This is a genomic window from Pelagerythrobacter marinus (genome assembly GCF_009827515.1).
Taxonomy (GTDB): domain Bacteria; phylum Pseudomonadota; class Alphaproteobacteria; order Sphingomonadales; family Sphingomonadaceae; genus Pelagerythrobacter; species Pelagerythrobacter marinus.
In genome coordinates this window covers 1-111,448 of sequence record NZ_WTYO01000005.1, presented here as the reverse complement: position 1 = coordinate 111,448, position 111,448 = coordinate 1, and the positions used below count along the sequence as shown (strand labels likewise).

The window sequence follows — 111,448 nt, the reverse complement described above, 5'->3', positions numbered from 1 at the left end:
CGACCGTCACGATCCCCTGTTCCGGGCGCGACCTGGATTCGCGCTTCTCGATGACCTTGCTCTCGGCATAGAGGGTGTCGCCGGGGAACAGCGGGTGCGTGAGCTTGATGTCCTGCCAGCCGAGATTGGCGACCGCTTTCTGGCTCACGTCGGACACGCTCATGCCCACCATCAGGGCGACTGTCAGCGGCGAGCAGACGAGGGGCTTCTTGAACTCCGTCTTGCTCGCGAACTCGTAATCGAAGTGCGCCGGGTGGGTGTTCATCGTCATCAGCGTGAACGACACGTTGTCCGCATCGGTAATCGTGCGGCCGGGGCGGTGCTCGTAAACGTCGCCTTCGGTGAATTCCTCGAAATAGCGGCCGAAGGTTTCGCGGTACCGCTGCGGGCCCACTTCGATGCTTCCTTCACGCATGTTCTTTAATCCTTGTAAGCGAGAATTTGACGGTATCTCCGCATGATCGGCGCCTCGAGCATCTTGCCCCGGAAGCGGACGGCTGCGCCGTTCCCGGCCGCGAAGGCGGCCTCGGCGGCTTGCGCCTCCTCCAGCTCCTCGGCGGTGGGCCTCATCATGCGGTGAATGGTTGCGATCTGGTCGGGATGGATGGCTGCCTTGGCAGCGAAGCCCAGCGCCTTGGCGCGCCGGGTCTCTTCCTCGAGACCCGCCTCGTCGCCGAGGCGGACGTAAGGGACGTCGATGGCCGGGACGCCGGCTTCGGCGCAGGCAAGGATGAACTGCGATCGCGCGCCGATGAGCGGCTCCCACTCCAGCGCTACGCCCAGCTCCCCGGAAAGATCGCCGCCGCCGAACATCATCGCGCAGACCTGCGGCGCGGCCGCGATCCGGTGGGCGGCGCGCAAGCCCCTGGGGTTCTCCACCAGCGGGACCAGTCCAATGCCGTCACGGCCCAACGCCGAGGCGATCAGCGCCACTTCCGCGTCGCTCTCCACTTTCGGCAGCAGCAGGAGGGGCGGGGGCGCTTCCGCTTCGGCGACGGCGAGCAGGTCGGCAAGCCCGTGCCGGGTCCCAATTCCATTGATCCGTAGCGCCAGCCGGCCGTCGGCGTGATCGGCGATGGCAGCAAGCGCGGCAGCGCGGGCCGGTCCCTTGCCGTCCTCCGGCACCGAGTCCTCGAGGTCGACGCACACGAGGTCTGCACCCGAATCGAGCGCCTTGGCGATTCGGTCCGGACGCGATCCTGGCACGAAGAGCAGGCTCTGCGCGCGCAGCGTGGATGGCGCAGCGGGAAGGGGGGCACCGGTTCGGTTCATGTCCCAACAATTTGTCCGGACAAATGTAAAGTCAACCATCTTGTTGCGTTATCGCAAAAATGATCCGGCGCCCGCGCCTCGGCCACGCACCGCAATCGCGCAGCTTTTTCTCGATCTTGCGATCAACGCTCTTGACAGATTCCCCGAATCAGTGGGAGTTGTCCGGACAAATTAGAGCGCCAATGCGGTGCCGACGCCCCATTCAGGAGATTGGATCAAATGCGCAGAACCCTTCTTTTCACCGCAACCGCGCTCGCGGGCGTCGCCGTCTCTGCACCGCTTCACGCCCAGACGGTCGGGCAGGACGAATCCGCCGGCACCCAGGCCGAAAGCACGGATACCGCCAGCGCCGCGGCCGATCAGGCCCAGGCCGCGTCGGCCGACGATGCTTCGGGCATCGGCGTGATTCTCGTGACTGCCCAGCGACGTTCCGAGAATCTGCAGGACGTGCCGATCGCGGTGTCCGCTTTCTCGCCCGACCAGCTCCAGGCGAAGGGTGTGAGCAGCACGCTCGACGTTGCGCAGTACGTGCCGAACTTCGTGGCGCTCAACAACACCGGCCTCGGTTCGTCGAACGCCTTCTTCATCCGCGGCATGGGCAACACCGAGTCCATCCCGACTTTCGACCCGCCCGTCGGCACCTATGTCGACGACATCTATCTCAGCCGGCAGAACGCCAACAACATCAGCCTGTTCGATGTGGAGCGGGTCGAGGTGCTGCGCGGGCCGCAGGGTACGCTGTTCGGCCGCAATACCACCGGCGGCGCGGTCAACGTCATCCTGCGCGAGCCGGACGACGAGTTTGGTGGATACCTGGAACTCGGCTACGGCCGCTTCAACAAGAAAGTCGTTCGCGGGTCGGTCGACGTGCCGATCGTGGACACGCTTGCGATCAAGGTGAGCGGTTACTGGCAGGACGACGACGGCTACGCGAAGAACATCACCACCGGCGATCGGCTTAATGACGACGACGGATGGGGTGCGCGCCTCGGCATCCGGGGCGAGCTCAGCCCATCCGTACGCTGGAGCGGCTCCTATGCCCATATCGTCGCCAACGGCGAGAACATCCTCAACTACGACTGCAACCCGGCCGATCCGACCGATTGCGATGGCCGTTTCGTCACCACCGGACTGCCGGAGGGCGGAACCGCAGACAGCTCGCCGTATGCGCCGCTGGACATCCGGGGCCGCAAGGCGAACTACCTCCTCGGCAATCGCACTGCGACCGATCTGGTGAGATCGGATTTCGAAGTCGACATCAGCGACAACGTCACGGTCAACCTGATCACCGGCTTCGTCAATCAGACGCAGCAGTACGGGATCGATTTCTACGACGGCCGGACGGCGCCGACGATAGCTAATCCCTATCCGACGGTGACCGGCTACAGCCGCGGCGGCTTCGTGATCCTGAACGACGGCCAGCATGAGCAGTTCAGCCAGGAAGTGAAGTTCTCCGGCAGCTTTGCCGACGGGTTGGTCGACTTCGTGGGCGGTGCGTTCTACCTGATCGAAGAGAACCGCACCGACTTTGCGGACCTGTTCTCCGTGTCGGAAGACGTGCAGCTTCTGCTGGCCGACCGCATCCTGCGCAACAAGGCCGAGGCGCTTGCCGGTTATGCGCAGACCGACTTCAATGTTACCGACCAGCTCAAGCTGACAGCAGGCATCCGCTACACCGACGAGACCAAGACGATCAGCATCAGCGACAATCGCGCGCAGTGCGACGTGTCGGGGCCGCTGCCGGCCAATTGTCTCGACAGTGCCAATCTCGTTGCACCTTCAGGGCTCGCAATCCCCCTCGAACAGTCGGTGGGAATCTGGACGCCGCGTTTCGCCGTCAGCTACGAGCCCAATCCCAGCCTGCTCTTTTTCGCATCCGCCACCCGCGGCTTCAAGTCGGGCGGCTGGAACGCCCGCGGCTCCACGCCGGCCACTCTGCTGCCGTTCGGTCCGGAGAAGGTCTGGAGCTACGAAGCTGGCGTCAAGTCGGACCTCTTCAACCGGATCCTGCGCGCGAACGTGACGTTCTTCTGGATGGACGTGAAGAGCCTGCAGACGCCGTCGGGGCTCGTCGGGCCCACCGGCGCGATCACCTTCCTCACCCGCAACTTCGCCGACTACGAGAACAAGGGCGTCGAGGCGGAGTTCATCCTCGCGCCGATGGACGGTCTCAACCTCTACGCGAACGTCGGCTACCAGGACGACGAGTACGTCATCGATCGCAATGCCCCCGAATTCGACGAATATGGCATTCAGTCGGTGGCGGCGCAGCAGGCGGCCTGTCTGGAGCAGCTCGCGGCGGGCAATGTCCCGGGTGGTCCGGGCGCCGCGGCTTGCGGGGCGGGCATCATCACCGCCGATGGCGAGATCGCCTCGCCGGTCCGCACGCCCGACTGGACTCTGGCGTTCGGCGGAAGCTACGAGGCCGAGCTCGGTTCCTCGGGCATGACCCTGGTGCCTTCGGTCAACGCCACTTACCGTTCGGAACAGTGGGTCTCCACCAGCAACTTCACCATCTATTCCGGCGGCATTTCCGGCGCTAACGGGACCTTCCCGGCAAATCCATACGACGGGAACCTGATCGCCGGCGCGTACAGCGAGCCGCTGTGGACGGTGAACGCCGGTCTGTCGCTCAACGGCCCGGACAATGCCTGGCAGCTCTCGCTCCAGTGCACGAACTGCTTCGACGAGACGTCGTCGCAGACGTCGCTGGCGAACACGACCTACATCAATCCGCCCATGCGGTGGATGGTCCGGGCGCGCCACAGCTTCTGATACCGGCTCCGGCACCGACACGAACGAAAGGCCAGTAATGCACAATCCGGCAGCGACGCCGCGAAGCGAATTCAAGCTTGGCTCCAAGCCCCTCGCGGCGGCGCTGCTGGGTGTAACCTGCGGTGCATCCCCGCTTCCGTTCAACGTGCTCCCGCTCGCGATGGGGCCGATGCACGAGGAGTTCGGATGGGATTTCGCGGCGCTCAGCGCCGGGATGACCATCTTCGGCATCATCGCCTCGCTGATGTCGCCGGTTTATGGCGCCCTGGCCGACAAGCTTGGCGTGCGCCCGGTCGCGCTCTGGTCGCTGTTCATCTTCGGCCTGGTCTTCGGCGCGTTCTGGTTCATGCCGGGATCGCTGACCGGCTACTACATGATGTGGGCAATCCTCGGGATCGTGGGCATCGGCTCGACGCCGGTCACCTGGAGCCGCGCGATCAGCATGTGGTTCGCGCGCAATCGCGGGCTGGCGCTCGGCATCATGCTGCTCGGCACGAGCTTCGCCGGAATGGCGGTTCCCCAGATCGCCCACGCCGCGATCGACGCAGGCGGCTGGCGCCTCGCCTTCCCGGTCCTGGCGCTGCTGCCCCTGCTGATCGCGCTGCCGGTCGGACTGGCGTGGTTCCGCGAGCCCCGGCCCGAGGAGCAGCCGCCCGGTATCTCCGACGCGAGCGGCAAGGTGCTGGGCCTGTCGCTTCGCGAAGCCGCGCGCGGCCGGCGCTTCTGGATTCTGTTCGTCTCGATCGCGCTCGCCTCGTTCGCTTATGCAGGCGCGCACATTCACATGGCGCAGATCGTGCAGGTCCATGGCTTCGACGCGGGCACCGCAGCGACCGTGATGGGCGTCGTCGCGATCGGCATCCTCGCGGGCCGCATCATCGTCGGCCTGCTGTTCGATCGCTTCTGGGCTCCGGGCGTGGCGTTTCCAGCGCTGCTGCTGCCGGCGTTCGCCTGTTTCCTGCTCATGGGCACCGACACCTCGTTGCCGCTCGTCCTCGTCGGTGGCCTGCTGCTCGGCTTCGCTGCGGGCACGGAATCCGACGTCATCGCCTTCCTCACCGCGCGCTATTTCGGGATGGCGTACTACGGCCGCATCTACGGAGTTCTCTACATGCCCTTCGGCATCTTCTCGGCGCTGTCGCCGATGGCGTACGGCGCGGTGCGCGATGCGACCGGCAGCTACGACGCCATCCTGATGGTTTCGATGGGGCTGTTCGCCGTCGGCGGCGCGCTGCTGCTGCTGCTGGGCCGCTATCCCGATCTCTCCCAATCCGCCGGTGTGCAGCGCGGCAACGCCTCTCCGGCGGCCGCGTAACGAGGAAAGTTCGTTCCATGCGACCCGATGGGATTCTCGAAAGCCTCTCCGCAGCGGTCGGACCGGAAGGCCTGATCACCGACCCCGCCGAATGCGACTTCTACGCACAGGACGTCTATTCCAAGGGCCCGCCGCCACTCGCGGTCATTCGCCCCGCGGACAAGGAGGCGCTGGCCCGGGCGGTCGGCGCGGCGACCGCCGCCGGCGTCGCCATCATCCCGCGCGGCGGCGGCATGAGCTACACCGGAGGCTATGTCGCCCCCAAGGCGGGCGCGCTGATCGTCGATCTCGGCCGGATGAACCGGGTGCTCGACATCAACCCGACCGACATGACCGCGACGGTCGAGGCTGGCTGCACCTGGGAAGACTTGCGGCTTGCGCTGAAACCGCATCGTCTGCGCGCGCTGGCCTGGGGAACGCTTTCGGGCATCAAGGCCACCGTCGGCGGCGGGATGAGTCAGAACGGGGTGTTCTGGGGCGCGCGCGACGGTGTTGTCGTCGACGGAGCGCTCCGCTTCGAGGTGGTGCTCGCCAACGGGCGCATCGTAAGCACGGGAAGCGACTTCTTCCGGCCGTTCGGCCCCGACATCACCGGCCTGTTCGCCGCCGACACCGGCGCGTTCGGGATCAAGGCGACCGTCACGCTCCAGCTCGTACGCGAGGGCGCCGCCTTCGCGTACGGCTCCTACGCGTTCGACACGGCTGACGGCTTCTTCAAAGCCATGAGCGGCGTGGCGCGGGAAGGGCTCGCCTCCGAAAGCTTCGGCTTCGATCCCTTCCTCCAGGCACAGCGGATGAAGCGCGAGAGCCTAGCCAAAGATGCCAAGTCGCTCGTCAACATGATGAAGGCGCAAGGGTCCGCGTGGAAGGCACTGAAGGAAGGCGCCAAAGTCGTTGCGGCCGGTCGCTCGTTCCTCGATGACGCAGGCTTTTCGCTGCATCTCATCTGCGAGGGGCGCAACGAGCCTGCGGTCGCAGCCGACTTGGCCGAAATCGAGCGGATCGTCGCCGACGCCGGCGGACGCGTGGTCGAGAACAGCATTCCCAAGATTCTGCGCGCCAACCCGTTCCCGCCGGTCAACTCGATGGTCGGCCCCGCGGGCGAGCGCTGGGTGCCCGTTCACGGCTTCCTCCCCCACAGCCGCCTGCTGGAGGGCTGGAACCGCATCCAGGCGCTGTTCGAGGCGAACGCGGCCGAGATGGAGCGGCTCGGAGTCGGCGCAGGTGCGATGCTTGCGGCGGTGAGCCGTTCGGCGTGCCTGATCGAGCCGGTCTTCTTCTGGCCCGACAACCTCGAGGAACTGCACCGCCGCTCGATCGAGCCCGATCACCTCGCCAAGCTGGAGCAGTTTCCGGCCAACGAGGAATCGCGGGCGCTGGTCGCCCATCTTAGGGGCGGACTGATCGAGACATTCCGCGGGCTCGGGGCGACGCACCTGCAGATCGCCCGCACCTATCCGCTGCAGGAGGCGCTCGATTCATCCGCCTGGGCCATCCTGCGAACGCTGAAGGACGCCGTCGATCCGGACAATCTGATGAATCCGGGTAGTCTTGGGCTATAGAGATGGGGACGCGCCATGTTTCTCGATCGAAGACAGGCGCTTGCCGGGTTGGTCGCGGCGTCGCTGCCCTGGCCCGTGATGGGGAAAGACATGCCCGCTGATAAAACCTACTCCGCGCTTGCTCTCCAGGTCGCGGCCCGCTCCGTCGAGGGCGCGCCCGACCGCGCCGCCGCGCGCGCGCAGATGCTGGCGCAGATCGACGAGGTGGGCGCGAAACTTCGCGCGTCGTCGATCTTCATCAGCCAGTACAGCGGCGCGCCCGTGCGCCTTGCCGTGCTGCCCGAATACCTGCTGACCAGCTATCCGGGCCGCATTTCGATCGGCGACTTCGCGCACAAGGCGGCGCTGGAAATCGACGGGCCCGAATACGAGGCGTTCGGCCGCATCGCCCAGGCGCAGAACCTGTTCCTCGCGGGCAATGCCTATGAAGTCGATCCGCATTTTCCCGGCCTCTACTTCCAGACGAGCTTCGTCGTCGCGCCGTCCGGGGACGTGGTGCTTCGCTACCGGCGGCTGAATTCGATGTTCGCGCCAACGCCGCACGACGTATGGTCCAAGTATCTCGACGTGTACGGCATCGACGGCGTCTTCCCGGTCGCGCGAACCGAGATCGGCAATCTCGCTGCGATCGCGTCGGAGGAGATTCTCTACCCTGAGATCGCGCGCGCCCATGCCCTGCGCGGTGCCGAGGTGTTCGTTCACAGTTCCTCCGAAGTCGGCTCGCCCCTCGCGACGCAGAAAGCGATCGCCAAGCGCGCCCGCGCCTTCGAGAATATCGCCTACGTCGTCTCGGCGAACACCGCCGGCATCGAGGGGTCGGGAATGCCTGCAGCCTCGGCCGACGGCAATTCGATCGTGGTCGATTTCAAGGGCAAGGTGCTCGCGGAATCGAACGCGGGGGAGACCTTCACCGCCTTTGCAGACATCGACATTGGGGCGCTTCGCGCGGCACGGCGCAAGCCGGGCATGATAAACTATCTGGCGCGTCAGCGGACGGAGCTGTTCGCGCCGATCTACGCCGACACGGTCGTGCAGCCGGCCGACAGCCTGATCGAGGATGGCAAGGTCAAAGTGCCCGACCGCGACCATTTCGTTCGGGTTCAGCAGCAGGTGATAGAACGGCTCGACAAGGAAGGCTTGATATGAAACGCGAAGACATCCCGCCGCCCTATACGGCCGTTTCCCGGCACGGCGTGTTTCCGAACCCGCGCCACGACGAGGCGGCGCGCTTCAACTTCCTGACGCACCTCAACAAGTACCTCGCGGGCACGCTCGGTCCCGGCAACGCGATCGCCTACGAGCGGCGCGTCCTGCCCGCTTTCGCCGAGGAGCACGGGCGCGCGCCGAAGGACCGGTTCGAGATCCGCGAGGCGATGAACCGCGACCCCTATCACCGGTTCTGGTCCGCGCTGAAGCGCAACTCGATGGAGATGCGGCAGCAGAACGGCCGCGCGATGGTCCTGCGCCAACTCGACGAGCTCGACGCCAAGGCGCGCCAGTACAACGAAGGGCGCGACACTCTGGAACTTGATCCCTCGATCGAGGTGCCGCACTACCAGGCGCAAGTGGACATCCACTGCATGCCGGGCAGCTATCACGGCGAGGAGCGGCCCGGCGACGTGTCGGCCGGCGCCAACTACGACTGCGGCATCTTCGCCACCACCGGCGGCGGGCTCGGCGCGCTGAACGATGGCGGCGGCCAGGCGCTGGTCGAATGGATCAGGCGCGAGCGGCCGGACTGGACCCCGCGCCGGATCCTCGACGTCGGCTGTACGGTCGGCCATAACGCCGTTCCGCTGGCCGAGGCGTTCCCTGAAACCGAAGTGATCGCGATCGACACCGCCGCGCCGTCGCTGCGCTACGCCCATGCGCGCGCGCAATCGATGGGCGTGCACAACATCCGGTTCGTGCAGGCCAACGCGGAAGACCTGTCGCGCTGGCCCGACGGCCATTTCGACTGGGTGCAGACCACGATGTTCCTGCACGAGCTCTCGGGCAAGGCGCTGCCTCGCATCATGGGCGAGCTCTACCGTGTCCTCGCGCCGGGTGGGCTGATGCTCCACCTCGAGCAACCGCAGTATTCGGAGGACATGCCGCTCTACGAGCAATTCATCCGCGACTGGGACGCGTTCAACAACAATGAACCCTTCTGGTCGGCCATGCACGCGCTCGATCTCAAGACCGTGATGCTGGAGAGCGGCTTCTCGCAGGACGAGCTGTTCACCACCGGGGTGACGGCCGTGGTCGACGAGGCGATCTTTCCCAAGTCGAAGCTCGGCGGAGCCGAGGATCACGGCCGCGCGGCGGCGTGGCACGCCTACGGCGCGTGGAAGAAGGAGCCCGGGCAATGAGCGACGACGCGATCGACTGGATGCTGCGCGCCAATGCCAAGGCCAAGGGCAAGCGCCCGGCCTTTTTCGAGGAGCCCGCGCTCGATCGCATGCTGTCGATCGTGATGGCGCTGGTCGGCGAGGTTTCGGTGCTGCGCGAGCGGCTCGATACCGTGGAGCGGTTGCTGGAGAAGAACGGCAGCCTCGACCGCGCCGATATCGAGGCGTTCGTTCCCGACCGCGACGCGGCGTTCGAACGCGGCTGCCTGACGCGCGAGTACATCGCCCGCATCATGCGCGGGGTTCAGCAGGACCTGGAGGGCATGAAGACTAACGAGCCTTCCATCGACGAGATCCGCCGCGATCTTCTGGAAAGCTGAGCCGGGAAGGGGCGTTCAGCTCCTCCTTTCCGCATAGGCGGCGAGCGGCAGCGCCTCGCCCGACTGCCGGATCAGCACCCGCTTGCGGAGAAAGCGCAGCAGGCCGCTGTCGCCCATGCGCGAGGGGCCGAGGCCGGACTCGCCGAAGCTGGTCTTCTCCGCTTCCCACACGAGGCCCGTCAGGCTCCCGTCGTTGATCGAGACGGCCCCGACCTGGAGCCGCGCGCCGATCGCCTCGGCTTCTTCCACGCTGCCGGCAATGACCGCGGCGGAGAGACCATAAGGGCCTTCGTTCGCGAGCCGCACCGCCTCGTCATCGTTGTCGACGACCGTGACCGGAATGACCGGGCCGAAGGTCTCCTCGGCCATGACGGCCATCTCGGGCGCGACGCCGGTGATCACGGTCGGGCGGAGATAGAGACCGCCGTCGAGCGTCTCGACCGTGCCCCCGGTCAGGATCTCGGCGCCGGCGGCCCGGGCCTGGTCGATCTGCGCCTGGACGACCCGGGCCTGCTTCTCGAAGATGAACGGCCCGATGTCGCCGTCCGAGATGTCGGGATGGTTCAGCCGCACGGCTTCCGCTCCCGCGACGAGCGCCTTGAGGAACGGCTCCGCGATCGCGCGCGCGACGTAGACGCGCTCGATCGACTGGCACGCCTGCCCGGTGTTGACGATGCTGGCGCGCAGCGCGATCGCAGCGGCCCGCTCGGGATCGGCGCTGGCGAGCACGATCATCGGGTCCTTGCCGCCGAGTTCGAGGCTGGCGGGAATGAACGCCCGCGCCGCCGCTTCGGCGACCTTGCGTCCTGTCGGGACCGACCCGGTGAAGCAGACGAAGTCCACCACATCGACCAGTGCGGCGCCGGTCGCGCCGTCGCCCTGCACGAACGCGAGCACCTCGGCGATCTCGGGCACGCTCCGCGTCGCCTCGACCAGCGGGGCGACGAAGCGGGGCGTCACTTCCGACGGCTTCACGAGGGCCGCGCAGCCCGCCGCGAGGGCAGGCACCGCGTCGATCAGCGAGAGCGTGAGCGGGAAGTTCCACGGGCTGATCACGCCCACGAGCGGGAAGGGGACCAGCGTGGTCGAGGTGGTGATCGTCGCGTGCGACGTCGCGCAGCCGCCGCGCTGGTGCTCCGCGATCAGCGCCGGCGCGCGGTCCGCCCAGCGGCGGACGAGCTGGACCATGGCCGACGCCTCGATCCCGGAAATCGTGCTGCGCCCGGTGTCCACCGTCAGCGCGGCGGCGATGGCCGCCTGGTCGCGCTCGATCGCGTCGGCCCAGCGGTGGAGAATACTCGCGCGATCCTCGGGCGTGCGGGCGGCCCAGCGCACCTGCGCCTCGCGCAGCGCGCCTGCCGCCGCCTCGAGCGCCTCGCGGCCGGCGGGCTCGATGCTGTAGTCGAACTGCCCGGTCCGCGGATTCCGCACCTGCAGAGTCATGGGTTCTGCGCGCTCCATTGGTCCACCACGTCGCCGCAGGTCGCGAACCAGCTGCCATCCTGATCGGCGAGCCACGCCAGCAGGCTCTCGAACGCCGCGATCCGGTAGGGGAGGGCGACGATGTAGGGCGTCAGGTGCAGCGGCAACATGCGGCCGCCATGATGCTGCGCTTCGCCGGCCAGCCAGCGGTAGGCGTCCTTGATTTGCTCGACGTAGGAATCGGCCGATTGCTGCTGGACATTGAGGATCTGCCGGTCGGACAACTCGTGGTTGAGCGGCAGGTTGACGATCGAGCCGGCCCCGGTCTCCATGCGGTAGGGCAGTTCGTCGTTGGGCCAGTCGCACATGTAGGCGAGCCCCGCCTCGGCCAGCAGGCGCGGCGTGTTCCAGCTCTGCGAACGCGCGATCGAGAGCCAGCCCTTCGGACGGGTCCCCGATGCGCTCTCCAGCGACGCGAGGGAGCGGGCGATCAGCGCCTTCTCGTCCTCCTCGGGCAGACCGGTCGCGATCGTGCCGTTCATGTCGGTGGAGTGGGCGACGATCTCGTGACCGGCGGCCACGATGTCCTCGATGATCCGCGGATAGCGCTCGGCGATCGCGCCGTTGGTGGCGATCGACGCCCGCACGCCCGCCTTGTCGAACGCGTCGAGCAAGCGGTAGAAGCCCACCCGCGTCCCGTATTCGCGCGCCGTGTAGTGGCGGTAATCGGGGTAGGCGGTCTGCATGTGGCCGGGCGCGCGGAAGGGCTTGTCCTCGGGCACCATCGGGAACCATTCGAGGCTGACGACGCAGGCGATCGCGACCGTCTTCCCCTCCGGCCAATCGACCGGCGGGCGGTCGAAGAGACTGGAATAGCGGTAGAGCCCGTGGTCCATGCCCCGGCCGCGCGCCGCGTATTCGAGATAGGCGGGATCGAGAGTCATCGGCCGTCCTCCCCGGTCTGTGCATTGAAGGCGTCGACGATCTCGCCCGCGCGGGCGATCCAAGCGCGGCCGTCGGCGGCGATATGCTTCAGCACCTCCTCGAACGGGCCGATGCGATGCGGCTGGCCGATGAGGTAGCTGTGAAGCGGGATGCACATGACCGTGCCGGAGCGCGCGCCTTCCTCCGCCAGCCGCTCGTACTGGCGGATCAGCGTGTCGGCATATTCACGCGGGCTCATGTTGTAGATGAAGAAGCCGTAGTGATCGTTGACCTCGAGGCTGTAGGGAATGGCGGTCAGCTTGCCCGACTTGACCTTCACGCGCGTCGGCTGATCGTCGTGATAGAGGTCGCAGGTATAGTCGAGGCCATACTCTGCGATCAGGTCGAGCGTGCGCGGCGTATGCGTCAGCGCGGGCGCCAGCCAGCCGCGGATGCGCTGCCCGGTCGCGGCTTCTACGGTGCGGATCGAATCCTCGATGATCGCGCGTTCCTGCGCCTCGTCCATGCCGTAGCTGTAGCGGGTGTTGTAGATCCCGTGGCTGAAGAACTCCCACCCGCGCTGGCTTGCATCTTCGACCACCTCGGGAATGTGGTCGCATAGCGCGACCGAGAGGCTGACCGAGCCGGGAAAGCCGTGCTTGCTCATCACCTCCGCCATGCGCCAGTGGCCGACGCGGTTGGCGTGGTCGCGGTGCCCGTATCCGACCACGTCGGGATGCGGCTTGGCCCAGCTCTTGCGGTGCGGATTGGCGGGCGGGTCGATTTCGTAGAATTCGAGATTGGGCGCGACCCAGACCGCGCAGGTCTTGCCCTCCGGCCATTCGATCTTCGGCCGGCCGCGATAGGCCTGGAAATCGTAGAGGCCCGGATCGCTCTTCTGCGGTTCGCTCATCGTGCTTCCAACCAGTCGATCACCGTCTGAACGGGCTCCACGTCCGCGTACTTGAGCTGGAGGTCGGTCAGGTTCGCGAAGTGGTAGCTCTCGTGCTTGTCCGCGCAGGTCTCGATCGGAACGATCGTGCGATAGCCGTGGCTCAGCGCATCGACCGCGGTCGCGCGCACGCAGCCCGAGGTGCTGCCTCCGGTGACGACGACCGTATCCACTTTCTGCCCCACGAGATAGCTTGCAAGCGGCGTCTCGAAGAATGCCGAGGGCATGCGCTTGGTGTATTGCAGGTCGTTCGGGTCGATCTCGCAGCGCGGATCGAACGCGTGGCGCTCGCTCTCGTACTTGATGTTCTGCAGCGAATCGGGGGTATCGGTGCGGGTGCCCCAGACGCCCGCGTCGGCGGCGTTGTCCATGTAGGCGACCCGGCTCCAGATCACCGGCATGCCCTTCGCCCGGGCGAGCGCGGATATGCGGTTCACGTACTCGATCTGGCGCGGGTCGGTCTCGTAGGCGGTCTTGAACTTGTCGATCCGGGTGTAGGCCTGCTGGATGTCGACGTTCACGATCGCCAGGCGCTCGCCGAAGCCGAACTTGTTGCGCGCCGGATTGGCCATCACGCTCTCGAAGATCTGCCGGGCCGTCTTTCCGTCCGACACCATTTTCGTCCCAATCGGGTCCATTCGCATCTCCCAAGACTCTTGCCAGAAGGATGAAAGACAAATTAGGGCTTGTCGAGAAGAATTTGTCCGGACAAGTTAGGACCATGACGATCTCACGCCATTTCCTGGATGTCGCCGGGCGCCGCGTCCACTACCGCAAGGCGGGCAGCGGTCCGCCGCTCCTGATGATTCACCAGAGCCCGCGCTCCTCTGCGGAGTACGAGCCGCTGATGGAGCGGTGGTCGGAACACTTCACCTGCATCGCGCCCGACTCGCCGGGGTTCGGCCAGTCGGACCCGCTGCCCGGCGGGCCGACGATCGACGACTTCGCGGACGCGATCGTCGCGTTCGCCGACGCCGCGGGCCTCGAATGTGTGCCGGCCTATGGCTTCCATTCGGGCGGCATCATCCTGGTGACCGCGCTCCGCCGCCATCCGCGCCGCTTCGCCGCGCTCGCGATCGGCGGCTACGGCATCTGGACCGAGGAAGAGCGGGCGATCTTCGGCGAATCCTATCTGCCGCCGTTCCAGCCTTCGGCCTATGGCGAGCATCTCACCTGGCTCTGGAACCGGATGCTCGAGCAGAGCTGGTTCTTCCCGTGGTTCGACGTGCGCCATCAGGCGCGGCTCAGGATGGCCCATGCCGATCCGGTCAAGGTCGATGCTGCGGTCCGTGAGATGCTGGACAGCGGCGATGCCTACCGGGCCGGCTACGGCGCCGTCCTGCGCGCGCCGCGCGACATACCCGCCCCGGGGGAGGCGACCGCCCCTGTGCTCATCACCGCTTACGACGGCGATCCGCTGCAGGCGCATCTCGCGCGGCTGGGCGAACTGCCCGAGAGCTGGGTGGCGCGCCCCGTTGCCACGCCCGCCGCGCATCAGGACGAGAGCTTTGCCTTCCTGAGCATAGCCTCCGGCGAGGGACGCGTGGAGATCGGGGAGGCCGACGACGAGGGCTTCGCGCGCGTCGCTGCCGAGGGGTTCGACGGTCTCGTCCACTGGCGCGGCGATCGCGCGGCGGGGCGGGTCGTGCTCCACGCGCCAGGCGGCTCGGTCGAGCTTCTCGACGCGGGCGATTCCCTGCTGATCGATCTTCCCGGCCACGGCCTTTCGGACCCCTATGACGGCGATGCCGACATTGCCGCCTGGTCGCGGCTGACCGCAGCGGCGATCGAGGCGATCTGCCCCTCCACGCCGCAGGTCGTCGCGGGGGAGGGCGTCTCCGGCCTGCTCGCGCTCGCGGTGGCGGCGCGGCTGGGGGCCGAGGCCGAGGCGTTCGACGCGCATATCCCGCGAGCCGACGCGGCAGGCGAGTGGATCGAGCGGCAGCCCGACCTCGTGCCCGACCGGTTCGGAAACTATCTGACCGAAGCCTGGGGCGCGGTGCGCGCCGCGCGCTTCTTCTGGCCGTGGTTCCGCGCCGATCCGGCGCACGCGATCCCGTTCGATCCCGAAGATGTCGCGCCCGAACGGCTCGCGCTTCGCCATCGCGCTCTCGTGCGCGCTCGCGCGGCGAAGCCCCTGCTGCGCGCGCTGCTGACCGCGGATCGCGCGGCGCTCGTCGCCGGGGTGCCGTCCATCCGGCGGTGGGACCTGGCGGAGTGGGCGCGCGCCAATGCCGAGATCCGGGCCGAAATCTGGCTGCCCGAGGGATAATCAGGAGAGAACCATGGGAATTCGCGAAGACATGCCGCTGCTGGCCCGGCACGAAGGGGTCTGGGACGGCGTTTACACCTACTACAACGCGGCCGGCGACAAGATTGATGAGCACACGTCGCGCCTGTTCTGCCGCTTTCCGGACGGCGAGGGCGAGCATCCCTACCATCAGACCAACTACTACACCTGGGCCGACGGACGCACCGAAACGCGCGATTTCCCCGCGACTTATGCCGACAAGCGCGTCTGGTGGGACAACGATCTGATCAAGGGCTGGGCGGCGGAAGTCGGCCTCGACGACAAGAACCGCACCGTCATGCTCTACTGGCAGCGCCAGGGCGATCCGGAGCTCTACCTCTACGAGATGATCCAGCTCGCCGACGACGGCCAGAGCCGCTGCCGGACCTGGCACTGGATCCGCAGCGGTCAGCTCGAGACGCGCACCGCGATCCAGGAAAAGCTGGTGACGCGTGACTGGCGCGCGGTGGAGAAGGAGATGGAGGCGGCGTCTGGCTGAGCCGCGCACCCTTTTTGCCAAGCTGTGGGACCAGCACCGCGTCGCCGACCTCCCCGGCGGCGCGGCGCTGATCGCGATCGACCGCATCTTCCTGCACGAGCGCACCGGCGCCGCCGCGCTCGGCGGGCTGAAGGCGGCCGGCCGCTCGGTCGCCGATCCCGCGCGCGTGTTCTGCGTGATGGACCATATCGTGGACACCCGCCCCGGCCGGGACGACCGGACGCTGATGCCCGGCGGGCAGGCCTTCATCACCGAAACCCGCGCCGCCGCGCGCGAGGCGGGCCTCACCCTGTTCGACGTGACCGACCCCGACCAGGGCATCGTGCACGTCGTTTCGCCGGAGCTCGGCATCGTTCTGCCCGGCGCGACGCTGGTTGCGCCCGACAGCCACACTTGCACCCAGGGCGCGCTGGGCGCGCTCGCCTGGGGCATCGGGTCCTCCGAGGCGGAGCACGCGATGGCGACGGGCACCCTGCGGGTCGCGACGCCCAGGACGATGCGGGTGACCTACACCGGCAAGCTCGGGCGCGGCGTCACGCCCAAGGACATGATCCTCGCGCTGATCGCGCGGCACGAGGCCGGCGGCGGCAAGGGCCACGTGGTCGAGTTCGCCGGCGAGGCGGTGACCGCGCTCGACATGGAAGGGCGCATGACGCTCTGCAACATGGCGACCGAATTCGCCGCGATGACCGGCGTGATCGCGCCCGACGAGGCGACGTTCGACTACCTCGCCGGCCGGCGCTACGCCCCGCGCGGCGCCGCATGGGACCGCGCCGTCGCGCACTGGCGGACGCTCGCGACCGATCCCGGGGCCAGCTTCGACGCGGAGCTCGAGATCGACGCCGCCGCGCTCGAGCCGATGGTGAGCTGGGGCACCTCGCCCGAGCACAGCGTCGCCATCTCCGGCGCCGTTCCCGGGGACGCCGGCGACCGCCCGCTCGCCTATATGGGCCTGCGCCCGGGCGAGGCGCTGGCAGGGCTTCCGATCGACGCGGCCTTCATCGGAAGCTGCACCAACAGCCGCCTCTCCGACCTGCGCCGCGCGGCCGCGCTGCTGACCGGCCGCCGGGTCGCGCCCGGCGTGAAGGCGCTCTGCGTTCCCGGCTCCTCCGCGGTGAAGCGCGCCGCAGAGGCCGAAGGGCTGGACAAGGTCTTCACCGAGGCGGGGTTCGAATGGCGCGAGAGCGGCTGTTCGATGTGCTTCTACGCCGGGGGCGAGAGCTTTCCCGCCGGCTCGCGGGTGGTCTCCTCCACCAACCGCAACTTCGAGGGGCGCCAGGGCCCGGGCATTCGCACGCATGTCGCGAGCCCGGAAACGGTCGTCGCCAGCGCCATCGCCGGGCGGATCGCCGACCCGCGCGCGATCGGGGAGGGGGCCGATGCCTGAGCCGCTCACCACCCATACCGGGGTCGCCGCGCCGCTGCTGCGCGACAATATCGACACCGACGCGATCATCCCCTCGCGCGAGATGAAGACGACCGGCAAGACGGGGCTCGCCGAGGGGTTGTTCGCCGGCTGGCGCTACCTGGCGCCGGGCACGCGCGATCCCGACCCGTCCTTCGTTCTCAACCAGCCCGCCTACGCCGGCGCGACGATCCTGCTCGGCGGGAGCAACTTCGGCTGCGGTTCCAGCCGCGAGCATGCCGTCTGGGCGCTGGCCGAGTTCGGCATCCGCGCCGTTATCGCGACGAGTTTCGCACCGATCTTCTTCGGCAACTGCGTCCGCAACGGCATCTGCCCGGCGGTGCTCCCGCCCGAGGCGGTGGCGGAAATCGCCGCAGCGGCCGAGGCCGGTTCGCAGGTGTCGCTCGACGTCGAGGCGGGAACGGTCTCGCTGGCGGACGGCCGGACCTGGTCGTTTTCGCTGGAAGCCGAAGCGCGGGCGATGCTGACCGAAGGCCTCGACGCGATCGACCTGACCCTCAAGCTCCGCGACCGGATCGCCGCGTTCCACGCCCGCGATCGGGCGGAGCGGCCCTGGATCTATCTCGAGGAACAAGCATGACGAGCCGCGTCCACATCAGCGAAGTCGGCCCGCGCGACGGGCTCCAGAGCATCGACCGGGTCATGCCGCTGGAAGCGAAAAAGGCCTGGATCAAGGCCGAGGCAGAGGTCGGCGTGCCCGAGATCGAGGTCGGCAGCTTCGTGCCGCCCAAACTGCTTCCGCAGATGGCCGACACGGCGGAACTCGTCGCCTTCGCGCGGACCATTCCCGGCCTCGCCGTCGCCGTGCTCGTGCCGAACTTCAAGGGGGCCGAGCGCGCCATTGCGGCGGGCGCCGAGAAGATCTCGATGCCGTTCTCCATGTCGGAGACGCACAGCCTCAAGAACGTCCGCAAGGACCACGCCGCCGTGATCGAGGAGATCGCCGCGATCGCCGCGCGGGTGGCCGCCGAACCCGCCGAGACGCGCCCCCATTTCGAGGTCGGGCTGGCGACCGCCTTCGGCTGCACGATCGAAGGACCGGTAGACGAGGACCAGGTCGTTCGCCTGGCCGAGCAGGCGATCGCGGCCGGCGCGGCGGAAGTCGGGCTCAGCGACACGACGGGCTACGCGAACCCGGCGCAGGTGAAGCGGCTCGTCCGGCGGGTGAAGGCCGCGGTCGGCGCCGACAGGCTCAACACGCTGCACCTCCACAACACCCGCGGGCTGGGCCTCGCCAATGCGCTCGCGGGGCTGGAGGAGGGGATCACCACGCTCGACAGCTCGCTCGGCGGCCTCGGTGGATGCCCGTTCGCGCCCGGCGCTTCGGGCAATATCGTCACCGAGGACCTCGTCTTCATGCTGGAGGCGATGGGGATCAAGACCGGCATCGATCTCGAGCGCCTTCTCGAAGTCCGCACCATTATCGCCGAGGCTCTGCCGGGCGAGCCGCTCTACGGCTTCACGCCCGACGCGGGCCTGCCGCTCGGCTTCAAGGGAACACAGGAATGACGCATCCGACACCGCTCGCCGGCATCAAGGTCGTCGAGTTCACGCACATGGTCATGGGGCCGGCGGTGGGCGCGATCCTCGCCTCGCTCGGGGCCGAGGTCGTGCGCGTGGAGCCGATCGGCGGCGACCGGACGCGGCGGCTGCTCGGCTCGGGCGCCGGCTATTTCCCGATGTACAACCGGCACAAGGCGAGCATCTGCCTCGACCTCAAGAACCCCGACGGGATCGCGGTCGCGCGCAAGCTGGTCGACCGCGCCGACGTCGTGGTCGAGAACTACCGCCCCGGCGCGATGGACCGCCTCGGCCTCGGCTACGAGGACCTGTCGCGGAGCAATCCGCGCCTCATCTACTGCTCGGAGAAGGGCTTCCTCCCGGGGCCCTACGAGAACCGCACCGCGCTCGACGAAGTCGCGCAGATGATGGGCGGGCTCGCCTACATGACGGGTCCCCCAGGCCAGCCGCTGCGCGCGGGATCGAGCGTCATCGACGTGACCGGCGGGATGTTCGGCGTCATCGCGATTCTCGCCGCGATCGAGGAACGCCACCGCACCGGCCGCGGCCAGAAAGTGCAGAGCTCGCTGTTCGAGACGACCGTCTACCTGATCGGCCAGCACATGGCGCAGAAGGCGGTGACGGGGCAGGCCGCCAGTCCGATGCCCGCGCGCATTTCCGCCTGGGCGATCTACGATGTGTTCGAGACGAAGGACGATCCGATCTTCATCGGCGTCGTCACCGATGCACTGTGGGAGAAGTTCTGCGCGCTGTTCGGGCTCGACGATCTCTGGGCCGACGAGAGCATTCGCGAGAACAACGCCCGCGTGCTCCAGCGCGACCGCATCATGCCGCGCATCCGCGAACTGATCCGCGGCTTCACGCGCGACGAGCTGGTCGCGCGGCTGGAAGGCAGCGGGCTGCCCTTCGCGCCGATCGGGCGGCCGGAGGACATGTTCGACGATCCGCACCTCAACGCCTCGGGCGGGCTGGAGCCCGTCACCATGCCCGACGGCAGCACGGCGCACCTGCCGGCTCTGCCGATCGAAATGGCGGGCGGGCGACCCGGAGCCGCGGCGACGCTGCCTGTGCCGGGAGCGGACACGCGCACGATCCTCGGCGATCTCGGCTTGTCGGAAGAGGAAGCGGAAGCGCTGATCGCAGGCGGCGCGGTGGGCGCTTAGGCCCGGCGCGTCGGACGGGCGGGGACGCTAGAGGCCCAAGACTCCGGGATTCATCGCGCCCTTCGGATCGAGCAGCGCCTTCAGCCGGCGCACCAGTGCCGCCGCATCGGCGTCGAGCGCCTCGACATAGGGATAGGTGCGACCGATCTGGTTCGACGCGGCGCCGAACTCGCGGAACAATTGCACCGTCTCTTCGCGCAGGGTGGCGACGAGAGCGCGGGCGGCGGGGTTCGCCTCGGGCTCCGCATAGGTGGCGATCAGGGCCGGATCGACGGCATGGCTGTGGATCGGCATCCACGCGTCCTTCCAGTGGAACACGGCCTCGAAACTGAAGCTGTGATTGCCGAGCGCGGAAAGCAGGTAAGTGACGCTTACGCCTTGCGCGGCCATTTCGCCCGCGCGCGGTTCCATCAGGCGCCGATGCGCCTCGATCAGGGGCACGCCCTCCGAATGGGCGACCTTGGCATTGAGCGCGGCCCAGCGCGCGCCATCCTTCCCGAGCACGCCATCGAGATTGGGGAAGGGGTCGGCGCGCGCCATGCGGGGGATCGTCGCTGCGATCGATCGTCCGCCGTGCCCCGACGCGATGACCCCCGCTTCATCCATGTCCGCCGACACCGCCGCCTTCGACGAACCCGCCATCACGCAATGGAGAGTAAAGGCGCCTTGCGGAACCACGCCGCGCCCCGCCGCCGCGAGCCCGGCGAGCGCGCGAATGGCGCCAGTTCCGCCGCCGGCGGATCGCGCCACCGCGCGGATCGCCGCCAGCGCCGCGCCGATCCCGCGTTCGCGCTCGATGGTGGCGGCGACCGCGGCGGGGTCGAGCACGTAGGCGTCCTCCGCCAGCCCGGCCCGCGCGATCCCGGACAGCGCGGCTCCGGCGGCTTCGAGCGAGGGGAAGGCGAAGGAAAGATAACCATTCGCGGCCGGCGCCTTGATGAGCCGCAGCGAAGCCTTCGTCTTGATGCCGAACGCGCCGCCGTCGTGGAGGAACAGGCCTGTGGTGTCGGGGCCGAAGTTGCGGAAGACGGGCCTGGCCGATGCCGCGAGCGCCCACTGCCCGGTCGTCAGCAGCTTTCCATCGGCGGTCGCGACTTCGAGCCCCAGGGCCATTTCCGCAGCCGAGCCGTAGCGTGCGCTGCCGAAGAACAGCGCCCCGTGGCTGAGCCCGCCGCCGACCGTTGCGCCCGCGCCGGAGAACGTGCCGAAGAACGGCAGGCGCAGGCCGCGCGGGGCGAGCGCGTCGTAGAGCTGCTTCCAGGTGACGCCCGCTTCGGCCACGACGTACATGTCGCTCTCGGCGATCTCGACAATGCGATCGAGACCCGCGAGGTCGAACAGCACGCTCTTGCCGGGTTCGCAGCGATAGCCGCTCGTATAGCTCAGGCCGCCGCCTCTCGGGATCGCGGCGTAGCCGAGCGCCGTCGCGGCGGCCACGGCGCGGGCCACGGCGGCGGGAGAATCCGGCCGCACGACCGCGACAGGCGCGGGGCCGGCGGAATAGATGTCCGCGGCCGCCAGCGAGAGCGCCGCGTCGTCGGTGCGCACGCGGCCGGCCCCGAGCGCTTCCTCCAGCGCCCGGAGCAGCGCGGCGCGATCGGTCACGCCGGTTTCCACACGCTCATCACCACGATCGCCCCGATGAAGGCCCAGAGCACCAGCAGCACCGAAGTTGCGCGCCAGTATGTGCGGCGAATGATGGCGTTGGTCTCGTCCGTCGGCCCTTCGCGGGCCATGACCGCCCAGGTGCGGAAATGGCTGATGAGAGCCAGGCGGATGCCGACCCCGCTTGCCATGACGCAGGCGAAGAGGCCGAGCTTCACCCGCAGCCAGAAGGGCATGTCCCAGCCGCCGCCGATGAGGCCGACGGCGATCGCGACCAGCAGCGCCATGAAGAGGTAGCGCGAGCCGCGGTCGATGTCGCCCAGCCGCTTGCCGGCGGGGCTGTGGCGCAGGCGGTGGACGATCTCCACGAAGGTCAGCCAGAGCGCCGCGAGAATGCCTGCCGCCCAGGCGGTCGCGGTGCCGCCGGGGACGTAGCCGTAGAGCGCCGCCAGCGCGAAGCCGAGGCCCGCCTGCAGCACCAGCGCGTAGCGGACGTGCTGGTCGACATGCATGACGTGATCCATCAGCCGGTCGCGCTCGGCGAACGGCATCTGGCTGCCGTAGGACACGTAGCGGTAGGTGCTGTTGATCACGAACTCGGAGCCGAGCCAGTAGCCGAGCACCGCGATATGGGCCACGAGCAGGACGGAGATCAGCATTCGCTCAGCGCCCCTGCTGTTCGTAGTGGGTCAGCTCGTAGGCGGTCTGCATGTAGCCGCCGACGGCGGCTTTCAGCAGCACGTAGTCGCCGTCGGCGGTGCACCACAGGTCGTACTCGGGATGCTCGAGCGGCAGTCCGGGAACGTCGACCATCCGGAAGTGCAGCGCGTCGAACGTGCCGGCGGCGACGGTGACCGTCTCTTCGCCCACGAACTCGAGCGCGAGGTCGACTGCGAACAGCATCGGCCCCGTGGCCCCGCGATGGTCGGGGGAGGATAGCAGCAGCCGCTCGATCACCTGCACGCCGGGCCCCTGCGACAGGTCGTAGAGCGACAGCATGAAACCGTCGTTCGCCATCGCGTGGTTGCCGAAGGCGGGGAGCGGCCGGTCGAGCGTCATCGTCTGCCGCACGCGGCCTTCGACCGCCGTGAATGCCTCGCACTCGGCTGTGTCCGGAGCGAAGCGGAACCACGCGGAACCGCGGAACGCGCCGCCCACGGCGATGCGAACGAAGCACTCCTGCGGCGCGCGGTCGGCGTCGACTCTCAGGTTCACGTCGCGCACCACCGCCGGCGCGTCGTCGATCTCGCCATGCGCGGCGATCGTGCGCGATCCGTCGGCATGGACGTCGATGCGGAAGAACTCGCGCCCACGTTCTGCGCCCCGGCGCTCTTCCTGGTTGCTGGTGTAGCGCAGCGTGCCGGTCACCGAGCGGACGATCCCCCCGCTCATGCCTGCGCTCCCTCGGGAAGCGGCTCGATCTGCATCACCCCGACGAGCTGGCCGTCGGGATCGTGGAAGATCATCTCGCGGTAGATGCCCGCCGGCGAGCGCTCGCTGGCCTGGTGTTTGGGATAGCGCAGCGGCGGCGTCAGGAACTCGGTCCCTGCCGCTTCCAGCCGCGCGTGGACGCCGTTGAAGTCGGTGGTGGAGAGCAGCAGCGCGGTCTGGCCGAACGCAGGGCTCCCGCGCGGATAGTCGATCGCGTCGAGGTCGACGCCGCCCACTTCGAACAGGCCCACGACCGGGTCTGCCTCAGCGTCCACCGCGAGCAGCGCGATCCGCATGCGGCACGGCGGAAGCTGGAGCAGCGCGCCGGCGGCCGCGCCCTCGATGACTTTCTCCTCCACCGGCGCCAGCCCGAGAACGTCGCGGTAGAAGCCGAGCGACGCGTCGAGATCGCGGCAGAAGATGGTGAAGCGCTGGAACGCGAGTGTCATGAGCTGTTCCTTTCCCGCGATCAGACCGCGGCGCGCGGGCGGAATTCGTAGTAGCTGGGGTCGTCGTGCGTCCGCCAGTCGTCGCTCACTTTCGTCTCGTTGATGATCGTGCGCTGGAACAGGCGGCCCTTGCGATACCAGTGCCAGGTGCGGTTCTTCGCCTGACCGTCCTCCGCGACGGTGATCATCTCGTAGTAGCGGAAGTCCGGCTCCCCGGCGCGGACCCAGCCGACCATGATCGTGCGCTGCGTCTCGTCGAGCGAGACGGAAGCGGTCCAGCCGGTGATGTTGACGTTGTCGATCCAGACCCGGTCGCCCTTGTAGACGCCGTCGAAATAGCGGATCTCGCGGGTGCCGTCGGCCCAGTCGTAGATGTTGGTCTGCGCCAGCCGGGCCTTGCCGTCCTCGTCGTCGAACAGCCGGCAGACGAGCCGCGAGCGGTGGCGATCGATCTCGTTGTGATCGGCGTCGAGGTGGACGTATTCGCCTTCCCACACGCCGGCCTGGGACGCCACCAGCGGCATGCTGCTCTCAATGATCCCCATTGTTCCCTCTCTTCTGAAGCAAAGGCCTTCACTCAGGCTCATCGGTTGAAGGTGCCGGGCCGCCGGCGCCTGCGGGCGCGGGCGACAGCGTCACCAGATAGTCGATCACGGCCTGCCGACGTGCCGGATCGGTCAGCTTGGTGACCATGCGCGTGCCGGGCACGACCTCGGTCGGTGCGGCGAGGAAGCGGTCGAGCGTCTCGGGTGTCCAGACGAGGCCGTTTTGCTCCATCGCCTTCGAATAGGCGAAGCCCTCCGCCGCGCCCGCGGTCCGGCCGACGATGCCGTGGAGGCTGGGCCCGGCGCCGCGCGTCGGTCCCGGCTCCACCGAATGGCAGCTGGCGCAGGCGGCGAAGGCAGCGGGGGCCGCCGGGCCGCTGCCGCCTCCGCTCCCGTCGCCGCCGCCGCAGGCGGCGAGGGCGAGGAGGGGCACAGCCGCGAGCAGGCGCTTTGCAGGTCGTATCGGTTCGTTCACGGCAGACAATCCGGTCAGAAGGGCTTCACGAGGCCGAGGTAGGCGGTCGCCAGCAGGAGCAGGTAGACGATCCACACCCAGATGCGCGTGCGGTTCATCGTCGCCAGCAGCGGCAGCTCGGTCGCGTCGCTCGACCCTTCCTCGATCAGACGCCCGAGCTGCGGGCCGACGGGCTTGAAGGCAACGTCGATCATGATCGCGGCGGCGAAGATCACGCCGAACATCAGCGCCTTGAGGCCGAGCCAGACGCCCGCGAGCGGCTCGCCCGTGGCGAGCGAGACGGCGCCGAGCCCGAGGTAGAACAGCGCCAGCGCGATCTTCAGCCAGTACTCGATCCGGCGGTTACGTGCCGCGCGCGGCGTCATATCGTGCCGGTGCGCGTCCCACACGAGCCAGATCCACGCGGCGCCGACCGCCCAGGCGAGGACCAGCAGCCAGTCCGGCACCAGCCAGTGCCCGCCCATCGCGACCACCGAAAGCGAAACCGGCACCATCAGGGCCCACGCCGTCCGCGGCACCATGTCGACTTCCACCAGCAGCGTCAGCAATGCGAGCCGCTGATCGAGCGTATATTTCCTGCGCTTGCGGAAATGCTGGCCGAGCACGAACACACCGACGTCGGCGCCGAGCCAGAGCACGAACAGCAGCAGGTGCACGAACACCAGAGTGGGATATGCAAGGTCCGCCAAGGTCCGTCCTCTCGTTGGGGTTCAACTTCAAAGTTGTCCGGACAAACCACATATTGCCCCCCTTGGCAAGGGCCTCCCGAAAGGCCCGGGAGAGTCCGCTTCGGAGGGCTCGCACCGCCGCCGCTTCCGCGCAGGAAGCGGCGTATCCATGCAGACAACTGCACGAGCAAACTGTTTTCGTGCCTACAGCGAAAGGACGGTATTTGAGCACTAGCATATCGTGGCGGAAAGGCGACAGAACGGAGATCAAATTCTCCGCCCGCGCGTTCCTCGATCTGCTCGCCGGGCGGATCACGCCGGAGCAAGCCAAGCGACTCCTCGCCCCGCGCTGTCGTCAAAGCACATCTTCGTGGCGAAACATCGCCGATCTGCGTCCGGAGTCAGGCGGGCCAGATGCCGACGACGACCATATCGTTGTTACCTTCAGTGATGACCCTGCTGCACGCCAGCTTGAGGCGTCCGGATATCGTGAAGGTCGCAATCGAAGAGATCGCTTGCAACCACACTGCTCCTCCAATGGCGACGTAGGCCAACAGGACAAAGGTATACCGCAAGATCACTGAAGGGACCTTTCCGCCCCAGGTGAAGATCGACATTCACGGTGTTGGATGGCACGAGTCCGCGATCAACCGCTGGATCTTGGATCCTGCCGGCTACCGTCCCGAAACTGATACTCCCGCAGTTGGAGTGGTCCATCGTGGCCAAGGATGTTGCGCGGCGGGGCCGGTTTGCGCACGCTGTAAACGACGTGGTCCGGCTTTGGATGAACGGTGTCTTCACGGTCGCGAGTTACGCGCTGGAATCCCTGGAGACCGAAGTCGACGACTCGGATTTCGCCATCGCGATCGCCCACAGCGACGATGTCACCCTTCTCCGAGACTAGGAAACGTAAGCCGGCGGCATCAGCCGAACCTCATGGCCCAGCTTGATCAGCTCCCGAGCCCAGTAATGCAACGTGCCGCAGGCCTTGATGCCGACCAGGCAAGGCGGAAGCTTCTCGAAGAAGGGAAGCATCTGCGAGCGCCGCAATGCCTTGCGAACCACGGCCGTGCCCTGTGCATCTACGCCGTGAACTTGGAAAACGTTCTTGGCCAAATCGAGGCCGATCGTGCTAATCTCCATCTGGGTGGCTCCCATTTTGCTCGTGAATTCCTGACGGTCTTCACACTTTGGCACCTAGATGCCGTGAGCGGGAGCCATCCACATCTGCTATTCCATTTGGGCAGTTGTAACCTGCCATTCCGGACTGTCCGACGATGCTGCCGTTCCAGCGGCCTGCGGCCTGCAATGGACGTCCGCCACTGGATTCGTCGGGTAGGTTCCCGACTGACTGAGACGAGGGGGCACAGCGGCTGCCAGAAGCTCTGACTGGACTTCTTTCGATAACGTCGCTCCATGGGCCGTATGGAATTCGCCACGCAGCACGACTTGGTCCAACATCTTTTACTGAAGGCCGGCCGAATAATGGAAGATGTCTCGCCCGAGTTTGCTCTTCCGATGCCAGAGAATCCAGTGGAAGTCGGGAAGCAAATCGACCAGCTGACGCTGAGCGCAAACGGGCTGTGCGCTCTTGCCGCGGCAGCCCGGATGTTGCTTGAGGCGGTACCCGATCGCAGTTGATCAATTCATAGGTAATCTCGAATTCCATTCGACTTCATCTGCAATCGGAGCATTGCTGTTCATGTGAATCGCGGCCGGCAAGACCTGCTGCTGCCCTGACCGGCTCGCCCGGCAGGGCTTCGGGTCGTGGGGCAGCAATGGTGCTGTCCCGATCCGGAGGATTGCTCATGGCGAACACAAACAGCAGCAAGCGTACGCGCCGGATGGCGCGAGAGCCGATGGCCCGGCCTGCCGCGTCAGCGGAGAGCGGGAGCGCACAAGACGTCGCGGTGAGGGAGCCAGCCGACGACGCTCCCTCAAAGGGGCAAAGCAAGATAGAGGAAGTGCTTTCACTCCTGGAGCGCGCAGAGGGCGCAACGCTGGATGAACTGGTGCAGGCGACCGGCTGGCTTCCGCACACTACCCGAGCGGCGCTGACCGGCCTCAGGAAGAAGGGCCATTCTATCCGGCGAACGAAGCATGACGGCATCAGCCGGTATACGGTCGTGGAGGCGGCAGCGTCTCGATGAGCCGGCTGGATGACGAACTGAATGCGCTGGCGGACCTCGTGCCATCGCAGTTGCGGGAGAAGTGGAGCAATATGGAGGGCACCACCCCGCCATCTGTTCCATCTTCCCTTCTGAGCCGTCTCGTGGCGCAGCGCCTGCAAGAGCGGCGGCGCGGTGCCTTGCCGGCGCTGGTCATGCGGGAACTGACACGGATTGCCGTGGCGAAGCCGAACTCCGCGCCTCTCCGTCGCCGTAGCAAACTCACACCTGGCACCCGGCTGGTTCGCGAGTGGAACGGTCAGACCATTACGGTCGAGGTTCTGGAAGAAGGGTTCGCTTATGCTGACCGCACCTGGAACTCGCTCAGTGAAATCGCCCGGTATGTGACCGGCGCGCACTGGTCCGGGCCGCGTTTCTTCGGTCTCACCGGCAATGGCTGAGAAACTGCTTCGCTGCGCGGTCTACACCCGCAAATCCACTGACGATGGGCTTGAGCAGGAATTCAACTCACTCGATGCGCAGTATGAGGCCTGTGCTGCCTATGCCCTGAGCCAGCACCATGAAGGATGGGTGCTGGCGAAGGACCGCTACGATGACGGCGGGTTCTCGGGCGGTAATATGGAGCGACCGGGGCTTAAGTGCCTGCTTGCCGATGTCGAGGCAGGCAAGGTCGATATTATCCTGCTCTACAAGATCGATCGGCTGACCCGCAGCCTCACAGATTTCGCGAGGATTGTGGAGGTGCTCGACAGGGCCGGCGCGAGCTTCGTCAGCATTACCCAGAGCTTCAACACGACCACCAGCATGGGTCGGCTTACGCTCAACATGCTGCTGAGTTTCGCCCAGTTCGAGCGGGAGGTCACAGGTGAGCGCATCCGGGACAAGATCGCAGCCTCGAAGAAGAAGGGCCTGTGGATGGGAGGTCCGGTGCCGCTCGGGTACGAGGTGTGCGATCGCAAGCTCGTGGTGAAGGACAACGAGGCAGAGCAGGTGCGGCACCTCATGCGCCGCTATCTGGCGCTGGGATCGGTGCCTGCGCTGGCCGAGGAACTGAACCGGGAAGGCTACAGAACCAAGGTTCAGCGCCGGACCAGTGGTCCGCACAGGGGCGGCTGCATCTTCAGGCGAGGCACACTTTATCACCTGCTTTCGAACCGCATCTACCGCGGGTTCATTGTTCACAAAGACAGGGCGTACCCGGGCGAACACCAACCGATCGTCGACGCCGAACTGTGGGATGCGGTGCAGAAGCTCCTTGCCGACAACGCTTCCGGTTCATCGCGGCGTCTGAAACACCAGCATCCAAGCCTGCTGATCGGCAAGCTGGTGGATGGCGAAGGTCGGCAGATGGGCCCGAGTCACGCCACAAAGAACCGGAAACGCTATCGCTACTACGTCACCCGTTTAGATGAGCTCGGCGGCACCCGGGCATGGCGGGTCTCGGCCCATGATCTCGAGCAGATGGTGTGTGCGGCGATCGCTGGGAAGCTGGCTGATCAGCAGTTCGTGCTGGAACTTGCGCGGAAGGCCGAGCACCTTCAGAATGCCACCGCAGAAGCGAACGCTTTGGCTGCGACACTGAGCAGTGGCAACGCCCATGACCGGGCAGAACTGATTGCGGCGCTTGTCCGGCAGGTCAGGCTCTCTGAAGACAGGATCGGAATCGAGCTAGATCACGACGCTGTCCGGGAGCGGCTTGGCGTTGGTGCCGGCTTGGAAACCGGGCGGAGCATTCCGGTGATCACCATCCCGGCCGTGCGCGTCCGCCGGGGCCATCAGCTGCGGCTGATCGTACCGGGCCCGGAGAATTGCCGGCCGACGATTGTCCGGCGAGACGAGAAACTCGTTTCACTCGTCGCCGAGGCTCACCAGGCGAGGCAACTGGTGCTCGCGAGCCCGGCGCGATCGATTGCGAGCATTGCCAGCGAGCATAGTCGATGCAGGACAAGGCTTGGCAAACTCGTTGCTCTGTCCTGTCTGGCGCCCGATATCGTCACGGCGATTGTAGAAGGCAGACAGCCGAAGCATCTCACGGCGAAGCAGCTGATGAGCGGACCCTTGCCACTGTCCTGGACGGAGCAGCGTCGCGAACTGGGCTTCGCCTGAACCGACCACTTGCAGTCACGATTTCGCGAGCTGAGACGCCCCGGCGAATCTAGGTAAAATCCGCCTCACCCCGCCACGTCTCCGGCTGCAGTTCCACGAGATCATATACAGAAAGGCCGCAGAACTGCGCCACTTCGGGCGGGCGTTCCGGGGCCGGTACGATTTTCCAGGACTACTCAGGACTGTTTGGTGCGGTCGAGAAGACTCGAACTTCCACGGGCGTTAGCCCACAACGACCTCAACGTTGCGCGTCTACCAGTTCCGCCACGACCGCACAGTCAGAAGGGCGCTCGCTGCGCCCCCCGGGGGGTAGGCCGGCGCCCCTAGCAACAGGATCGCCGCACCGCAAGCGGTTTGCGAAGCCCCCGGGCCGGGGGCCTCGATCAATCGGGGGATCAGTCGGGTTTCCAGCCGATTTCGGCGAACTTGGCCGACTTGGGAACGTCGGTCACGGCCTCGTTGATGGTAACCGTTTCGCCCGGCGCGAGGCGCGGTTGCGGGGGGGAGACTTCCCAGCTGTAGACGATGCGGTCGCGCGCGTCGCGCATGACGATCAGGATCGAGGGCAGCGTGCGCGTTTCGCGGCCGACGTTGGTGATCGTTCCGCTCGCGCCGAAGAACTCCGTGCCGTTGGGCAGGGTGCGGCGATCCTGCTGGTCGGCGGGAAATTCCAGCACCAGGTCGGGCTGCTCGACCGCGAAGGTCGGGCGGCTGATCGGCACCCAGTCGGGCAGGCCCCAGTAACTGACCGCCGCCACCGTGCCCAGCGCGACCGCGGCAAACCCCGCCGCCGCGAAAGTCCACAGCCGCAGGGGATTGCGGCGCGGCCGGAAAGGCGGTTCGGCCGCGAAGGGCGAAGGCTCGGGCCCTGCCGGCGCGATGCTCTCGCCCGCGGGCGGGGCGGCGGGCTCGGCCGGCGGGGCCGGTTCCGCGACGGGCGGCGGGGGGACCGCGCTCCCCGAAGGCGGAGGGGCAGCGGCGGCTTCGGCTCTTGCCGGCTCGGCATCGGCGGCAGGCTGGGCCGGGGCCGGGGGCGGCGAGGCGGGCCGGGCAGGGGCTGGCGGCGGCGCGGCATCGTTGCCGGCCGGCGCGCTATCGGGCGGGCTGTCGGGCCGGCTCCCGGGCCGATCCAGCGGCCGCTCGGGCACGTCCGGCAGGTTGCCTTCCTGGAACCAGCTGTGGCGGCACTTCGCGCAGCGCACCGTGCGCCCTTCGACACCGATGGCGCTGTCGGGCACGACATAGCGGGTCGAACAGGCGGGACAGGCGATGATCATCGTAACAGCCACCCTTACGGCGCGAGGCGAATCGCAACAAGGCTCCGACCGGGCGGCGACATGCGCGAGCGCCTTTTTTCCACATCGAAGCCTCGCTATAGCCGCGGCCAGATGCCGGCTCACTTCCCCTCGACCGCTTGCGCGACCGCCCGCCAATGAGCGATTCCGACAGCGCGATCGTGTCTTTCGACAATGTCGGCCTGCGCTACGGCACCGACAGCGAGGTCCTGCGCGATATATCGTTCACGCTCTATCCGGGCAGTTTCTACTTCCTCACCGGCGCCAGCGGCGCGGGCAAGACCTCGCTGCTCAAGCTGCTCTATCTCGCGCAGCGCCCGTCGCGCGGGGCGATCCGCATGTTCGGCACCGACGTCATCACCCTGCCGCGCGGCCGCCTGCCGGAATTCCGCCGCCGGCTGGGCGTCGTGTTCCAGGATTTCCGCCTCGTGCCGCACCTTTCGGCCTTCGACAACGTCGCCCTGCCGCTCCGCGTCTCGGGGGTGGACGAGGCGGACGTGGCCAAGCCGGTCGCCGACATGCTCGACTGGGTCGGCCTGTCGCACCGGCACGAGGCCCGCCCGGCCACGCTTTCGGGCGGGGAGCAGCAACGCGTCGCGATCGCGCGCGCGGTGATCGGCCGGCCCGACCTGCTCGTGGCCGACGAGCCGACCGGCAACGTGGACCCGGAAATGGCGCTGAAGCTGCTGCGCCTGTTCGAGGCGCTCAATCGCCTGGGGACCACGGTGGTTGTCGCGACCCACGACGTGCACCTGCTGAAGAAAGTGCCCGAATCGCTGATCATGCGGCTCGACAAGGGGCGCCTGGCCGATCCGACCGGGGTCCTGCGCTATCCGCCGCGCGCGGGCCGCGGAGCCGAAGGGGGCGGGGCATGAGCGCGCGGCCCGGCCTCAACCGCGCGCTGCGTCGGGGCTTCGCGCCCTTCGGCGGCGAGCGCGCCGCGCGCCTCGTGCCCCATGCGCGCCTCGCCGGGCCGATGCCGTGGGTGATCGCGATCATGGTCGCGCTGACGGTGATCGCCGCGGCCGGCGGCCTCGCGCTGCAGAACATGGCGGACAATGCCCGCGCCGAGCTGGCGGGCGGTGCGACCGTGCAGGTGCTGGAGGCGCTGGAGCAAGAACGCGAGCGCCAGGCGGAGGCGGTCGAGCAGGTGCTGAGCGCCGATCCCGATGTTGCGACCTATCGCCGGGTCCCCGAAGCGGAGCTGGAGGCGCTGCTCGAACCCTGGCTGGGCGTCGGCGCGACGGACAGCGCGGTGCCGGTGCCGGCCCTGATCGACGTGCGCCTGCGGGGCGTGGCCGACCTGGCGGCGGTGGAACGGCTCCAGGCGCGCCTGGCCGAAGCCGCCCCGGGCGCGCGGGTCGATGCCCAGTCGAGCTGGCTGGGCCCCGTCTTCGGCGTGATCGCCGCGCTGCAATGGCTGGCGATCGCGCTTGTCGCGCTGCTCGCGCTGACCAGCGCCACGGCCGTCTGGCTCGCCGCCCGCTCGGCGCTGGGCAGCAATCGCAACACGATCGAGATCATTCACCTGCTGGGCGGCACCGACGGCCAGATCGCGCGGATATTCCAGCGCTCGATCGCGCAGGACGCGCTGCTGGGCGGGATCGCCGGGCTGGCGATCGGCCTCGCGGGCATGGTCGTTCTCGCGCGCCAGTTCCGCCAGCTCGGATCGGGCATGGTCGCCGGCGGCGGGCTGGCGCCGGTGGACTGGATCGTGCTCGGCGCGATCCCGCTGGCGGGGGTGGTCATCGCGACGATCACCGCGCGCGTGACGGTGCTCGCGGCCTTGAGGAAGATGCTGTGATCCGGCGCGCGCTGTCGGCCGTCGTCCTCGCCTGGGCGCTCGGGTTCCTGTGGTTCGCGATCGCGCTGCCGGGTCCGGCGGAGGCGGTGGTGACCGATGCGGTGATCGTGCCGACCGGCGCGGCGGGCCGGATCGAGCGCGGGCTGCAGGTCCTGGGCGCGGGCGACGCGCGCGCCCTGCTGGTGACCGGGGTGGACCCCGAAGTCCGCCCGGCCGAGTTCGCCGGCCAGTTCGGCGTCCCGGTGGAAACGATGGCCTGCTGCGTCACGCTCGGCTTCTCGGCCGTCGATACGCGCGGCAACGCGGCCGAGACGGCCGAATGGGTGCGCGCGCGCCGGGTTCGCTCGCTGCGGCTGGTGACGACCGACTGGCACATGCGCCGCGCCGCGGGCGAGCTGGCGCGCACGTTGCCCGGCGATGTCGAGGTCGTGCGCGATGCCGTTCCCTCGCAGCCGTCGCTGCGGATCCTGTTCCTCGAATATCACAAGCTGCTGGCCAGCCTCGTCTCGCGCCTCTGGCGGGGAATGGCGGCATGATCGTGCTGCGCAACCTGGCGTTCTACCCGGCCTTCTATCTCGGCAGCGTCGGCTTCGTCCTCGCCGCGCTGGTGGCGATCGCCGCGCGCGGTCGGGGGCTGGAGCGGATCGTCGAGGGCTGGTGCCGCTGGCACCGCGGTTGCGCGCGCCTGCTGCTGGGCATCCGGGTGCGGATCGAAGGCCCCGCGCCCGAGGGGCCGGCGCTCTACGCGATCCGGCACGAAAGCTTCTTCGAGGCGATCGACCTTCCTTGCCTGTTCGACCGGCCCGCCCCCTTCGCCAAGAGCGAGCTGTTCGCCATCCCCGGCTGGGGCCGGGCCGCGCGCGCCTATGGCTGCGTGCCGGTCGCGCGCGACCAGGGGGCCCGGGCCCTGCGCGCGATGGTCGCTTCCGCGCGCCTGTTCATCGCCGCGGGGCGGCCCCTGGCGATCTTCCCCGAGGGGACCCGTGTTCCCCATGGCCAGCGGGTCAGGCTCCAGGCCGGCTTCGCCGGGCTCTACAAGCTGCTCGGCCTGCCGGTCGTGCCGGTCGCGGTCGACAGCGGGCCGCTCTACCACCGCAGGCTGAAGCGCCCCGGGACGATCACCTATCGCTTTGCCGATCCGATCGCCCCGGGCCTGCCGCGCGCCGAGGTGGAAGCGCGGGTGGGCGATGCGATCAACGCGCTGAACCGGGCCTAGCCGGCGAGGCGTGATCGGCGCGGCCGAAGTCGGGCCGCGCATCGTCCTGCCCCTGTTCGACGATCGAGCGGCGAATCTCGCGCGTGCGGGCGAAGAGGTCGAACAGCGCCTCCCCATCCCCCCGCCGGATCGCGCGCTGCAGCGCGGTCAGGTCCTCGGTAAAGCGGCCGAGCATTTCCAGCACCGCGTCGCGGTTGGAAAGGAACACGTCGCGCCACATCGTCGGGTCGCTGGCGGCGATGCGGGTGAAGTCGCGGAAACCGCCGGCCGAGTACTTGATCACCTCGCTGCGGGTCACCTCTTCGAGGTCGGAGGCGGTGCCGACGATCGTATAGGCGATCAGGTGCGGGATATGGCTGGTGACGGCGAGCACGAGATCGTGGTGCGCGGCCTCCATGATCTCCACCCGCGCGCCCAGCGCCTCCCAGAACTGCCCGAGCGCATCGACCGCCGCCGGATCGGCATCGGCGGGCGGGGTCAGGATGCACCAGCGCTGCCGGAACAGGCTGGCAAAGCCCGCGTCCGGCCCGCTCCGCTCGGTCCCCGCGACCGGGTGCGCGGGGATCACGCGGCGGCCCGGCAGCGCGCGCGCCAGCGCCTCGCCGACAGACGCCTTGGACGATCCCACGTCGGACACGATCGCCGTCGGCGGCAGCGCCTCGGCGCAGGCGCGCGCGGCAGGCTCCATCGCGCCGACCGGCACGCAGAACAGGGCCAGGTCGGCATCGCGCACCGCCTCGGCCGGCGTGGCGCAAACGGTTCCTGCCAGGCCGCGTTCGGCGGCGCGCCGGCGAACGTCGGGATCGGCGTCGTAGCCGGTGGTCGCGACTCCGGGCAGGCACTCGGCAATCGCCAGCCCGACCGAGCCGCCCAGCAGCCCCAGGCCGACGATGGCGACGCGCTCTATCGCCATCACGCTTCGCCCGCCACGTCGCGCAGGACCGCGGCGATCGCGTCCATCTGTTCGCGCGTGCCGACCGTGATCCGCAGCGCGTGATCGAGCCCGGGGGCCGAGAAATGCCGGACCGAATAGCCCGCGCGGGCGATCGCGGCATGGGCTTCGCGCGCGCTCGTCGCCCCTTCGAACAGGACCATGACGAAATTGCCCGCGCTAGGCAGCGCGCGCAGCCCGCGGTTGCCGAGCGCTTCGACCACTTCGACAAAGCGGGCGCGTTCGGCCGCGTTGTGCCTGCGCGAGCGTTCGACGAAGCCCTGATCCTCGACCGCCGCCCGCGCCGCGGCCTGGCCGTGGCCGGTGACGTTGAACGGCCCGCGAATGCGGTTGAGCGTGTCGAGCACGTCCGGCGCGCCGGTCGCCCAGCCGATCCGTTCCCCCGCGAGGCCGTAGATCTTCGAGAACGTGCGGGTGACGAGGACGTTTTCGTGCCGCTGCGCCAGCGCCAGCCCGTTGTCGTCGTCGCGCGGGTCGAGATACTCGGCGTAGGCCTGGTCGAGCACGAACAGCACGTCGCGCGGCAGGCCGGCGTGGAGGCGGGCGATCTCGGCCGCGGGCAGGAAGCTGCCGGTCGGGTTGTTCGGGTTGGCGAGGAAGACGACCCGCGTGCGCGGCGTCACCGCGGCGAGCAGGGCGTCGACGTCGGCGCCGTAGTCGACATCGCTCGCCTCCACCGGCACGGCGCCGCAGCGGCGGGCGGCGATATCGTAGACCGCGAAGCTGAAGCGCGGGAACAGCACCTCGTCTCCCGGCCCGGCGTAGCCTTGCGCGGCGAGGTTGAGCAGTTCGTCGGAGCCGGTGCCGCAGACGATCCGCGCCGGATCGATCGCGTGGACCCGGCCGATCGCCGCGCGCAGGGCGGCGGCATCGGGATCGGGGTAGCGCGCGGGGCCGGCGAGCCCTTCCATCGCGGCAATCGCGGCCGCGCTCGTGCCCAGCGGGTTCTCGTTTGCCGAAAGCTTCACCAGTTCGCGCCCGGCGGCGTCTTTCGACTGGCCCGGCACATAGGCGTGAATGCCCTCGATCCAGGGCTTGCGAGTGGGACTTTCGGCCATGATGGCCGGGCGCATAGCCCGCATGACCTGCAAACCGAAGCAAATCCTGCTTGCCCCGGCTAAGGGCGGATGTGTTGACAGGCGCGCGGCAGCCGCCCAATCCCCGCGCCGCAATGACCGCCGCCGCCCCCTCGCACAGCTACGCGCTGCCCGGCCCGCTGCCGCTCGACGGCGGGCAGGCGCTGGAAGGCGCGGCGATCGCTTACCAGACATATGGCGAGCTGGCGGCGGACAAGGGCAACGCGATCCTCGTCTGCCACGCGCTGACCGGCGACCAGTACCTCGCCAGCGCGCACCCGATGACCGGCAAGCCGGGATGGTGGGAACGCATGGTCGGCCCGGGCAAGCCGATCGATACCGACCGCTATCACGTCATCTGCGCCAACGTGATCGGCAGCTGCATGGGATCGACCGGGCCGGCCAGCCCCGCGCCCGATGGCAAGCCCTGGGGCATGCGCTTCCCCGTCATCACCGTGCGCGACATGGTCCGCGGCCTCGTCGCCCTGCTCGACGGGCTGGGGATAGAGCGGCTCCACGCGGTCGTCGGCGGGTCGATGGGCGGGATGCAGGCGCTGAGCCTGGCGGCCAATTTCCCCGAGCGGGCGGCGCGCGTGCTCGCCATTGCCACGACCGCGCGCCATTCGGCGCAGAACATCGCCTTCCACGAAGTCGGGCGGCAGGCGATCATGGCCGACCCCAACTGGCGCGAAGGCGATTACTACGGCCACGACAGCGCCCCCGATGCCGGGCTGGCCGTGGCGCGCATGGCCGCGCACATCACCTATCTTTCCGAAGCGGGCCTGACCGAGAAGTTCGGCCGCCGGTTGCAGGACCGTTCGGCCAAGAGCTTCGGCTTCGACGCCGATTTCCAGGTCGAAAGCTACCTGCGTTACCAGGGCAGCGGGTTTACCCGGCGTTTCGACGCCAATTCCTACCTCTATATCACCCGCGCGATGGATTACCTCGACATTGCGGAAGAACATGGCGGCAAGCTGGCCGATGCCTTCACCGGCCACGCGATGGGCAGGGGGGCGCGGTTCTGCCTGGTCAGTTTCGACACCGACTGGCTCTATCCCACCGCGGAAAGCCGCCACGTCGTCCACGCGCTCAATGCCGCGGGCGCGCCGGTCAGCTTCGTCGAGCTGTCTTCCCCCTTCGGGCACGACAGCTTCCTGCTCGACGTTCCCGCGCTCGACCGGGTGGTGAAGGGCTTCCTCGATGGCTGAGCTGGCGAGCCTGCGGCCCGATCTCGCGGTCATCGCGCGTCAGGTGCCCCCGGGCGTGCGCGTGCTCGACGTCGGCTGCGGCGACGGCGCGCTGATGGCGGCGCTGCAGCAGAGCCGCAACGTCGATGCGCGCGGGATAGAGATCGATCCCGACCTGGTCGAACGCTGCGTCGCGCGGGGCCTGAGCGTGGTGCAGGGCGATGCCGACCGCGATCTCGCCTTCTATCCCGATGGCGCGTTCGACGTCGCGATCCTCAGCCAGACCTTGCAGACCGCCGCGCGGCCCGACCGGATGCTGGCCGAGCTGCTGCGCGTGGGCCGCCGGGCCTTCGTCTCGTTCCCCAATTTCGCCTACTGGCGGATGCGCTGGGCGCTGATGCGGCGCGGGCGGATGCCGGTGACGCGGCACCTGCCGGTGACCTGGTACGAAACGGCCAATATCCACCACATGACGGTCAAGGATTTCGAGGAGCTGACCGCGCAGCTCGGCATCGCAATCGAAAACCGCTGGTTCTTCACCGCCGACCGCGAAGTGGGCGCGGCAGGCGCGAACTGGCGCGCCGAATATGCCCTGTTCGAAGTCCGCACGGCCCGGGCGCGGCCCGTCCCCTGATTGAAAGGCCGGACAAAGGTGACACCGCGTCACTTTCGCCCGCCCCCGATTTGATCGGCAAAAACAGGCACTTGCGCCGCCACATCGCAGGGTGACGGACAGATGCCCGCGCGCGCCGGCCTGCGGGGCGCAAGCAATCGACTGCCCGCGCAGCGCGCGAGAACGGGATGGACGACCCACGATGCGAAAGAGCGTTCAGCCGCTGCTAGCAGGTCCCGGGGCCTGTAGGAAAACGGTCGTTCGGCGCGGCGCCGCATGGCAGGTAGGTGGCGGGATCGGGCCGTGCTATGCGCGCGTCCGGGCCTGCGGGCGCAACATCATGGAAGGTCGATCATGACGCCGGCAGGTTTTCTCGTTCCCACATATGTGCAGATGCTGACCGCGCTGGCCAGCTGGCTCGACAAGGCACAGGCGCAGGCGCAGGCGCCTGAACAAGCCGACGCGCTGCTTTCGGCGCGGCTGGCGCCGGACATGTTCCCGCTCTCGACTCAGGTCCGCTTCGCTTGCGTCCAGGCGCAGGAGGGCCTGTTCCGCCTGCGGGACGAGGCCTTTCCGCCTGCGCTGACCGAATTGCTCGACGAGGGGCGCAATGCCGGGGAGGCCCCGGGGACGATGGCGCAGGCGCGCACGCGGATCGAGGAAACGCTCTCGCTCGTCCGCTCGCTTTCCGGCGATCTGGACGGCGGCCCCGATCGCGCCGTCGCGCACGAATTGCCCACGGGCATGATCTTCGACCTGACGCTCGACCAGTATGTCCGCGACTGGGCGATCGGCCAGTTCTATTTCCACGTCATGACCGCCTATGCCATCCTGCGCCATCGCGGGATCGAACTGGGCAAGGCCGATTACGTCGCGCACATGTTCGCGTACTTGCGGCCGGGAACGGCGCCGCAGGGCTGAAACGGCGGGGTCGAAGCAGGCGCGCTGCCCCTCATCCCAGCCAGCGGGCGTGCCATTCGACGTGTTCGGCCATGAAGGTCGAGATGAAATAGTACGAGTGGTCGTAACCCGCCTGGAGGCGGATCGTGGCGTCGATGCCGGCGGCCTGGCAGGCTTCCGCCAGGCGGTGGGTGCGCAGCTGTTCGACCAGGAAATCGTCGGCCGTGCCCTGGTCCACCAGCAGGTGCGGATGGCGCCCGCCCGCCTTGGCGAAGCGGTCCTCTATCAGCGCGACGGCGTCGTATTCGCGCCATGCGGCGCGGTCGCCGCCGAGGTAGCGGCCGAGCGCCTTCTCGCCCCACGGCACTTCGCCGGGCGCGACGATCGGGGCGAAGGCGCTGATCGCGCGGAAGCGATCCGGGTTGCGCAGGCCGATGGTCAGCGCGCCGTGCCCGCCCATCGAGTGGCCGGTGATCGACTGGCGCGCCATGTCGGCGGGGAAATGGGCCGCGACGAGTTCGGGCAGTTCGCGCTCGATATAGCTGCGCATCCGGTAGTTCTTCGCCCACGGGTCCTGCGTGGCATCGAGGTAGAACCCCGCGCCCTGGCCGAAATCGTACTCGTCCGCCGCGTCGGGCACGTCCTCGCCGCGCGGACTGGTGTCGGGGGCGACGAAGATCACCCCGTGCCGCGCGCAGGCCGCGCGATATTCGCCCTTCTCGGTCACGTTGGCATGGGTGCAGGTGAGGCCGGAGAGATACCATAGCACCGGCAGGCGCGCGCCCGGCGCATGGTCGGGCACGAAGACCGAGAACGTCATCGGCGTGCCGGTAGCGGCCGAGGCATGGCGATAGACGCCCTGGGTGCCGCCATGGGCGCGATTGGTGCTGGTGGTCTCGATGGTCATGCGCGCCGCTCTATCGCCTTGGCGCCGACTTGTCGAAGGATCGCCGCGCAGTGCGCGGCCGCGGGCGGTCAGGCGGCGACCGGGACCGCGATCACGACCGGTGCGTGCCCCCAGTGGCGCAGGAGGCGCAGCACCCCGGCCCCGGCAAGGCCGATGGTGGCGGTGTTGCGCAGGGGGTGGACGTTGACCCGTTCCGCCCGCGCCAGCCCGGCATCGATCACCGGCGTCACCGTGCCGGGCGCGGCATCGATCATCGCCAGCGGGGTGACCGATCCGGGCGACACGCCGATCAGCCGCTCCATCTCCGCCGCCCGGGCGAAGCTGAGCCGGCGGCATCCGAGCGCGGCGGGCAGGGCCTTGAGGTCCACCCGCGCCGCCGCGGGCACGGTGACCAGCCAGAACGCGCCGCCCGCATCCTTCAGGAACAGGTTCTTGCTGTGCGCGCCGGGAATGCCGGCGTCGAGCGCGCGGCTTTCGGCGACGGTGAAGGTCGCCGGGTGCTCGTGCGCCGCGAACGGGATCGCCAGCGCCCGCAGGTCCGCCAGCAATCCCGCCTCGCCGCGCCGCCCGCCGGCGGCGGCGGTGTCGGTCAGGCCTGCGGCCTGTGGATCGCGCACAGCTTGTTGCCCGCCGGGTCGAGCACGTAGCTGAGATGGACGGTGCCCATCACCCCGCCATCGCGCGGGCCGGGCGGGTCCTCGACCGAGGTGCCGCCGGCGGCGACCCCGGCATCGTGGAACGCCTTCACCTGTTCGGGCGAATCGCACTTGAAGCCGATCGTTCCGCCGTTGGCGCCGGTCGCCGGCTGGTCGTTGATCGGCTCGGTCAGGCACAGCGTGCCGCCGTCGTGGACGTAGAACAGGCGGGTATGCCCGCTCGCCGAGACATTGCGGATCGGCTCCCCTTCGAAGCCGAGCGTGCCGAGCACCGCGTCGTAGAACGCGCGCGATTGCTCGATGTCGTTGGCACCGATCATGACGTGATTGAACATGGCGGATCTCTCCCGAAAAGTAGGTTTCGATTAGCTACCTATATCGGCTTGCCGCGCGAGGTCAATAGACGACGACGCTGCGGATGCTCTCGCCCGAATGCATGAGGTCGAAGCCCTTGTTGATCTCCTCCAGCGACAGGACATGGGTGATCATCGGGTCGATCTCGATCTTGCCGTCCATGTACCAGTCGACGATCTTGGGCACGTCGGTGCGCCCCCTGGCCCCGCCGAAGGCCGTGCCGCGCCAGTTGCGCCCGGTCACGAGCTGGAACGGGCGCGTCGCGATTTCCTTGCCCGCTTCGGCCACGCCGATCACGATCGAGGTGCCCCAGCCGCGATGGCAGGCCTCGAGCGCGGTCCGCATGACCTCGGTATTGCCGGTGCAGTCGAACGTGTAATCGGCGCCGCCGTCGGTCATCTCGACCACTTTGGCGACCACGTCCTCGCGGCTCATGCCCTTGGTGTTGAGGAAGTGGGTCATGCCGAACTTGCGGCCCCATTCCTCGCGGTCGGGGTTGATGTCGATGCCCACGATCATCCCCGCGCCGGCCAGCCGCGCGCCCTGGATCACGTTGAGCCCGATCCCGCCGAGCCCGAAGACCACGACATTGTCGCCCACCTGCACCTTGGCGGTGTTGGTCACCGCGCCGACGCCGGTGGTGACGCCGCAGCCGACGTAGCAACTCGTCTGGAAGGGCGCGTCCTCGCGGATCCTGGCGACCGCGATTTCGGGCAGGACGGTGAAGTTCGAGAAGGTCGAGCAGCCCATGTAGTGGTAGATCGGCTTCCCCTTGTAGGAAAAGCGCGTCGTCCCGTCGGGCATCAGCCCCTGGCCCTGCGTCGCCCTGATCGCGGTGCACAGGTTGGTCTTGCCCGAAAGGCACGACTTACACTGGCGGCACTCGGGGGTGTAGAGCGGGATCACGTGGTCGCCGGGCTTCACACTGGTCACGCCCGCGCCCACCTCGCGCACGATCCCCGCGCCCTCGTGGCCCAGGACCGACGGAAAGATGCCTTCGCTGTCGTGCCCGTCGAGCGTGTAGGCATCGGTGTGGCAGATGCCGGTGGCCATGATCTCGACCAGGACTTCGCCCGCCCTGGGCCCTTCGAGGTCGAGCTCGACGATCTCGAGCGGCTGCTTGGGGGCGAAGGCGACGGCGGCGCGGGTTTTCATCGGGGGATCTCCTGGAACGAAAGGGGGGAGCGGTGACAGCGGGGCCGGTCAGCTTTCGTGCACGGTCTTGGGCACCATGCAGGCCATCACGCCTTCACGCCCGTCCTCGCTGCCATAGCCGGACCACTTGACCCCGCCGAACGGAGCATCGACCGCGGAAACGCCGCCGCCGTTGATCGCGAGCATCCCGGCCTCGACTTCGGCCGCGAGCCGCCGGCGGCGGGCCGGGTCGTCGGTCCAGGCATAGGCCGCCAGGCCATAGGGCAGGCGGTTCGCTTCCTCGATCATCGCCTCTTCGCCCGCCATCGGGTTGATCAGCGCGACCGGGCCGAACGGTTCCTCGTTCATGATCTCGGCATCGAGGGGGACTTCGCTCAGCACGGTCGGCTCGTGGAAATAGCCGCGGTTGCCGATCCGCGATCCGCCCGCGAGCAGCTTCGCGCCTTTCTCCTGCGCGTTGCCGAGCAGCTTCTCCATCGAATCGAGGCCGCGCGAATTGGCCAGCGGCCCCATCTGGGTGCCGTCTTCGAACCCGTTGCCGACGGCGACCTGCTTCGCCCGTTCCACGAAACCGTCGCGGAACTTCTCGAACACCGGTTCTTCCACCAGGAAGCGCGTCGGGCTGACGCAGACCTGCCCGGCGTTGCGGTACTTGGTCGGGACCATCGTATCGAGCGCGGCATCGATGTCGCTGTCGGCGAAGACCAGCACCGGGGCGTGGCCGCCCAGCTCCATCGTCGCCACCTTCAGGTCGTCGGCCGCCAGCCGTGCCAGGTGCTTGCCGACCGCGGTCGAGCCGGTGAAGGTGACCTTGCGGATCACCGGCGAGGCGAGGAGGTGGCGGCTGACCGTGTCGGGCACGCCGAACACGCATTGCACCGCGTCGCCCGGGACCCCGGCGTCGATCAGCGCCTGGACCATCGCGATCCCGCCGGCGGGCGTTTCCTCGCTCGGCTTGACGATCACCGAACAGCCCGCCGCCAGCGCGCCGCCGATCTTGCGCATGACGTTGATCGCGGGGAAGTTCCACGCCGCGAAACCGGCCACCGGGCCGACCGGGTGATACTGCACCTCGACCCGCTGGCCCGACGGGCGCACCAGCGTGCGGCCGTAGATGCGCTTGATCTCCTGCGCGTAGAATTCGAGCAGCATCGCGCAGTAGATCGTCTCGCCGATCGCTTCCTTCACCGGCTTGCCCTGTTCGCGCGTCATCGCGGGGCCGATCTCGCGCGCCCGTTCGCGGATCAGGCCGGCGGCCTTGGTCAGGATCGCCGCGCGCTTGTCGGCCGGGGTGTCGCGCCATTCGCGAAAACCCCGGCGCGCGCCGTCCAGCGCGCGGTCGAGATCGTCGGTGCCGGCATGGGGCAGGGTGCCGATCGTCTCGCCGGTCGCCGGGTCGATCACGTCCTCGCTCTCGCGACCATCGCCCGAAAGCTGTTCCCCGCCGATCAGCAGGTGGAGGGAAGGATAGTCGGCCATAAGCGCAGCTCCTGATGTTCGTCGCCGGGGGGCGTCCCCGGGTGCTCGCAACTCGCGCGGGGGATGGCGGCGCGCGGGGGCCGCGTCAACCGGGCCGCGTTGGCAAGCGTTCATCGCGCGCCCTATAGGGTGGGGCCATGACCGGCCCGATCCGCATCTTCGCCCCGCTCGCTGTTGCATGCGCGCTCCTGCTCCCGCTCGCAGCGTTCGCCCCCGCCCCGGTGCGCGCGCAGGACGCCGCCGGGCGGGACGCGAGCGCTGTGCCGCTGGAGGCCGGGGAGCGGACCGCGCTGCGCTGTTCGGCCGCCTTCGCGCTGGTCGCGCAAGGGCAGGCGGCGGGCGAGCCGGCAATGGCGGCCTATCCCCCGATGGCCGCGCGCGGGCGCGAGTTCTTCGTGCGCAGCGCGGCGCAGATCATGGACCGCGCCGGGCTCGACCGCGCGGCGGTCGCGCAGCTCCTGCTGGGCGAGTACGAGGATCTCGCCCGGGGGGACATGCTCGACGCGGTCATGCCGCCCTGCCTGCTCCTGCTCGACGCCTCGGGGCTCTGACGGCACGGCTCGGCGCATCGTTCACCGCCCGGTCAGCCGCCCGGCGGCACGGCGGGGCGAACGAATCGGAGAGCCACGATGCGCATTCTTGCCCTGCCCGCCGCCCTGCTTGTCGCGCTGCCGGCCGCCGCGCAGGCCCAGCTGCCGCCCGAGCATCCGGCCGAGCATCCGCCCGAGCATCCCGTCGCGCCGGCGGACGGCGCGGTCCACGCCGGCGAGCCGCCCCTGTCGCAGCAGCTGCGCGACCCGGCGATGCAGGAAAGCCTCGCCGCGACCGTCGCGGTGCTGGGCGAAGTCCTGCTCGACCTGCCGCTCGCCCCGATCGTCGAGCCGATGGCCGAGGCCGCGGGCCGCGATCCGGCCAGCGTCGATCCCGACCTCACGCTGCGCAAGATGCGTCCCGAAGCGGGCGAGATCCCGGCCCGCGCGGCGCAGGAACTGCCCCGCGCGCTCGACCGTGCGGCGGCAATGGCCGGCACGGTCGAGACGGTGCGCCCGATCCTGGCCGACATGGCTGGCCGGCTGATGGAAGCGCTGGAGGAAGCGCGCCGCGGCGGGCGCTAGGCCGGTTGGCATCGGGCGGGCTGGCGTCGGGCGGGCTGGCGTCGGGCAGGCTGGCGCGCACGGTCCGCGCCCTGCCGCGCGCCAAGCAGGGGCGGGCTGGACGGCTCCGCGCGCATCCGGCATGAGCGGGGATGCATATGTGGCGCCTCTACCAGTTCCCGCTCTGTCCCTTCAGCCGCAAGGTTCGCCTTCTCCTGAGCGAAAAGGGCGTCGGCTACGAGCTGTGGCGCGAGAACCCGTGGGATGCGAGCGACGAGTTCTGGGCGCTCAACCCCGCCGGGCGGACCCCGGTCCTGCACGATCCCGACCGCCGGATCGCCCTGTCCGACAGCCGCGCGATCTGCGAGTATTTCGAAGAGACGGTGGACAAGGCGCCGATGATCAACGGCACCGCCGCCAACCGGGCGGAGATCCGCCGGCTCGTCGCGCTGTTCGACGAGAACTTCTTCGGCGACGTGACGATGCCGCTGCTGCACGAACGGATGAAGAAGCGGCTCGTCCTGCGCCAGCCGCCCGATTCGCGGATCCTGCGCGAGGCGATGAAGCTGGCCCACGGGCACCTCGACTACATCGACTGGCTGATCGACAACCGCACCTGGCTGGCGGGCGCGACGATGAGCCTTGCGGACCTCGCCGCGGCTGCCCAGATATCGGTTGCCGACTACCTCGGCGGGATCGACTGGACCGGGCACGAGCAGACGCGCGGGTGGTACTCGGTGTTCAAGAGCCGCCCCTCGTTCCGCCCGCTCCTGTCAGAACGCATGGAAGTGATCCAGCCGCCGCGCCACTACGCGGAACTGGATGCCTGATCCCGCCGGGCCACGCCAGCGAGAGGAAGCCTGCACGATGCCCGACAAGATCCAGCTATCGGAAGCCGAGTGGCGCCAGCGGCTGACGCCCGAACAGTACCGCGTCCTGCGCGAAGGCGCGACCGAGCGCGCCTTCACCGGCAAGTACGAGAAGAACGGCCAGGCCGGCGAATATCGCTGTGCCGCCTGCGGCCTGCCCCTGTTCGACAGCGCGGCGAAATACGACAGCGGTTCGGGCTGGCCGAGCTTCACCGCGCCCGCCAGCGGCGAGGCGGTGGAGGCGCACCGCGATACCGGCCACGGCATGGTCCGCACCGAGGTCGTCTGCGCCCGCTGCGACGGGCACCTTGGCCACGTCTTCCCCGACGGGCCGGGGCCGGACGGCCTGCGGTATTGCATCAATTCGGCGGCGCTCGACTTCGCGCCGGAGGAATGACCGCGCCTGCCGGAGGATTAATCGCGCCGGGCCGTTCACGCCGCGTTACAACTCCCCTATGCACCGGGCGGAAAGCGAAAGACCGGGCCGCGCGGCCCGTAAAGAGGTGAACGCAGACTGATGGCGAAGCGGGGCAGCCGGCGGAAAGGCGCCAGGTCCACCGGCCGGACCGGACCGACAGGCTGGAAACGCTGGTTGCGGCGCCTCTTCGTCTGGGGCGGCGCGCTGGCGCTGCTCGGCGCCCTGTTCCTGGGGCTGGCCGTGGCTTTCGCCGCGCGGTCGCTGCCGACTTATTCCGAACTGAGGGCATCGCAGACCGCGCAGACGATCGTCGTGCGCGCGCGCGACGGGACCGAGATCGTCGAACTGGGGCCGAGTTACGGCAAGTGGCTCGACAGCGACGAGATCCCCCAGGTGATGAAGGACGCGATGATCTCGGTCGAGGATCGCCGCTATTACTCGCACCCGGGGATCGACCCTTACGGCCTGGCGCGCGCGTTCTGGGTCGCGATGACCGGCGACGGGCGCATTTCCGCGACCTCGACGATCACCCAGCAGCTGGCGCGCAACATCTTCCTCAATTCCAACCGCACGCTCGACCGCAAGCTGCGCGAGGCGGTCCTCGCGCTCGCGCTCGAATGGAAGTTCTCGAAGGAGCAGATCCTCGAGCTGTACCTGAACAAGGTCTATTTCGGCGGCGGCGCCTATGGCGTGGACAGCGCGAGCCGCAAGTTCTTCAGCCACCCGGCGACCGAGCTTTCGACGGCCGAGGCGGCGATCATCGCCGGGCTGGTCAAGGCGCCGAGCCGCTATTCCCCCACCGCCGACGTCGATGCCGCGGTCGGCCGGGCCAACGTGGTCCTGCGGCTGATGCGCGAACAGGGGCGGATCTCGGCGAGCGAGGCGAGCGTCGATCCTTCCGCCGTCAAGCTGAAGGAGGACCGGGGCCAGAACTCGGTCCGTTACTTCACCGACTGGGCCCTGCCGCAGCTCGACCTGCTGCTGCCCGAGACGTTCGAGCCGATCGAGGTCTGGACCACGATCGACGTCGGGATGCAGCGCGCGGCGACCGCGGCGATAAAGTCGAACACGCCGGGCGGGGCGCAGGGCGCGCTGGTCAGCCTCGACCGCGACGGGGCGATCCTCGCCATGGTCGGCGGCACCGATTACGTCACCACCAATTACAACCGCGCGACCGACGCCGTGCGCCAGCCGGGATCGGCGTGGAAGCTGTTCGTCTATCTCTCCGCGCTCGAAGCCGGCTACACGCCCGAAGACCGGGTGGTCGATGCCCCGGTGACGATCGACGGGTGGAGCCCGCGCAACTCGGGCGGCAATTTCGCCGGCGAGATCGACCTGCGGACCGCCTTCGCCTATTCGAAGAACACGGTCGCCGCGCAGCTCGGCAACGAAGTCGGCTTCGGCACCGTCGCCTCGATGGCGCGGCGGTTCGGGATCACGACCCCGATCTCGACTTACCCGGCGATGGTCCTCGGCAGTTCGGAAGTGCGCGTGATCGACATGACCCGCGCCTTCGCCGCGATCTCGGCCGGGGGCAACTCGGTCGAACCTTACGGGATCGTCAAGGTGACGACCGCCAGCGGGGAAACGCTCTACAGCCACGATCCGCCGCCCTCGACCCCGCTGGTGCCCGATTACGTGACCGCCGGGATCACCGACCTACTGCAGACCACGGTCAACACCGGCACCGGCCGCGCGGCGCAGATCGGCCGCCCGGTGGCGGGCAAGACCGGCACGACCAATTCGAACAAGGACGGGTGGTTCCTGGGCTTTTCCAGCGGCATCACCACCGGCGTGTGGATGGGGCGCGACGATGCCCGGGCCGTGCCGGGCCTCCAGGGCGGGCGCGCGCCGGCGCAGGCGTTCGCCGCCTACATGCGCTACGCGGTCAGGGACCGGCCGGTGGAGCAGTTCGATACCGAGCTCCAGCTGCCCGAATGGCAGCTGGAGCCGGACGACGAGTATTACTACGGCGACCCGGACGACTATTACTACATCGACGAGCAGGGCAACCTGATCGAGCCCGGCCGCCGGCAGGAGCCGGGCGAATTCCCCTTCCCGATCGAGGGCGAGACCCCGCCCGCCGACCGATCGCGCCAGGAAGACGCGGGCGAGCCGGAACGCGAGACGCCGCCCGGCGGCGCGGGGCAGGCGGCGAGCGACGACTTCCTCGACCGTGCGACCGGGCGGGCCGAGCCGCAGGGCCGCGCCGCGCCCCAGCCTTCGCGCGCCACCCCGCGCCCGGCGCCGACCCCGCAGCCCCTCCGCCTGCCGCCCGCACCCACCGCCGACTAGGGCCCGGCTGCCGCGCGCGCCAGCCGCGGCCGGAACACGCCGCCCGCCGGCGCCGAGGGGGAAGAGACGGCCGAACGGGAAAGGGCCCCCTTCCCGCCGGGGAAGGAGGCCCTTGCCTGCGCCGGGCGCCATGTGCCGCGGGGCAGCCCGCGGCCGGGTCAGCGCATCCGGACGCCGACGTAGAACGGGCTTGGCGCCCCGACGCGCTGGATCCGCAGGAGCACCGTGTCGCGCCCGTTGCGCTGGGCTTCGGCCACGATCTGCTCCAGCTCTTCCGGGGAGGAGACCTCGTTGTAATTGGCGCTCAGGATGATGTCGCCGCGGGTCACCTTGCGCCCGGCATCGGCCCGGCGATCGACCGCGGCGATCACCACGCCGCGCGTATCCGCCGGCGCGCGGAGCTGGCGCGCGATCTGCGGGGTCAGCTCTATCACCTGGATGCCGAGCCGTTCGGCGACCGCGCCGGTCTGCGGCCCTTCGCTCATGTCCGGCTCTTCTTCCGGGTCGAAGGTCTGCTGTTCGCGGGCCAGCTCTTCCTCGCTCGGGTACTGGCCGACCGTCACCGTGACCGTGCGCCGCTCTCCGTTGCGATAGAGCGTGATCGGCAGGCGCGTGCCCGGCGCGGTGTTGGCGACGATGTAGGACACGCTGCGTTCGGGGGTCACCGGCCGCCCGTCGACCTCGAGGATGATGTCGCCCGCGCGGATGCCTGCACGCTCTGCCGGGTGCCCCGGGGGAACGCGTTGCACGAACTCGCCGACACTCCGGTCGAGGCCGACCGAATCGGCGATATCGTCGTCCACCGGGCTGAGCTGCACGCCCAGGTAGCCGCGTTCGACAGGCCGGCCTTCGCGCAGCTGCTCGACGATCGGGGCGGCAATGTCCGCCGGGATCGCGAAACCGATGCCGACGCTGCCGCCGGTGGGGGAGATGATCGCGTTGTTGATGCCGATCACGTTGCCGCGCATGTCGAACAGCGGGCCGCCCGAGTTGCCGCGGTTGATGCTGGCGTCGGTCTGGATGTAGCGGTCGTAGGCGCCCACGACCTGCCGGCCGCCGGTCGGCGGCGTGCGATAGACGGCGGAGATGATCCCGCTGGTCACCGTGCCGCCCAGGCCGAAGGGATTGCCGATCGCGATCACCCAGTCGCCCACGCGGGCCTGGTCCGAATCGCCGAACTCGACGAACGGGAAGGGCTCGTCGCGGTCGATCTTGAGCACCGCGAGGTCCGACTGCTGGTCGGTGCCGACCAGTTCCGCCGGGTACTCGGTGCCGTCGGGCATGGTGACGGTGATTTCCTCCACCGTCGCGCTGCCGGGCGGGCTGACCACGTGGTTGTTGGTGACGACGAAACCGTCGGCCGAGATGATGAACCCCGAGCCGAGCGACTGCCCTTCGCGATATTGCGGCTGCTGGCCGCCGCGCCGGCCGAACAGCCCCTCGAACGGGGTGCCGGCGAAGGGGTTCATCGTCTGCACCTCCACCCGCTGCTTGGTCGAGATGTTGACCACGGCGGGCTGGAGCTGCGCGGTCAGGTCGGCGAAGCTTTCGGGCGCACCGGCACGCGGAACGGCGCCGGCAATGCGGCTCTCGTCGTTCTGGGCCACTTGCGCACCCGCGGGATAGCCGGTCGCGAGCGAGATCGCCGCGCCGCCGACAAGGAGTGCCGAAGTCAGGCCATAGGCGTATTTCACGGGCTTCACTTCCTTTGCTTCCTCTTCATGTCCAGTGCGTGTCCTTGCCCCTTGCTGAGAGGCGGCTTGCAGTCCCGGCGCGATTGATGGGCCGCGGTGCTGAATGCGGCTTGAATGCGCGGGGGACGGGTTACCTCCCGCCCTGGAACTGGCGCAGGTACTCGTTGTCCGGCGACAGGATCATCGAGCTGTCGCCGCTGCCCTGCTCGAACGTCCGGCGATAGCTCTCCATCGCGCGGTAGAAGTCGTAGAACTCCGGGTCCTTGCCATAGGCGGCGGCATATGTCGCGGCGGCTTCCGCTTCCGCCTCGGCGCGGATGATCTGGGCGTTCTTGTCCCCCTGCGCACGGATCGTCGCAGCCTCTTCCTGCCGGTCGGTCTGCATCCGGGTGAAGGCGGCGTTGAGCGGCGTGCCGTCGGGCAGGTCGGCGCGCTTGATCCTGACGTCGATCACCTGCGCGCCGTAATTGCGCGCCTCGCGGTCGAGCGCGTCGCGGATATTGGCCATCGCGCTGCCGCGCTCCGCCGTCAGCAGGGCGGCGAACGGCCGGCGGCCCAGTTCCTGCCGCAGCACGGAGGTGAGGATCGGCGAGAGCTGCGTGCGCAGGATCTCTTCCGAACCGGCGTTCTCGACCATCAGCACGGGATTGATGATGCGGAACCGCGCATAGGCATCGACCTGCAGCCGCTGCTGGTCGCTGGACAGGACCTGCTGGCGATCCATGTCGAGATCGAGCACGCGCTTGTCGATCATCTGCACCCGTTCGTAGCCGGGGATGCGGAAGACGATCCCGGCCCCGGTTTCGCCATAGGCGGCGTCGGGCTTGAACTGGTTGGCCACGCGGTCGGGCCGACCGCCCTGGATGATCACCGCCTGGTGGGTTTCGGGGACGATGACCATCGAGGCGAGCAGGGCCAGGAAGGCCACGCCCACCGCGATCACGGCGCCCTTGTGATTGTTCCAGATGCGGGTCATGTCACTGGCCCTCCGGGGCGCTTGCCGGCGGCGGCGCGGGAACCGGTGCCTGGGCCCGGCGGCGAACCTCGGGCAGGGGCAGGTAAGGCGTCACGCCATCGGATTCGATGATCGTCTTGTCGGTCTTGGCCAGCACGCTTTCCATGGTCTCGTAATAGAGCCGCCGGCGCGTGACCTCGGGCGCCAGGCGATATTCCGCGTAGATCTTGTCGAACGCCGCGGCGTCGCCCTGCGCCCGCGCCAGCATCCGCTGGGCATAGGCGCGCGCGCTGTTGACCGCGGTTTCGGCATCCTGCTGCGCGGCCGAAACGTCCTTGAACGCTTCGACCACCTCGGTCGGCGGGTCGGTCTTCTCGATCTCGATACCCTGCACCGCCACGCCGGCGCGATAGGCGTCGAGGATCGACTGCATGCGGGTGCGCACGCGTTCCTCGATCTCCGCACGGCCCTCGCCCGACAGGACCGAGTCCAGCTCCTGCTCCGCGACGGAGGCGCGCATCGCCGCCTCGGCCACTTCGCGGATCGTTTCCTCCGGGTCGGCGAGCTGGAACTTGAACTGCTTCAGGTCCTTGATGTTCCAGCGGATCAGGTATGACAGGTCGACCAGGTTCTGGTCGCCGGTGAGGATCAGCTTCTCCTCGTTCGTGCCCGGGATGCTTTCCGAACGGATCTGGCTGACGTTCTCGATCTCGACCACCTGGAGCGGCCAGGGAAGGGTGAAGTTCAGGCCCGGGGAGAGCGTCTGCGAATACTTGCCGCCGAGCCAGGTGACGATGCCCTGTTCGCGCGGGGCGACCTGGTGGACGCTGGTGACGAACAGCCACAGCGCCGCGATCGCCGCGATCGCGAGGGGGAACCAGTTGCGCCCGCCCGGCCCTTCGGGCAGGCGGAAGCGCGGGCCGCCCCCGCCGCGCCGCGGCCCTTCCGGCCCGCGGTGCTTGAAGATGTCCTCTATGCTCGCCGAACGGCGCGGTTCCTCGCCCCCCGGCAGCCAGGGATTGCGCGGGCCGCGCGCGGGGTCGCCGTCGGGCGCATCGCCCCCGTCGCCGCCCGATCCCCCGGTGGGTTTCCCGCCAGTCGGTTTGCCGCCAGTCGGTTTTCCGCCCCAGGGGCTCTTGCCAGCCATGGCCAGCGCAATACGTGTCCTGAATCCGCCCAAGATGTCCATGCCCACCTTTATAGGTGGCAATATCGGGAAAAACAGGGGCAGCGGGCGGGTTTTGCGCGGCCGATGCTTCCGCCGCCGCCAATCATCCTCTAGGGACCCGGACGATGACCGAAGAGGAGCTGAAAGCCCGCCTGCCCGCGCCGATCGCCGCCCGGGTGCAGTCGCTCAAGCTGGCGGGCGGCCGGGTCACCGCGATTCTCGATGCCGCCGGGCTCGACCCCGCCGCGCGCGAAAGCCTCGAAGGGGCGACGCGCGACACGCTGGGCCAGGCCGAGGGGGTGGACGAAGTCCGCGTGGCGACGATCGCGAGCCGGCCCGAACGGCGGATCGTCGCGATCGGATCGGGCAAGGGCGGGGTCGGCAAGTCCACGCTGACCGCCAACCTCGCGGTCGCGCTGGCGCGCGAAGGGCACAAGGTCGGGGTGGTCGATGCGGATATCTACGGCCCGTCGCAGCCCAGGTTGCTCGACAACGAGGGCGAACGGCCGGTGGCCGAAAACGACAAGCTGGTCCCGGTCGAAAGCCGCTGGGGCGTGCCGGTGCTGTCGATCGGCCACCTGGTCGAACCGGGCCGCGCGATCGCCTGGCGCGGGCCGATGGCCGGGCGCGCGCTGGGCCAGCTGATCGATGCCAACTGGGGCGATACCGAGCTGCTCCTGGTCGATCTTCCCCCCGGCACCGGCGACGTCCAGATCACGATGCTCCAGCGTTTCCGCCCGGCGGGCGCGGTGATCGTCTCGACCCCGCAGGACCTGGCCCTGATCGACGCGACCCGCGCGATGCAGATGTTCGAAGCCGGGCAGATCCCGGTGCTCGGCCTGGTCGAGAACATGGCCGGATACCTGTGCCCGCACTGCGGCGAGGCGAGCGATCCCTTCGGCAGCGGCGGGGCCGAGGCTCAGGCGCTGTCGCGCGAAATCCCCTTCCTCGGCCGGATTCCGCTGGCCCCCGCGATCCGCGAGGCGAGCGACGCCGGCACCCCGCCCGCGGCGGGCGAGGGCGGCCAGGGCGAAGCCTTCCGCGAGATCGCCCGGCGCCTGGCGGCGCGGCTGGAAGAGGGGGCGGCCTGAGCGTGGCGATCAGCCGCCGCGGGGTGCTGGTCGGCGCCGCGGTCGGCGGCGGGCTGGTCGCGGCATGGGCGCTGCGGCCGCGCACTTTCGCCGATCCGCTGGCCCCCGGGCGCAACGAACATGCCTTCGGCGCCTGGCTGAAGATCGCGCGCGACGGGGTCGTTACCGTCGCCGTGCCGCAACTGGAAATGGGGCAGGGGGTCACGACCCTCCTGCCGCAAGTCGTCGCGCAGGAACTGGGCGCGGACTGGCGCCAGGTCGCGGTCGAGCCGGCGCCGGTCAGCGGGGCCTATGCCAATGTCCCGCTCGCCGCGCGCTGGGCGCCGCTGTGGATGCCCTTCCTGCCCGGACTCGCCGATCGGGCCGACGGCCTCTTCGCGCGCCGGTTCGCCGAATCGACCCGCTTCACCGCCACGGCCGACGGGACCACGCTGGCCGCGTTCGAGATGCCCTGCCGCGAGGCGGCGGCCAGCGCCCGCGCGGCGCTGTGCATGGCAGCCGCCGCGCGCTGGGGCGTGGCGTGGGAGGAATGCGAGGCGGCGGCCGGCTTCGTGATCCACGACGACAAGCGGGCCAGCTTCGCCGCGCTCGCGGACGAAGCGGCTGCGATGGCCCCGCCCGATCCCCCGCCGTTGAGGGCGCAGCCGCCGGCCGAGGCGCCGATCCCGGGGGAGGCCGATGCCGCGACCTCGCACCCCCGGCTGGACCTGCCGGCGAAGGTGGACGGCACGTTCCTGTTCGCGGCCGACGTGCGCCTGCCGGGAATGGTCTATGCCGCGATCAAGCACGGCCCCGCAGGCGGGGCGGAGCTGACCGGTTTCGACCCGCGCGCCGCCCGCGCGATCGACGGGCTGGTCCAGGTGGTGGAGGGCAAGCGCTGGCTGGCGGCGGTGGCGACCAACTGGTGGGCCGCCGATCGCGCGCTCGCCGCGATGAAGCCGCGGTTCCGCGTCGCCGCGCCGCTCGAAAGCGCGCGGATCGGGGAACGGCTGGACGATGCCGTGCGGCGCGGGGCCGGCACGATGGTCGCCGTGCGCGGCGAGGCGTTCGACTGGGGCGCCGGGCCCGGCGAGGGGCCGGACCTGGCGCTGCGTTACGACGTCGCGCCGGGGGGCCATGCCACGCCCGAGACGGCCAGCGTCACCGCGCGCTTCGCCGACGGGCGGCTGGAACTGTGGATGGCCAGCCAGGCGCCCGAGCGCGCCCGCCAGGCCGCGGCCGAGGCACTGGACATCGCGGCGTCGAGGGTGATCCTCTACCCGATGGCCGCGGGCGGCAGCTTCGACCGCCGGCTGGAGCATGACCACGCGATCGAGGCCGCGCTGATCGCGCGCGAGGTGGGGCAGGCGCGCGGGCAGCCGGTGCAACTGGTCTGGTCGCGATGGGAAGAACAGCTCGCCGGGCGGCCCCGCGCGCCGGTGGCCGCGATCGTATCCGCGCGCATGGTGCCCGGGGGGGAGGGGCGTCTGGCCGCGCTCAAGGCCCGCGTCGCGGTCCAGCCGGCCGCGCGCGAATTCGGCCGCCGCCTGTTCGACAACCGGACCGCGGCCGCCGCCCTGGCCAACAGCGCGGGCGAAGCCGACGCGCTGGCGGTGGAAGGCGCGATGCCGCCATACGACATCGCGCAGATCGCGGTCGAACACGTGCCGGCCGATACCGGGATGCCGGCCGGCCGCCTGCGCGGCAATGCCCATGGCTATACCGCCTTCTTCGTCGAGAGTTTCATCGACGAGGTGGCGCAGCGCCACGGGCGCGAGCCGCTGTCGTTCCGGATGGAGATGCTGGGCGACGATCCGCGGCTGGCCGAGTGCCTGCAGCGGGTCGCGCGGCTGGCCGAATGGGACGGGGGCCAGGCGCAGAGCGGCAAGGGCCTGGCCTGCCACGCGATGCACGATCCCGCGCGCGACGGGGCGGCGGGCGGCGGGCGGATCGCCTGCATCGCCACGGCCCGGCAGGAAGAAGGCGGCGTGCGCGTCTCGCGCCTGGCCGCCTGCGTCGATATCGGGCGGATCGTCAATCTCGACCTCGCGCGCCAGCAGGTGGAAGGCGGGCTGGTCTTCGGCATGGCGCAGGCGCTGGGGGCCGCGATCTCCTATGCGCGCGGCCTGCCCGACCAGCGGCGGCTGGCGGACATGAACCTGCCGGCCCTGGCCGACGTGCCCGAGATCGCGGTCGATTTCGTGGACAGCGCCGCGCCCCCCTTCGACCCCGGCGAGCTGGGCGTGGCCGTGGCCGCGCCGGCGATCGCCAATGCGCTCCATTCGGCGACCGGGCTTCGCCTGCGGCGTCTTCCCCTGCTATCGGAGGGCCTGTGACCTGGAAGAATCAGCAATTGCCCGGCGACCACGCGCCGGTGAAGAGCGGCGGCATCGGCGTGCTGGTGGTCAACCTCGGCACGCCCGACGCGCCCGATACCGCCTCGGTCCGGCGTTACCTGGCCGAGTTCCTGTCGGATCCGCGGGTGGTCGAGCTGCCGCGCCTCCTGTGGCAGCCGATCCTGCGCGGGGCGATCCTGACCACGCGGCCGAAGGAAAGCGCCCATGCCTACCGCCAGGTCTGGACCGAGGACGGTTCGCCGCTGGCGGCGATCACGCGCGAGCAGGCGCAGGGCCTGCAGCAGCGCCTGGGCGATAGGGTGCAGGTGCGCTGGGCCATGCGTTACGGCCGCCCGGCGATCGGCGACGAGCTGGCGGCGCTGATGGACGCGGGGTGCGAGCGGATCCTGCTCGCCCCGCTCTACCCGCAATATAGCGCGGCGACGACGGCCACGGTTGTGGACAAGGCTGCGGACAAGCTGCGGACAATGCGTTGGCAACCGAGCCTGCGGACCCTGCCCCCTTATCACGACGATCCGCATTACATCGATGCGCTCGCGCGCGATCTCGGCGCGCAGCTCGACGCGCTCGACTTCGTGCCCGAAGTCCTGCTTCTCAGCTTCCACGGAATGCCGGAGCGGACCCTGCGCCTGGGCGATCCCTACCATTGCCATTGCCGCAAGACGGCCCGCCTCGTGGGCGAGGCGCTGGGGCGCGCCGACCTGCGGATCGAAACGACGTTCCAGAGCCGTTTCGGCCGCGCGAAATGGCTGGAGCCGGCGACCGACGCGGTGCTGGAGGAAGAGGCGCGGCGCGGAACCCGGCGGCTGGCGGTGGCGGCGCCGGGGTTTTCCGCCGATTGCCTGGAAACGCTGGAGGAGCTGGCGATCCGCGGGCGCGAGCAGTTTCTCGAGGCGGGGGGAGAGCGGTTCGCCGCGCTCGCCTGCCTCAACGCGCGCGAACGGGGGATGGCCATGCTGGAGGCGATCGTGCGGCGCGAACTTGCGGGGTGGATTTAGCCGGGCGAACTACTTACACTGCGGTAAGTAGGGAGACTCGACAATGGCCACGCTTGCACCCGACGCGCCTGCACCGGACGGCGCATCGCCCGCCGAAGGGGCAGCGCCCCGCCTGCGCCACTGGCGCGAAGGCGTGCTGAGCGAAGCGGACATCGCGCATATCCCCGGCGAAGGCGGCCTGCCCGTGATCGGCAATACCCTGCGGATGCTGGCCGATCCCCATGCCTTCACCCGCCGCATGGTCGACACCTACGGCCCGGTCTATCGCAACAAGGCCTTCGGCGGGTGGAACGTCGCGCTGGTCGGGGCCGACGCGAACGAGCTGGTCCTGTTCGATCGCGACAAGCTGTTTTCCAGCGAACAGGGCTGGGGCCCGATCCTCGATCGCCTGTTCCCGCGCGGGCTGATGCTGATGGATTTCGACCATCACAGGGCCGATCGCCGGGCGCTGTCGATCGCTTTCAAGCCGGGGCCGATGCGGCATTACGCGGGCAGCCTCAACCGCGGCATCGCCCAGGCGGTGAAGCACTGGGGCGGCAAGCCGATGCGGTTCTACCCCGCGATCAAGGCGCTGACGCTCGACCTCGCGGCGGACAGCTTCATCGGCATCCCCTGGGGGCCGGAAGCCGACCGGATCAACGCGGCATTCGTGGACATGGTCCAGGCCTCGGTCGCGCCCGTGCGGCGGCCCCTGCCGTTCACCCTGATGCGGCGGGGCGTGAAAGGGCGGGCGTTCCTGGTCGATTATTTCACCCGCGAGACGCTGCGCCGCCGGGCCGAGGGCGGCGGGCAGGACATGTTCAGCCAGTTCGCCACCGCCACGCGCGAGGACGAGAGCCTCCTGCCGGTGGACGAAGTGGTCGATCACATGAACTTCCTGATGATGGCCGCGCACGACACGATCACGTCCTCCGCGACGACGCTGGTCCAGCTCCTGGCGCGACACCCCGACTGGCAGGAGCGCCTGCGCGCCGAGATCGTCGCGATCACCGGCGGCGGGGGCGACATCGACTATGCCGACCTGGGGAAGCTGGAACTGACCGAAATGGCATTCAAGGAAGCGCTGCGGATGATCCCGCCGGTCCCGTCCACCCCGCGCCGCGCGCTCCGGGCCTTCGAATTCGGCGGCTACCGCATTCCGGCCGGCACCCCGGTGGGGATCAACGCGCAATACGTCCACCACATGGAGGAACACTGGCCCGATCCCCAGCGGTTCGATCCGCTGCGCTTCACGCCCGACCAGGTGAAGGCGCGGCACAAATATGCCTGGGTCCCCTTCGGCGGCGGCGCGCACATGTGCCTGGGGCTGCACTTCGCCTACATGCAGGTGAAGATCCTGATGGCGCAGGTGCTCACGCGGTATCGGATCGAGATCGAGCCCGGCTATGCGCCCGAGTGGCAGGCCTGGCCGATCCCGCGCCCGAAAGACGGGCTGAAGGTGACCTTCCGCTCGCTGTGAATAGGGCAGCTTCCGCCGGCGCCGCCCGGCCGGGAACCGGCCGATCAGAAATCGATCGCGATCCCGTCCTTCACCCAGTCGCCGTAGCGGGTGGGGCTGAGCGTCTCGCGCTCCTGCGCCGCCCGGGGCGCCGGTGCCGGCTCGTTGGTCCAGTGGGCCGGCCGGGTGAACGGGGCCGGCCGTTTCGTCGCGCGCTTGGTCATGGCGCGAAGATGCGCCCACTGGCGCGCGGTTTCAAGCGCAGCTAGGGCGCGGGGCATGGCCCAACCCCCCGGCATCCACGCGCGCCGCGCCGCGCTCCGCCTGCTCGACGCCGTCCTGCGCCGGGGCGAGACGCTCGACCAGGCCTTCCCCGGCGCCACTGCCGACGTGCGCCGTCCGCCGGACAAGGCGCTGGCGCGGGCTATCGCCAGCGAGGCGCTGCGCTGGCTGGTCGATTGCGATGCGCTGATCGACGGGGCGACCCGCCAGGTCCTGCCCGCCGATGCCAAGGCGCGCGCGGTGCTGCGCCTGATGCTGGCCCAGTGGCTGCGCCTCGGCACCCCGCCCCACGCGGTGATCGCGACCGGGCTGCCGCTCCTTTCCGGCGGGCCGCGGCGGCTGGCGCACGGGGTGTTCTCCACCCTCGTGCGCGCGGGCGCGGCGCTGCCCGATGCGCCCGGCCTGCCGCCGGCCGTGGCCGCGCGCTGGGGCGCGCGCGCCGGGGCCATCGCGCAGGGCCTGGCCGAGCCGCCCCCGCTCGACCTCACCCTGCGCGATCCGGCCGCGACGGCGCGCTGGCAGGTGGAACTGGGCGGAGAGAGCCTGATGCCCGGCCACGTGCGGCTGCCGCGCGGCACGGCGGTGGAGGACCTGCCCGGTTTTGGCGACGGCGCCTGGTGGGTCCAGGACCTTTCCGCCTCGCTCCCCGCGCGCCTGCTCGGCCCGGGGGAGGGGCGCCACGCTCTGGACCTGTGCGCCGCGCCGGGCGGAAAGACGCTCCAGCTCGCTGCCGCAGGCTGGCAGGTCACCGCGCTCGACATATCGAAGCGGCGGCTGGAACTGCTGCGCGCCAACCTGAAACGGACCGGGCTGGCGGCGGGCGTGGTGCGGGCGGATGCCCTGGCGTGGGAGCCGAAGCACCGGTTCGACGCGATCCTGCTCGATGCGCCCTGCACCGCGACCGGCACGGCGCGGCGACACCCCGACGTGCTGCATCGCGTGACCGACCGGCAGATCGCGGAAATGGCCGAATTGCAGGCGAAGCTGATCGAGCGCGCGGCCGCCTGGCTCAAGCCCGGTGGCACGCTGGTCTATGCGACCTGTTCGCTAGAGCGCGCGGAAGGGGAGGAGCGCGCCGCGGCGGTCGCGCTGTCCCCCGTGCCGGTCGAGGCAGCCGAACTGCCCGGCCCGCTGGCGCCCGACGCCGACGGGCACGTGCGGACCGACCCCGGCATGATGGCCGGGGCCGGGGGGCTGGACGGGTTCTTCATCGCGCGCTGGCGCAAGCCCGCGGGCGAATAGGGGAGCGGCCTCAGGCCGTCATCTTCGGCGGTTCGACGGCGATCGCGCCGGGTGGCGGCACGCCTTCGGCCGGGTCGTCGGCGGACGCGGCGTCCTCGGCATCGAGGCTCGCGACTTCGACCGTCTCGCGCGGCGGTTCCGCGCGGTTGGCGACGATCCAGATGTTCGCGCCATCGGGATCGATCCGCTCGAGCCGGCAGATGAACCTGTCGCCTTCGAACAGCTGCGCCCAGCGCCCGCGCGCTTCCTTGCCCGCGATGCTGAGCGCGCCGGTCGCGTTGCGCGCTTCGAACTCGATCCGCTTGGCCACGCCGTGGCGATCGTCTTCGTAGACAAGCTTGTAGGTATGCATCGATCCCTCCTTGGGGGAATTCAGGGAGGGGATCAGTGGCTCTTCTTGCCGCCCTTGCGGGAGCTTTCGTTGCTGTCTTCCTTGCCACGGCCGGAGCCGGACTTGTTGCCGCCGCCCGATTCCTTGTTCACCGTGGCCCAGGCGCGGCGTTCGGCCTCGTCTTCCGAGACGCCCCGTTCCTCGTAGCTTTCCTCGATATGCTCGGCCTTGCGCTTCTGCTTGTCGGTATAGCTGCTCTTGTCGCCTTTCGACATCGCGATCCTCCTTGGTTGGCCCCGTCCAAGCAAAGACCCGCGTTCACGGGAATGTCAGCGCGCGGCGCGGAAAATCGTTCCGTTTCCGGAGGCTGCAGACCGGGCAATATTTGATGCCTGTCGCTCGCCGCCGAAATGGAGTATGAAGGTGCCATCGCAGGCACATCGCACGGCCAGCCTGCGGCTGAGAGACGTCCCACCGCGCTCCCGCCACCGGCTCATGGAGCGCCCGATGTCGATTTTCACGATAGTGCTGTTTTGCCTGTTCGTCCTCTTGCTTGCCTGCGTGATCGCGGAATGGCTGGCAGTCGGGTGGACCCCGCTGCGCAGCCTGCGGTCGCGGTTACGCATTCGCCCGCGCCGGCCGTTCCGCCGGCGCAAGATGGACTAGACCGGCCGCCGGCCGCGCCTCAGTCGCGGACCTTGGCGGCGAAGCTCTTGCGCAGCTTCATCAGCTTGGGCGGGATCACCGCGAGGCAATAGGGGTTTCGCTGCCCCTCGCCTTCCCAGTATTCCTGGTGGTAATCCTCGGCCGGGTACCATTCGGCCGGGCCCTCGATCGTCGTCACCGCTTCCTTGCCCGGGTGATCGGCGTTCCAGCGCGCGATCGCGGCCTCGGCCTCGGCCCGCTGGCCGTCGTCGAGCGGGAAGATCGCGCTGCGATACTGCGTGCCGACGTCGTTGCCCTGGCGGTTGAGCTGCGTCGGATCGTGGGTGCCGAGGAAGACGTCGTAGATCTCCGCCAGCGAGATCGCCGCCGGGTCGTAAGTGACCCGCACCGCCTCGGCATGGCCGGTCTCCCCGCTGCAGACCTGCTTGTAGGTCGGATCGGCGACCGTGCCGCCGATATATCCGCTTTCCACTTTCTCCACGCCGATCACGTCGCGGAAAACCGCCTCGGTGCACCAGAAACACCCGCCGGCGACGATTGCCTGCTCGCTGCTTGCCATGTTCGTACCTGCTCCTTTGCCGGGCGAGATAGGGAGCGCGTGGCCGCTTGTCATCGGCGGCGACGGGCCTAGAGTGGCGCAGACCGTCTCTCGGGGGAGATTTTCCGATGCGTTTCCTGCTTGCCGCCGCCGTTCCTTTTGCCGCCGTCTCGCTGGCTGCCATGGCCGCGCCCGCCCAGGCGCAGGAACAGGGGGGCGCCGAGGGCGCCGACCACCGCGCCGCGATCGAGGCCGCGCTCGCCCATCCCGGGCGGGCGGACGATCGCGCGCGCGACGCGCACCGCCACCCGGCCGAAACGATCGCGTTCTTCCGCATCGCCCCCGACATGAAAGTGGGCGAATATGCCCCCGGCGGCGGCTGGTACTCGCGCGTCCTCGGGCATTACCTGGGGCAGGAGGGCGAGCTGGTCGGCCTCTACTTCACGCCCGACGCCGGGCCCTTCGATGCCGAGCGGCAGGCGGGCATCCGCGAGGGCGCGGCCGGCTTCGCGGGGAAGGTCGCCGAATGGACCGGCCGGCCCGAAGCGAACTTCGCCGGCATGACGCTCGACGCGGCGACCGACGCGGATCGCGGCACGTTCGACCGCGTGCTGGTCGTGCGGATGCTGCACAACCTGATGCGCTGGAACAGCGCCGACAGCGAACTGAAGGCCATGCGCGACCTGCTCAAGCCCGGCGGAATGCTCGGCATCGTCCAGCACCGCGCCAAGGCCGACGCCCCGGCGGACTATGCCGACGGCAGCAAGGGATACCTGCGGCAGGAAGACGTCGTCGGCTTCGTCGAGGCGCTCGGCTTCGAGCTCGTCGCGGCGAGCGAGGTCAACGCCAACCCCGCCGACAGCGCCGATCACGCGCGCGGAGTGTGGGAAATGCCCCCGACGCTGGCGACAGAGCGCGCCGAGCTGGAAGGGCTGGGCGAAAGCGACCGGATGACCTTGCTGTTCCGCAAGCGCTGAACGTCGCCGGGCGTGGACTCGACCCCGGCGCCCCGGTAACGGGCGGGGCATGAGCGAAATCGTCGTATCCGCGCTGCAGCTGGATCTCTCGTCGCACGACGAGCGGACCAATATCGATGCCGTGGCCGCCCTGGTGGAACAGGCCGCGGGCGAGGGCGCGCAAGTGATCCTTCCGCCGGAGCTGTTTTCCGGCCCCTATTTCTGCAAGGTCGAGGAAGAGGAACTGTTCGCCGCGGCCCGCCCGACGCGCGAGCATCCTTCGGTCATCGCGATGCAGGCCCTGGCGGGAAAGCTCAACGTGGCCATCCCGACCAGCTTCTTCGAGCGCGACGGGCACCATTACTACAACACGCTCGCCATGATCGGCCCGGACGGCGACATCATGGGGACATACCGCAAGAGCCACATTCCCGACGGGCCGGGGTACGAGGAAAAGTACTATTTCCGCCCGGGGAACGACGGGTTCAAGGTGTGGGACCTGTTCGGCACCCGCATCGGCGTCGGCGTGTGCTGGGACCAGTGGTATCCCGAAAGCGCGCGGGTCATGGCGCTGATGGGGGCGGAACTGCTGTTCTACCCGACCGCGATCGGTTCCGAGCCTTACGATGCCGATCTCGACACCAGCCGCATGTGGCGCCGCGCCATGCTCGGCCACGCGGTGTCGAACTGCATGCCGGTGGTGGCGGCCAACCGGATCGGGAACGAGGACGGTCAGGCCTTCTACGGGCACAGCTTCATCACCGACGAATGGGGCGACATGCTGCAGGAATTCGGCGCCGCGGAAAGCGGGGCCCTGGTCGCGCGGATCGACCTGGCGCGCGCGGCCCGGCATCGCGCGGGGATGGGGTTCTTCCGCGATCGCCGCCCGCAGCTCTACGGTCGCATCTGCGAGGACGTGTGACCGATCGTCCGGCGCGGCATCGCTATATCGTCGCGCTTGGCTCCAACGTCCGCCACAGCGTCCACGGCCCGCCGCGCGCGGTGCTCGCGGCCGCGCTCGAGCGGCTCGCCCGGCGCTTCCGCCTGCTCGCCGCCTCGCCGGTGATCGTCAGCGCGCCGCTGGGGCCCTCGCGCCGGCGCTATGCCAACGGGGCGGCGCTGGTCGCGGCCGACATTCCGCCCCCGGCCATGCTGGCGGCGCTGCAGGACATGGAGCGCGCCTTCGGCCGCCGCCGCCGGGGGCAGCGCTGGGGCGCGCGGGTGCTCGATCTCGATCTCGTCCTGTGGAGCGGGGGGGCGTTCACGGCCCCCGGGCTGGTCGTTCCGCACCGCGCGTTCCGCGGCCGGCCTTTCGTGACCGGCCCCGCCGCCGCTGTCGCCCCGGCCTGGCGCGACCCGGTTACCGGGCTGACGCTGCGCCAGCTGGATGCGCGCTTGACCCGGCCGCGCCCCCTGCCTAGTTGACGCGCCTCGGCACGACGTGTCCGTGGGCCCTTAGCTCAGTCGGTAGAGCAACTGACTTTTAATCAGTAGGTCGCTGGTTCGAACCCAGCAGGGCTCACCACCCCCTCCTTCGCAAAAGCATCGCGGATTTGCCCGGCGGCCGGCGTCCCGGTAGGCGCGGATTGACGCCTCGCGGCATTTTCCCGAAGAGCGGCACGAGCGGGGCTGGCGGAAGGGGGCCGATGGAACTCAAGTGGCTGGAGGATCTCGAGGCGCTTGCGCGGATCGGGCATTTCGCGCGGACGGCGGAAACGCGCCTGATCACCCAGTCGGCGCTGAGCCGACGCATCCAGGCGCTCGAAGGGTGGGTCGGCGTGCAGCTGGTGGACCGGACCAAGCACCCTATCGCGTTGACCACGGCCGGTCGCGAGTTCCTCGATGCCAGCCGGAAGATCGTGGACTGGGCCTACGACGCGCAGGAGCGCGCGGGCAGTTCGGCGCGCATGTCGAAGGATTCGATCACGATCGGATCGATGCACACGCTCTCGCTCTATTTCCTGCCCCGGCTGATCGCCTCGCTGACGCAATCGGTCGGCCGGCTGTCCTCCTCGATCGAGACGGTCCCGCGCAATATCGACGAGTATCTCTACAACCTGCGGACCGGGGTGAGCGATTTCTACGTCGGCTACCTCCACCCCAATATCAACTTCGACGTCGATCCCGACCAGTACCCGCGCCTGCTGATCGGGACCGATCGCCTGGTGCCCTGCGCCAGCGACCCGGCGATGTTCGAACGGCTTTCCGATTCCTGCGACGAGCCGATCCCCTACCTCGCCTTCCACCCCAGTTCGATCACCCACAAGATCGTCAAGGGCTGCCTCGACCGCGCGCCTTTCGGCAAGCGGCTCGACATCGTCTATCGCGCGACCCTGGCCGAGGCGCTGAGCGCGGCCGCCACTCTCGATCTCGGCATCGCCTGGCTGCCCGAATCGCTGCTGATGGGGCCGGGTGCCGCCAGCGCGCTCCATGTCCACGACGGGCCATGGTGCGAGCCGCTCGACATCATCATTGTCCGATCGCGCGCCAACGAACGACCGATCGTGAACCGCATCTGGGCCGAGTTGGAAGAAAATTACGCAACCGGCCATCGGGCCGCTGATGGTTGAAATCGCGGGATAAAGTCGGCCGAGGGCCGGGCGCGCCTGCGCCGGGAGCGATCGTGATGCGAAAATCGCATCACGATGCGCCGATTACGAATTGGCCTAATGCAGGCGCGTGAATAGGGTCCCCGCCCTTGGGATCGGACGGCATTCAAGCACCAAGGGGGGAATATGCGGAACAACTTTGCACTGCTGGGCCTGGGCGTATCGGCCCTGGCCCTCTGCGGCCATGCGGGCGTCGCGGCACAGGAGAGCGCGGGGCAGAGCCTGCCCGCCGGGCAGGAGGCCGAGGCGGCATCGACAGGCAACGAGATCGTGGTGACCGGCACCCGCCTGCGCCGGAGCGCGGCGGACTCCCCCGTCCCGCTGCAGGTTCTCGGGGCCGAGGGGATCGAGGAAACCGGCACCGGCGACCTTTACGAGGCGGTCGAGCTGCTCCCCGGCGTCAGCGGCGGGATCACGCCCGAAGGCAGCGTGTCGAGCGTGCAGTCGAGCGGGCTGTCGACCATCAGCCTGCGCCGCCTGGGCGACAACCGCACGCTGACCCTGATCGACGGGCGGCGCGCGGTGTCCAATTCGGGCAACTCCGACCGCGTGAGCCTTTCGACCATCCCCTCCGGCTTCGTCGAGCGGGTGGAGGTGACCACCGGCGGTGCTTCGGCCATCTACGGTTCGGACGCGGTGGCCGGCGTGGTCAACATCATCCTGAAGGACGACGTGGACGGCCTCGAGCTCAACGGCCGCATCTCGACCCCGGAGGCAAGCGGCGGCGAGGAATACCGGATCGAGGGCCTGTGGGGCACGCGCTTCGCCGACGATCGCGGTTACCTGATGCTGAGCGCCAGCTGGCGGGACGAGAACGGCATCAGGGCCGATGCCACGCGCCCCGAATCGGTCGCCGCGCTGGAGTTCAACAGCCCGGCCTCCCCCGCTTCGGACGCCTGGGCGGGCGAGACCTGCAACAACGATGATCCGGACTTCCACTGCCTGCTGCCCGATGCGTCGATCTCCACCCCCGGCGGCGTGTTCGAAGGCGATGCCTGGTACAAGGACGGGCAGTGGTTCAACGACAAGAGCCTGCGCCCGTCCGACCGGCCCGAGGGGTCGGACTTCCTGTCGGACCACGACGGTTACGATTTCCGCACCGGCCGCACGCTGCGGCCCGAGCGCAAGGTCCTGACGCTGGGGCTTCATTCGACGTTCGAGGTTTCGGACGTGACCGAGTTTACCGTCTCGGCGCTCTATTCCGATGTCTCGTCGCGCTACTACACCGGCTATGAAACGCTGAACGACAACGACTCCTACGGCCTGCTCGATGCCTTCAGCCTCGGCAACCTGCCGAGCGACCATCCGTTCATCCCCCCCGAAGTGGCGGAAACGCGCAGCGGCAGCGTCTCGTTCGACCGCCGCGTGGTCGAACTGGGCGAACAGCAGCGCTACAACGAACGGCGCACCTATCGCCTCGCCGCCGCCTTCGACGGGCAGATGACCGACAATGCCGAGTGGAGCCTCTATGCCACCTACGGCCATTTCTCCCAGGCGCAGGAAAACCCGAACGAGCTGAATTTCCGCCGGGCGAACTGGGCCCTCGACGTCGAGCCCGACGGCAATGGCGGCTTCCAGTGCGCCAGCGCCGAAGCGCGCGCCGACGGCTGCGTGCCGCTCAACATCTTCGGCGAAGGCTCGATCACCCAGGCCGCCGCCGACTATATCCGCTACAACGGCTATGGCGAGCAGACCCGCGACCAGGTCACCGCCGGCGGTTACATCAGCGGCGATTTCGCCAATGTCATGGGCATGGAACTGCTGTGGGCCGCGGGCGCCGAGTTCCGGCACGAGGAACAGGATACCTTCGGCGACCCCGACGGGGACCTGGTCGGCGGGATCGACGGCGATCCGGCGACCGACGACGTGCTGGTGACCTCGCTGTCCTCCTTCCCGTCGATCGCGGCCGATTACCAGGTCTTCGAGTTCTTCGGCGAAGCGGATCTCGAGGTCATTCCCGATCGCCTGCGCCTGCAGGTGGCCGGGCGCTACGGCGATTACACCACCGTGGGCGGCGTCTTCAGCTACAATGTCGGCGGCGTCTTCAACGTCACCGACGACTTCCTCGTCCGCGGGCAATATTCGCGTTCGCAGCGCGCGCCCAACATCACCGAGTTCTTCTCCCCCCCGCGCCCCGACGCGGACGACCTGACCGATCCGTGCGAAGGGCTCCTGCCCGACGGGTCGGGGCTGTCGCAGCCGCGCAGCGTCGGCGGCGAGAACGTGGACCTGGCGGTCGTGCGGGCGAACTGCCTGTCCGAACCGGGCATCCAGGCCTATTTCGCGCACCCCGACTACGAGGCCGGCGATCCGTTCGATCCCGGCGGCTCGGTCCAGGGCCCGAACGCGGGCAACAACACGCTGAAGGAAGAAACCGCCGACACCTGGACCGCCGGCTTCGTCTACCAGCCCAACTGGTCGGGGCGGAACCTCTCGCTCATCGTCGACTACTTCAAGATCTCGATCGACGACGTGATCTCCTCGGTCTCGACGCAGAACACGGTGGACCTGTGCTATGCCTCGGACAGCTTCCCCGACAACAAGTTCTGCGACGTCATCACGCGCAACCCGGTGAGCGGCGAAGTGTCCCAGGTGATCAACCGGGTCGAGAACCTCGTCAGCGAAGTGGTGGAGGGTGTCGATGCCCAGCTGAACTGGCGCCGGATCGACCTCGGCGTCCCCGGGCTGTTCGACATCGACCTGCGCTACTCGCACTATTTCAAGGACGAGCAGTCGTTCCTCGACCTGGTCGGCAACGAGATCACCAACGACTACCTGCCCTATATCGGCAATCCGTCGGACGAACTGCTGCTGAAGATCGGCTATCGCCTCGACGGCTTCCGCCTGTCCTACACGATGACGTACGAGAGCGGGGGCGTGGACGATCCGGTCAACTTCCCCGAGCCGGGCGACCTCGAGTACTACGCGATCGGCGGGCAGGATTTCCACCGGATCTACGCCGCTTACGACTTCGGGCCCGGCGAGCGGTTCCGCGTCTATGGCGGGGTCAACAACCTGTTCGACACGATCGGCAAGATCTACCCGACCGGGACCCTGGGGGGCAGTTCCTACAACATCAACCACTCGCTGGCCGATTCGGTGGGCCGCGAATTCTACCTCGGCCTTCGCGCCCGCTTCTGAGGCGGTAGCCGGGCGTCGCAGGTTTCCGGCGGGTATCGCCGGGGCCTGCGCCGCGCCCCGGCCCGCCCCGCGCGCGTGTGCCCGTGATGGCGCGGCGACGGGTGCGGCTCCGCGGGCGGCCCCGGGGCGCCGGAATGGAGATCACGATGATGCTACCCGCCGTCCGCCTTGCCGGGCTCGCCGTCCTGCTGGCCTGTTCCATCCAGGCCCCGGCGCGTGCGCAGCCGGGCACGGCGGCTGCCGCGGCGACGGACCGGGCGCCGCAGCCCGCGCCGATGACCGCGGTCGACATGGTCGAGATCGCGACCCTGTCGCAGCCCTCGCTGTCGCCCGACGGGAATGTCCTCGCCTATCTGAAGGACGATCTCGACTGGCGGCGCAACCGCGTGGTCGACCGGCTCGTCCTGCGCGAGGCGGCGAGCGGCGAACCGATCGAGCCGTTCGCGCCGGAAAGCTGGCGCGAGGACATCGACGCGATCGCCTGGTCGCCCGATTCGCGCAGTTTCCTGACCTTGTTGGAGCGCGAGGGGGACGAGCACGACCAGGTCTATCGCTTCGATCTCGCGTCCCGCCAGCTCACCCGCCTGACCCGCCATCCGGTCGATATCGACAACGTGACCTGGGCGCCCGACGGGGCGGGGTTCTATTTCGAAAGCGACGAGGCGGTAGACGACGACGACTGGTCGCTCGACCCTTACGAGCATCGCCCGTTCGAGGAGCTGTTCTATTACGACATCGCGCGGGACGCCTATCACCGCGTGGTGAGCGCGGACACGGTCATCCTCGACTACTCGGTCGCGCGGGACGGTGCCTTCCTGCTGGTGACGATGCGCAAGGCGCTGCCCAAGAACGAGAAGGAGACGAACGAGGTCTGGCTCGTCTCGCGCGAGGGGCCGGTCCGCCAGCTGACCGACAACGCCTTCCAGGAACGCGACGCGCAGCTATCGCCCGACAACAGCCGGTTCGCCTTCATCGCCGAAGTCGACGCGGGCGGCCGTCTCTACCACGAGGACAATCTCTTCGTGCAGGACGTGGGATCGGACACCCCGCGCCTGCTGTTCCCCGACATGGCGGTCGAGGTCCTGCAGTTCGCATGGGACGCGAGCGGCGAGGGCCTGTTCTTCCTCGGCAATGTCGGGCTGACGACGCAGCTGTTCCACTGCGACCTGGCGACCGGCGCCGTCCGCCAGGTCACCCGGGGCGAGCACCAGCTGAAATCCTGGCGCTACGATCATCGCAGCGGGCGCCACGTCGCCCTGCGCGCCGATGCGCGGAGCCCGGGCGATGTCGTCTCGATCGATCCCGACAGCGGCGCGATCGCGGTGCTCAGCCCCGAGTTCGCCGACTTTTCCGCCCGGTTCGCGCTGCCGCGGCAGGAAGCCTTCCGCTGGACCGCGCCCGACGGGCGGGAGATCGAGGGCCTGCTCGTCCGTCCGCTGGGGCACCGCGCGGGCGAGCCTTTCCCGCTCGTCACGATCTCGCACGGCGGGCCGCGCAGCTCGGTCAATTTCGGCAGCTGGCAGGTCTCGCGCTATCTCCCGGTCCTGGCGGGGGAGGGCTACGGCGTGTTCCTGCCCAACTATCGCGGCGGGACGGGATACGGCGATGCCTTCATGCGCGACATGGTGGGCAATTACTTCAACAATTCGGACGACGACATCCTTGCCGGGATCGATGCCCTGGTCGAAGCCGGGCTGGCCGATCCCGAGGCGCTGATCGCGATGGGCTGGAGCGCGGGCGGCCACATGACGAACTGGCTGATCGGGCAGACCGACCGCTTCGTCGCCGCTTCGTCCGGCGCCGGCGCGTCGGACTGGGTATCGATGTACGGAGAGAGCGATTTTCGCCGCAACCGGACTTTCCACTTCGGCGGGCCGCCATGGGCCGAGGATGCGCCGTTCGAGGTGTTTCGCCGGACCTCGCCGGTCACCCATGCCTGGCGCGTGAAAACGCCGACGCTGTTCTTCAGCGGGGAGAACGACGAGCGGGTGCCGCCGACGCAGGGCCTGATCATGTATCGCGCGCTGAGCGACCTGGGCGTGGAGACGAAGCTCTACCTGGCGAAAGGCGAGCCGCACAATTTCCGCCGCCCGCGCAACCAGCTGTTCAAGATCAACCGCGAACTGCAATGGTATGCGCGACATCGCGGCGCGGACTATGTACCGGTGCGGCCGGAACTGGCGGCCGGGCCGGTGCCCGAGGACACGGACGCCGGCGACGGGATCGAGGGAGAACCGGCCGGCTAGGCCGCGGGCCCGCCGCGGCCGCGGAGAGAACGAGAGGACGGGGCGCAGATGATTGACAACGACATTGCCATTTTCGGCCTGCTCGCGGCCGTGCTGGCCGCGGTCTTCTACACCCGCGGCCTGGGCGGCGGATGGCAGAAGTTCTACACTTTCGTGCCGATCGTCCTCGTCTGCTACCTCGTCCCCTCGCTGATGGCGACGTTCGGCCTGATCGACATGAGCGATTCCTCGCTCTGGCCGATCGCGCGCGACGCCTTCCTGCCCGCGGCGCTGTTCCTGATGTGCCTGGGGATCGATCTCGGCGGCATCCTGCGCCTGGGGCCGAGGGCGCTGATCATGTTCTTCACCGCCACGATCGGCATCGTCATCGGCGGCCCGATCGCGCTGTGGATCGTCGCCTCGTTCGACCCGGAGATCCTGGGCAGCGGTGCGACCGCGGCCTGGCGCGGCCTCGCGACCGTGGCGGGCAGCTGGATCGGGGGCGGCGCGAACCAGACCGCCATGCTCGAAGTCTACCAGTACGCGCCGGAAAACTACGCCGTGATGGTCGCGGTCGATATCGTGGTGGCCAATATCTGGATGGCCTTCCTGCTCTACGGCGCGGGTCGGCCGCAAGTGTTCGACCGCTGGCTGAAGGCCGACACGTCGGCGATCGACGAGCTGCGATCGCGGATGGAAACCTTCACCGCCTCGGTCGAACGGGTGGCCACGGCCGGCGAGTTCATGGTCCTGCTGGGCATCACCTTCGCGGTGGTCGGCCTGTGTCACGTGCTCGGCGGGGCGGTGGCCGGCGTGTTCGAGGGGGCGCTGGGGGCGGATTCGACGCTGGCCAGCGACTTCCTGTGGATCGTGGTTTTCGCCACCACGCTCGGCCTCGTCGGCAGCTTCACCCCGATGCGCGCGTTCGAGGGGATCGGGGCGTCGAAGTTCGGCACCGTGTTCATCTTCCTGCTGGTCCTCGTCATCGGCACCAAGATGAACCTCCTGCAGCTTTCCGAAGCGCCCGAGTTCATGGCCGTGGGAATCATCTGGATGTTGATCCACACCATCCTGCTGTTCGTGGTGGCCAAGATCATCCGGGCGCCGTTCTTCTTCATCGCGGTGGGCAGCAAGGCCAATGTCGGCGGCGCCGCCTCCGCGCCGGTCGTCGCCGGTGCCTTCCACCCCGCGTTGGCGCCGGTGGGCGTGCTGCTGGCGGTGCTCGGCTATGCCGTGGGCACTTATGGCGCGATCCTGTGTGCGGAACTGATGCGGGCGATCTGATGGCGCCCGGCACGCCGGCCCGCGCGCCAGGGCGCAATTTCCTCGCCATCAGCGATTCGTCGTCGTTCTTCGTTGCCGGCTGGAAAGAACCCGCCTGCCTGCGTTACCTGGTGGAGATGGCCGGCGTGTCGCGGCCCACGATCGTCTTCGTCGGGGCGGCCAACGGCGATTGCGCGAACAAGCAGGCCCAGTTCTTCCGGCTGGCCGAGCGGGCGGCATTCGTCCCGCGCACGCTGAGCCTCTTCGCGCTGGCCGACGACCGGCCGGAAACGTTCTTCGCCGGCGCGGACGCGATCTACGTCGATGGCGGGAGCACGCGCAACCTGATCGCGCTGATGCGCGAATGGGGTGCGGACCGGGCGCTGATCGACGCCTATCGCGCGGGGGTGCCGGTCGCCGGGGCAAGCGCGGGGGCCAACCTGATGTTCGAATGGGGGGCTGACCGATTCCGTCGTGACCCGGATCGATCCGATCCGGGGCCTGGGCGCGATACCGGGAACGGTCTCGGTCCATCATTCCACCCGCCCCGACCGCGCGCGGGCTCTCGCGCGGCACATGGCCTGCCAGCCCGAAGGGGCGGCCGCCTGCCTGCTCGACGACGGCGAGTTCGCCCACTTCCGCAACGAGAAGCTGCTCGCCCGCCACGCGATCTGACCGCGGGCAGGGGCGCGCGTGCGGCGCAAGAGCCTGTCGGACTCCGACACTCCCGACAAAGTTCTGTCCTACCAATTGTGCTAGTCCACCTGTCGTCACGGCAGCGTGCCGTTCCGGATGGGCAAACCGTGACGGAAGTTCTCGGTTGCAAGGGCGCTGCTCCGGTGCAGGCTGCGGATCGAAGGCCGGGAGCCAGCGCGTCCCGTCGTCCGGTCGCAACGCGGCTGCCCCGTCGGTGCAGTGCCCGCCATGCGCGAAGATGGGCGGCGTGCCGGCGCGAAAAGGCAGCACTCGGCAAAGTCTCGCGCCATGGCAGTTCCGCTTCGCGACCCCTCTGGTGCGGCACTATTGGCATGACCAATCTGTCGTATCAGGTTTGAAAAAGTGGTTGACATGATGGGTCCGCCCGTTATCCCGGCTCGCAATAACGAGATGAGGAGGGGAATTTGACGACTTTCACAGCACACCTGCGCGCCCAATCCGGCCAGGGCCTGGCTTCCCGGCTGCTACGCGGCTGCGCCATCTGCGCCCTTGCGCTGCCCGCGGCCGCTCATGCACAGGACGTGGGCGAGCCCGAAGGCCAGGCGGCCGAAGTTGCCGCCGAGGACGAAAACGTCATCGTCGTTTCCGGTCTCCGCCAGACCATTCGCGATTCGATCGAGACCAAGCGCGCCGCGACCGCGATCGTCGATGCCCTTTCGGCCGACGACATCGGCGATATCCCGGCGATCTCGGTCGGCCAGGCCATCCAGACGATCACGGGCGCGACGACCCACCGCGAGAAGGGCGACGCTTCGGAGATCGCGCTGCGCGGTCTCGGGCCCTTCCTCAGCAACGCGACCTTCAACGGGCGCGAGGCGTCCAACGGCAGCGGTGACCGCTCGGTCAATTTCAACCAGTTTCCTTCCGAGCTGATCAACCAGATCACGATCTACAAGTCGCAGCAGGCCAGCCTGGTCGAAGGCGGCGTGGCCGGCACGATCGAGCTGGGCACCCTGCGGCCGCTCGATTTCGGGCGCACCCGCCTGCAGGGCGAGATCAAGGTCAACTACAACCCCTACCAGGACCGGATCGTGGGCGACGGCGGCATGGGGTGGCGCGGCACGCTCAGCTACGTGGACCAGTTCGAGCTGGGCGGCCTCGGTGATTTCGGGGTCTCGATCGGATACCAGCGCCAGCGCACCTCCAATCCCGAGGAGACGATGGCGGGCAGCTCCACCTGGCGGGCCTGCGACGACTCGGTCGATGTTGCGGGCGTCTGCCGGCAGGTGTCCAACGCCGAGGCCAATGCCGGCACGCCCTTCTACATCGTGCCCAACGCCCTCGTCTTCCGCCAGATCAGCGAGGAGGACGAGCGGGACGCCGTGTTCGGCGCGGTGCAGTGGCAGCCTTCGCCGACGGTCGAGGTCAACCTCGATGTCCAGTACTCCGACCGCTACATCAACGAGGACCGGAGCGACTTCAACTTCTCGGAACTTCCGCTGGCGCTGCAGAACCGCGAAGTCGATCCGTCCGGCTACCTGCGCTACGTCGAAGGGGCTTCGTCGCTCGAATCGACCTCGACCTTGCAGGAGCGGACCGAGGAATACCTTGGCGGCGGGCTGGAAATTGCGGTCGACGTGTCGGACCGGCTGCGCCTGGTGGGCGATGTCTCCTATTCGGATACGCGCCGTTTCGACCAGGTTCGCAGCACCCGGCTGCGGACCGATGCCCTCGACATCTACGGCAATCCAACGCCGGTCGGGAACCAGAGGGTTTCCTACACCTACGATGCCCGCGATTCGTTCGCGCCGGTGTTCACCATCGATCCGCGGTTCGATGTCAACGACTGGTCGCTGTTCAGCGACGACGCCCGGCTGCGCCGCGACGAGCGCGAACGGAACAACACGATCTGGGCCGGGCGCCTCGACGCATCCTACGAGCTCGAAGGCTTCCTGTCGGCCTTGCACGCCGGCGTCCGCTACAGCCAGCAGACGTACGCCGACCATACCGACCGGGTGCAGTTCACCCAGGGCGACCGCGCGGTCGATCGCGAAGTCAACCTGGCGTGCCGGACGCAGTTCCCGCAGCGCGATTTCCTCAGCGATGCACCGGGCGACCAGTTCTCGAGCTGGGCGACCTTCGACCCCGTCTGCCTCTTCCGCGAGTACCTGGGCACCGAGGACCCGGGGCCGAGCGACGACCTGCGCAGCATCGGCAACACCGACATTACCGAGGACGTCTGGGCCGGCTACATCATGGCCGAGTACGATCACGAACTCGGTTCGATGCCGGTGCGCGGCAACTTCGGTGTGCGGGTGGTCAACACGGCCGTCACCTCGCGCGGCCTGCGTTCCGGTCTCGACGTGATCGATAACGGCGACGGTTCGATCCGGCTGGAGGAAACGGGCGATTTCGAAGACGTCGTGATCGAGCACGATACCACCCGCATCCTGCCGAGCGTGAATGCGATCTTCGAAGTTTCCCCCGAGGTCCAGGTGCGAGCGGCGGTCTACCGCGCGATGTCGCGTCCGGCGCCCAGCGCGCTGACGGCGGGGCGCTCGATCCAGCTCGAGGACGGAACGTCGTTCACCGACGTGGCCGACGCGATTCGCGGGATCCAGGCATCGGGCAGCCCGCGGCTGGAGCCGCTGATGTCGTGGAACGGCGATCTCGCGGTGGAATGGTATCCCAATGCCGACACGATCCTGGCCGGCACGGTCTATTACAAGAAGTTCTCCGGCGGCTTCCAGCCGGTGATCTTCAACGAGGATTTCACGATCGACGGCCAGACCGTGAACGTTCCGGTCACGCAGACGCGCAACAGCGACGACAAGTCGCGCATCTACGGGCTCGAGGTCACGGCCGCGACGCGTTTCTCGTTCCTGCCGGCCCCGCTCGACGGGCTGGGCACGAAGATCAGCTACAACTACGCGGACTCCAATTTCGAAACGCAGGACGTGCGGCTCGGCGATATCTATGATCCGGTGACCGAAACGGTCGAGCCGGGCATTATCCCGCCCGCCAATATCTCCGGCTATTCCAAGCACGTTCTTTCGGCCCAGGTCTATTACGATCTCGGCCCGGTGAACCTGCAGGGGATCTACAACTACCGCTCGCAGTACTTCCAGGATTTCGTGGGCGGGAACGCGCAGTTGCGCTACGTTGCCGGGAACGAGACGTTCGACCTGCGCGCCTCGATCGACCTGATGCGCGGCGTCTCGCTGCGTCTCGAGGCGCTGAACATCACCAACGAGCCCAAGATCACCTATATGCCGGTGGTGGGCAGCACGCGGCAGTACCACTACTACGGGTCGAAGTACTTCCTCGGCCTGCGGGTCAAGATGTGAGGTCGGCCATGGGCATGCGGCGGGGCGTTTCGGCATGGACGGGGAAGGGCGCCCTTCGGGGACCGGCCCGGACCCGGGGGGTGCTGGGGGCATGTGCGCTCGCGCTGCTGCTGCCCGCCCCGGCCGCCATGCCTGCCGCCGCCCGGGCCGAGACGGCGGCGCGCGCGCAGCCCTCGCAGATCCATCGCGACGTCGTCTACCGCACGGTGGACGACGTGGAACTGCGCCTCGACGTCTATCGCAGCCCGACGGCAGACGAGGGGCCGGCGCCGGTGGTGGTCTATTTCCACGGGGGCGGCTGGGCCCGGGGCCAGCGCCCTGAAAGCTGGAAGGGTTTCAGCCCGTTCCTCGGCGCGGGGTTCTCGGTCGTCGCCGTCCAGTACCGGCTTTCCGGCCAGGCGCGGGCGCCGGCAGCGGTGCAGGACGTGCGCTGCGCGATCCACTGGATCGGCAGCAAAGCGGCCGAATATGGCTTCGATCCGGATCGCATCGTTGCCTATGGCACCTCTGCCGGGGGGCACCTGGCCCTGATGGCGGCTTACCTGCCGCAGGATAGCGCGATCGACGTCCCCGAATGCCGCGGGGCGCCGCGGGTGGCCGCGGTGCTCGACTTCTACGGTCCGGCCGACCTGACGCGGATCGTGCCCGAAGGTTCGCCGCGCCATCCGACGGTCGCGCGCTGGGTCGGCGACTATCCGGGCGCCGCGGCAATGGACGCCGCCATGTCGCCCGCCCGCCATGTGGGCGAGAACACCCCGCCCACGCTGATCGTGCACGGCGATCGGGACAAGGTCGTGCCGATCGCGCAGTCGTTCCTGCTTCTCGAGGCCCTCCAGGGGGCGGGCGTGGCATCCGAACTGCTCACCGTCCCCGGCGGCGGGCACGGAAAGTTCGACACGGCCGCCCGGGCGGAAATCGTCGATCGCGCGCTGGCCTTCCTGCGCGCACAAGGCCTCGCCGACTGAGGCTGCCGATACCCGTTCCGACGGCTGCCGACGGGCCGGGAGGCGTTCCGCCAAGCCCGGCCCGTCCTCGCACTCAGGTATCGAAGACCAGGGTGGACAGGCGGACATAGCAGTCGCCGGGGTCCTGCAGGTAGCAACCGGTCTTGAAGTAGGTCGTCTTCCAGGACTGCGCGTAATAGGCGAAGTTGGTGGACCACGTACGCTTCGGGTTGGTGCCGAGCTGGGCGGTCACCGTGCCATTGTCGTTGTAGACCAGCTTCAGCTCGGTGAAGGCGGTCGGCGCCGGGCCCAGGTCCTGGTATTCATACGACGGCAACGGGCCGGCATTGGTCCGATAGATTCCCCAGAAGCGATTGCTGAGGCCTGACCGGCTTGCGAGGAATTCGACCCGCAGGATCGGCTGCCCGCCCGTCTCGCCATAGATCTGCGCGACGGTGAAGCGATCGGAATAGGTCGATCCGTAGCGGACCTTCATCCGCGAACGGAAGGTCATGTCGGTTCGGGTCCCGGCGAAGGAATCCCCGCGCAGTTCGTTGCGCTGGGAACCGGCGCCGTCGTCGATCTCGAACTGCATGTTCGTGTTGTCGAGATACCAGTTGTCGGGATCGTAGTAGTAGCTGGTGATCTTGGTATTGGTCAGGCACGTGCTCGACGTGGGCAGTTGCAGCTTGGCGTGGTCGAGCGCGGCCTGGAACTTGGCCTCGGAATAAGGCGCGGCGGTGAGGTCCTGGACCTGGTCGCAAGCGAATGCCGCCATCGCCGGACTCGCCTGGACCAGGGCCGATGCTCCCGCGACCGCAAGCCCGTATCGCAGTAATATCATTACAATTCTCCCATCCTTTTTTACTATTATGGTATGCCGAATCAATCATTCCAGAAATACATACCAATGATGGGGTAGCTGGCCGTTGTCCGGCGGTCAAACCGCCGGCGGTTGCGCGATGGCGGCCGATGGCCGAAGGCAGGTGACGCGACGCGCAAGGCCTGGTCGCCCCGGGCCGGCCGCGCCCGAGCGAGGGTTTGTCAGCGACGCGTGGACCTGCTATTGGTTACAAACGAAACCATGATGACGACAGTGACCGAAGAACAGGATTTCACGACCCTTCCGGAAATGCCGGAGGGCGTGTTCACCGCGCCGCTCAAGAAGCCCGCGCATGTGGGCGACGACTGGCTGGAGCCGAAGCAGACCGAGTACTCTTCCGAGGAGGACGGGATCTGGAACGATCTCTTCTCCCGCCAGATGGAAGTCCTGCCCGGGCGCGCGGCGAGCGCGTTCATGCACGGGCTGGACAAGCTCGACCTGGGCCGGGGCGGGGTGCCCGACTTCGGCCGCCTTTCCGAGGAACTCGACCGGCTGACCGGGTGGAGCGTCGTGCCGGTGCCGATGCTGATTCCCGATCACGTGTTCTTCTGGCACCTCGCCAACCGCCGCTTCCCCGCCGGCAACTTCATCCGCACGCGCGAGACCTTCGACTATATCCAGGAGCCGGACGTCTTCCACGACGTGTTCGGCCACGTGCCGATGCTGACCGACCCGGTCTATGCCGATTACATGCAGGAATATGGCAAGGCCGGGTGGAAGGCGATGCGCTACAACCGGCTGAAGGCGCTCGGCGCGCTTTACTGGTACACGGTCGAGTTCGGCCTGCTGCTCGAACAGGGGGAAGTCCGCGCCTACGGCGCGGGGATCCTGTCGGGCCCGACCGAGGTCGTCTTCGCGGTCGAGGCGAAAAGCCCCAATCGCATCATGCTCAGCGTCGATCGCGTGATGCGCACCGATTACGTGATCAGCGACCTCCAGCCGACCTATTTCGTGATCGAGAGCTTCGAGGATCTCTATCGCCAGACGGTGGAGCGCGACTTCGATCGCCTCTATCGCAACCTGCCGCCGGCCTTCACATATGCTAATTCGGCCGCGATCGACGTCGATAACGTCGTCCACCGCGGGACGCAGGAATACCTGCTGCGCGGCGGCAGGGGCAGCGGGGCCCGCCCGGTCTAAAGGGGCCTTTCGCAGGCGCCCGCGCCCCGACGCCGGGCATGAAAAAGCCGGCCCGGATCGCTCCGGGCCGGCTTTTTGCCGTCATTCGGGCGAGCGCTTACTCGACCGGTTCGCCTTCGGCGGCGGCTTCGGCCTGCTCTTCCATGGCGTCGGCGCGCTCTTCGGCGGCTTCGGTCATCTCTTCGGCTTCGGCGTCGGTGATCTGGCCGGCGTCTTCCATCGCCTCGGCCTGCTCCTCGACGTTTTCAGCCATCTGCTCGCCGGCGTCCTCGGCGGCTTCTTCCTGCGCGCTGTCGCAAGCGGCAAGAGTCAGGCCCATGGCTGCAACCGACGCGACCATCGCGCCTTTGAAAATGCTCTTCATCTCAGTGTTCCCCTTTGCTTGTTGGGTGACCGAGCCATACACGTGACTCGACCGGGCGTGAATAGCGTTTACGGATTTCAGGCTCCGTCCCTGCGGCTCCTGATCCACGAGACGATCGCGAGCGTCAGCAGCGCGCCCCCGATCGCGACCGGGATGGACAGCGCGGTGATCCCGTAGAGGACCGATCCGCGGTTCGCGACCCATCCCGCGATGGCCGCGCCCGCGCCGCCCGCGGCCAGGTTCGCGACGACGCGGGGGCCGTCCTCCACCCGCATGACGACCGCGGCCAGCCAGCCGAGGAGCGCCCCGATGACAAGGAAGGTCAGCAACCCCATCGGTTGTTAGTGCCCGCGATCCATCATGGGGATCCAACGGAAGAGGTCTGCCCCTGTTCCAGCATTTGCGGCGAATGGAAGCGGGTGTGCCGGGCCGGCGGATGCCCGCCCCGGCGGCGTCAACCCAGCGTAAACCATCCCAGCGCGAACAGGCCCAGCGCGATCCGGTACCAGCCGAAGGGCGCGAAGCCATGGCGGCTGACATAGGCGACGAAGGCGCGGATCACGACCATGGCCACGAGGAAGGCGGCGACGAAGCCGAGGCCGATCTCGGTCCAGCCGACCGCGGCCTCCCCCGCGAGGAGCGCGGGTTCGTCGAGGATCTTGACCGTCGCAGCCCCGAGCATCGTCGGGACGGCGAGGAAGAAGGAGAATTCCGCCGCGGTCTTGCGGCCGACCCCCATGGCGAGCGCGCCGAGAATCGTCGCGGCCGAACGGCTCGTCCCCGGGATCATCGCCAGGCACTGCGCGAAGCCGACCGCCATCGCCGTTTTCCACGAGAGCGCCGCGACACCCACGTCCTCGCGCGCCGGAATGGTCCGCTCCAGCACCAGTATGGCGACGCCCCCGATCACCAGCGCCACTGCCACGACCAGAGGCGTGCCCAGCATCAGGTCGATCGCGTCCTTCGCGAGCAGGCCGATGACGGCGGCCGGAACGAAGCCGAGCAGGATGTTGCGCACGAAGCGCAGGGCCTCGTCCTCCAGCCGCAGCAGGCCCATGCCCATCGACCAGAAGGTGTTCCAGTACGTGACGACGACGGCCAGGATCGCGCCGAGCTGGATCACGATGTTGAACTGGCGCCACTGCGCCGGGTCGTAACCGAAGAATGCCTGCGCCAGGATCAGGTGTCCGGTCGAGGATACGGGGAGGAACTCGGTCAGCCCTTCGAGGATGCCGAGCAGGATTGCGGTCAGGGTCAGGCTCATCGCGTCCCGCTCATGGCAAGGCTGTGGCGCGTGTCAAATGCAAATGGCCGCAGCGCGCTTAAGGAAAAAAGGGGCCCCCGGCCGCGCGGGCCGGGGGCAGGGTGGAAAAGCGCAAGCTTACCAGATGTGTACGCGTTCCTCGGGCGGGAGGTAGAGCGCGTCGTCGGGCGTCACGCCGAAGGCCTCGTACCAGGCGTCCATCTGGCGCACGACGCCGTTGACGCGATATTCCTCGGGACTGTGGGGATCGGTCCGCAGGCGCTGGCGCGCGTTGTCCTCGCGCTGTTGCGAACGCCAGACCTGCGCCCAGGCGAGGAAGAACCGCTGGTCGCCGGTCAGCCCGTCGATCACCTTGTCCTCCTTGCCGCCCAGCGAGAGCTTGTAGGCGCGATAGGCGAGGCTGAGGCCGCCGACGTCGCCGATGTTCTCGCCCAGCGTCAACCGGCCGTTGACGCAGGTTTCCCCGTCGTCGAGCGGGCAGAACTGGCCATACTGTTCGACCAGCGCATCGCCCAGCTTGTCGAAAGCGGCGCGGTCGGCGTCGGTCCACCAGTTGCGCAGCGCCCCGCTGGCATCGGACTTCGATCCCTGGTCGTCGAAGCCGTGCCCCATCTCGTGGCCGATCACCGCGCCGATCCCGCCGTAGTTCACCGCCGGGTCGGCCGAGATGCCGTAGAAGGGCGGTTGCAGGATCGCGGCGGGGAAGACGATCTCGTTCTTGGTCGAATTGTAATAGGCGTTCACCGTCTGCGGCAGCATGCCCCATTCGGTCCGGTCGATCGGCCCGCCCAGCTTGTCCAGCATGTCCTGCCACTGCCAGCGGGCCGCGGCCATGCGGTTGGCCAGCGGATCGCCCTGCGCGATCGCGAGGCCGGGGTACGTTTCCAGGTTGTCGCGATAGCCGATCTTGGGATCGAAGCTTTGCAGCTTGGCCACGGCCTCCTGCTTGGTCGCCGGGCTCATCCAGTCGTTTTCGGCAATGCTTTCGGCCAGCGCCTTGCGCAGGTTCTCGACCAGCTCTTCCATCGCGGCCTTGTTCTCGGGCGGGAAGTAGCGCTCGACGTAAGAGGCGCCGACCAGTTCGCCCAGCAGCCCCTCGGTCTCGGCAATCGCGCGCTTCCAGCGCGGGCGCTGTTCGGGCGTGCCGGTCAGCGTGCGGCCGAAGAAGTCGAAATCGGCGGCATCGATCGCGCTCGGCAGGACCGCGGCATTGCCTTCGAGGAATTCCTTGATCGTCCAGGCCTGTAGCACCTCCACCGGCGTCTGCGCCAGCAGCGCGGTCATCGCCGGCGTCCCGCCGCCGATCTTGGCCAGCGTTTCCTCGGCCAGGCCCAGCTCGGCCGCTTCTTCGGCGCTCGGCGGCATGTCGTAGACGATGTAGCGGTCGGTATCGCCGAGGCCCATCGCCGCGACCAGCGCGTCGAGCGGGAAGCCGTTGGCCATGGCCGACAGCTCGGCCGGGGTCACGGCGTTGTAGGTCAGGTCGCGGTTGCGGCGCGTCGCCCGGTCCCAGCTGACCGTGCGCGCGATCGCCGCCTCCAGGTCATAGACCTGCTGCGCGGTCGCCGCCGGGTCGGCATAGCCGGCCTGCTGGAACAGGAACGCCATGAACGCGCGATAGCTGGCCTGGATCTCGCGGCCCTTCTCGCTCTCGTCGAGGTAGTAATCGCGATCGGGCAGGCCCAGCCCGCCCGAGGCGACGTAGACCGAGTAACGGGTCGGCTCCTTGCCATCGACGGTGACGAACCCGCCCAGCGGGGAGGCATAGCCGGGCGTGCCCCAAAGCGTCGCCAGCTCGGCATGGCTGTCGGCGGAGCGGATCGCGTCGAGATAGGGCCGCGCCGGGTCCAGCCCGGCGGCGTCGATGGCCTCCTGGTCGAGGAAGGCGTTGTAGGCATCGACGATCCGCTTCTCGTCCGCCGAAAGCGCGGCCGGGGCCTTGGCCACCAGCTCGTCCACCAGCGCCTTCACGTCGCTGGTCGATTTCTCGCGCAAGAGGTTGAACGCGCCGAACCGGCTGAACTCGGCCGGCAGCGGGTTGGCGGCGAGCCACTTGTCATTGGCATAGGCGAAGAAGTCGTCGCCCGGGTCCGCGCTCTCGTCGATATAGGCCGGGTCGAAACCCCATTCGCCGAAGCTCATCGTCGGCAGCGGGGTTTCCTCGCCCGCGGCGGGCGCGCCATCCTGCGCCAGGGCCGGAACGGAAAGTGCGAGCGCGAGCGCGCTGGCGCCCCCGGCGAACAGAGTGCGGATCATTGTCGATATCTCCCGGAGTAATTCGGTCAGTCCCAAGGATCGGCGATCCTTTGGCGCGGACCATAGAGCCTGCCGCCCGCGTGCGGCAGTCGTTCGTCGGTTTCCATTGCAACTTGATAGATTGCCGCGCCTTTTCTGAACCTTGCGGCAGCGGACGCGGCGAACGGCGCGGTGTCAGGCGGCCTCGGCCGAAGCGAACTGGAGCGCGGCGAGGCGCGCGTAGAGCCCGCCCGCCTCGCTCAGCTGCGAATGGGTGCCCTGTTCGACGATCCGCCCTTCGTCCATCACCACGATCCGGTCCGCCGCGCGCACGGTCGCCAGCCGGTGCGCGATGACCAGCGTCGTGCGCGCGCGCATCAGCCGGTCGAGCGCCTGCTGGACCAGTTGCTCGCTCTCGGCATCGAGCGCGCTGGTCGCCTCGTCCAGCAGCAGGATCGGCGCGTCGCGCAGCAGGGCGCGGGCGATCGCGAGGCGTTGCTGCTGCCCGCCCGACAGGCGCGTGCCGCTCTCGCCCAGGAACGTGTCGAGCCCCTCGGGCAGGTCGCGCAGGAAAGCCTCGGCATTGGCGGCGCGCGCCGCTTCCCAGATGGCATCGTCGCTCGCGTCCCAGGCGCCGTAGCGCAAGTTGTCGCGGGCATTGGCCGAAAAGAGCACGCCGTCCTGCGGAACGAGCGCGATCCGGCGGCGGATGTCGGCCGGGTCGGCACTGGTCAGCGGCACCCCGTCGAGCCGGATCGTCCCGGCCTGCGGGTCGTAGAACCGCTCGGCCAGCTGGAACACGGTGGACTTGCCCGCCCCCGAAGGGCCGACGATCGCGACCGTTTCGCCCGGTTCGACCTCGAGCGTGAATTCCTTCAGCGCCGGGGCGTCGAGCCGGGTCGGATAGCGGAAACTGACGTTGCGGAACGACAGGCTGCCGCGCGGCGGCTCGGGCAGGGCGAGCGGCCGGGCGGGCGGGGCGATGTCGGGCCGTTCGGCCAGCAGTTCCTCCAGCCGGCTGGCGACGCCGGCCCCGCGCAGCAGGTCGCCGTAAACCTCGGTCAGCGCGCCGAAGGCCCCTGCCACCAGGCCGCCGGTGAGGACGAAGGCGGCGATCGTGCCGCCGCTGATCTCTCCGCTCGCCACGGCAATCGCCCCGCGCCACATGACCAGCGTGATCCCGCCGAAGACGAGCATGATCACGATCGAGGTCATCGCCGCGCGCAGGGCGATCCGGCGGCGGGCGGTCGCGAACGTGCGCTCCACCGCCTCGGCGAAACGGCCGCCCTCGCGTTCTTCCTGGTTGAACGCCTGGACGATCTTCATCGCGGACAGCACTTCGGTGATCATCGCGCCGACATCGGCCACCCGGTCCTGGCTCGAGCGCGAGACGGTGCGGATGCGGCGGCCGAAATAGACGATCGGCAGGATCACCAGCGGAATGCCGACGATCAGCCCGACCGTCAGCGTCGGGGCGAGGTAGAACAGGATCGCCGTTCCGCCGATCGCGGTCAGCAGGTTGCGCAGCGCGACCGAGACCGTCGTGCCGACGACCTGTTCGATCAGCGCGGTATCCGAGGTCATCCGGCTGGAGATTTCCTTGGGGCTGTTCTCCTCGTAGAAACCGGGGGCGAGGCGCAGGAGGTTGCGCTGCACCTTCAGGCGGATATCGGCGACGACCCGTTCGCCCAGCCAGCTGACGAAATAGAACCGCATCGCCGTGCCGATCGCGAGCACGACGACGATCATCAGCAGGTACTGGAACGCGTGGGCGATCTCTTCCAGGTTGGCGTCGCCGCCGAAAGCCCGGTCGATGATCGCCTTGAACCGCCAGGGAATGGCCAGCGTCGCGGCAGCGGTCACGAACAGCGCGAAGACCGCCAGCGCCACCCGCGCGGGGTAGCGCGCGGCCTCGCGGAAGATCATCCGCAGCGGCGCGAGCGAGCGGGCCGGGCGCGGCTCCCCGTCCTGCGCCGTGCGGCGGCGCAGCAGGCCCCGGCGGGGGCGCGGTCGGGTTTCGCTCTGGTCCGCTTCCATCGCGCGCGGCCTAGCGCTGCCGGCCGGCAAAATCCACTCGCCACTGGCGATCGGCGGCACGAATGCCCAGATGATGCCCGAATGATGCATTGCACAATGACGCGCCTCCCGGCACTGTGCAGTGCACAACGCAGCGGGAAGCGTCCGGCAAGAGACGCCCAGCAGGGGAAACGAATTGCTCTATCACGCTTACGAACTGCAGCGCGCCTGGCTGGGCGGGGCGAGCGCCTGGGCCTCGATGGGGGCGGAAATGCTCGCCAGCCCCTATTCCCCCCTGGGTTACATGGGCCTCGGCCCGGTCACGGCGAGCGCGCTGGAGGTTTTCGCCCACGCCGCCGCGCCGCGCGGCAAGCCCGCGTTCGGGATCGAGACCGTGGAGGCGGGCGGCAAGTCTTTCGCGGTGGAGGAAGCCACCGTGGTCAACCGGCCTTTCGGCGACCTGAAACGGTTCGTGCGCGACGGCCTGCCCGAAGATGCGCCGCGCCTGCTGGTCGTCGCGCCGATGAGCGGGCACTACGCCACCCTGCTGCGCGGCACGGTGCGGCGGATGATCGAATCGTGCGAGGTCTATGTCACCGACTGGGCCGACGCGAAGACCGTCCCGATGTCGGAGGGGCTGTTCGATCTCGACGACTATATCGATTACCTGGTCGGGTTCCTCGAGCATATCGGGCCGGGCGCGCACGTCATGGCCGTGTGCCAGCCATCGGTACCCGCGCTGGCGGCCACCGCGCTGATGAACGCCGAGGGCCATCGCTGCCGCCCCGCCACCCTGACCATGATGGGCGGGCCGATCGACACGCGCGAGAGCCCGACGACGGTCAACGACCTGGCGATGGAACGGCCGATCGAATGGTTCCGCCACACGGTGATCGCCACCGTGCCGATGCAGCACCGCGGGGCAGGGCGCAGGGTCTATCCCGGGTTCCTGCAGCTCGCCGGCTTCATGTCGATGAACCTCGGCCAGCACATACTGAGCCACTACGAGATGTTCAAGCACCTGACGATCGGCGACGAGGACAGCGCCCAGGCGACCAAGGATTTCTACGACGAGTATCGCTCGGTCTGCGACATGACGGCCGAGTTCTACCTCCAGACGGTGGAGGAAGTGTTCCAGAAGCACTCGCTGGCCAACGGGACTTTCGTCCATCGCGGCCAGTCGGTGGACCTCGGCGCCATCCGCGACACCGCGATCCTGGCGATCGAGGGCGAGCGCGACGATATCTCGGGCATCGGGCAGACGCGCGCCGCGCTGGATCTCGCCACCGGGCTGGACGAGGCGAAGAAGCAGTATTTCCTCGCCGAGGGGGCCGGCCACTACGGCATTTTCAACGGCAGCCGCTGGCGCACGAAAATCGCCCCCGCGGTCGAAGCCTTCATCGCCCGGCACGGCCGGTCCGGCCTCGCGGCCGCGGCCTGACGGTCAGGGCGGCGGCGGTCCGGCCGCCCCGCGCCCGGGCCCCTGCGCGCCCCGGCCAAGCAGCCGGCGGATCATCCGGCGGGCGGCGAGGACGAGCCAGATCGTGAGCGCGAGCAGGGCCAGCGCGATCGCCCCGGCGACATAGGGATATTCGAACGCCGCCCACAGCAGGCCGGCCGCCGCGATATCCTCCACCGTCGAGACCGCGACGTTCGATACCGGTTCCGGGCTGGCGTTGACCACGCCCCGGGCCCCGGCCTTGCCGGTATGGGCGGCGAAGGCGGCCCCGCCGCCGAGGACGAAGGCGACGACCTGCCACGCCGGGTCCGACGGATCGACGATCGCCAGCGCCAGCAGCGCACCGCCCACCGGGCGGACGAAGCCGTGCACCGCGTCCCACAGCGAATCGAGCCACATGACCTTGTCGGCCAGGAACTCGGCCAGCGCGGCGAGCCCGGTGACCGCCATGACCCAGGGGTTCGCCAGAACGTCGAGCGCGGCGAGGTGTTCGGGCAGGGGCAGCGCGCCGGCGCGCATCGCGATCCCGGTCGCCAGCAGGCACAGGTAGAGCCGCCAGCCCGCCAGCAGGCTGACGCTGCCCGCGATGCCGATGATTTCCATTATGCCCATCGCCGCTTATCCCCCCCGATGCCGATGGCAAACGGGCGGCGCGCGGGCCGCTTTCCTGTCCGGGACCGGTCAGGGAAGGAACCCGCGCGCCGCCCGTGCGGCAAGGGTTATAGGGCGATCAGAGGACTTCGAACATCCCCGCAGCGCCCATGCCGCCGCCGACGCACATCGTCACGACGACGTACTTCGCGCCGCGGCGCTTGCCTTCGATCAGGGCATGGCCGACGCAGCGCGCGCCCGTCATGCCATAGGGGTGGCCGATCGAGATCGAGCCGCCGTTGACGTTGAGCAGCTCGTCGGGGATGCCCAGCTTGTCGCGGCAATAGAGCACCTGGACGGCGAAGGCCTCGTTCAGTTCCCACAGGCCCACGTCCTCCAGCTTCACGCCGGTGCGTTCGAGCAGCTTGGGAATCGCGAAGACCGGGCCGATCCCCATCTCGTCGGGCTCGGTCCCGGCGACGGCCATGCCGACATAGCGGCCCAGCGGGGTGAGGCCCTTCTTCTCGGCGAGGCTTTCTTCCATCAGGATGCTCGCGGCCGAGCCGTCGGAAAGCTGGCTGGCATTGCCGGCGGTGATCGTCGTGCCCGGGCCCATGACCGGCTGCAGGCCGGCCAGCCCTTCCAGCGTGGTGCCCGGGCGGTTGCCTTCGTCCTTGGCGATCGTCACTTCCCTGTCGGAAATCTCGCCCGTTTCCTTGTCCTGGACCTTCATCGTGGTCGTGACCGGGACGATCTCGTCGTCGAACTTGCCCGCTTCCTGCGCCGCGGCGGTGCGCTGCTGGCTCTTCAGCGCATATTCGTCCTGCTGCTCGCGCGTGATCCCGTAACGCTGGGCGACCGTTTCGGCGGTCTGGAGCATCGGCATGTAGATCGCGCCGTGCATGTTGATCAGCTCCGGATCGGGCATGACCCGCATTTCCTTCGTCTGCACCAAGCTGATCGATTCCTGCCCGCCGCCGGCGACGACATCCATGTTGTCGACCATGATCTGCTTGGCCGCGGTCGCGATCGCCATCAGGCCCGACGAGCACTGGCGGTCGAGCGTCATGCCCGAAACCGAGATCGGGCAGCCGGCGCGCAGCGCGACCTGGCGGGCGAGGTTGCCGGCCTGGGCACCCTGCTGCAGCGCGGCGCCCCACACGACATCGTCGAGATCGCCCGGTTCGATCCCGGCGCGCTCGATCGCCGGAGCGAGCGAGTAGGAGCCGAGCGTGGCCCCCTTGGTGTCGTTGAAGCCGCCCTTGTAGGCGCGCCCGATGGCGGTTCGGGCGGTGGAAACGATAACTGCGTTGCGCATTTCAAACCTCTCGTTACCCGGCCGGGGCCGGGCCTTTCACTGGTGGTGCGGCCGATGCGGCCGGCCGCGACAAGCCCCGCCCTGGCGCGGGGCGGCGTTGTTTCAGACGAAGAGCTGCGTGATCCACTCGGCGATCAGCGCCGGCTTGTCCTCGCCCTCGATCTCGATCGTGATCTCGGTCGTCTGCTGCCACTGGCCGGGACGCTTTTCGACCATCTCGACCAGCTTCCAGTGGCCGCGGATGCGCTTGCCCGAACGGACCGGGTTGATGAACCGCGTCTTGTTGCCGCCGTAGTTGACGCCCATCTTGACCCCTTCGGGCCGGGGAAGATCGGAATTGGCCGCGAGATAGGGGATCATCGACAGGGTCAGGAACCCGTGGGCGATCGTGCCGCCGAACGGCGTCATCTTCGCCTTTTCCTCGTCCACATGGATGAACTGGTGATCCCCGGTCGCGTCGGCGAACTGGTTGATCCGTTCCTGGCTCATCTCGACCCATTCGCTGGTGCCGATGTTTTCGCCGACCTTTTCCGCGATTTCCTGCGGAGTCATACGCCTCTCCTTCGAACCGTCGATTCAACGTGAAACCGCGGCTTCATGGCGCATGCGGAGGGTTAGCGCAACGCGGCCTCCGGTGCCGCTACGGCATCGCCAGCCGGGCGGTGCGGCGCGCGCGGCCAGCCGGCGCGGCGCACCTCGCGTTCCCGCGAATCGAGGCGCTTGCAATAGGCCCAGAGCGCGATCTGCGCGCCGATCAGCATCAGGACGAACGGCTGGTAGGCAATGCCCTGGAACAGCGATCCGACGAGGTAGATGACCTGCGCGACCTGCAACGCGCTGGCCAGGGGCGCCTGCCACTGTGCATCGTGGGCCGCGCGCTGGCGCCAGCGCCGGCGGACCCATTCCATCTGCCACAGGCCCAGCGCGTGGATCCAGACCCACAGGATCAGCCCCGGCCAGCCCTGTTCGCCCAGCATCTCGAAGATCGCGGAGTGATAGGCGCGCGCCTCGTCCACGACCTCGCGGTATTCGATGGCGGTCGTGTTGCCCTGTTCGACCAGCACGGGCAGGCGATAGGTGAAGCGGTTGCCGCGATAGGCGTCGAACCCGCCGCCGAAGGGATTCTCGGCGACGTAGTCGAGCGTCCAGGTCCAGACCGCGACGCGGGTGGAGGCCGACTGGTCCTGGTCGTGGCTGCCGATCGTCGCCATGCGTTCGTAATAGCTTTGCGGAATGAACGGCAGCGCGGCGAGGCCCAGCGCCGCGCCGGCCGCGAGGAAGGCGAACCGGCGCTTCACGTCGCGCAGCGCGACGACGGCGAGGACCGCGATGCACAGCAGCCCGGTGCGCGCCTCGGTCCCGATCGGCACCAGCAGGCAGGCGAAGACCAGCGCGTAGCCGAAAGTCTTCACCCGCCAGTCCGGCGGGAAGATCGTGCCGTGGCGGGTGAACCACAGGATCAGCGGGATGATCGCGATGGCGACGGTCGCGAGGGTCGAGCTTTCGTACATCCCGCTGTTGTCGTTGACGAAGAAATAGAGCGAGGCGTAGCCGCCCCCGCCCAGCGCCGTCTTCATCCCCGCGCTGATGATGATCGCCCCCGCGGTCAGCACCATGATCAGCGCCGTCCCCTCGATCCTCAGGCGGGTGGAAAGCGTCAGCGGCAGGAAGATCGCGAAGACCAGCGCCTTCCACACCCAGTCCCACTTCTCCAGCGCCTCTGCCGGGAAGTCGGCGGTCTGCGTGGTCCAGAAGCAATAGGCGAGCAGCAGGCACAGCAGGAACTGGCGCAGCGTGAAGCGGCTGCCCTTCTTGGCGTCGGTCAGCAGCCAGCCGGCGAAGGCGGCGCAGAAGGCGATGAAGGAGATCGGCAGCGCGGAGGTGATCGACCAGCCGATCTTCTGCGGGGCGAGGATGTCGATGTAGAGATAGGCGAGGACCCAGATGAACGGGCGGCGCAGCCCGATCGCGAGGAAGGCCATGACGAACAGGAAGAGCGCGAGGTCAAGCATCGCGGTTGCCGCCCCGCTCGCCCATCGTGCGGGCACTGGCGCCGCCCGTGTCGCCGGCCGTGTCGCCGCCGGTATCGCCGGCCGTGTCGCGAGCGGTTTCGTCGCCCGCCTTGCCGGCAGCCGCGCGCCGCTGCGCGGTCGGCGTGCGCGGGCCGTCCTCGAACGCGGGGTCGCGGTCGGTTTCGTCGCGCCCGGCGATCCGCAGCAGGGCGATCGCGATCAACGCGTGGATCAGGCCGAGGGCGAAGTAGTCGATCAAACCAGAAGATGCCTTGCAATGCGCACGTCGGGGGCGCTGCCGGGCGGTCTAGCAGCGGGCGGTTGACGCGCCGTTAAGCTTGCTGTGGCAGGGGACCTGGCGATGACACGGGTGCTCCACGTTCTCGACCATTCGCTGCCGCTGCACAGTGGCTACACCTTCCGCACGCGCGCGATCCTGAAGAGCCAGCAAAGGGCCGGCATGACGGTGCGGGCCATTACCGGCCAGCGCCACGCGGCCGAAGGGCCGCCGGTCGAAACGATCGACGGGCTGACCTTCCTGCGCACGCCGGGCCGCCCCTCCGGCCCGCCGGGGCTGCGCGAATGGCGCGAGATCGGCTGCCTGGCCGACGCGATCGACCGCGCGATCGAGGACTGGCAGCCCGACGTGATCCATGCCCATTCGCCGGCGCTGTGCGGGCTGGCCGCGCTGCGTTCGGCGCGCCGCCACGCGATCCCGCTGGTCTACGAAATCCGCGCCTTCTGGGAAGACGCGGCGGTCGGCAACGGCACGGGGCGCGAAGGCTCGCTGAAATATCGCCTGACGCGCGCGCTGGAAGACCGGGCCGTGGCGGGCGCCGACGCGGTCTTCACGATCTGCCGCGGGTTGCGCGACGACCTGGTCGCGCGCGGGGTGCCGGGGGAGAAGATCGCGCTCTCGCCCAACGGGGTGGACCTGTCGCTGTTCGGCGACCCGCCGGTCCGCGACCCGGCGCTGGCCGCGCGGCTGGGGCTGGGCGAAGGCCCGGTGATCGGCTTCGTCGGCAGCTTCTACGATTACGAGGGGCTGGACGATCTTGTCGCGGCCATGCCCCGCCTGCGCGAAAGCGTGCCAGGTGCGCGCCTGCTGCTGGTCGGCGGCGGTCCGATGGACACGGCCCTGCGCGCCCAGGCCGCCCGCAGCCCGGCGGCCGGGGGGATCCGCTTCGCCGGCCGCGTGCCCCACGATGAGGTGGAGCGGTACTACGCGTTGATCGACGTGCTCGCCTATCCGCGCAAGAAAAGCCGGCTGACCGATCTCGTCACCCCGCTCAAGCCGCTGGAGGCGATGGCGCAGGGCCGGCTCGTCGCCGCGTCCGACGTCGGCGGGCACCGCGAACTGATCGACGACGGCGAAACCGGCACCCTGTTTCCACCGGACGACCCGGCCGCCTGCGCCGATGCCCTGGCGGCATTGCTGCGCGACCGGGCCGGGTGGGATGCCATGCGCGAGCGGGCGCGCGAACACGTTGCCGCGCATCACGACTGGGGCCGCAACGTCAGGCGTTATCAAGACGTTTACCATCGGCTGATAGCCCCTGTGCCGAATGGGCAGGTGCCTGCCGCCTGAGGCAGGCCGCCCGCGCAACGGGGAAGTGATACAGTGGCAGCCAAAGACCAGGGCCAGACCGCCAGCCAGGTTCCGATCAGCCAGCACCCGGTTTTCCCGGCCATCGTCGCGCTATGGTTCGCGGCCTTGCTGGGGATCGGCAGCCTCGTCCTCCCGGTGGCCCTGTTCGAAGCACTGGCCGAGGCGACCGGCCTCGCCGCCGCGGTTCCCGCCGCCGCGCCCCCGCTGGGGGTGACGGCGCGCATTCTCATCGCGCTCGTCTTTGCCGCGCTCGGCGTCGTTGCCGGGCTGTACATCGCCCGCAAGGTCGTGGCCGCCCAGGGGGCGACCCGCCCGGCCGCGCGCCGGCGGGCGCAGCCGGCCTCGACGCGCCGCGACGAGGCTGCCAAACGGCCGATCTCCGCGCGCGAGGAACTGGGCGTGGAAAGCTTCGACGAGCCGATCGAGGCCCCGCGCCCCGCGCCTTCCTCGGCGCCTGCCCCGGGCCGCCGCCGCGCCCTGGCCGTGACCGACGAAAGCGGGCCGAGCGAGCTGCTCGACCGGGCGGACCTGCCGGGCGCCGAAGAACCGGTCGCGCTGGCCCCCGAGCTCGCGACCCCGGTGGACGACGTGCCGGCAGAGGAGGCGCCCGACGCGCTCGACCTCGCCGTTTTCGCCGACCAGGATGCCGCGCAGCCCGCGGCGGACATGATGCCGGCTCCCGAACCCGAGCCGGCCGAAGCGCTCGAGGCGGAGCCGCAGCCGGCGGCCGAAGTGCCCGGGCCCTTCGCCGCGATGCCGTCCGAACAGCCGGCCGAAGGGGCGCGCCCCTTCGATGCCCCCCGCGCCGCGCCGCCGGCGTTCCACGCGGATCCGGTCGCCGACGCCGAGGTCGACGTGGCCGAGGCGGACGACGCGGATGAGGCGGACCGGCCGAACCTGGCGGAGCCGGCCGACCAACCGTTCGCAGGCCTGCCCTCTGCCGCGTTCGCGGACGCAGGCGACGATCCTGCCGTGACCGAAGAGATTGCCGCGGCCGAAGATCCGGAAGCGGACGAGGCCCCGCCGGAAGGCGCGCTGGCCGAGCTGTCGATCGCCGAACTGGTGGACCGCTTCGCGCAGTCGCTGCAACGCGCGGCCCGCCGCGAGCAAGAGGCTGCCGCCGCGGCGCGGGCACCGGCCGATGCGCCGGCCGAGAGCCCGAGCCGCTATGTCCCCGACCTGGGCGTGGCCGCCGAGGAAGCGCCGCGCCTCGAGCCCGCCACCGCCCCGGCCACCCGCGTTGCCTTCGCCGCTGACGCGACGACGGACGATCCGGCTGTCGAGGCCGCCCCGGTCGCGGCCGAGGAAGCGCCTGCGCCTGTTACCGCGGCCGAGGAAGCGTCCTCTCCCGAAGGCGCGCGTGAAGAGGATGCCGAGGGAGAGGTGCTGGCCGAGCCGCGGGCTTTCGCCGCACCGCCCTCGGTGCCGGCCGCGCTGCGCCCGCTTGCCTTCGACCCCGAGGCGCACGACGGGGACGAAGGCGACGCCGCCGAGAACGAGGAGGCCGATCTCGCGCTCACCCTGCCGCTCTCGCGCCAGGCGCGCGCGTTCGACCGCCCGGCACCCGGGCCGGAAGCCGCCGCCCCGGTTGCCGGCGACGACGCGATCGACGGAGAGGAAGGCGACGGGGACGCCGGCTTTGCCGGCAACGATGCGATCGCGGCCGAGGACGGCTGCGGTTCGCTGCTCGACATTCGTCGCGGCCCGCGCGAACGGGAATTCGTGCGGATCGAAGACGCGGAGGACAACGACCTGCCCGAACCGGTGGTGGTCTTTCCCGGCCAGGAGGATCGCCGCGCGACCCCGGCCGCCGACGGCCCCGCGCGCGAGCCGGGCGCCCCGCCGGCCCCGCCGCAGCGGCGCCCGTTCGACGCCCCGGCAGGCGATGCCGAAGGGGCCGGGACGGCTCGCCGCGAGCCGCTCGACGAAGCCCAGGCTGAGCGCGCCCTGCGCGAAGCTTTGCAGAAGTTGCAGCGGCTTAGCGGAGCCGCCTGAACCCCCGCCCCACGGGTAAACCGGGCGCGGTCGCTTTCGTAAGCGCAAGAATAACTAATACCTATGCGCGCCCCTGTGCAGTTGCAAAATGCCGTTCCAATCTGCATTAAGCGCCTTCGCGACAATTTTCGTGCGCGTTCGCGTGGCGAAATACGCGCTTCATTGCCGAAGGGGCCAAAGGGGTACGCGCTTCGGCACCTGACAGAACGGGGTTTACTGGATGGGGTTTCCCACGCCGACAGGTCTGTATGATCCGCGCAACGAGCACGATTCGTGCGGCGTCGGGTTCGTCGCCCACATCAAGGGCGAGAAGAGTCATGCGATCGTGGGCCAGGCGCTGGAAATCCTGGCCAACCTCGATCATCGCGGCGCGGTGGGTGCCGATCCGCTGCTGGGCGACGGCGCCGGCATCCTGCTCCAGATCCCCGATCCGCTGATCCGCGAATGGGCCGAGCAGGCGGGCCATGACCTGCCGGCCGAAGGCGACTATGCCGTCGCGCAGTGCTTCCTGCCGCAGGACGACGAGGCCCGGGCCTTCGTGGCCGAGCAGCTGGAGAAGTTCGTCGCCAAGGAAGGCCAGCGCCTGGTCGGCTGGCGCGACGTGCCGGTCACGCTCGACGGGCTGGGCCGGGCGGTCGTCGATTCGATGCCGGTCATGCGCCAGTGCGTGGTTGCGCGCGGGCCCGACTGCGCCGACCGGGACGCGTTCGAGCGCAAGCTGATCGTGATCCGCAAGCAGACGCTCAACCCGCTCGCCAGGCTGGCCGAAAAGCACGCGATGCCGGCCCTGACGCAGACCTATATCCCGAGCTTTTCGAGCCGGACGATCGTCTACAAGGGCCTCCTCCTCGCCAACCAGGTGGGCAGCTTCTACGACGACTTGCGCGATCCGCGCTGCGTTTCCGCGCTGGGGCTGGTGCACCAGAGGTTCAGCACCAACACGTTCCCCAGCTGGCGCCTCGCGCACCCCTATCGCTTCATGGCCCACAACGGCGAGATCAACACCGTTCGCGGCAACGTGAACTGGATGGAGGCCCGTCGGCGCACGATGGAATCGGAGCTGCTGGGGGCCGATCTCGACAAGATGTGGCCGCTGATCCCGCATGGCCAGTCGGACACCGCGTGCCTCGACAACGCGCTCGAGCTGCTGCTGGCGGGCGGGTACAGCCTCGCCCACGCGATGATGATGCTGATGCCGGAGGCATGGGCCAAGAACCCGCTGATGGACCCGGCGCGGCGCGCGTTCTACGAATATCACGCCGCGCTGATGGAGCCGTGGGACGGCCCGGCGGCGGTGGCCTTCACCGACGGGCGGCAGATCGGCGCGACGCTGGACCGCAACGGCCTGAGGCCGGCGCGCTATTGCGTGACGAAGGACGATCTCGTCTGCCTCGCTTCGGAAAGCGGCGTCCTGCCGTTCGCGGAAGAGGACATCGTGCGCAAGTGGCGGCTGCAGCCGGGCAAGATGCTGCTGATCGACCTCGAGCAGGGCCGGATCGTCGAGGACGCCGAGCTGAAGGCCGAGCTGGCGGCCGCGCACCCTTACGAGACGTGGCTGGCGCGCACACAGTACAAGCTGGAGGATCTCGACACGATCGAGCCCGAGCTTGCCGCGATTCCCGACCACACGACGACCCTGCTCGAACGCCAGCAGGCCTTCGGCTACACCCAGGAAGACATCGCGCGCTTCCTCGAGCCGATGGCGCTCGCCGGCGACGACCCGATCGGGTCGATGGGCACCGACACGCCGCTCGCCGTGCTCAGCCAGCGGCCGCGGCTGCTCTACGATTACTTCAAGCAGAACTTCGCCCAGGTCACGAACCCGCCGATCGACCCGATCCGCGAGGAACTGGTGATGAGCCTGCTGTCGATGGTCGGGCCCCGGCCCAACCTGCTGGGCCGCGATGCCGGCACGCACAAGCGGCTCGAAGTCGGCCAGCCGATCCTCACCAACGACGACCTGGCGAAGATCCGCTCGGTCGAGGTCGCGCTCGACGGGGCCTTCCGCACCCACACGCTCGACATCACCTGGGACGCGGCGACCGGGGCCGAAGGGCTGGAGATGGCGCTGAAGGAACTGTGCTGGGCGGCGACCGAGGCGGTCCTGCTCGACCACAATATCCTGATCCTCTCCGACCGCGCGCAGGGGCCCGATCGCATCCCGATCCCCGCCCTGCTCGCTACCGCCGCCGTGCACCACCACCTCGTGCGCCAGGGCCTGCGGATGCAGACGGGCCTGGTGGTCGAAACCGGCGAGGCGCGCGAGGTTCACCATTACTGCGTGCTGGCGGGCTTCGGCGCGGAAGCGATCAACCCCTACGTCGCGTTTGAGACGATCGAGAACCTGCGCGCCGAACGTTTCCCCGAGGTCGCGGCCGAGGACGCGCGGCAGAACTACATCAAGGCGGTCGGCAAGGGGATGCTCAAGGTCATGTCCAAGATGGGCATTTCGACCTACCAGTCCTATTGCGGGGCGCAGATCTTCGACGCGGTCGGCCTGTCGAGCGCCTTCGTGGACAAGTACTTTACCGGCACGGCGACGACGATCGAGGGGGTCGGCCTGCTCGAAGTGGCGGAGGAGGCCGTGCGTCGCCATGCGCTCGCGCACGGGGCGGACCCGCTCTATGCCGGGATGCTCGATGCCGGCGGGATCTACCAGTATCGCCTGCGGGGCGAGGACCACGTCTGGACGCCGGGCAGCGTCGCCAGCCTGCAGCATGCGGTGCGCGGCAACTCGCGCGCGCGGTACGAGGATTTCGCGCGCGCGGTGAACGAACAGTCCGAGCGGCTGCTGACCATTCGCGGGCTGATGGAGCTGAAGCCCGCCGACACCCCCGTCCCGCTGGACGAAGTCGAGCCCGCGGCCGAGATCGTGAAGCGTTTCAGCACCGGCGCGATGAGCTTCGGCTCGATCAGCCGCGAGGCGCACACGACGCTGGCGATCGCGATGAACCGCATCGGCGGCCGTTCGAACACCGGCGAAGGCGGCGAGGAGCCCGATCGGTTCACCCCGATGGACAACGGCGATTCGATGCGCAGCCGGATCAAGCAGGTCGCCTCGGGCCGGTTCGGCGTGACGACCGAGTACCTGGTCAATTCCGACGACATCCAGATCAAGATGGCGCAGGGCGCCAAGCCGGGCGAGGGCGGGCAGCTGCCCGGCCACAAGGTGGACAAGACGATCGGCGCCGTGCGCCACTCCACCCCCGGGGTCGGCCTGATCAGCCCGCCGCCGCACCACGACATCTACTCGATCGAGGATCTCGCCCAGCTGATCCACGACCTGAAAAACGTGCAGCCGACGGCGCGCGTCTCGGTCAAGCTCGTCAGCGAGGTGGGCGTCGGGACCGTCGCCGCCGGCGTTTCGAAGAGCAAGGCGGACCATGTCACGATCTCCGGCTACGAAGGCGGCACCGGCGCAAGCCCGCTGACCAGCCTGACCCATGCGGGCAGCCCGTGGGAGATCGGCCTCGCCGAAACCCAGCAGACGCTGCTCCTGAACGACCTGCGCAGCCGTATCGCGGTGCAGGTGGACGGCGGCCTGCGGACCGGGCGCGACGTTGCCATCGGCGCCCTGCTGGGCGCGGACGAGTTCGGTTTCGCCACCGCCCCGCTGATCGCCGCCGGCTGCATCATGATGCGCAAGTGCCATCTCAACACCTGCCCGGTCGGCGTCGCGACGCAGGACCCGGTGCTGCGCAAGCGCTTCACCGGCACGCCCGAGCACGTGATCAACTATTTCTTCTTCGTGGCCGAGGAAGTGCGCCAGATCATGGCCGAGATGGGCTTCCGCACGCTGGAGGAAATGATCGGCCGGGTGGACCGGATCGATACCCGCCGGGTCGAGCGGCACTGGAAGGCGCACGGGGTGGACCTGAAGCGCATTCTCCACCCGGTGCCGGCGCCCGAAGGCCGCGCGCTGCACCATACCGAGACGCAGGATCACGGGCTCGGCGCGGCAATGGACAACGAGCTGATCGCCGCCTGCCGCGAGGCGATCGACAACGGCACCTCGATCCGGATCGATCGCGAGATCCGCAACGTGAACCGCACGGTCGGGGCGATGCTGTCGGGCGAGATCGCCCGCCGCCACGGCCATGCCGGGCTGGGGCCGGAGACGATCCGCATCAACCTCACCGGCGTGGCCGGTCAGAGCTTCGGCGCCTGGCTGGCGCACGGGGTCACGCTCGACCTGGTGGGCGACGCGAACGACTACGTCGGCAAGGGCCTTTCGGGCGGGCGCATCGTCGTTCGCCAGCCGGCCGGCGTCGCGCGCGACCCGGGGCAGAACATCATCGTCGGCAATACCGTGCTCTACGGCGCGATCTCGGGCGAAGCTTTCTTCGAAGGGGTGGCCGGCGAACGCTTCGCGGTTCGCAACTCGGGCGCTGTCGCGGTGGTCGAGGGGACGGGCGATCACGGCTGCGAATACATGACCGGCGGCGTCGTCTGCGTGCTCGGCCCGACCGGGCGGAACTTCGCTGCGGGGATGAGCGGCGGCGTCGCCTATGTCTATGACGAGAACGGCGATTTCGCGCGCCTGTGCAACCAGGCCCAGGTCGATCTCGTGCCGGTTTCGCCCGAGCCCGATGCCGAGGACGGGCTGGGCCGCCCGCAGGCGCACCCGCGCTCGGTCAACGACCTGGGCATGGGCGACATGCTGCGCCACGACGCGCAGCGCCTGCGCATCCTGGTCGAGCGGCACAAGCTCCACACCGGCTCGGCCAAGGCCGCGGCGCTGCTCGACGACTGGGACGCCGCGCTTGCCCGTTTCGTCAAGGTGATGCCGCGCGACTATGCCCGCGCGCTCGCCCAGCTCGAGGCCGAGCGGCTCGAAGCCGGTCGCGCCCCTTCAACCGACGCGGAGCGCAGCAATCCCGAGAGCGTGGCGGCCGAATGATCGCCCGCGCCGCGCGAAACGCCGCCTCCCACCGAACGAACTGGATGTAACCGCCATGGGTAAGGAAACAGGTTTCCTGGAATTCGAGCGCGAGGACCGTGCGTCGGCCGACCCGGCCGAGCGCCTCGCGCATTACAACGAGTTCGTCCACGCCCTGCCCGAAGGGAAGCTGCGCAACCAGGCGGCGCGCTGCATGAACTGCGGCATCCCCTACTGTCACACCGGCTGCCCGGTGAACAACCTGATCCCCGACTGGAACCACCTCGTCTACGAGGCGGACTGGAAGCGTGCGCTCGACATGCTCCATTCGACCAACAACTTCCCCGAGTTCACCGGGCGCGTCTGCCCGGCCCCGTGCGAGGCCGCCTGCACGCTGAACATCACCGACCAGCCGGTGACGATCAAGTCGATCGAATGCGCGATCGTCGACCGCGGGTGGAAGGAAGGCTGGATCAAGCCGCAAGTGCCCGCGCGGCCCACCGGCAAGTCGGTCGCGGTAATCGGCAGCGGCCCGGCCGGGCTGGCCTGCGCCCAGCAGCTGGCGCGCGCCGGCCACGCGGTGACCGTGTTCGAGAAGGCCGACCGGATCGGCGGCCTGCTGCGTTACGGCATTCCCGACTTCAAGATGGAAAAGCACCTGATCAACCGCCGCGCGGTGCAGATGGAGGCCGAGGGCGTCCAGTTCCGCACGAGCAGCGAGATCGGGGTCGAAGTGTCCTTTTCCGCCCTGCGCGAGAACTTCGATACGGTCGTCCTCGCCGGCGGCGCGGAAGAGGCGCGCAAGCTCGACATTCCCGGGGCGGAGCTGCCCGGCGTGCGGCTGGCGATGGAATTCCTGACCCAGCAGAACAAGCGCAACGCCGGCGACGACGAAGTGCGCGCCGCCCCGCGCGGCACGCTGACCGCGACCGGCAAGCACGTGATCGTGATCGGCGGCGGCGACACCGGCAGTGACTGCGTCGGCACCAGCAACCGCCAGGGCGCCAAGAGCGTCACCCAGCTGGAAATCATGCCCCGCCCGCCGGAAAAGGAAGACAAGGCGCTGACCTGGCCGGACTGGCCGCTCAAGCTGCGCACGTCGTCGAGCCACGAGGAAGGGGTGGAGCGCGACTGGTCGGTCCTCGCCCGCCGGGTCGTGGCCGAGGGGGGCGATGTCGTCGGCCTGGAATGCGTGCGGGTCGAATGGCGCGACGGCCGGATGCAGGAGATCGAAGGCAGCACGTTCACCCTGCCGGCCGATCTCATCCTGCTGGCCATGGGGTTCACCGGGCCGAAGCGGCGCGGCCTGCTCGACCGGGCCGGGGTCGCGCTGGACGATCGCGGCAATGTCGCGGCCGACACGCGCACTTATGCGACCAGCGAGCCGGGCGTGTTCTCGTGCGGCGACATGCGCCGCGGGCAGAGCCTGGTCGTCTGGGCGATCCGCGAGGGGCGCCAGTGCGCCCGCGCGGTGGACGAGGCCCTGATGGGCGCGAGCGACCTGCCCCGCTGACCCGGCGCCGGCGCAGCGCCCGGGGAAGGTGCCGCGCCGCCGGCTGGCGAATAGGTTCCGCCCATGCATAAACGGCGGCAGGGGTTAGCTGCCGCCGTCCGGTCTGTTTCGCGACTGCAGGAACGATCGCGGCCCGCGCGGCGCGGGCGGGCGATCAGCCTTCGTAGTCCGCCCCGATCGAGGTCGAGCGGGCGGGGGCCGACGCGGTGATCCGCAGCGCCTCGGCCGACTGGCTGAGCGAGCCGACCTCGTCCGCCTCGTCCTCGTCGTCCGGCAGGATCTTCTGCAGGTTCAGGACCAGCGATTCGTTGAGGTCTTTCGGCTTGATCGTCTGTTCGGCGATCTCGCGCAGGGCGACGACCGGGTTCTTGTCGCGGTCGCGGTCGACGGTCAGCTCCGCCCCGCCGGAGATTTCACGCGCGCGCTGCGCGGAAAGCAGGACGAGATCGAAACGGTTGGGAACCTTGTCGACGCAATCTTCGACGGTAACGCGCGCCATATGGCACTCCGGTAGCAAACGGGTTTACGGAAAGGGCGCCAGCTAGGCGTTCGGGGCGCGAGAGTCAAGGATTTGCGCCGCGGACCGGGCACGCCTACATGCCGGTCATGCCCGGTGCGGACCCCAGTTGCAGCGATGCAGATCGCCCCGGCTTCACCCCGCCGGACCCGTTCACCGCCCGGGCCGGCGGCCAGGCGCTGACGTTCTACCCGGCTGGCCCCGCCCGGCGCGAGGCCCTGCTGGCGATGATCCGGCAGGCGCAGGCCTCGGTCAAGCTGTCGTTCTACATCTACGAGGAAGACGCGATCGGCACCGCCTTGCGCGATGCCCTGGTCGATGCGGCGGGCCGGGGCGTGGCCGTGACGCTCCTGCTCGATTCGTTCGGGGCCGACGCGGGGGAGGGCTTCTTCGCGCCCTTGAGCGCGGCCGGCGGCCGTGTCCGCTGGTTCAGCCCGCGCTGGAGCCACCGCTACCTGATCCGCAACCACCAGAAGATCGTGATCGCCGACGACGCGCGCGCGATGTTCGGCGGGTTCAACATCGCCGATTCCTATTTCGCCGCGACCGGCGAGGACGGGTGGAACGATCTCGCGATCGGTATCGAGGGGGACGCGGTCGGCGGGCTTGTGGACTGGTTCGCGCGGCTGGCCGACTGGAGCGAGCTGGACGACGGCACGTTCCGCAGCATCCGCCGCGCGGTGAAGAGCTGGGACTGGTCGAACGGCGCGGCCCGCTGGCTGGTCGGCGGGCCGACGCGCGGCCTTTCGACCTGGGCGCGGCAGGTCGGCGAAGACCTGCTGCAGGCGCAGAAGCTCGACATGCTGATGGCCTATTTCTCCCCCCCGCCGCACCTGCTGCGACGTATCGGGCGGATCGCGGCGCGGGGCGAGACGCGGCTCGTCATGGCCGGGCGCAGCGACAACGGGGCGACCATCGGCGCCTCGCGCTCGCTCTACGACTACCTGCTGCGCAAGCGCGCGCGAATCTGGGAATTCGACGCCTGCCGCCTGCACACCAAGCTGATCGTCCTCGACGACGTGGTCTATGTCGGCAGCGCCAATTTCGACATGCGCAGCCTCTACCTGAACCTCGAGCTGATGCTGCAGATCCGCGATGCCGCCCTGGCGGAGCGGATGCGCGAGTTCGTGTCGCTGCATATCGCCGGCTCGCAGCCGATCACGCCTGCGCTGCACAAGTCGCGCGCGACCCTGTTCAACCGGGTCCGCTGGAACCTCGGCTGGCTGCTGGTCTCGGTGGTGGACTACACGGTGACCCGGCGGCTCAACCTCGGCCTCTAGGCGGGCGGCGCGACGGGCCTCGCGATCCGCGCGGTCAGTCGTATTCGCCGGTCCGCCGGTCCTCTTCCGCGAGGTCGGAGAAGCGCGTGATCCGCGGTTCGAAGCGCAGCCGGACCTTGCCGGTCGCGCCGTGCCGCTGCTTCGCCACGATCAGCTCGGCCAGGCCGAAGACCCGCTCCATCTCGCTGGCCCAGGCGGCATGGGCCTCGTGGACTTTGGCATCGTCGCTTTCGACCGGGCGCTTCGGCTCGCGCGCGGCGACGTAATAGTCCTCGCGGTAGATGAACCAGACCATGTCGGCGTCCTGCTCGATCGAGCCCGATTCGCGCAGGTCCGACAGCATCGGGCGCTTGTCGTCGCGCTGTTCGACCGCGCGGCTGAGCTGCGAGAGCGCGATCACCGGCACGTCGAGTTCCTTGGCCAGGGTCTTGAGCCCGCGGCTGATCTCGGAAATCTCGTTCACGCGGTTGTCGTTCGCCCGCCCGCTGCCCTGCAACAGCTGCAGGTAGTCGACGATCACCAGGCCGATATCGTGCTTGCGCTTCAGCCGCCGCGCGCGGGTCCGCAGCGCGGCGATGGTCAGCGCCGGCGTGTCGTCGATGAACAGCGGCAGCTCGGCCAGGCGCTGGCTGGCGAAGCTCAGCTTCTGGAAATCGTCGCGGCTGATCTTGCCCATGCGCAGCGCTTCGGAACTGATGCCGGCCTGTTCGGCGAGGATACGCGTGGCGAGCTGGTCCGCGCTCATCTCCAGCGAGAACAGCGCCACGCCCGCGCCGACCGACTTGCCTTCCTCGATCTGGTCGCGCCGGTCGCGCAGCAGGCGGTCGGCGCAGTTGAAGGCGATGTTCGTCGCCAGCGACGACTTGCCCATGCCCGGCCGCCCGGCGAGGATGATGAGGTCGGAATTGTGCAGGCCGCCGCACTTGTCGTTGATCGAGGTGAAGCCGGTCGTCTTGCCCGAGACGTGGCCGCCGGAATTGATCGCCAGCTCGATCATGCCCAGCGCCTTGTTGGTCGCCACGCCGAAGCTGGCGGCCTCGCTGGTCGAAGAGGCGCCTTCGGCGACCTTGAACAGGTCCGCCTCCGCCTGGGCGATCCGGTCCATCGGCGCGACGTCCTCGCTGGTATCGAGCGCGCCCTCGACCAGCGTGCGGCCCACGCTGACCAGTTCGCGCAGCAGCGCCAGGTCGTAGATCTGCTGCGCCAGCTCGCGCGGGGCGAGCAGGCCCTGCCCGTCGGCGGTGAGCTGGGCGAGATAGGTGATCCCGCCCAGTTCCTTCAGCGCCTCGTCCCCTTCGAAATAGGGTTTCAGCGTGACCGGCGTGACCACCGCGTTGCGATCGAGCAGCGTCAGTATCCGCTCGTAGACGCGCTGGTGGACGGGTTCGAAGAAATGCTCGGGGCGCACCGCGACCGGCAGTTCCTCGATCACCCGGTTGTCGATCAGGACGGCGCCGAGAAAGGCGGCCTCCGCCTCGATATTGGCGGGCAGCGCGCGGCCCGGTGCGGCATCGGTTTCGGGGCGGATGAGGAGGTCTTGGTCGGCCATCGCCGGCCTTGTGCGCAGGCCCGCGCATGGAAGGCAAGAGGGGGCGGGGCGCGGCACCTTGTGGATAGCGGGGACAGGCCGGCGGGAGAACCGGCCGGCGCGCGTTCAACAAGGCTTGCCCCGGCCCCTTCGCATCTGCGAAAGCGGCTGAACAATGTCCGCCCCGGCTGAATCATGGCGTATCGCCCACATCGCGCTCGACCAGGACACGATCCTGTGGCGCAACCCGGACGTGGAGCAGGAACGGCGGGTCGCGATCTACGACCTGATAGAGGACAACACGTTCAAGCCCCTGCGCGCGGTGGAGAAAGGCCATTCGGGGCCCTGGCGGCTCTCGCTGTCGGTCCAGGACGGCCGCCTCGCCATGGCGATCGCGACGATGGACGGGCAGGCGGTGGAAACGCTGGTCCTGGGGCTGGCTCGGTTCCGGCGCCCGATCCGCGAATACTTCGCGATCTGCGACAGCTATTACCAGGCGATCCGCAAGGCGACCCCGGCCGAGATCGAGACGATCGACATGGCGCGGCGCGGCATTCACAACAACGCGGCCGAGCTCCTGCTCGAACGGCTGGAAGGCAAGGTCGAAACCGATTTCGCCACTGCACGGCGCCTGTTCACGCTGATCTGCGTGCTTCACATCAAGGGCTGAGGGGCAGGGCATGGCGCGAGGCAGGGGCAGGCGGGGACGGGCCGGCTGGCGGGCGCGGGCAGCGGCCGCGGTCCTGCTCGCGGTGCTGGCCGGCGGGCTGTGGCTGTGGTGGGACATGCGCCACTGGCGGCCGGACGAGGCCGCCTATCCCGACCAGGGGGTGGAAGTCGCGGCCGCGGACGGGATCGTCAATTTCCGCACCCTGCGCGCGCTGGGGGCGAGCTTCGCCTATCTCGACGCCAGCGACGGGGCATCGGGACAGGACCCGGCGCTGGGCGGCAACCTGGCCGCCGCGCGCGCCGCGGGCCTGCAGGTGGGGGCGGTGCACCGGTTCGATCCCTGCACGATGGCCGACGGGCAATCGGCCAATTTCGTGACCATGGTGCCGCGCGACCCGACCCTGCTGCCGCCGGCGATCGAGCTGGCCCGCACCGCCGGCGACTGCCCCGAGCGGGTCGGCGATGCCGCGGTCGAGAGCGAGCTGATGACGCTGATCAACCAGATCGAGATGCATGCCGGCAAGCCCGTCATCCTGAAGATCGACCCGGGGTTCGAGGATCGCTATCGCCTGGCCGGGACGCTCGAACGCAACCTGTGGCTGACGCGCACGCGGTTCGAGCCGACATATGCCGGGCGCCCCTGGCTGCTGTGGACCGCCAACACGGCCCTGCAGACCGAGGCGGCCGAGCAGCCGCTGCGCTGGATCGTCGCGCGCCCGTGAACCGCCTTGTCCGCGTCAAACGGCTCGCAAGCCCGCGCCGGAGGGTGTAGCGCACCCGGATGATTACCGATGACGACGCGCTGATCGCGGCCGCGCGCGAGGCCGCGACCCGATCCTATTCCCCCTATTCCCGCTTCCCGGTCGGGGCCGCGCTGCGTTTCGCCGATGGCCGCGTGGTGACGGGCACCAATGTCGAGAACGCCAGCTACGGCCTTGCGCTCTGCGCCGAAACGGTGGCCGCGGCCCGGGCCATGGCCGATGGGCTGCGCGGCGGGCTGGAAGCGGTCGCCGTGACCGGCCCCGGCGCGCAGCCGATCACGCCCTGCGGGCGCTGTCGCCAGGTCCTGAACGAGCTGGCGGCGCTGGGCGGAACCGATCCGCTGATCCTGTGCGTGGGCGAGAGCGAGGTGCGGCGCATGCGGCTGAGCGCGCTCCTGCCCGAAGCTTTCGGCCCCGCCAGCCTGGACTAGCAGGCGGCGGCGGGGCGCCGCCTGCGAAAGGCCGCCCGGTCAGCCCGCGCCGTCGAGCCACTCCAGCAGGGCGCCGAGGCAGTCGCGGCCGAGCTGGCGGCAGCGTTCGGGCGACCAGTTCTGCTCCGGGTCGGGCAGGTCGTCGTTGTCCTTGTACGGCATTTCCAGCGTCATCGCCGTCGCGCCGAAGCGGTGGGCGACCTGGGTCGTGCTCATCGACAGATTGGCCTGCCCCGGCTGCGCGGGGACATAGCCTTTCTCGGTCTGGAAATCGGGTGTGCGCCGGTCGAGGATCGCGCGATAGCGGGTGAAGCCGGCGTAGTGATCGTCGGTCAGCCCCGGAAGCCCCTCGTACCCGGCAAGAAAGACGGCCGGGATCGCCTCGTCGCCGTGCACGTCCATCGCGAAATCGACGCCGGTTTCGTCCATCGCGTTGCGCAGCGCCAGGACCTCGGGCGAATTCTCCGCCGTCGGGTTGTCCCACTCGCGGTTCAGGTTCACGCCCCTGGCGTTGGTCCGCAAGTGTCCGCGGCGCGAGCCGTCGGGGTTGCAGTTGGGCACGATGTGGAACCGGCACCGGGCGCGCAGCGCGCGGGCGATGGGGTCGGCCGGGTCGGTCAGCCGTTCCAGCGCCCCTTCCATCCACCATTCGGCCTGCGTCTCGCCCGGGTGCTGGCGGGCATAGAGCCAGACCTGCTTGTCCCCTTCGCCCATTTCGAGGCAATCGATCGGCTGCCCGTCGAGCGTCGTGCCCAGGCAGCGACAGGAAACCCCTTCGCTCGCCGCGCATTCGGCGACGAGATCGTGATGGCGTTCCATCGAGTAGGGCGCGAAATAGGCAAACCAGGCCAGGTCGCTGGCGGGGGTGTAGCGCACGGTCAGCGTGCCGCCGTCGGCGTCCTTGTCATAGCTCGACGCGGCGGTCGCCCAGTATTCGCGATCCTCGCTGACGCGGCAGTTGTATCCCGGCCAGCCGAGCGGATAGGCGGAGGTTTCCAGGTCGGTGATACGCAGCACCAGCTCGCGCCCGGCGGCCCCGCTGACCCGGAAATGGAACCACTGCTTGAATTCCGACATGTGGTCCGCCCGGATGGCGAGCGTGGCGCCCGCGCCATCGACCGACAGCACTTCTATGTTGCCGCCGTCGAAATTGCTGTCGATCTGGATATTCTGCCCCGTCACTCGCGAACCCTTACTTCTATCGTTTCACCGTTGTTGCCGGGGAAATCCCGGAACAGCGCCTCCGCCACTGCCGCGGCGCTGGCGGTCGTATCGGCATATCGTGAATTGTCGCTTACCGAAAATTGCGCGCGACCCTCCCAATATGTCGCGCCGGACCGTTTGTCACGGATCATCACGCCGATCCGGGTGCCGATCATCTCGCGCGGGCCGCCGCCCAGGTTGATGCCGATTCCCACGCCCGCGCTCGAACCGTAGCTGCCGGTCGATCCGCCGACGCCCACGCTCACCGGCCCGCGCCGCCGCCCCTCGGGCCCGGTGGCGAAGCGTTCGACCCGCACTTGCGCGACCTGGTCGGCGCTGGCGCGCGGCGCCTCGCGATAGCCGAGCCGGACCAGCTCGCGCGCGACCGCCTGCTTGTAAGGGGCGAGGGCAAGCGAATCGGGCTGGCTGCCGGGCGCGGTCTCGACGAAGACGGTCCCGCGGGCGAGGCGGTCGCTCGCCGCGGGGGCCACGAACCGGGTCACTTCGACCGGCCCGGTCACGGCCGGGTTCGCGCATCCGGCAAGGGCGGCGAGCATCGCGGTCGCCGCGACGAGCGAAAGCTTCCTGGGCTGGGCATGCATGGCACGTTTCCTCCTGGCTGTGCCCCGCCAACGCGCGAGGGGGGCGGTCCGTGCCCGGCGGGGCGCGCCGGCAAACGGTTCCTTTACCATCGCGGGCCTAGCACGTTTTCATGGACAGCAAGCCCCCCGTACTGGTGACCGGCGGTGCCGGGTACATCGGCAGCCATGCCGTGCTCGCCCTGCTCGATGCCGGGTGGCCGGTGGCGGTGGTGGACGACCTTTCGACCGGCTTCCGCTTCGCCGTGCCGCCCACCGTGCCCTTCTACCGCGGCGACGTGGGGGACGAGGCGCTGCTGGCGCGGATCTTCGCCGAGCAGGGGACCGGGGCGATCATGCATTTCGCCGGGTCGGTCGTCGTGCCCGATTCGGTCGCCGACCCGCTTGGATATTACGACAACAACACGGTGAAGAGCCGCGCGCTGATCGCCGCGGCCGTTCGCGCCGGGGTGCCGCACGTCATCTTCTCCAGCACCGCGGCCACTTACGGCACGCCGGGCGGCGGCCCGATCACGGAGGATACGCCGCAACAGCCGATCAACCCCTACGGCTGGTCGAAGCTGATGACCGAACGGATGCTGGCCGACGCGGCGGCCGCTCACCCGATCACATATGGCGTGCTGCGCTATTTCAACGTCGCGGGGGCCGATCCGCAGGCGCGCACCGGCCAGTCGACCGCCGGGGCGACCCACCTGGTCAAGGTCGCCTGCGAGGCGGCGACAGGCCAGCGCAGCCATGTCGATGTCTATGGCACCGATTACGACACGCCGGACGGCACCGGGGTGCGCGATTTCATCCACGTCAGCGACCTGGTCGCGGCCCACGTCCTCGCGCTGGAGGCGCTGATCGAACGGCCCGGCCGCTCGCTCACGCTCAATTGCGGTTACGGGCGCGGCTTCTCGGTTCTCGAGGTGCTCGACGCGGTCGACCGGGCGACGGGCGGCCGGATAGAGCGGCGCCTCTGCCCGCGCCGCGCGGGCGACCCGGCCTCGGTCGTCTCGGACCCGGCGCGGATTCGCGCCACCCTGCCGTGGCGGCCGCAATATGCCGACCTCGAACAGATCGTGTTCCATGCCCTGCAATGGGAAAGGGTGCGGGCCGAGCTGCAGCAGGCCGGCGAAGAGCGCCGGCGGGTCGGGTCGGCGGCCTGAGCCGCCAGCCTGAACGCTTGACTTTGCCCCCGCCCGCCCCTAGGCGCGCGGCTTGATTTTTCCGGCATCGGGGGCCATCTCCGGTGCCGATTTCGTTCCCGGGAAAGACCAATGAAGATCCGCAACAGCCTCAAGTCGCTCAAGAACCGTCATCGCGATTGCCGGGTTATCCGTCGTCGCGGGCGCACTTACGTCATCAACAAGACCAACCGCCGTTTCAAGGCCCGCCAGGGCTGATGCCGGTCGCGCCGCGGCCCGTTGACGGGCGCGACGCAGATCGAACGACGGGAAGCCTCCGCGAAAGCGGGGGCTTTTTGCATGTCTGGCGCCGGCATGTCTGATACAGGCGTGTCTGGCGCAGGCATGGCCGGCGGGGGAACTTCCCGAATCGACGCGGTCGTGTTCGATGTGGGCCGCGTGATCGTGCAGTGGGAACTGCGCGCCCTGTTCGCCAAGCTGATCGACGATCCGGCGGAACTGGACCGGTTCCTGGCCGAAGTCGTGACCGAGCAATGGCATTTCCAGTGCGACGCCGGGCGCCCCCTGGCCGAGATGGTGCGCGAGCGGCAGGCGCAGTTTCCGCAGCACGCGGCGCTGATCGATGCCTATGCCCGGCGGTTCCTCGAAACGATCCCGGGGCCGGTGCCCGGCACGGCCGCGCTTATAGAGCGGCTCGCGGCGCGCGGCGTGCCGCTGTTCGCGATTACCAATTTCGGGGCCGAGTTCTGGGACATGTTCCGCCCGACACAGCCGCTGTTCGACCTGTTCGGGGCGATCGTCGTGTCGGGGCGCGAGAAAGTGATGAAGCCCGACCCGGCGATCTTCGCGCTGGCGGCCGAGCGGTTCGGCCACGCCCCGCGCGCGATGCTGTTCATCGACGACAACCAGGCCAACGTGGAGGCGGCGGCCGCCCTCGGCTGGCAGGTCCACCATTTCCGCGATGCCGAAACGCTCGAGCGCGACCTGGCCGGGCGCGGGCTGATCTGAACCGGCAATGGAAAAAGGGCCCCCGGCATCGCGCCGGAGGCCCTGGAGTGCCACCCTGTTCGGAGAGGACGGGTGGGGTTCAGGAAATCACTTGCGGTTGCAGCGGGCGAGGTCCTTTTCCGCCAGGGCCTTGCCCTTGGCGGTGAAGGCGGTCACTTCGCCCAGTTCGCGGGCAACGCGCTGGCACACGACGACCGGGCGCGAATTGCTCTTCGCCGCGACGCAGGCCGTGCCCTGGCACTGCCAGGCGACGCCGCCGATGATGCTGGTCCGCTCGGTCGCCGGGGTGGCGAGCTCGGCGGTATAGAAAGCCGCGCCGTTGGCGTGCGCGGGGGCCGGGGCGACCAGCGCGCCGAGCGACAGGGCGCTGATGGCGACCGCCAGCGTCGCCGCGCCGGCGGAGCGGAAGGGGGAGGAGAAGGTCATCGCACTGATCCTTTTTCGCAGAGGGCTTACATTCCGAACGAGTTTCGAATAACAACCCGTCGCGAATCGCTGCCTACCGCACTGCACAATAGGTTGCAAGCAGAAACTCAATTTCAATTTTGTGACGACGCGGCTTCGGGTTACACAAGCCGCGGGAGAATGATCCGATGGGTGACGTGAGAGAACCGCTGCGCGAACTGACCAATTGCGGTCTTCCCGAAGCGCTCGAGGTCATGGGAGAGCGCTGGAGCTTCATGATCCTGCGCGCCAGCTTCAACGGGCTGCACCATTTCGAAGAGTTCCTGAGCGAGTTGGGCATTGCCCGCAACATCCTTTCCAACCGCCTGGCCAAGCTGGTCGAACACGGCATCCTCGATCGCCAGCCATGCCCCGACGACCGGCGGCGGATCGAATACCGGCTGACCGCCAAGGGTTCCGACCTGCTGCCGGCGATGGTGGCGCTGCGCCAGTGGGGGCAGAAATACGGCACCGAGGTGGTGGAGGACCCGGTCCTCGTCGACGACCGCGACCGCCTGCCGATCGGCCCGACCGCGATCCTCGCCCACGACGGGCGGATCCTGGCACACAAGGATCTGCGCCTGGTCAAGCCGGACCGGGTGGGCCTGCGCGAAGACGGGTCGCGCGCCGAACCGGGGGAACCCCTGGCGAGCGGCGACATGGCCTATTACGGCCGGGCCCAGGCCGCCGAGTAAGCCCCGAGGCCTTTGCCAGGTTGCGCGATGTCCGCCGGCTGAGGGCCGGCCCGGCTAGGCGCGCGGCGGCTGGCGGCGATAGGACAGCGCCTCCGCCACGTGGATCCGCCCCGTCCGGGGCGCGCCGGCGAGGTCCGCGATCGTGCGCGCGACGCGCAACATGCGGGTATAGCCGCGGGCCGAAAGCCGCATTGCCTCCGCCGCCTGCAGGAGGAGCGCGCGACCCGCCTCGTCCGGCGCGGCGAAGCGTTCGAGCGCGTCGCCGTCCAGCTCCGCATTGGTGCGTACGCCGGTTTCGGCCTGCCGGCCCGCCTGGATCGCGCGGGCCCGGGCCACGCGCGCGGCGACTTCGGCCGATCCTTCCGCCGGCGGCGGCAGGGCGAGGTCGGCCGCGCTGACCGGATCGACTTCGACGTGCAGGTCGATCCGATCGAGCATCGGGCCTGAGACCTTGCCCTGGTAATCGGCCGCGCAGCGCGGCGCGCGGCTGCAGGCCAGCGCCGCGTCGCCGAGATGCCCGCAGCGGCACGGGTTCATCGCCGCGACCAGCTGGACGCGCGCCGGATAGCTGACGTGGGCGTTGGCGCGCGCGACATCGACCCGCCCCGTTTCCAGCGGCTGCCGCAGCGAATCGAGCACCGCGCGCTGGAACTCGGGCAATTCGTCGAGGAACAGCACGCCGAGGTGTGCCAGGCTCACTTCGCCCGGGCGCACTTTCAGCCCGCCGCCGGTCAGCGCGGCCATGCTGGCCGAATGGTGCGGCGCACGAAAGGGGCGCGCGCGACTGATCCGGCCGCCTTCCAGCATCCCGGCGACCGACTGGACCATCGACACCTCCAGAGCCTCGGCACTGCTCAGTTCGGGCAGGATCCCGGGCAGGCACGAGGCGAGCAGGCTCTTGCCCGCGCCGGGCGGGCCGATCATCAGCAGGTTAGATACACCTACACTCGCCCACAAAAGAGCTGTGGAAGACTGCCGGAATGGCTGGAAATGGGCCGCTTGCTGCCTGTCCGCTTTAGCGCAAACTTGCGGACATAGCGGACATAGCAATAGGCGATCCGGGTCTACCTCGTTATCGCGCACAGCATGCTCAAGGATATGAACTTCAAAGGGAACTGGCGCGACTATCAGGCGCGGGTCCTTGAAGAGATGGACGAGCATTTTGCTACGCGCTATGTCATCGCCTTTCCCGGCAATGGCGTACTTGAGCGACTCGTGATTGAGGCAAAATCACGCCGGGTCAGCGTAGTTGACCGTCGTGGACCTCTTGGGACAAATCCTCGCGAGAGGTGAAACTCTCTGTCAGCAAATCCATGTACCGGCCACTCCAAACCAAGCGAGTAAATGAGCAATCTTCTCATTCATCTGCAGAAGTCTTGGTCGCTCCGTAGATCGATATCAAGCCAGTGATGGTTTGATATCTCTTGCATTCTGTGATGCTGAGAAATCCAGCTTGTTCCATAAGCGGTACAAGCGCGCCGTCCGCGTTTGGCTGCGTGTCCGAAACACCGTCGAGCTGCTGTATCGTTGCTCTGAACAGGACACGCATGAGGCGTGATTGCTGCTCGCCGTAGTCTGCTATGAACAGGCGTCCACCTGGCTTAAGTGCTTCGTAAATCTCGCAAAGCAAGCGGAGCTTCTCATCATAAGGAACTTGATGGAGAACGAGGCAGAGTGTGGCGATGTTCGGCGCTGGCCATTTGGCAACAGTGGCCACCGAGAATAATCCATGTTTGAATTCAGCATCTATTCCAGCTCGCCCCGCTTTCTTTCGTGCGATCTGGATCGCATCTTCGTCTGGATCGATCCCGAAGTACGTCGTGGCTGGGTTTTTCGTGGCCAGTAGTGGCGCCAGGCTGCCGGTACCCGCCCCAATGTCGAGCAGGACCTCGTTACACTTGGGCTCAATCAGGTCCACAAGGTCTCTACGCCACCTTTTTTCGCGGGTCGAAAGTCGGACCCCGATATCGTAGAGTGGCGTGAGAATAGGATAACCGGCTGGCGGCGTATAGACTGCATGTTGATCGGTCATGCCTGTCTCTCGCTTTGTGGGCCGAGTGACGTGACCCCCAGCTTTCCCCCAGCTGGGATTAGAGCCGGGCGGTTGTTTCGCGCATGAGCGCGGTTGAAGCAATGGGCTGCGTAGCGGAGCCCGTAGGGCGTAGTGAAGCAGGCCATTGCTTATCCAGTTCGGCGGCGAACGCCGCCGGTGTTGCGTAGCCAAGCGATGAGTGCGGTCGCTCCCGGTTGTAATCGTCCACCCAGGCGGCGATCTCGACACGGGCATGGGCCATGCTCAAGAACAGCGTCTCGTTGAGCAGTTCGTCCCGCATGCGACCGTTGAAGCTCTCGACATAGCCATTCTGCATCGGCCTTCCGGGCGCGATATAATGCCACTCGACGCCGATCTCGCCGCACCATGCCAGCACGGCGTTGCTGGTGAGCTCGGTTCCGTAGCACATTGGGAAGCTGGCTCTCGAAGGCAGCGCTCGCCTTGATGGAGACAAGGGCGCGT

General features: G+C 68.8%; 103 protein-coding genes, 2 tRNA genes and 5 pseudogenes (1 of these 110 cut by a window edge). 61 read left to right on the top strand and 49 right to left on the bottom strand.

What is annotated here, in order from left to right; all coding sequences use genetic code 11:
- Together GRI72_RS11590 and GRI72_RS11585 are read right to left on the bottom strand one after the other, a co-directional pair.
- Positions 1–415: the 5' portion of a MaoC family dehydratase gene (locus GRI72_RS11590; RefSeq protein ID WP_160734086.1), read on the bottom strand. The gene continues 95 nt to the left of window position 1, outside the view; the window shows 415 of its 510 coding nt (coding positions 1–415); its start codon is at positions 413–415; its stop codon lies beyond the left edge, outside the window.
- A 5-nt stretch (positions 416–420) separates the two neighbouring features.
- Positions 421–1,272 carry an HpcH/HpaI aldolase/citrate lyase family protein gene (locus tag GRI72_RS11585; protein ID WP_160734085.1) on the bottom strand — a complete coding sequence of 284 codons (852 nt, stop codon included), beginning with the start codon at positions 1,270–1,272 and terminating at the stop codon, positions 421–423.
- Positions 1,273–1,491: 219 nt separating this feature from the next.
- Here GRI72_RS11585 and GRI72_RS11580 point away from each other — a divergent pair, with 219 nt between their 5' ends.
- From GRI72_RS11580 to GRI72_RS11555, 6 genes are all read left to right on the top strand, one after another.
- Positions 1,492–4,047 carry a TonB-dependent receptor gene (locus tag GRI72_RS11580; RefSeq protein WP_160734084.1) on the top strand — a complete coding sequence of 852 codons (2,556 nt, stop codon included), beginning with the start codon at positions 1,492–1,494 and terminating at the stop codon, positions 4,045–4,047.
- Between the two features lie 37 nt (positions 4,048–4,084).
- Positions 4,085–5,362, top strand: coding sequence for an MFS transporter (locus tag GRI72_RS11575; RefSeq protein ID WP_202389086.1), 1,278 nt, complete (start codon positions 4,085–4,087; stop codon positions 5,360–5,362).
- Between the two features lie 17 nt (positions 5,363–5,379).
- Entirely contained in the window at positions 5,380–6,924 is a 1,545-nt protein-coding gene (locus GRI72_RS11570; protein ID WP_160734083.1) for an FAD-binding oxidoreductase, read from the top strand.
- A gap of 90 nt (positions 6,925–7,014) precedes the next feature.
- Positions 7,015–8,070 (top strand): nitrilase-related carbon-nitrogen hydrolase, encoded by a 1,056-nt coding sequence (locus GRI72_RS11565; protein ID WP_160734082.1) that lies wholly within the window; start codon positions 7,015–7,017, stop codon positions 8,068–8,070.
- Positions 8,067–9,275: a methyltransferase domain-containing protein gene (locus GRI72_RS11560; RefSeq protein ID WP_160734081.1), complete on the top strand. Its 1,209-nt coding sequence runs from the start codon at positions 8,067–8,069 to the stop codon at positions 9,273–9,275. Before GRI72_RS11565 ends, GRI72_RS11560 begins: the two co-directional genes overlap by 4 nt.
- The gene (locus tag GRI72_RS11555) at positions 9,272–9,634 is read left to right on the top strand and encodes a hypothetical protein (protein WP_160734080.1); all 363 of its coding nucleotides are present in this window, start codon (positions 9,272–9,274) and stop codon (positions 9,632–9,634) included. The genes GRI72_RS11560 and GRI72_RS11555 overlap by 4 nt, the downstream gene beginning before the upstream one ends.
- A gap of 15 nt (positions 9,635–9,649) precedes the next feature.
- Here GRI72_RS11555 and GRI72_RS11550 read toward each other — a convergent pair whose 3' ends face one another.
- Genes GRI72_RS11550 through GRI72_RS11535 form a run of 4 tightly spaced genes read right to left on the bottom strand, consistent with a single transcriptional unit; the run spans position 9,650 to position 13,570 of the window.
- On the bottom strand, positions 9,650–11,077 hold the full coding sequence (locus GRI72_RS11550) for an aldehyde dehydrogenase family protein (protein ID WP_160734079.1): 1,428 nt from the start codon (positions 11,075–11,077) through the stop codon (positions 9,650–9,652).
- Entirely contained in the window at positions 11,074–12,000 is a 927-nt protein-coding gene (locus GRI72_RS11545) for a polysaccharide deacetylase family protein (protein WP_160734078.1), read from the bottom strand. Before GRI72_RS11545 ends, GRI72_RS11550 begins: the two co-directional genes overlap by 4 nt.
- Positions 11,997–12,893 (bottom strand): polysaccharide deacetylase family protein, encoded by an 897-nt coding sequence (locus GRI72_RS11540; protein WP_160734077.1) that lies wholly within the window; start codon positions 12,891–12,893, stop codon positions 11,997–11,999. Before GRI72_RS11540 ends, GRI72_RS11545 begins: the two co-directional genes overlap by 4 nt.
- Positions 12,890–13,570, bottom strand: a complete 681-nt coding sequence (locus GRI72_RS11535) for an isochorismatase family protein (protein WP_160734076.1) — start codon at positions 13,568–13,570, stop codon at positions 12,890–12,892. Before GRI72_RS11535 ends, GRI72_RS11540 begins: the two co-directional genes overlap by 4 nt.
- Positions 13,571–13,653: 83 nt before the next feature.
- Here GRI72_RS11535 and GRI72_RS11530 point away from each other — a divergent pair, with 83 nt between their 5' ends.
- From GRI72_RS11530 to GRI72_RS11505, 6 genes are read left to right on the top strand one after another with little or no spacing between them, the layout of a single operon-like run.
- On the top strand, positions 13,654–15,204 hold the full coding sequence (locus tag GRI72_RS11530) for an alpha/beta hydrolase (protein ID WP_160734075.1): 1,551 nt from the start codon (positions 13,654–13,656) through the stop codon (positions 15,202–15,204).
- 13 nt (positions 15,205–15,217) lie between these two features.
- On the top strand, positions 15,218–15,721 hold the full coding sequence (locus GRI72_RS11525; protein ID WP_160734074.1) for a DUF3598 domain-containing protein: 504 nt from the start codon (positions 15,218–15,220) through the stop codon (positions 15,719–15,721).
- Positions 15,675–17,108, top strand: a complete 1,434-nt coding sequence (locus tag GRI72_RS11520; RefSeq protein WP_337191183.1) for a 3-isopropylmalate dehydratase large subunit — start codon at positions 15,675–15,677, stop codon at positions 17,106–17,108. Before GRI72_RS11525 ends, GRI72_RS11520 begins: the two co-directional genes overlap by 47 nt.
- A complete protein-coding gene (gene leuD / locus GRI72_RS11515; RefSeq protein ID WP_160734073.1) occupies positions 17,101–17,727 on the top strand; it encodes a 3-isopropylmalate dehydratase small subunit in 627 nt (208 codons plus the stop codon). Before GRI72_RS11520 ends, leuD begins: the two co-directional genes overlap by 8 nt.
- A complete protein-coding gene (locus tag GRI72_RS11510; protein ID WP_160734072.1) occupies positions 17,724–18,656 on the top strand; it encodes a hydroxymethylglutaryl-CoA lyase in 933 nt (310 codons plus the stop codon). Before leuD ends, GRI72_RS11510 begins: the two co-directional genes overlap by 4 nt.
- The gene (locus GRI72_RS11505; protein ID WP_160734071.1) at positions 18,653–19,831 is read left to right on the top strand and encodes a CaiB/BaiF CoA transferase family protein; all 1,179 of its coding nucleotides are present in this window, start codon (positions 18,653–18,655) and stop codon (positions 19,829–19,831) included. Before GRI72_RS11510 ends, GRI72_RS11505 begins: the two co-directional genes overlap by 4 nt.
- A 27-nt stretch (positions 19,832–19,858) precedes the next feature.
- On the opposite strand, the gene GRI72_RS11500 is transcribed toward GRI72_RS11505, so the two are convergent.
- The 8 genes and pseudogenes from GRI72_RS11500 to GRI72_RS11450 form a co-directional block, all read right to left on the bottom strand.
- Positions 19,859–21,436, bottom strand: coding sequence for an FAD-binding protein (locus tag GRI72_RS11500; RefSeq protein ID WP_160734070.1), 1,578 nt, complete (start codon positions 21,434–21,436; stop codon positions 19,859–19,861).
- Positions 21,433–22,095, bottom strand: a complete 663-nt coding sequence (locus GRI72_RS11495) for a hypothetical protein (protein ID WP_160734069.1) — start codon at positions 22,093–22,095, stop codon at positions 21,433–21,435. The genes GRI72_RS11500 and GRI72_RS11495 overlap by 4 nt, the downstream gene beginning before the upstream one ends.
- 4 nt (positions 22,096–22,099) lie before the next feature.
- Positions 22,100–22,828 (bottom strand): DUF3108 domain-containing protein, encoded by a 729-nt coding sequence (locus GRI72_RS11490; RefSeq protein WP_160734068.1) that lies wholly within the window; start codon positions 22,826–22,828, stop codon positions 22,100–22,102.
- Positions 22,825–23,316: a VOC family protein gene (locus tag GRI72_RS11485; protein ID WP_160734067.1), complete on the bottom strand. Its 492-nt coding sequence runs from the start codon at positions 23,314–23,316 to the stop codon at positions 22,825–22,827. Before GRI72_RS11485 ends, GRI72_RS11490 begins: the two co-directional genes overlap by 4 nt.
- Positions 23,317–23,336: 20 nt before the next feature.
- Complete coding sequence (locus tag GRI72_RS11480; protein ID WP_160734066.1) at positions 23,337–23,861, bottom strand: DUF3598 domain-containing protein; 525 nt, start codon at positions 23,859–23,861, stop codon at positions 23,337–23,339.
- Positions 23,862–23,889: 28 nt separating this feature from the next.
- The gene (locus tag GRI72_RS11475; RefSeq protein ID WP_337191182.1) at positions 23,890–24,336 is read right to left on the bottom strand and encodes a c-type cytochrome; all 447 of its coding nucleotides are present in this window, start codon (positions 24,334–24,336) and stop codon (positions 23,890–23,892) included.
- Positions 24,337–24,350: 14 nt separating this feature from the next.
- Positions 24,351–25,025: a hypothetical protein gene (locus GRI72_RS11470; protein WP_160734065.1), complete on the bottom strand. Its 675-nt coding sequence runs from the start codon at positions 25,023–25,025 to the stop codon at positions 24,351–24,353.
- A gap of 885 nt (positions 25,026–25,910) precedes the next feature.
- Positions 25,911–26,147: pseudogene (locus tag GRI72_RS11450) on the bottom strand (IS110 family transposase); the annotation flags it as partial.
- A gap of 282 nt (positions 26,148–26,429) precedes the next feature.
- Between GRI72_RS11450 and GRI72_RS11445 the strand changes: the two are divergent.
- The 4 genes from GRI72_RS11445 to GRI72_RS11430 all read left to right on the top strand — a co-directional run bounded on the left by GRI72_RS11445 (position 26,430) and on the right by GRI72_RS11430 (position 29,239).
- On the top strand, positions 26,430–26,645 hold the full coding sequence (locus GRI72_RS11445) for a hypothetical protein (RefSeq protein ID WP_160734063.1): 216 nt from the start codon (positions 26,430–26,432) through the stop codon (positions 26,643–26,645).
- A 137-nt stretch (positions 26,646–26,782) separates the two neighbouring features.
- Positions 26,783–27,154: a DUF3489 domain-containing protein gene (locus GRI72_RS11440; RefSeq protein ID WP_160734062.1), complete on the top strand. Its 372-nt coding sequence runs from the start codon at positions 26,783–26,785 to the stop codon at positions 27,152–27,154.
- Positions 27,151–27,573, top strand: a complete 423-nt coding sequence (locus GRI72_RS11435) for a DUF2924 domain-containing protein (RefSeq protein WP_160734061.1) — start codon at positions 27,151–27,153, stop codon at positions 27,571–27,573. The genes GRI72_RS11440 and GRI72_RS11435 overlap by 4 nt, the downstream gene beginning before the upstream one ends.
- Positions 27,566–29,239: a recombinase family protein gene (locus GRI72_RS11430; protein WP_160734060.1), complete on the top strand. Its 1,674-nt coding sequence runs from the start codon at positions 27,566–27,568 to the stop codon at positions 29,237–29,239. Before GRI72_RS11435 ends, GRI72_RS11430 begins: the two co-directional genes overlap by 8 nt.
- 187 nt (positions 29,240–29,426) lie before the next feature.
- Here GRI72_RS11430 and GRI72_RS11425 read toward each other — a convergent pair.
- A tRNA-Leu gene (locus GRI72_RS11425) sits at positions 29,427–29,513 on the bottom strand.
- A gap of 121 nt (positions 29,514–29,634) precedes the next feature.
- Positions 29,635–30,516 (bottom strand): MJ0042-type zinc finger domain-containing protein, encoded by an 882-nt coding sequence (locus GRI72_RS11420; protein ID WP_160734059.1) that lies wholly within the window; start codon positions 30,514–30,516, stop codon positions 29,635–29,637.
- A 155-nt stretch (positions 30,517–30,671) separates the two neighbouring features.
- On the opposite strand from GRI72_RS11420, the gene ftsE reads away from it, so the two are divergent.
- From ftsE to GRI72_RS11400, 4 genes are read left to right on the top strand one after another with little or no spacing between them, the layout of a single operon-like run.
- Positions 30,672–31,409 (top strand): cell division ATP-binding protein FtsE, encoded by a 738-nt coding sequence (gene ftsE / locus GRI72_RS11415; protein WP_160734058.1) that lies wholly within the window; start codon positions 30,672–30,674, stop codon positions 31,407–31,409.
- Positions 31,406–32,338 carry a cell division protein FtsX gene (locus GRI72_RS11410; RefSeq protein WP_160734057.1) on the top strand — a complete coding sequence of 311 codons (933 nt, stop codon included), beginning with the start codon at positions 31,406–31,408 and terminating at the stop codon, positions 32,336–32,338. Before ftsE ends, GRI72_RS11410 begins: the two co-directional genes overlap by 4 nt.
- Entirely contained in the window at positions 32,335–32,874 is a 540-nt protein-coding gene (locus tag GRI72_RS11405) for a YdcF family protein (RefSeq protein WP_160734056.1), read from the top strand. The genes GRI72_RS11410 and GRI72_RS11405 overlap by 4 nt, the downstream gene beginning before the upstream one ends.
- Positions 32,871–33,554 carry a lysophospholipid acyltransferase family protein gene (locus GRI72_RS11400; RefSeq protein ID WP_160734055.1) on the top strand — a complete coding sequence of 228 codons (684 nt, stop codon included), beginning with the start codon at positions 32,871–32,873 and terminating at the stop codon, positions 33,552–33,554. Before GRI72_RS11405 ends, GRI72_RS11400 begins: the two co-directional genes overlap by 4 nt.
- Here GRI72_RS11400 and GRI72_RS11395 read toward each other — a convergent pair.
- The gene (locus GRI72_RS11395) at positions 33,532–34,467 is read right to left on the bottom strand and encodes a prephenate/arogenate dehydrogenase family protein (protein ID WP_160734054.1); all 936 of its coding nucleotides are present in this window, start codon (positions 34,465–34,467) and stop codon (positions 33,532–33,534) included. The genes GRI72_RS11400 and GRI72_RS11395 overlap by 23 nt on opposite strands.
- The gene (gene hisC / locus GRI72_RS11390) at positions 34,467–35,564 is read right to left on the bottom strand and encodes a histidinol-phosphate transaminase (protein WP_160734053.1); all 1,098 of its coding nucleotides are present in this window, start codon (positions 35,562–35,564) and stop codon (positions 34,467–34,469) included. Before hisC ends, GRI72_RS11395 begins: the two co-directional genes overlap by 1 nt.
- A gap of 113 nt (positions 35,565–35,677) precedes the next feature.
- Between hisC and metX the strand changes: the two genes are divergently transcribed.
- The 3 genes from metX (at position 35,678) to GRI72_RS11375 (ending at position 38,303) form a co-directional block, all read left to right on the top strand.
- Complete coding sequence (gene metX, locus GRI72_RS11385) at positions 35,678–36,790, top strand: homoserine O-acetyltransferase MetX (RefSeq protein WP_160734052.1); 1,113 nt, start codon at positions 35,678–35,680, stop codon at positions 36,788–36,790.
- Positions 36,783–37,403: a methionine biosynthesis protein MetW gene (gene metW / locus GRI72_RS11380; RefSeq protein WP_160734051.1), complete on the top strand. Its 621-nt coding sequence runs from the start codon at positions 36,783–36,785 to the stop codon at positions 37,401–37,403. Before metX ends, metW begins: the two co-directional genes overlap by 8 nt.
- A gap of 333 nt (positions 37,404–37,736) precedes the next feature.
- Positions 37,737–38,303 (top strand): DUF1993 domain-containing protein, encoded by a 567-nt coding sequence (locus tag GRI72_RS11375; protein ID WP_160734050.1) that lies wholly within the window; start codon positions 37,737–37,739, stop codon positions 38,301–38,303.
- Between the two features lie 31 nt (positions 38,304–38,334).
- Here GRI72_RS11375 and fghA read toward each other — a convergent pair whose 3' ends face one another.
- The 5 genes from fghA to GRI72_RS11350 form a co-directional block, all read right to left on the bottom strand.
- On the bottom strand, positions 38,335–39,189 hold the full coding sequence (gene fghA, locus GRI72_RS11370; RefSeq protein ID WP_160734049.1) for an S-formylglutathione hydrolase: 855 nt from the start codon (positions 39,187–39,189) through the stop codon (positions 38,335–38,337).
- A 68-nt stretch (positions 39,190–39,257) separates the two neighbouring features.
- The gene (locus GRI72_RS11365) at positions 39,258–39,806 is read right to left on the bottom strand and encodes a prolyl-tRNA synthetase associated domain-containing protein (RefSeq protein ID WP_337191181.1); all 549 of its coding nucleotides are present in this window, start codon (positions 39,804–39,806) and stop codon (positions 39,258–39,260) included.
- A complete protein-coding gene (locus GRI72_RS11360) occupies positions 39,779–40,180 on the bottom strand; it encodes a VOC family protein (RefSeq protein WP_160734048.1) in 402 nt (133 codons plus the stop codon). Before GRI72_RS11360 ends, GRI72_RS11365 begins: the two co-directional genes overlap by 28 nt.
- Positions 40,181–40,241: 61 nt before the next feature.
- On the bottom strand, positions 40,242–41,354 hold the full coding sequence (locus GRI72_RS11355) for an S-(hydroxymethyl)glutathione dehydrogenase/class III alcohol dehydrogenase (RefSeq protein ID WP_160734047.1): 1,113 nt from the start codon (positions 41,352–41,354) through the stop codon (positions 40,242–40,244).
- Between the two features lie 48 nt (positions 41,355–41,402).
- Positions 41,403–42,833, bottom strand: a complete 1,431-nt coding sequence (locus GRI72_RS11350; protein ID WP_160734046.1) for an NAD-dependent succinate-semialdehyde dehydrogenase — start codon at positions 42,831–42,833, stop codon at positions 41,403–41,405.
- A gap of 137 nt (positions 42,834–42,970) precedes the next feature.
- Between GRI72_RS11350 and GRI72_RS11345 the strand changes: the two genes are divergently transcribed.
- The 5 genes from GRI72_RS11345 (at position 42,971) to GRI72_RS11325 (ending at position 47,509) form a co-directional block, all read left to right on the top strand.
- Positions 42,971–43,384 (top strand): hypothetical protein, encoded by a 414-nt coding sequence (locus GRI72_RS11345; protein ID WP_237487111.1) that lies wholly within the window; start codon positions 42,971–42,973, stop codon positions 43,382–43,384.
- A gap of 78 nt (positions 43,385–43,462) precedes the next feature.
- The gene (locus tag GRI72_RS11340) at positions 43,463–43,948 is read left to right on the top strand and encodes a hypothetical protein (protein WP_160734045.1); all 486 of its coding nucleotides are present in this window, start codon (positions 43,463–43,465) and stop codon (positions 43,946–43,948) included.
- A gap of 137 nt (positions 43,949–44,085) precedes the next feature.
- Complete coding sequence (locus GRI72_RS11335) at positions 44,086–44,757, top strand: glutathione S-transferase family protein (RefSeq protein ID WP_160734208.1); 672 nt, start codon at positions 44,086–44,088, stop codon at positions 44,755–44,757.
- Between the two features lie 37 nt (positions 44,758–44,794).
- The gene (gene msrB, locus GRI72_RS11330) at positions 44,795–45,193 is read left to right on the top strand and encodes a peptide-methionine (R)-S-oxide reductase MsrB (RefSeq protein WP_160734044.1); all 399 of its coding nucleotides are present in this window, start codon (positions 44,795–44,797) and stop codon (positions 45,191–45,193) included.
- A gap of 120 nt (positions 45,194–45,313) precedes the next feature.
- Positions 45,314–47,509: a transglycosylase domain-containing protein gene (locus GRI72_RS11325; RefSeq protein ID WP_160734043.1), complete on the top strand. Its 2,196-nt coding sequence runs from the start codon at positions 45,314–45,316 to the stop codon at positions 47,507–47,509.
- Positions 47,510–47,667: 158 nt separating this feature from the next.
- Here GRI72_RS11325 and GRI72_RS11320 read toward each other — a convergent pair whose 3' ends face one another.
- From GRI72_RS11320 to hflK, 3 genes are all read right to left on the bottom strand, one after another.
- Positions 47,668–49,203 (bottom strand): Do family serine endopeptidase, encoded by a 1,536-nt coding sequence (locus GRI72_RS11320; protein WP_160734042.1) that lies wholly within the window; start codon positions 49,201–49,203, stop codon positions 47,668–47,670.
- A gap of 130 nt (positions 49,204–49,333) precedes the next feature.
- Positions 49,334–50,179, bottom strand: coding sequence for a protease modulator HflC (gene hflC / locus GRI72_RS11315; protein WP_160734041.1), 846 nt, complete (start codon positions 50,177–50,179; stop codon positions 49,334–49,336).
- Position 50,180: 1 nt separating this feature from the next.
- A complete protein-coding gene (gene hflK, locus GRI72_RS11310; RefSeq protein WP_160734040.1) occupies positions 50,181–51,305 on the bottom strand; it encodes a protease modulator HflK in 1,125 nt (374 codons plus the stop codon).
- Between the two features lie 146 nt (positions 51,306–51,451).
- Here hflK and GRI72_RS11305 point away from each other — a divergent pair, with 146 nt between their 5' ends.
- The 4 genes from GRI72_RS11305 to GRI72_RS11290 are packed head-to-tail and all read left to right on the top strand — an operon-like array spanning position 51,452 to position 57,210.
- Complete coding sequence (locus tag GRI72_RS11305; RefSeq protein WP_160734039.1) at positions 51,452–52,417, top strand: Mrp/NBP35 family ATP-binding protein; 966 nt, start codon at positions 51,452–51,454, stop codon at positions 52,415–52,417.
- Positions 52,418–52,419: 2 nt separating this feature from the next.
- Positions 52,420–54,732, top strand: a complete 2,313-nt coding sequence (locus GRI72_RS14760; RefSeq protein ID WP_160734038.1) for a molybdopterin cofactor-binding domain-containing protein — start codon at positions 52,420–52,422, stop codon at positions 54,730–54,732.
- Positions 54,729–55,751, top strand: a complete 1,023-nt coding sequence (gene hemH, locus GRI72_RS11295) for a ferrochelatase (RefSeq protein WP_337191180.1) — start codon at positions 54,729–54,731, stop codon at positions 55,749–55,751. Before GRI72_RS14760 ends, hemH begins: the two co-directional genes overlap by 4 nt.
- Before the next feature lie 43 nt (positions 55,752–55,794).
- Positions 55,795–57,210: a cytochrome P450 gene (locus GRI72_RS11290; protein WP_160734036.1), complete on the top strand. Its 1,416-nt coding sequence runs from the start codon at positions 55,795–55,797 to the stop codon at positions 57,208–57,210.
- A 44-nt stretch (positions 57,211–57,254) separates the two neighbouring features.
- On the opposite strand, the gene GRI72_RS11285 is transcribed toward GRI72_RS11290, so the two are convergent.
- Positions 57,255–57,413: a DUF1674 domain-containing protein gene (locus GRI72_RS11285; RefSeq protein WP_160734035.1), complete on the bottom strand. Its 159-nt coding sequence runs from the start codon at positions 57,411–57,413 to the stop codon at positions 57,255–57,257.
- A 55-nt stretch (positions 57,414–57,468) separates the two neighbouring features.
- Between GRI72_RS11285 and GRI72_RS11280 the strand changes: the two genes are divergently transcribed.
- Positions 57,469–58,713: an RsmB/NOP family class I SAM-dependent RNA methyltransferase gene (locus tag GRI72_RS11280; RefSeq protein ID WP_160734034.1), complete on the top strand. Its 1,245-nt coding sequence runs from the start codon at positions 57,469–57,471 to the stop codon at positions 58,711–58,713.
- Between the two features lie 10 nt (positions 58,714–58,723).
- Here the strand turns inward: GRI72_RS11280 and GRI72_RS14600 are convergent, their stop codons facing one another.
- Together GRI72_RS14600 and GRI72_RS11275 are read right to left on the bottom strand one after the other, a co-directional pair.
- Positions 58,724–59,065 carry a hypothetical protein gene (locus GRI72_RS14600; protein ID WP_202389084.1) on the bottom strand — a complete coding sequence of 114 codons (342 nt, stop codon included), beginning with the start codon at positions 59,063–59,065 and terminating at the stop codon, positions 58,724–58,726.
- A 41-nt stretch (positions 59,066–59,106) separates the two neighbouring features.
- Positions 59,107–59,319: pseudogene (locus tag GRI72_RS11275) on the bottom strand (plasmid stabilization protein); the annotation flags it as partial.
- 232 nt (positions 59,320–59,551) lie between these two features.
- Here GRI72_RS11275 and GRI72_RS11270 point away from each other — a divergent pair.
- Complete coding sequence (locus GRI72_RS11270; RefSeq protein WP_160734032.1) at positions 59,552–59,710, top strand: hypothetical protein; 159 nt, start codon at positions 59,552–59,554, stop codon at positions 59,708–59,710.
- A 19-nt stretch (positions 59,711–59,729) separates the two neighbouring features.
- Here GRI72_RS11270 and msrA read toward each other — a convergent pair whose 3' ends face one another.
- Positions 59,730–60,269 carry a peptide-methionine (S)-S-oxide reductase MsrA gene (msrA, locus tag GRI72_RS11265; RefSeq protein ID WP_160734031.1) on the bottom strand — a complete coding sequence of 180 codons (540 nt, stop codon included), beginning with the start codon at positions 60,267–60,269 and terminating at the stop codon, positions 59,730–59,732.
- A 107-nt stretch (positions 60,270–60,376) separates the two neighbouring features.
- Between msrA and GRI72_RS11260 the strand changes: the two genes are divergently transcribed.
- The 12 genes and pseudogenes from GRI72_RS11260 (at position 60,377) to GRI72_RS11210 (ending at position 75,411) form a co-directional block, all read left to right on the top strand.
- Positions 60,377–61,225 (top strand): class I SAM-dependent methyltransferase, encoded by an 849-nt coding sequence (locus GRI72_RS11260; RefSeq protein ID WP_160734030.1) that lies wholly within the window; start codon positions 60,377–60,379, stop codon positions 61,223–61,225.
- Positions 61,226–61,274: 49 nt separating this feature from the next.
- A complete protein-coding gene (gene aguB / locus GRI72_RS11255; RefSeq protein WP_160734029.1) occupies positions 61,275–62,126 on the top strand; it encodes an N-carbamoylputrescine amidase in 852 nt (283 codons plus the stop codon).
- The gene (folK, locus tag GRI72_RS11250) at positions 62,123–62,629 is read left to right on the top strand and encodes a 2-amino-4-hydroxy-6-hydroxymethyldihydropteridine diphosphokinase (RefSeq protein ID WP_160734028.1); all 507 of its coding nucleotides are present in this window, start codon (positions 62,123–62,125) and stop codon (positions 62,627–62,629) included. The genes aguB and folK overlap by 4 nt, the downstream gene beginning before the upstream one ends.
- Positions 62,630–62,653: 24 nt before the next feature.
- Positions 62,654–62,729 (top strand) — tRNA-Lys (locus GRI72_RS11245).
- Positions 62,730–62,850: 121 nt separating this feature from the next.
- Positions 62,851–63,774, top strand: coding sequence for a LysR family transcriptional regulator (locus GRI72_RS11240; RefSeq protein ID WP_160734027.1), 924 nt, complete (start codon positions 62,851–62,853; stop codon positions 63,772–63,774).
- A gap of 165 nt (positions 63,775–63,939) precedes the next feature.
- A complete protein-coding gene (locus GRI72_RS11235; RefSeq protein ID WP_160734026.1) occupies positions 63,940–66,954 on the top strand; it encodes a TonB-dependent receptor plug domain-containing protein in 3,015 nt (1,004 codons plus the stop codon).
- A 146-nt stretch (positions 66,955–67,100) separates the two neighbouring features.
- Positions 67,101–69,200, top strand: coding sequence for a S9 family peptidase (locus GRI72_RS11230; protein ID WP_160734025.1), 2,100 nt, complete (start codon positions 67,101–67,103; stop codon positions 69,198–69,200).
- A 48-nt stretch (positions 69,201–69,248) separates the two neighbouring features.
- Positions 69,249–70,463, top strand: a complete 1,215-nt coding sequence (locus tag GRI72_RS11225; protein ID WP_160734024.1) for a DUF819 family protein — start codon at positions 69,249–69,251, stop codon at positions 70,461–70,463.
- Positions 70,463–70,891, top strand: a pseudogene (locus GRI72_RS15020) (Type 1 glutamine amidotransferase-like domain-containing protein); the annotation flags it as partial. The gene GRI72_RS11225 and the pseudogene GRI72_RS15020, both read left to right, overlap by 1 nt.
- Before the next feature lie 25 nt (positions 70,892–70,916).
- Entirely contained in the window at positions 70,917–71,117 is a 201-nt protein-coding gene (locus GRI72_RS14755) for a hypothetical protein (RefSeq protein WP_237487110.1), read from the top strand.
- 563 nt (positions 71,118–71,680) lie between these two features.
- Positions 71,681–74,446, top strand: a complete 2,766-nt coding sequence (locus tag GRI72_RS11215) for a TonB-dependent receptor (protein ID WP_337191179.1) — start codon at positions 71,681–71,683, stop codon at positions 74,444–74,446.
- An 80-nt stretch (positions 74,447–74,526) separates the two neighbouring features.
- Positions 74,527–75,411, top strand: a complete 885-nt coding sequence (locus GRI72_RS11210) for an alpha/beta hydrolase (protein ID WP_160734022.1) — start codon at positions 74,527–74,529, stop codon at positions 75,409–75,411.
- Positions 75,412–75,484: 73 nt separating this feature from the next.
- On the opposite strand, the gene GRI72_RS11205 is transcribed toward GRI72_RS11210, so the two are convergent.
- On the bottom strand, positions 75,485–76,168 hold the full coding sequence (locus tag GRI72_RS11205) for a polysaccharide lyase family 7 protein (RefSeq protein ID WP_160734021.1): 684 nt from the start codon (positions 76,166–76,168) through the stop codon (positions 75,485–75,487).
- A gap of 354 nt (positions 76,169–76,522) precedes the next feature.
- Between GRI72_RS11205 and phhA the strand changes: the two genes are divergently transcribed.
- The gene (gene phhA / locus GRI72_RS11200) at positions 76,523–77,413 is read left to right on the top strand and encodes a phenylalanine 4-monooxygenase (RefSeq protein ID WP_160734206.1); all 891 of its coding nucleotides are present in this window, start codon (positions 76,523–76,525) and stop codon (positions 77,411–77,413) included.
- Between the two features lie 97 nt (positions 77,414–77,510).
- Here the strand turns inward: phhA and GRI72_RS11195 are convergent, their stop codons facing one another.
- The 5 genes from GRI72_RS11195 to GRI72_RS11175 all read right to left on the bottom strand — a co-directional run bounded on the left by GRI72_RS11195 (position 77,511) and on the right by GRI72_RS11175 (position 83,202).
- Entirely contained in the window at positions 77,511–77,777 is a 267-nt protein-coding gene (locus tag GRI72_RS11195; RefSeq protein ID WP_160734020.1) for a hypothetical protein, read from the bottom strand.
- Between the two features lie 77 nt (positions 77,778–77,854).
- Positions 77,855–78,112, bottom strand: a complete 258-nt coding sequence (locus GRI72_RS11190; protein WP_160734019.1) for a GlsB/YeaQ/YmgE family stress response membrane protein — start codon at positions 78,110–78,112, stop codon at positions 77,855–77,857.
- Positions 78,113–78,231: 119 nt separating this feature from the next.
- A complete protein-coding gene (locus tag GRI72_RS11185; protein WP_160734018.1) occupies positions 78,232–79,041 on the bottom strand; it encodes an undecaprenyl-diphosphate phosphatase in 810 nt (269 codons plus the stop codon).
- Positions 79,042–79,158: 117 nt separating this feature from the next.
- Complete coding sequence (locus GRI72_RS11180) at positions 79,159–81,297, bottom strand: M13 family metallopeptidase (protein ID WP_160734017.1); 2,139 nt, start codon at positions 81,295–81,297, stop codon at positions 79,159–79,161.
- Positions 81,298–81,471: 174 nt separating this feature from the next.
- Positions 81,472–83,202, bottom strand: coding sequence for an ABC transporter transmembrane domain-containing protein (locus GRI72_RS11175; RefSeq protein ID WP_237487131.1), 1,731 nt, complete (start codon positions 83,200–83,202; stop codon positions 81,472–81,474).
- Between the two features lie 286 nt (positions 83,203–83,488).
- On the opposite strand from GRI72_RS11175, the gene GRI72_RS11170 reads away from it, so the two are divergent.
- Complete coding sequence (locus GRI72_RS11170; protein WP_160734015.1) at positions 83,489–84,733, top strand: polyhydroxyalkanoate depolymerase; 1,245 nt, start codon at positions 83,489–83,491, stop codon at positions 84,731–84,733.
- Positions 84,734–84,736: 3 nt separating this feature from the next.
- Here GRI72_RS11170 and GRI72_RS11165 read toward each other — a convergent pair whose 3' ends face one another.
- The 5 genes from GRI72_RS11165 to GRI72_RS11145 all read right to left on the bottom strand — a co-directional run bounded on the left by GRI72_RS11165 (position 84,737) and on the right by GRI72_RS11145 (position 88,931).
- Positions 84,737–85,363 carry a DUF4126 domain-containing protein gene (locus GRI72_RS11165; RefSeq protein ID WP_160734014.1) on the bottom strand — a complete coding sequence of 209 codons (627 nt, stop codon included), beginning with the start codon at positions 85,361–85,363 and terminating at the stop codon, positions 84,737–84,739.
- Between the two features lie 118 nt (positions 85,364–85,481).
- The gene (locus tag GRI72_RS11160; RefSeq protein WP_160734013.1) at positions 85,482–86,660 is read right to left on the bottom strand and encodes an acetyl-CoA C-acyltransferase; all 1,179 of its coding nucleotides are present in this window, start codon (positions 86,658–86,660) and stop codon (positions 85,482–85,484) included.
- A 102-nt stretch (positions 86,661–86,762) separates the two neighbouring features.
- Complete coding sequence (locus tag GRI72_RS11155) at positions 86,763–87,212, bottom strand: MaoC family dehydratase (protein ID WP_160734012.1); 450 nt, start codon at positions 87,210–87,212, stop codon at positions 86,763–86,765.
- Between the two features lie 62 nt (positions 87,213–87,274).
- Entirely contained in the window at positions 87,275–88,672 is a 1,398-nt protein-coding gene (locus tag GRI72_RS11150) for a DUF5935 domain-containing protein (protein WP_160734011.1), read from the bottom strand.
- Positions 88,665–88,931 (bottom strand): hypothetical protein, encoded by a 267-nt coding sequence (locus GRI72_RS11145; protein ID WP_160734010.1) that lies wholly within the window; start codon positions 88,929–88,931, stop codon positions 88,665–88,667. The genes GRI72_RS11150 and GRI72_RS11145 overlap by 8 nt, the downstream gene beginning before the upstream one ends.
- A gap of 102 nt (positions 88,932–89,033) precedes the next feature.
- Between GRI72_RS11145 and GRI72_RS11140 the strand changes: the two genes are divergently transcribed.
- From GRI72_RS11140 to GRI72_RS11125, 4 genes are all read left to right on the top strand, one after another.
- Positions 89,034–90,260, top strand: a complete 1,227-nt coding sequence (locus GRI72_RS11140) for a TIGR04063 family PEP-CTERM/XrtA system glycosyltransferase (protein WP_160734009.1) — start codon at positions 89,034–89,036, stop codon at positions 90,258–90,260.
- Positions 90,261–90,293: 33 nt separating this feature from the next.
- Positions 90,294–92,276, top strand: coding sequence for a hypothetical protein (locus GRI72_RS11135; protein ID WP_160734008.1), 1,983 nt, complete (start codon positions 90,294–90,296; stop codon positions 92,274–92,276).
- 220 nt (positions 92,277–92,496) lie between these two features.
- Positions 92,497–97,176, top strand: a complete 4,680-nt coding sequence (gene gltB / locus GRI72_RS11130) for a glutamate synthase large subunit (protein WP_160734007.1) — start codon at positions 92,497–92,499, stop codon at positions 97,174–97,176.
- A gap of 55 nt (positions 97,177–97,231) precedes the next feature.
- Positions 97,232–98,668 (top strand): glutamate synthase subunit beta, encoded by a 1,437-nt coding sequence (locus tag GRI72_RS11125; protein WP_160734006.1) that lies wholly within the window; start codon positions 97,232–97,234, stop codon positions 98,666–98,668.
- Positions 98,669–98,822: 154 nt separating this feature from the next.
- On the opposite strand, the gene rpoZ is transcribed toward GRI72_RS11125, so the two are convergent.
- Positions 98,823–99,167, bottom strand: coding sequence for a DNA-directed RNA polymerase subunit omega (rpoZ, locus tag GRI72_RS11120; RefSeq protein ID WP_160734005.1), 345 nt, complete (start codon positions 99,165–99,167; stop codon positions 98,823–98,825).
- Positions 99,168–99,274: 107 nt separating this feature from the next.
- Between rpoZ and GRI72_RS11115 the strand changes: the two genes are divergently transcribed.
- Positions 99,275–100,465, top strand: coding sequence for a phospholipase D-like domain-containing protein (locus GRI72_RS11115; RefSeq protein ID WP_160734004.1), 1,191 nt, complete (start codon positions 99,275–99,277; stop codon positions 100,463–100,465).
- Positions 100,466–100,499: 34 nt separating this feature from the next.
- On the opposite strand, the gene GRI72_RS11110 is transcribed toward GRI72_RS11115, so the two are convergent.
- A complete protein-coding gene (locus GRI72_RS11110; protein WP_160734003.1) occupies positions 100,500–102,014 on the bottom strand; it encodes a replicative DNA helicase in 1,515 nt (504 codons plus the stop codon).
- A gap of 154 nt (positions 102,015–102,168) precedes the next feature.
- Between GRI72_RS11110 and GRI72_RS11105 the strand changes: the two genes are divergently transcribed.
- The 3 genes from GRI72_RS11105 to GRI72_RS11095 are packed head-to-tail and all read left to right on the top strand — an operon-like array spanning position 102,169 to position 103,854.
- The gene (locus GRI72_RS11105; protein ID WP_160734002.1) at positions 102,169–102,663 is read left to right on the top strand and encodes a UPF0262 family protein; all 495 of its coding nucleotides are present in this window, start codon (positions 102,169–102,171) and stop codon (positions 102,661–102,663) included.
- Positions 102,664–102,673: 10 nt separating this feature from the next.
- Positions 102,674–103,384 carry a glycoside hydrolase family 25 protein gene (locus GRI72_RS11100; RefSeq protein ID WP_160734001.1) on the top strand — a complete coding sequence of 237 codons (711 nt, stop codon included), beginning with the start codon at positions 102,674–102,676 and terminating at the stop codon, positions 103,382–103,384.
- Positions 103,385–103,443: 59 nt separating this feature from the next.
- On the top strand, positions 103,444–103,854 hold the full coding sequence (locus GRI72_RS11095) for a cytidine deaminase (RefSeq protein ID WP_160734000.1): 411 nt from the start codon (positions 103,444–103,446) through the stop codon (positions 103,852–103,854).
- A gap of 39 nt (positions 103,855–103,893) precedes the next feature.
- On the opposite strand, the gene GRI72_RS11090 is transcribed toward GRI72_RS11095, so the two are convergent.
- Positions 103,894–105,036 carry a M14-type cytosolic carboxypeptidase gene (locus GRI72_RS11090; RefSeq protein WP_160733999.1) on the bottom strand — a complete coding sequence of 381 codons (1,143 nt, stop codon included), beginning with the start codon at positions 105,034–105,036 and terminating at the stop codon, positions 103,894–103,896.
- Positions 105,033–105,659: a DUF4136 domain-containing protein gene (locus GRI72_RS11085; RefSeq protein ID WP_160733998.1), complete on the bottom strand. Its 627-nt coding sequence runs from the start codon at positions 105,657–105,659 to the stop codon at positions 105,033–105,035. Before GRI72_RS11085 ends, GRI72_RS11090 begins: the two co-directional genes overlap by 4 nt.
- A gap of 110 nt (positions 105,660–105,769) precedes the next feature.
- Between GRI72_RS11085 and galE the strand changes: the two genes are divergently transcribed.
- The 3 genes from galE to GRI72_RS11070 all read left to right on the top strand — a co-directional run bounded on the left by galE (position 105,770) and on the right by GRI72_RS11070 (position 107,794).
- A complete protein-coding gene (gene galE, locus GRI72_RS11080) occupies positions 105,770–106,807 on the top strand; it encodes a UDP-glucose 4-epimerase GalE (protein ID WP_160733997.1) in 1,038 nt (345 codons plus the stop codon).
- 111 nt (positions 106,808–106,918) lie between these two features.
- On the top strand, positions 106,919–107,044 hold the full coding sequence (ykgO, locus tag GRI72_RS11075; RefSeq protein WP_007165381.1) for a type B 50S ribosomal protein L36: 126 nt from the start codon (positions 106,919–106,921) through the stop codon (positions 107,042–107,044).
- A gap of 126 nt (positions 107,045–107,170) precedes the next feature.
- Positions 107,171–107,794 carry an HAD family hydrolase gene (locus GRI72_RS11070; RefSeq protein WP_160734205.1) on the top strand — a complete coding sequence of 208 codons (624 nt, stop codon included), beginning with the start codon at positions 107,171–107,173 and terminating at the stop codon, positions 107,792–107,794.
- An 87-nt stretch (positions 107,795–107,881) separates the two neighbouring features.
- Here the strand turns inward: GRI72_RS11070 and GRI72_RS11065 are convergent, their stop codons facing one another.
- Entirely contained in the window at positions 107,882–108,220 is a 339-nt protein-coding gene (locus GRI72_RS11065) for a DUF8200 family protein (RefSeq protein WP_160733996.1), read from the bottom strand.
- A 167-nt stretch (positions 108,221–108,387) separates the two neighbouring features.
- On the opposite strand from GRI72_RS11065, the gene GRI72_RS11060 reads away from it, so the two are divergent.
- Positions 108,388–108,933, top strand: a complete 546-nt coding sequence (locus GRI72_RS11060) for a winged helix-turn-helix transcriptional regulator (protein WP_160733995.1) — start codon at positions 108,388–108,390, stop codon at positions 108,931–108,933.
- Positions 108,934–108,987: 54 nt separating this feature from the next.
- Here the strand turns inward: GRI72_RS11060 and GRI72_RS11055 are convergent.
- Positions 108,988–109,875, bottom strand: a pseudogene (locus tag GRI72_RS11055) (YifB family Mg chelatase-like AAA ATPase); the annotation flags it as partial.
- 228 nt (positions 109,876–110,103) lie between these two features.
- Between GRI72_RS11055 and GRI72_RS11050 the strand changes: the two are divergent.
- Positions 110,104–110,226, top strand: a pseudogene (locus GRI72_RS11050) (chromosome segregation ATPase); the annotation flags it as partial.
- Positions 110,227–110,290: 64 nt separating this feature from the next.
- Here the strand turns inward: GRI72_RS11050 and GRI72_RS11045 are convergent.
- Together GRI72_RS11045 and GRI72_RS11040 are read right to left on the bottom strand one after the other, a co-directional pair.
- A complete protein-coding gene (locus GRI72_RS11045; RefSeq protein ID WP_063506147.1) occupies positions 110,291–110,965 on the bottom strand; it encodes a class I SAM-dependent methyltransferase in 675 nt (224 codons plus the stop codon).
- 58 nt (positions 110,966–111,023) lie between these two features.
- Positions 111,024–111,448: integrase core domain-containing protein (locus tag GRI72_RS11040; protein ID WP_237486609.1), on the bottom strand; the 425-nt coding region annotated here is incomplete at its 5' end.

What these genes read in the sequence shown, in the direction of transcription:
- GRI72_RS11165 (WP_160734014.1), bottom strand. Translation starts at nt 85,363, where the DNA reads ATGGGCATAATGGAAATCATCGGCATCGCGGGCAGCGTCAGCCTGCTG.
- GRI72_RS11305 (WP_160734039.1), top strand. Translation starts at nt 51,452, where the DNA reads ATGACCGAAGAGGAGCTGAAAGCCCGCCTGCCCGCGCCGATCGCCGCC.
- GRI72_RS11125 (WP_160734006.1), top strand. Translation starts at nt 97,232, where the DNA reads ATGGGTAAGGAAACAGGTTTCCTGGAATTCGAGCGCGAGGACCGTGCG.
- phhA (WP_160734206.1), top strand. Translation starts at nt 76,523, where the DNA reads ATGCCGGAGGGCGTGTTCACCGCGCCGCTCAAGAAGCCCGCGCATGTG.
- GRI72_RS11545 (WP_160734078.1), bottom strand. Translation starts at nt 12,000, where the DNA reads ATGACTCTCGATCCCGCCTATCTCGAATACGCGGCGCGCGGCCGGGGC.
- GRI72_RS11530 (WP_160734075.1), top strand. Translation starts at nt 13,654, where the DNA reads ATGACGATCTCACGCCATTTCCTGGATGTCGCCGGGCGCCGCGTCCAC.
- GRI72_RS11045 (WP_063506147.1), bottom strand. Translation starts at nt 110,965, where the DNA reads ATGACCGATCAACATGCAGTCTATACGCCGCCAGCCGGTTATCCTATT.
- GRI72_RS11065 (WP_160733996.1), bottom strand. Translation starts at nt 108,220, where the DNA reads ATGACCTTCTCCTCCCCCTTCCGCTCCGCCGGCGCGGCGACGCTGGCG.
- GRI72_RS11335 (WP_160734208.1), top strand. Translation starts at nt 44,086, where the DNA reads ATGTGGCGCCTCTACCAGTTCCCGCTCTGTCCCTTCAGCCGCAAGGTT.
- GRI72_RS11440 (WP_160734062.1), top strand. Translation starts at nt 26,783, where the DNA reads ATGGTGCTGTCCCGATCCGGAGGATTGCTCATGGCGAACACAAACAGC.
- GRI72_RS11375 (WP_160734050.1), top strand. Translation starts at nt 37,737, where the DNA reads ATGACGCCGGCAGGTTTTCTCGTTCCCACATATGTGCAGATGCTGACC.
- GRI72_RS11290 (WP_160734036.1), top strand. Translation starts at nt 55,795, where the DNA reads ATGGCCACGCTTGCACCCGACGCGCCTGCACCGGACGGCGCATCGCCC.
- GRI72_RS11410 (WP_160734057.1), top strand. Translation starts at nt 31,406, where the DNA reads ATGAGCGCGCGGCCCGGCCTCAACCGCGCGCTGCGTCGGGGCTTCGCG.
- GRI72_RS11580 (WP_160734084.1), top strand. Translation starts at nt 1,492, where the DNA reads ATGCGCAGAACCCTTCTTTTCACCGCAACCGCGCTCGCGGGCGTCGCC.
- GRI72_RS11240 (WP_160734027.1), top strand. Translation starts at nt 62,851, where the DNA reads ATGGAACTCAAGTGGCTGGAGGATCTCGAGGCGCTTGCGCGGATCGGG.
- gltB (WP_160734007.1), top strand. Translation starts at nt 92,497, where the DNA reads ATGGGGTTTCCCACGCCGACAGGTCTGTATGATCCGCGCAACGAGCAC.
- GRI72_RS11155 (WP_160734012.1), bottom strand. Translation starts at nt 87,212, where the DNA reads ATGACTCCGCAGGAAATCGCGGAAAAGGTCGGCGAAAACATCGGCACC.
- GRI72_RS11420 (WP_160734059.1), bottom strand. Translation starts at nt 30,516, where the DNA reads ATGATCATCGCCTGTCCCGCCTGTTCGACCCGCTATGTCGTGCCCGAC.
- GRI72_RS11195 (WP_160734020.1), bottom strand. Translation starts at nt 77,777, where the DNA reads ATGAAGAGCATTTTCAAAGGCGCGATGGTCGCGTCGGTTGCAGCCATG.
- GRI72_RS11575 (WP_202389086.1), top strand. Translation starts at nt 4,085, where the DNA reads ATGCACAATCCGGCAGCGACGCCGCGAAGCGAATTCAAGCTTGGCTCC.
- GRI72_RS11100 (WP_160734001.1), top strand. Translation starts at nt 102,674, where the DNA reads ATGGCGCGAGGCAGGGGCAGGCGGGGACGGGCCGGCTGGCGGGCGCGG.
- GRI72_RS11180 (WP_160734017.1), bottom strand. Translation starts at nt 81,297, where the DNA reads ATGATCCGCACTCTGTTCGCCGGGGGCGCCAGCGCGCTCGCGCTCGCA.
- hflC (WP_160734041.1), bottom strand. Translation starts at nt 50,179, where the DNA reads ATGACCCGCATCTGGAACAATCACAAGGGCGCCGTGATCGCGGTGGGC.
- GRI72_RS11445 (WP_160734063.1), top strand. Translation starts at nt 26,430, where the DNA reads ATGGAATTCGCCACGCAGCACGACTTGGTCCAACATCTTTTACTGAAG.
- metX (WP_160734052.1), top strand. Translation starts at nt 35,678, where the DNA reads ATGACCGCCGCCGCCCCCTCGCACAGCTACGCGCTGCCCGGCCCGCTG.
- GRI72_RS11095 (WP_160734000.1), top strand. Translation starts at nt 103,444, where the DNA reads ATGATTACCGATGACGACGCGCTGATCGCGGCCGCGCGCGAGGCCGCG.
- GRI72_RS11430 (WP_160734060.1), top strand. Translation starts at nt 27,566, where the DNA reads ATGGCTGAGAAACTGCTTCGCTGCGCGGTCTACACCCGCAAATCCACT.
- GRI72_RS11225 (WP_160734024.1), top strand. Translation starts at nt 69,249, where the DNA reads ATGATTGACAACGACATTGCCATTTTCGGCCTGCTCGCGGCCGTGCTG.
- GRI72_RS11340 (WP_160734045.1), top strand. Translation starts at nt 43,463, where the DNA reads ATGCGCATTCTTGCCCTGCCCGCCGCCCTGCTTGTCGCGCTGCCGGCC.
- GRI72_RS11495 (WP_160734069.1), bottom strand. Translation starts at nt 22,095, where the DNA reads ATGCTGATCTCCGTCCTGCTCGTGGCCCATATCGCGGTGCTCGGCTAC.
- GRI72_RS11115 (WP_160734004.1), top strand. Translation starts at nt 99,275, where the DNA reads ATGCCCGGTGCGGACCCCAGTTGCAGCGATGCAGATCGCCCCGGCTTC.
- leuD (WP_160734073.1), top strand. Translation starts at nt 17,101, where the DNA reads ATGCCTGAGCCGCTCACCACCCATACCGGGGTCGCCGCGCCGCTGCTG.
- GRI72_RS11350 (WP_160734046.1), bottom strand. Translation starts at nt 42,833, where the DNA reads ATGGCCGACTATCCTTCCCTCCACCTGCTGATCGGCGGGGAACAGCTT.
- GRI72_RS11555 (WP_160734080.1), top strand. Translation starts at nt 9,272, where the DNA reads ATGAGCGACGACGCGATCGACTGGATGCTGCGCGCCAATGCCAAGGCC.
- msrA (WP_160734031.1), bottom strand. Translation starts at nt 60,269, where the DNA reads ATGGCAAGCAGCGAGCAGGCAATCGTCGCCGGCGGGTGTTTCTGGTGC.
- GRI72_RS11360 (WP_160734048.1), bottom strand. Translation starts at nt 40,180, where the DNA reads ATGTTCAATCACGTCATGATCGGTGCCAACGACATCGAGCAATCGCGC.
- GRI72_RS11085 (WP_160733998.1), bottom strand. Translation starts at nt 105,659, where the DNA reads ATGCATGCCCAGCCCAGGAAGCTTTCGCTCGTCGCGGCGACCGCGATG.
- galE (WP_160733997.1), top strand. Translation starts at nt 105,770, where the DNA reads ATGGACAGCAAGCCCCCCGTACTGGTGACCGGCGGTGCCGGGTACATC.
- GRI72_RS11560 (WP_160734081.1), top strand. Translation starts at nt 8,067, where the DNA reads ATGAAACGCGAAGACATCCCGCCGCCCTATACGGCCGTTTCCCGGCAC.
- GRI72_RS11510 (WP_160734072.1), top strand. Translation starts at nt 17,724, where the DNA reads ATGACGAGCCGCGTCCACATCAGCGAAGTCGGCCCGCGCGACGGGCTC.
- GRI72_RS11550 (WP_160734079.1), bottom strand. Translation starts at nt 11,077, where the DNA reads ATGACTCTGCAGGTGCGGAATCCGCGGACCGGGCAGTTCGACTACAGC.
- GRI72_RS11270 (WP_160734032.1), top strand. Translation starts at nt 59,552, where the DNA reads ATGTCGATTTTCACGATAGTGCTGTTTTGCCTGTTCGTCCTCTTGCTT.
- GRI72_RS11105 (WP_160734002.1), top strand. Translation starts at nt 102,169, where the DNA reads ATGTCCGCCCCGGCTGAATCATGGCGTATCGCCCACATCGCGCTCGAC.
- GRI72_RS11205 (WP_160734021.1), bottom strand. Translation starts at nt 76,168, where the DNA reads ATGGCGGCATTCGCTTGCGACCAGGTCCAGGACCTCACCGCCGCGCCT.
- GRI72_RS11505 (WP_160734071.1), top strand. Translation starts at nt 18,653, where the DNA reads ATGACGCATCCGACACCGCTCGCCGGCATCAAGGTCGTCGAGTTCACG.
- ftsE (WP_160734058.1), top strand. Translation starts at nt 30,672, where the DNA reads ATGAGCGATTCCGACAGCGCGATCGTGTCTTTCGACAATGTCGGCCTG.
- GRI72_RS11570 (WP_160734083.1), top strand. Translation starts at nt 5,380, where the DNA reads ATGCGACCCGATGGGATTCTCGAAAGCCTCTCCGCAGCGGTCGGACCG.
- GRI72_RS11230 (WP_160734025.1), top strand. Translation starts at nt 67,101, where the DNA reads ATGATGCTACCCGCCGTCCGCCTTGCCGGGCTCGCCGTCCTGCTGGCC.
- GRI72_RS11485 (WP_160734067.1), bottom strand. Translation starts at nt 23,316, where the DNA reads ATGACACTCGCGTTCCAGCGCTTCACCATCTTCTGCCGCGATCTCGAC.
- aguB (WP_160734029.1), top strand. Translation starts at nt 61,275, where the DNA reads ATGAGCGAAATCGTCGTATCCGCGCTGCAGCTGGATCTCTCGTCGCAC.
- GRI72_RS11400 (WP_160734055.1), top strand. Translation starts at nt 32,871, where the DNA reads ATGATCGTGCTGCGCAACCTGGCGTTCTACCCGGCCTTCTATCTCGGC.
- GRI72_RS11480 (WP_160734066.1), bottom strand. Translation starts at nt 23,861, where the DNA reads ATGGGGATCATTGAGAGCAGCATGCCGCTGGTGGCGTCCCAGGCCGGC.
- GRI72_RS11285 (WP_160734035.1), bottom strand. Translation starts at nt 57,413, where the DNA reads ATGACCAAGCGCGCGACGAAACGGCCGGCCCCGTTCACCCGGCCGGCC.
- GRI72_RS11160 (WP_160734013.1), bottom strand. Translation starts at nt 86,660, where the DNA reads ATGCGCAACGCAGTTATCGTTTCCACCGCCCGAACCGCCATCGGGCGC.
- GRI72_RS11535 (WP_160734076.1), bottom strand. Translation starts at nt 13,570, where the DNA reads ATGGACCCGATTGGGACGAAAATGGTGTCGGACGGAAAGACGGCCCGG.
- GRI72_RS11355 (WP_160734047.1), bottom strand. Translation starts at nt 41,354, where the DNA reads ATGAAAACCCGCGCCGCCGTCGCCTTCGCCCCCAAGCAGCCGCTCGAG.
- GRI72_RS11060 (WP_160733995.1), top strand. Translation starts at nt 108,388, where the DNA reads ATGGGTGACGTGAGAGAACCGCTGCGCGAACTGACCAATTGCGGTCTT.
- GRI72_RS11325 (WP_160734043.1), top strand. Translation starts at nt 45,314, where the DNA reads ATGGCGAAGCGGGGCAGCCGGCGGAAAGGCGCCAGGTCCACCGGCCGG.
- GRI72_RS14600 (WP_202389084.1), bottom strand. Translation starts at nt 59,065, where the DNA reads ATGCATACCTACAAGCTTGTCTACGAAGACGATCGCCACGGCGTGGCC.
- GRI72_RS11565 (WP_160734082.1), top strand. Translation starts at nt 7,015, where the DNA reads ATGCCCGCTGATAAAACCTACTCCGCGCTTGCTCTCCAGGTCGCGGCC.
- GRI72_RS11260 (WP_160734030.1), top strand. Translation starts at nt 60,377, where the DNA reads ATGCGTTTCCTGCTTGCCGCCGCCGTTCCTTTTGCCGCCGTCTCGCTG.
- GRI72_RS11070 (WP_160734205.1), top strand. Translation starts at nt 107,171, where the DNA reads ATGGCCGGCGGGGGAACTTCCCGAATCGACGCGGTCGTGTTCGATGTG.
- ykgO (WP_007165381.1), top strand. Translation starts at nt 106,919, where the DNA reads ATGAAGATCCGCAACAGCCTCAAGTCGCTCAAGAACCGTCATCGCGAT.
- GRI72_RS11175 (WP_237487131.1), bottom strand. Translation starts at nt 83,202, where the DNA reads ATGATCTTCCGCGAGGCCGCGCGCTACCCCGCGCGGGTGGCGCTGGCG.
- msrB (WP_160734044.1), top strand. Translation starts at nt 44,795, where the DNA reads ATGCCCGACAAGATCCAGCTATCGGAAGCCGAGTGGCGCCAGCGGCTG.
- GRI72_RS11435 (WP_160734061.1), top strand. Translation starts at nt 27,151, where the DNA reads ATGAGCCGGCTGGATGACGAACTGAATGCGCTGGCGGACCTCGTGCCA.
- fghA (WP_160734049.1), bottom strand. Translation starts at nt 39,189, where the DNA reads ATGACCATCGAGACCACCAGCACCAATCGCGCCCATGGCGGCACCCAG.
- GRI72_RS11235 (WP_160734026.1), top strand. Translation starts at nt 63,940, where the DNA reads ATGCGGAACAACTTTGCACTGCTGGGCCTGGGCGTATCGGCCCTGGCC.
- GRI72_RS11585 (WP_160734085.1), bottom strand. Translation starts at nt 1,272, where the DNA reads ATGAACCGAACCGGTGCCCCCCTTCCCGCTGCGCCATCCACGCTGCGC.
- GRI72_RS11110 (WP_160734003.1), bottom strand. Translation starts at nt 102,014, where the DNA reads ATGGCCGACCAAGACCTCCTCATCCGCCCCGAAACCGATGCCGCACCG.
- GRI72_RS11280 (WP_160734034.1), top strand. Translation starts at nt 57,469, where the DNA reads ATGGCCCAACCCCCCGGCATCCACGCGCGCCGCGCCGCGCTCCGCCTG.
- GRI72_RS11490 (WP_160734068.1), bottom strand. Translation starts at nt 22,828, where the DNA reads ATGAGCGGGGGGATCGTCCGCTCGGTGACCGGCACGCTGCGCTACACC.
- GRI72_RS11525 (WP_160734074.1), top strand. Translation starts at nt 15,218, where the DNA reads ATGGGAATTCGCGAAGACATGCCGCTGCTGGCCCGGCACGAAGGGGTC.
- GRI72_RS11190 (WP_160734019.1), bottom strand. Translation starts at nt 78,112, where the DNA reads ATGGGGTTGCTGACCTTCCTTGTCATCGGGGCGCTCCTCGGCTGGCTG.
- metW (WP_160734051.1), top strand. Translation starts at nt 36,783, where the DNA reads ATGGCTGAGCTGGCGAGCCTGCGGCCCGATCTCGCGGTCATCGCGCGT.
- GRI72_RS11150 (WP_160734011.1), bottom strand. Translation starts at nt 88,672, where the DNA reads ATGCTTGACCTCGCGCTCTTCCTGTTCGTCATGGCCTTCCTCGCGATC.
- rpoZ (WP_160734005.1), bottom strand. Translation starts at nt 99,167, where the DNA reads ATGGCGCGCGTTACCGTCGAAGATTGCGTCGACAAGGTTCCCAACCGT.
- hisC (WP_160734053.1), bottom strand. Translation starts at nt 35,564, where the DNA reads ATGGCCGAAAGTCCCACTCGCAAGCCCTGGATCGAGGGCATTCACGCC.
- hflK (WP_160734040.1), bottom strand. Translation starts at nt 51,305, where the DNA reads ATGGCTGGCAAGAGCCCCTGGGGCGGAAAACCGACTGGCGGCAAACCG.
- GRI72_RS11540 (WP_160734077.1), bottom strand. Translation starts at nt 12,893, where the DNA reads ATGAGCGAACCGCAGAAGAGCGATCCGGGCCTCTACGATTTCCAGGCC.
- GRI72_RS11345 (WP_237487111.1), top strand. Translation starts at nt 42,971, where the DNA reads ATGACCGGCCCGATCCGCATCTTCGCCCCGCTCGCTGTTGCATGCGCG.
- GRI72_RS11395 (WP_160734054.1), bottom strand. Translation starts at nt 34,467, where the DNA reads ATGGCGATAGAGCGCGTCGCCATCGTCGGCCTGGGGCTGCTGGGCGGC.
- GRI72_RS11140 (WP_160734009.1), top strand. Translation starts at nt 89,034, where the DNA reads ATGACACGGGTGCTCCACGTTCTCGACCATTCGCTGCCGCTGCACAGT.
- GRI72_RS11185 (WP_160734018.1), bottom strand. Translation starts at nt 79,041, where the DNA reads ATGAGCCTGACCCTGACCGCAATCCTGCTCGGCATCCTCGAAGGGCTG.